This is a genomic window from Victivallis vadensis, assembly GCF_003096415.1.
GTDB lineage: Bacteria > Verrucomicrobiota > Lentisphaeria > Victivallales > Victivallaceae > Victivallis > Victivallis vadensis.
This window is the reverse complement of sequence record NZ_QEKH01000001.1, coordinates 114,894-230,236: the sequence shown is the minus strand read 5'-3', so window position 1 is coordinate 230,236 and position 115,343 is coordinate 114,894. Positions and strand designations below refer to the sequence as shown.

The 115,343-nt window shown below is 60.3% G+C and carries 90 protein-coding genes and 4 tRNA genes (1 of these 94 only partly in view); 46 read left to right on the top strand and 48 right to left on the bottom strand.

Translation table 11 applies throughout. From position 1 onward, the window contains the following. Positions 1-69, bottom strand: the 5' end (the start) of a protein-coding gene (locus tag C8D82_RS00985) for an aldo/keto reductase (RefSeq protein WP_116882390.1). The gene continues 1,056 nt to the left of window position 1, outside the view; only the first 69 of its 1,125 coding nucleotides appear in the window; the start codon lies at positions 67-69; its stop codon lies beyond the left edge, outside the window. A 158-nt stretch (positions 70-227) separates the two neighbouring features. Here C8D82_RS00985 and C8D82_RS00980 point away from each other — a divergent pair, with 158 nt between their 5' ends. The 3 genes from C8D82_RS00980 to C8D82_RS00970 all read left to right on the top strand — a co-directional run bounded on the left by C8D82_RS00980 (position 228) and on the right by C8D82_RS00970 (position 2,954). Beyond that, complete coding sequence (locus C8D82_RS00980) at positions 228-833, top strand: cytidylate kinase-like family protein (RefSeq protein ID WP_116882389.1); 606 nt, start codon at positions 228-230, stop codon at positions 831-833. A 157-nt stretch (positions 834-990) separates the two neighbouring features. Then, complete coding sequence (locus C8D82_RS00975) at positions 991-1,956, top strand: glycosyltransferase family 2 protein (RefSeq protein WP_116882388.1); 966 nt, start codon at positions 991-993, stop codon at positions 1,954-1,956. Then, positions 1,953-2,954: a glycosyltransferase gene (locus C8D82_RS00970; protein ID WP_116882387.1), complete on the top strand. Its 1,002-nt coding sequence runs from the start codon at positions 1,953-1,955 to the stop codon at positions 2,952-2,954. Before C8D82_RS00975 ends, C8D82_RS00970 begins: the two co-directional genes overlap by 4 nt. Here the strand turns inward: C8D82_RS00970 and C8D82_RS00965 are convergent. The 5 genes from C8D82_RS00965 to C8D82_RS00945 all read right to left on the bottom strand — a co-directional run bounded on the left by C8D82_RS00965 (position 2,918) and on the right by C8D82_RS00945 (position 11,703). Further along, a complete protein-coding gene (locus C8D82_RS00965) occupies positions 2,918-6,139 on the bottom strand; it encodes a sugar-binding protein (RefSeq protein WP_116882386.1) in 3,222 nt (1,073 codons plus the stop codon). The genes C8D82_RS00970 and C8D82_RS00965 overlap by 37 nt on opposite strands. Beyond that, positions 6,136-8,268 (bottom strand): right-handed parallel beta-helix repeat-containing protein, encoded by a 2,133-nt coding sequence (locus tag C8D82_RS00960; RefSeq protein WP_116882385.1) that lies wholly within the window; start codon positions 8,266-8,268, stop codon positions 6,136-6,138. The genes C8D82_RS00965 and C8D82_RS00960 overlap by 4 nt, the downstream gene beginning before the upstream one ends. A 19-nt stretch (positions 8,269-8,287) precedes the next feature. Beyond that, positions 8,288-9,268, bottom strand: a complete 981-nt coding sequence (locus C8D82_RS00955; RefSeq protein ID WP_207776045.1) for a prepilin-type N-terminal cleavage/methylation domain-containing protein — start codon at positions 9,266-9,268, stop codon at positions 8,288-8,290. 74 nt (positions 9,269-9,342) lie between these two features. Next, entirely contained in the window at positions 9,343-10,386 is a 1,044-nt protein-coding gene (locus C8D82_RS00950) for a LacI family DNA-binding transcriptional regulator (protein ID WP_116882383.1), read from the bottom strand. 189 nt (positions 10,387-10,575) lie between these two features. Further along, positions 10,576-11,703 (bottom strand): glycosyltransferase WbsX family protein, encoded by a 1,128-nt coding sequence (locus C8D82_RS00945; RefSeq protein WP_165832746.1) that lies wholly within the window; start codon positions 11,701-11,703, stop codon positions 10,576-10,578. 158 nt (positions 11,704-11,861) lie between these two features. On the opposite strand from C8D82_RS00945, the gene C8D82_RS00940 reads away from it, so the two are divergent. Genes C8D82_RS00940 through C8D82_RS00930 form a run of 3 tightly spaced genes read left to right on the top strand, consistent with a single transcriptional unit; the run spans position 11,862 to position 17,556 of the window. Beyond that, positions 11,862-13,163, top strand: a complete 1,302-nt coding sequence (locus C8D82_RS00940) for a LacI family DNA-binding transcriptional regulator (protein ID WP_133245002.1) — start codon at positions 11,862-11,864, stop codon at positions 13,161-13,163. A gap of 13 nt (positions 13,164-13,176) precedes the next feature. After that, positions 13,177-14,529: a prepilin-type N-terminal cleavage/methylation domain-containing protein gene (locus C8D82_RS22250; RefSeq protein ID WP_420882993.1), complete on the top strand. Its 1,353-nt coding sequence runs from the start codon at positions 13,177-13,179 to the stop codon at positions 14,527-14,529. A 24-nt stretch (positions 14,530-14,553) separates the two neighbouring features. After that, positions 14,554-17,556, top strand: coding sequence for a 1,4-beta-xylanase (locus tag C8D82_RS00930; RefSeq protein ID WP_165832745.1), 3,003 nt, complete (start codon positions 14,554-14,556; stop codon positions 17,554-17,556). 328 nt (positions 17,557-17,884) lie between these two features. Here the strand turns inward: C8D82_RS00930 and C8D82_RS00925 are convergent, their stop codons facing one another. Beyond that, complete coding sequence (locus tag C8D82_RS00925; protein ID WP_165832744.1) at positions 17,885-18,790, bottom strand: helix-turn-helix domain-containing protein; 906 nt, start codon at positions 18,788-18,790, stop codon at positions 17,885-17,887. 127 nt (positions 18,791-18,917) lie between these two features. Here C8D82_RS00925 and C8D82_RS00920 point away from each other — a divergent pair, with 127 nt between their 5' ends. Continuing rightward, entirely contained in the window at positions 18,918-19,733 is an 816-nt protein-coding gene (locus C8D82_RS00920) for a prepilin-type N-terminal cleavage/methylation domain-containing protein (protein WP_116882378.1), read from the top strand. Between the two features lie 14 nt (positions 19,734-19,747). Further along, positions 19,748-22,153 (top strand): heparinase II/III domain-containing protein, encoded by a 2,406-nt coding sequence (locus tag C8D82_RS00915; protein ID WP_116882377.1) that lies wholly within the window; start codon positions 19,748-19,750, stop codon positions 22,151-22,153. Here C8D82_RS00915 and C8D82_RS00910 read toward each other — a convergent pair. After that, complete coding sequence (locus C8D82_RS00910) at positions 22,134-22,544, bottom strand: DUF4186 domain-containing protein (RefSeq protein ID WP_116882460.1); 411 nt, start codon at positions 22,542-22,544, stop codon at positions 22,134-22,136. The genes C8D82_RS00915 and C8D82_RS00910 overlap by 20 nt on opposite strands. Positions 22,545-22,671: 127 nt before the next feature. Here C8D82_RS00910 and C8D82_RS00905 point away from each other — a divergent pair, with 127 nt between their 5' ends. Both C8D82_RS00905 and C8D82_RS00900 read left to right on the top strand, forming a co-directional pair. Then, positions 22,672-23,982, top strand: coding sequence for a PHP domain-containing protein (locus C8D82_RS00905; protein WP_116882376.1), 1,311 nt, complete (start codon positions 22,672-22,674; stop codon positions 23,980-23,982). Further along, positions 23,979-24,878 (top strand): EamA family transporter, encoded by a 900-nt coding sequence (locus C8D82_RS00900; RefSeq protein ID WP_116882375.1) that lies wholly within the window; start codon positions 23,979-23,981, stop codon positions 24,876-24,878. The genes C8D82_RS00905 and C8D82_RS00900 overlap by 4 nt, the downstream gene beginning before the upstream one ends. Before the next feature lie 4 nt (positions 24,879-24,882). Here C8D82_RS00900 and C8D82_RS00895 read toward each other — a convergent pair whose 3' ends face one another. Continuing rightward, a complete protein-coding gene (locus C8D82_RS00895; RefSeq protein ID WP_116882374.1) occupies positions 24,883-25,449 on the bottom strand; it encodes a DUF308 domain-containing protein in 567 nt (188 codons plus the stop codon). A 944-nt stretch (positions 25,450-26,393) separates the two neighbouring features. Between C8D82_RS00895 and C8D82_RS00890 the strand changes: the two genes are divergently transcribed. The 9 genes from C8D82_RS00890 to C8D82_RS00850 all read left to right on the top strand — a co-directional run bounded on the left by C8D82_RS00890 (position 26,394) and on the right by C8D82_RS00850 (position 39,103). Further along, positions 26,394-26,816: a hypothetical protein gene (locus tag C8D82_RS00890; protein WP_116882373.1), complete on the top strand. Its 423-nt coding sequence runs from the start codon at positions 26,394-26,396 to the stop codon at positions 26,814-26,816. Positions 26,817-27,053: 237 nt separating this feature from the next. Beyond that, the gene (locus tag C8D82_RS00885) at positions 27,054-28,874 is read left to right on the top strand and encodes a biotin/lipoyl-containing protein (protein WP_116882372.1); all 1,821 of its coding nucleotides are present in this window, start codon (positions 27,054-27,056) and stop codon (positions 28,872-28,874) included. Positions 28,875-28,895: 21 nt separating this feature from the next. After that, positions 28,896-30,152 (top strand): sodium ion-translocating decarboxylase subunit beta, encoded by a 1,257-nt coding sequence (locus C8D82_RS00880; RefSeq protein WP_187144151.1) that lies wholly within the window; start codon positions 28,896-28,898, stop codon positions 30,150-30,152. Between the two features lie 17 nt (positions 30,153-30,169). After that, positions 30,170-30,415: a hypothetical protein gene (locus tag C8D82_RS00875; RefSeq protein WP_116882370.1), complete on the top strand. Its 246-nt coding sequence runs from the start codon at positions 30,170-30,172 to the stop codon at positions 30,413-30,415. Between the two features lie 4 nt (positions 30,416-30,419). Next, a complete protein-coding gene (secD, locus tag C8D82_RS00870) occupies positions 30,420-32,969 on the top strand; it encodes a protein translocase subunit SecD (RefSeq protein ID WP_116882369.1) in 2,550 nt (849 codons plus the stop codon). Positions 32,970-32,986: 17 nt separating this feature from the next. Beyond that, a complete protein-coding gene (locus C8D82_RS00865) occupies positions 32,987-35,434 on the top strand; it encodes a Na/Pi cotransporter family protein (protein WP_116882368.1) in 2,448 nt (815 codons plus the stop codon). A gap of 153 nt (positions 35,435-35,587) precedes the next feature. Beyond that, positions 35,588-38,242 carry a DEAD/DEAH box helicase gene (locus tag C8D82_RS00860; protein ID WP_165832743.1) on the top strand — a complete coding sequence of 885 codons (2,655 nt, stop codon included), beginning with the start codon at positions 35,588-35,590 and terminating at the stop codon, positions 38,240-38,242. Positions 38,243-38,244: 2 nt separating this feature from the next. Next, positions 38,245-38,952 carry an SWIM zinc finger family protein gene (locus C8D82_RS00855; RefSeq protein WP_165832742.1) on the top strand — a complete coding sequence of 236 codons (708 nt, stop codon included), beginning with the start codon at positions 38,245-38,247 and terminating at the stop codon, positions 38,950-38,952. A gap of 74 nt (positions 38,953-39,026) precedes the next feature. Then, positions 39,027-39,103, top strand: a tRNA-Arg gene (locus tag C8D82_RS00850). 92 nt (positions 39,104-39,195) lie between these two features. Here C8D82_RS00850 and C8D82_RS00845 read toward each other — a convergent pair. From C8D82_RS00845 to C8D82_RS00830, 4 genes are all read right to left on the bottom strand, one after another. Beyond that, positions 39,196-39,777 (bottom strand): hypothetical protein, encoded by a 582-nt coding sequence (locus tag C8D82_RS00845; RefSeq protein WP_116882365.1) that lies wholly within the window; start codon positions 39,775-39,777, stop codon positions 39,196-39,198. Further along, complete coding sequence (locus C8D82_RS00840) at positions 39,774-40,811, bottom strand: uroporphyrinogen decarboxylase family protein (protein ID WP_116882364.1); 1,038 nt, start codon at positions 40,809-40,811, stop codon at positions 39,774-39,776. The genes C8D82_RS00845 and C8D82_RS00840 overlap by 4 nt, the downstream gene beginning before the upstream one ends. A gap of 12 nt (positions 40,812-40,823) precedes the next feature. After that, positions 40,824-43,601: an alpha-mannosidase gene (locus C8D82_RS00835; RefSeq protein WP_165832741.1), complete on the bottom strand. Its 2,778-nt coding sequence runs from the start codon at positions 43,599-43,601 to the stop codon at positions 40,824-40,826. Positions 43,602-43,741: 140 nt separating this feature from the next. After that, a complete protein-coding gene (locus C8D82_RS00830) occupies positions 43,742-44,872 on the bottom strand; it encodes a GntR family transcriptional regulator (protein ID WP_116882362.1) in 1,131 nt (376 codons plus the stop codon). A 350-nt stretch (positions 44,873-45,222) separates the two neighbouring features. On the opposite strand from C8D82_RS00830, the gene C8D82_RS00825 reads away from it, so the two are divergent. After that, the gene (locus tag C8D82_RS00825) at positions 45,223-46,125 is read left to right on the top strand and encodes a LysR family transcriptional regulator (protein ID WP_116882361.1); all 903 of its coding nucleotides are present in this window, start codon (positions 45,223-45,225) and stop codon (positions 46,123-46,125) included. A gap of 122 nt (positions 46,126-46,247) precedes the next feature. Further along, on the top strand, positions 46,248-46,832 hold the full coding sequence (locus tag C8D82_RS00820; RefSeq protein ID WP_116882360.1) for a flavodoxin: 585 nt from the start codon (positions 46,248-46,250) through the stop codon (positions 46,830-46,832). Positions 46,833-46,865: 33 nt separating this feature from the next. Here the strand turns inward: C8D82_RS00820 and C8D82_RS00815 are convergent, their stop codons facing one another. The 4 genes from C8D82_RS00815 to galE are packed head-to-tail and all read right to left on the bottom strand — an operon-like array spanning position 46,866 to position 50,897. Continuing rightward, entirely contained in the window at positions 46,866-47,462 is a 597-nt protein-coding gene (locus C8D82_RS00815; RefSeq protein ID WP_116882359.1) for a flavin reductase family protein, read from the bottom strand. Beyond that, positions 47,462-49,363 (bottom strand): ABC-F family ATP-binding cassette domain-containing protein, encoded by a 1,902-nt coding sequence (locus C8D82_RS00810; RefSeq protein ID WP_116882358.1) that lies wholly within the window; start codon positions 49,361-49,363, stop codon positions 47,462-47,464. Before C8D82_RS00810 ends, C8D82_RS00815 begins: the two co-directional genes overlap by 1 nt. Positions 49,364-49,368: 5 nt before the next feature. After that, positions 49,369-49,926 carry a 3'-5' exonuclease gene (locus tag C8D82_RS00805; RefSeq protein WP_116882357.1) on the bottom strand — a complete coding sequence of 186 codons (558 nt, stop codon included), beginning with the start codon at positions 49,924-49,926 and terminating at the stop codon, positions 49,369-49,371. Beyond that, positions 49,923-50,897 (bottom strand): UDP-glucose 4-epimerase GalE, encoded by a 975-nt coding sequence (galE, locus tag C8D82_RS00800; RefSeq protein ID WP_116882356.1) that lies wholly within the window; start codon positions 50,895-50,897, stop codon positions 49,923-49,925. The genes C8D82_RS00805 and galE overlap by 4 nt, the downstream gene beginning before the upstream one ends. Before the next feature lie 368 nt (positions 50,898-51,265). On the opposite strand from galE, the gene rpsT reads away from it, so the two are divergent. Both rpsT and C8D82_RS00790 read left to right on the top strand, forming a co-directional pair. Continuing rightward, positions 51,266-51,532, top strand: coding sequence for a 30S ribosomal protein S20 (rpsT, locus tag C8D82_RS00795; RefSeq protein ID WP_116882355.1), 267 nt, complete (start codon positions 51,266-51,268; stop codon positions 51,530-51,532). 88 nt (positions 51,533-51,620) lie between these two features. Then, positions 51,621-52,544, top strand: a complete 924-nt coding sequence (locus C8D82_RS00790) for an AEC family transporter (RefSeq protein ID WP_116882354.1) — start codon at positions 51,621-51,623, stop codon at positions 52,542-52,544. A gap of 74 nt (positions 52,545-52,618) precedes the next feature. On the opposite strand, the gene C8D82_RS00785 is transcribed toward C8D82_RS00790, so the two are convergent. From C8D82_RS00785 to nusA, 15 genes are all read right to left on the bottom strand, one after another. Further along, on the bottom strand, positions 52,619-53,854 hold the full coding sequence (locus C8D82_RS00785; RefSeq protein ID WP_116882353.1) for a beta-galactosidase: 1,236 nt from the start codon (positions 53,852-53,854) through the stop codon (positions 52,619-52,621). 4 nt (positions 53,855-53,858) lie between these two features. After that, positions 53,859-56,324: a GH39 family glycosyl hydrolase gene (locus C8D82_RS00780; protein WP_116882352.1), complete on the bottom strand. Its 2,466-nt coding sequence runs from the start codon at positions 56,322-56,324 to the stop codon at positions 53,859-53,861. Further along, the gene (locus C8D82_RS00775) at positions 56,317-57,507 is read right to left on the bottom strand and encodes a substrate-binding domain-containing protein (RefSeq protein WP_116882351.1); all 1,191 of its coding nucleotides are present in this window, start codon (positions 57,505-57,507) and stop codon (positions 56,317-56,319) included. Before C8D82_RS00775 ends, C8D82_RS00780 begins: the two co-directional genes overlap by 8 nt. Before the next feature lie 13 nt (positions 57,508-57,520). Further along, entirely contained in the window at positions 57,521-58,252 is a 732-nt protein-coding gene (locus tag C8D82_RS00770; RefSeq protein ID WP_165832740.1) for a DUF1559 family PulG-like putative transporter, read from the bottom strand. Positions 58,253-58,639: 387 nt separating this feature from the next. Beyond that, on the bottom strand, positions 58,640-59,431 hold the full coding sequence (locus C8D82_RS00765) for a M48 family metallopeptidase (protein WP_116882349.1): 792 nt from the start codon (positions 59,429-59,431) through the stop codon (positions 58,640-58,642). Between the two features lie 10 nt (positions 59,432-59,441). Continuing rightward, positions 59,442-60,767 (bottom strand): phenylacetate--CoA ligase family protein, encoded by a 1,326-nt coding sequence (locus C8D82_RS00760; RefSeq protein WP_116882348.1) that lies wholly within the window; start codon positions 60,765-60,767, stop codon positions 59,442-59,444. Positions 60,768-60,835: 68 nt separating this feature from the next. Beyond that, the gene (locus C8D82_RS00755) at positions 60,836-61,264 is read right to left on the bottom strand and encodes an ACT domain-containing protein (protein WP_116882347.1); all 429 of its coding nucleotides are present in this window, start codon (positions 61,262-61,264) and stop codon (positions 60,836-60,838) included. A gap of 24 nt (positions 61,265-61,288) precedes the next feature. Beyond that, positions 61,289-61,759, bottom strand: coding sequence for an indolepyruvate oxidoreductase subunit beta (locus C8D82_RS00750; RefSeq protein WP_116882346.1), 471 nt, complete (start codon positions 61,757-61,759; stop codon positions 61,289-61,291). A gap of 1 nt (position 61,760) precedes the next feature. Then, positions 61,761-63,341: a thiamine pyrophosphate-dependent enzyme gene (locus C8D82_RS00745; protein ID WP_116882345.1), complete on the bottom strand. Its 1,581-nt coding sequence runs from the start codon at positions 63,339-63,341 to the stop codon at positions 61,761-61,763. A gap of 29 nt (positions 63,342-63,370) precedes the next feature. Next, positions 63,371-64,888 (bottom strand): hypothetical protein, encoded by a 1,518-nt coding sequence (locus C8D82_RS00740; RefSeq protein WP_116882344.1) that lies wholly within the window; start codon positions 64,886-64,888, stop codon positions 63,371-63,373. Beyond that, on the bottom strand, positions 64,878-65,642 hold the full coding sequence (gene truB, locus C8D82_RS00735; RefSeq protein WP_116882343.1) for a tRNA pseudouridine(55) synthase TruB: 765 nt from the start codon (positions 65,640-65,642) through the stop codon (positions 64,878-64,880). Before truB ends, C8D82_RS00740 begins: the two co-directional genes overlap by 11 nt. 20 nt (positions 65,643-65,662) lie before the next feature. Next, the gene (locus tag C8D82_RS00730; protein ID WP_165832739.1) at positions 65,663-66,667 is read right to left on the bottom strand and encodes a DHH family phosphoesterase; all 1,005 of its coding nucleotides are present in this window, start codon (positions 66,665-66,667) and stop codon (positions 65,663-65,665) included. Then, positions 66,660-67,025 carry a 30S ribosome-binding factor RbfA gene (gene rbfA / locus C8D82_RS00725; RefSeq protein ID WP_116882341.1) on the bottom strand — a complete coding sequence of 122 codons (366 nt, stop codon included), beginning with the start codon at positions 67,023-67,025 and terminating at the stop codon, positions 66,660-66,662. The genes C8D82_RS00730 and rbfA overlap by 8 nt, the downstream gene beginning before the upstream one ends. Positions 67,026-67,060: 35 nt before the next feature. Next, positions 67,061-69,157: a translation initiation factor IF-2 gene (infB, locus tag C8D82_RS00720; RefSeq protein ID WP_165832738.1), complete on the bottom strand. Its 2,097-nt coding sequence runs from the start codon at positions 69,155-69,157 to the stop codon at positions 67,061-67,063. 28 nt (positions 69,158-69,185) lie between these two features. Beyond that, positions 69,186-70,430, bottom strand: a complete 1,245-nt coding sequence (gene nusA, locus C8D82_RS00715) for a transcription termination factor NusA (RefSeq protein WP_116882339.1) — start codon at positions 70,428-70,430, stop codon at positions 69,186-69,188. A 278-nt stretch (positions 70,431-70,708) separates the two neighbouring features. On the opposite strand from nusA, the gene C8D82_RS00710 reads away from it, so the two are divergent. From C8D82_RS00710 to C8D82_RS00645, 14 genes are all read left to right on the top strand, one after another. After that, positions 70,709-71,593, top strand: coding sequence for a prephenate dehydrogenase (locus C8D82_RS00710; RefSeq protein ID WP_116882338.1), 885 nt, complete (start codon positions 70,709-70,711; stop codon positions 71,591-71,593). Positions 71,594-71,603: 10 nt separating this feature from the next. Beyond that, positions 71,604-72,395 (top strand): ABC transporter ATP-binding protein, encoded by a 792-nt coding sequence (locus tag C8D82_RS00705; RefSeq protein WP_116882337.1) that lies wholly within the window; start codon positions 71,604-71,606, stop codon positions 72,393-72,395. Positions 72,396-72,455: 60 nt separating this feature from the next. Beyond that, positions 72,456-73,682: an AGE family epimerase/isomerase gene (locus C8D82_RS00700; protein WP_116882336.1), complete on the top strand. Its 1,227-nt coding sequence runs from the start codon at positions 72,456-72,458 to the stop codon at positions 73,680-73,682. Positions 73,683-73,786: 104 nt separating this feature from the next. After that, entirely contained in the window at positions 73,787-74,683 is an 897-nt protein-coding gene (locus tag C8D82_RS00695; RefSeq protein WP_116882459.1) for an electron transfer flavoprotein subunit beta/FixA family protein, read from the top strand. Positions 74,684-74,704: 21 nt separating this feature from the next. Beyond that, a complete protein-coding gene (locus tag C8D82_RS00690; RefSeq protein ID WP_116882458.1) occupies positions 74,705-75,715 on the top strand; it encodes an electron transfer flavoprotein subunit alpha/FixB family protein in 1,011 nt (336 codons plus the stop codon). A gap of 15 nt (positions 75,716-75,730) precedes the next feature. Continuing rightward, positions 75,731-77,449 carry an acyl-CoA dehydrogenase family protein gene (locus C8D82_RS00685; RefSeq protein WP_116882335.1) on the top strand — a complete coding sequence of 573 codons (1,719 nt, stop codon included), beginning with the start codon at positions 75,731-75,733 and terminating at the stop codon, positions 77,447-77,449. Positions 77,450-77,544: 95 nt separating this feature from the next. After that, a complete protein-coding gene (rpoZ, locus tag C8D82_RS00680) occupies positions 77,545-77,817 on the top strand; it encodes a DNA-directed RNA polymerase subunit omega (protein ID WP_116882334.1) in 273 nt (90 codons plus the stop codon). Between the two features lie 88 nt (positions 77,818-77,905). Next, complete coding sequence (gene purE / locus C8D82_RS00675) at positions 77,906-78,415, top strand: 5-(carboxyamino)imidazole ribonucleotide mutase (protein ID WP_116882333.1); 510 nt, start codon at positions 77,906-77,908, stop codon at positions 78,413-78,415. A gap of 28 nt (positions 78,416-78,443) precedes the next feature. Beyond that, complete coding sequence (locus C8D82_RS00670; RefSeq protein WP_206212576.1) at positions 78,444-79,064, top strand: MarC family protein; 621 nt, start codon at positions 78,444-78,446, stop codon at positions 79,062-79,064. Continuing rightward, positions 79,061-79,834, top strand: a complete 774-nt coding sequence (locus tag C8D82_RS00665) for a M55 family metallopeptidase (protein WP_116882332.1) — start codon at positions 79,061-79,063, stop codon at positions 79,832-79,834. The genes C8D82_RS00670 and C8D82_RS00665 overlap by 4 nt, the downstream gene beginning before the upstream one ends. Before the next feature lie 14 nt (positions 79,835-79,848). After that, positions 79,849-80,208, top strand: coding sequence for an arsenate reductase family protein (locus C8D82_RS00660; protein WP_116882331.1), 360 nt, complete (start codon positions 79,849-79,851; stop codon positions 80,206-80,208). Then, positions 80,205-80,654 (top strand): GNAT family N-acetyltransferase, encoded by a 450-nt coding sequence (locus C8D82_RS00655; RefSeq protein ID WP_116882330.1) that lies wholly within the window; start codon positions 80,205-80,207, stop codon positions 80,652-80,654. Before C8D82_RS00660 ends, C8D82_RS00655 begins: the two co-directional genes overlap by 4 nt. A 91-nt stretch (positions 80,655-80,745) precedes the next feature. Then, on the top strand, positions 80,746-82,830 hold the full coding sequence (locus tag C8D82_RS00650; RefSeq protein WP_116882329.1) for a beta-galactosidase: 2,085 nt from the start codon (positions 80,746-80,748) through the stop codon (positions 82,828-82,830). A 67-nt stretch (positions 82,831-82,897) separates the two neighbouring features. Continuing rightward, positions 82,898-83,806, top strand: coding sequence for a nucleoside hydrolase (locus tag C8D82_RS00645; protein ID WP_116882328.1), 909 nt, complete (start codon positions 82,898-82,900; stop codon positions 83,804-83,806). On the opposite strand, the gene C8D82_RS00640 is transcribed toward C8D82_RS00645, so the two are convergent. The 6 genes from C8D82_RS00640 to hflX form a co-directional block, all read right to left on the bottom strand. Then, on the bottom strand, positions 83,776-84,174 hold the full coding sequence (locus C8D82_RS00640; RefSeq protein ID WP_116882327.1) for a glycine cleavage system H family protein: 399 nt from the start codon (positions 84,172-84,174) through the stop codon (positions 83,776-83,778). The genes C8D82_RS00645 and C8D82_RS00640 overlap by 31 nt on opposite strands. A 158-nt stretch (positions 84,175-84,332) precedes the next feature. Further along, a complete protein-coding gene (gene metW / locus C8D82_RS00635) occupies positions 84,333-84,953 on the bottom strand; it encodes a methionine biosynthesis protein MetW (RefSeq protein ID WP_116882326.1) in 621 nt (206 codons plus the stop codon). Beyond that, positions 84,946-86,094 carry a homoserine O-acetyltransferase MetX gene (gene metX / locus C8D82_RS00630; protein WP_116882325.1) on the bottom strand — a complete coding sequence of 383 codons (1,149 nt, stop codon included), beginning with the start codon at positions 86,092-86,094 and terminating at the stop codon, positions 84,946-84,948. Before metX ends, metW begins: the two co-directional genes overlap by 8 nt. 108 nt (positions 86,095-86,202) lie before the next feature. Then, complete coding sequence (gene creD / locus C8D82_RS00625; RefSeq protein WP_116882324.1) at positions 86,203-87,564, bottom strand: cell envelope integrity protein CreD; 1,362 nt, start codon at positions 87,562-87,564, stop codon at positions 86,203-86,205. Between the two features lie 12 nt (positions 87,565-87,576). Beyond that, on the bottom strand, positions 87,577-90,399 hold the full coding sequence (locus C8D82_RS00620) for a hypothetical protein (RefSeq protein WP_116882323.1): 2,823 nt from the start codon (positions 90,397-90,399) through the stop codon (positions 87,577-87,579). Continuing rightward, positions 90,396-91,685: a GTPase HflX gene (gene hflX / locus C8D82_RS00615; protein ID WP_133245001.1), complete on the bottom strand. Its 1,290-nt coding sequence runs from the start codon at positions 91,683-91,685 to the stop codon at positions 90,396-90,398. The genes C8D82_RS00620 and hflX overlap by 4 nt, the downstream gene beginning before the upstream one ends. 172 nt (positions 91,686-91,857) lie before the next feature. On the opposite strand from hflX, the gene C8D82_RS00610 reads away from it, so the two are divergent. Beyond that, positions 91,858-91,940, top strand: a tRNA-Leu gene (locus C8D82_RS00610). A gap of 9 nt (positions 91,941-91,949) precedes the next feature. On the opposite strand, the gene C8D82_RS00605 is transcribed toward C8D82_RS00610, so the two are convergent. Next, positions 91,950-92,828 carry an AraC family transcriptional regulator gene (locus C8D82_RS00605; RefSeq protein WP_165832737.1) on the bottom strand — a complete coding sequence of 293 codons (879 nt, stop codon included), beginning with the start codon at positions 92,826-92,828 and terminating at the stop codon, positions 91,950-91,952. 180 nt (positions 92,829-93,008) lie between these two features. On the opposite strand from C8D82_RS00605, the gene C8D82_RS00600 reads away from it, so the two are divergent. From C8D82_RS00600 to C8D82_RS00580, 5 genes are all read left to right on the top strand, one after another. After that, on the top strand, positions 93,009-94,040 hold the full coding sequence (locus C8D82_RS00600; RefSeq protein WP_116882320.1) for a hydroxyacid dehydrogenase: 1,032 nt from the start codon (positions 93,009-93,011) through the stop codon (positions 94,038-94,040). A 23-nt stretch (positions 94,041-94,063) separates the two neighbouring features. After that, complete coding sequence (locus tag C8D82_RS22015; RefSeq protein WP_116882319.1) at positions 94,064-94,918, top strand: prepilin-type N-terminal cleavage/methylation domain-containing protein; 855 nt, start codon at positions 94,064-94,066, stop codon at positions 94,916-94,918. Between the two features lie 18 nt (positions 94,919-94,936). Next, the gene (locus C8D82_RS00590; RefSeq protein WP_165832736.1) at positions 94,937-98,875 is read left to right on the top strand and encodes a DUF459 domain-containing protein; all 3,939 of its coding nucleotides are present in this window, start codon (positions 94,937-94,939) and stop codon (positions 98,873-98,875) included. A gap of 132 nt (positions 98,876-99,007) precedes the next feature. Then, positions 99,008-99,083: transfer RNA gene (locus C8D82_RS00585), tRNA-Lys, on the top strand. 6 nt (positions 99,084-99,089) lie between these two features. After that, a tRNA-Lys gene (locus C8D82_RS00580) sits at positions 99,090-99,165 on the top strand. 262 nt (positions 99,166-99,427) lie between these two features. Here the strand turns inward: C8D82_RS00580 and C8D82_RS00575 are convergent. Further along, positions 99,428-100,426 (bottom strand): lysophospholipid acyltransferase family protein, encoded by a 999-nt coding sequence (locus C8D82_RS00575; protein WP_116882317.1) that lies wholly within the window; start codon positions 100,424-100,426, stop codon positions 99,428-99,430. A gap of 235 nt (positions 100,427-100,661) precedes the next feature. Between C8D82_RS00575 and C8D82_RS00570 the strand changes: the two genes are divergently transcribed. Both C8D82_RS00570 and C8D82_RS00565 read left to right on the top strand, forming a co-directional pair. Next, the gene (locus tag C8D82_RS00570) at positions 100,662-101,282 is read left to right on the top strand and encodes a hypothetical protein (RefSeq protein ID WP_116882316.1); all 621 of its coding nucleotides are present in this window, start codon (positions 100,662-100,664) and stop codon (positions 101,280-101,282) included. A gap of 6 nt (positions 101,283-101,288) precedes the next feature. Beyond that, positions 101,289-101,549: a TIGR03905 family TSCPD domain-containing protein gene (locus C8D82_RS00565; protein ID WP_116882315.1), complete on the top strand. Its 261-nt coding sequence runs from the start codon at positions 101,289-101,291 to the stop codon at positions 101,547-101,549. 208 nt (positions 101,550-101,757) lie between these two features. Here the strand turns inward: C8D82_RS00565 and C8D82_RS00560 are convergent, their stop codons facing one another. The 8 genes from C8D82_RS00560 to nadD all read right to left on the bottom strand — a co-directional run bounded on the left by C8D82_RS00560 (position 101,758) and on the right by nadD (position 114,377). Then, positions 101,758-104,103 (bottom strand): glycoside hydrolase family 2 TIM barrel-domain containing protein, encoded by a 2,346-nt coding sequence (locus tag C8D82_RS00560; protein ID WP_165832735.1) that lies wholly within the window; start codon positions 104,101-104,103, stop codon positions 101,758-101,760. Between the two features lies 1 nt (position 104,104). Continuing rightward, on the bottom strand, positions 104,105-105,073 hold the full coding sequence (locus C8D82_RS00555) for a glycoside hydrolase family 130 protein (protein ID WP_165832734.1): 969 nt from the start codon (positions 105,071-105,073) through the stop codon (positions 104,105-104,107). Positions 105,074-105,118: 45 nt separating this feature from the next. Beyond that, positions 105,119-108,196 (bottom strand): alpha-amylase family protein, encoded by a 3,078-nt coding sequence (locus tag C8D82_RS00550; protein ID WP_116882312.1) that lies wholly within the window; start codon positions 108,194-108,196, stop codon positions 105,119-105,121. Between the two features lie 39 nt (positions 108,197-108,235). After that, positions 108,236-108,994 (bottom strand): type II secretion system protein, encoded by a 759-nt coding sequence (locus C8D82_RS00545; protein WP_165832733.1) that lies wholly within the window; start codon positions 108,992-108,994, stop codon positions 108,236-108,238. Between the two features lie 16 nt (positions 108,995-109,010). Then, positions 109,011-111,170: a hypothetical protein gene (locus C8D82_RS00540; RefSeq protein ID WP_116882310.1), complete on the bottom strand. Its 2,160-nt coding sequence runs from the start codon at positions 111,168-111,170 to the stop codon at positions 109,011-109,013. Between the two features lie 37 nt (positions 111,171-111,207). Continuing rightward, on the bottom strand, positions 111,208-112,272 hold the full coding sequence (locus C8D82_RS00535) for a LacI family DNA-binding transcriptional regulator (protein WP_116882309.1): 1,065 nt from the start codon (positions 112,270-112,272) through the stop codon (positions 111,208-111,210). Positions 112,273-112,698: 426 nt separating this feature from the next. Next, a complete protein-coding gene (locus tag C8D82_RS00530) occupies positions 112,699-113,322 on the bottom strand; it encodes a hypothetical protein (protein WP_116882308.1) in 624 nt (207 codons plus the stop codon). Positions 113,323-113,342: 20 nt separating this feature from the next. Beyond that, positions 113,343-114,377, bottom strand: a complete 1,035-nt coding sequence (gene nadD / locus C8D82_RS00525) for a nicotinate (nicotinamide) nucleotide adenylyltransferase (protein ID WP_116882307.1) — start codon at positions 114,375-114,377, stop codon at positions 113,343-113,345. 142 nt (positions 114,378-114,519) lie between these two features. Between nadD and C8D82_RS00520 the strand changes: the two genes are divergently transcribed. Continuing rightward, on the top strand, positions 114,520-115,338 hold the full coding sequence (locus C8D82_RS00520) for a hypothetical protein (protein WP_116882306.1): 819 nt from the start codon (positions 114,520-114,522) through the stop codon (positions 115,336-115,338). Positions 115,339-115,343: the final 5 nt, after the last annotated feature.

Genomic DNA, 115,343 nt, shown 5'->3' with positions numbered 1-115,343 from the left:
GACCGGAAGGCGCATGTTGCCCATGCCGAGCTGTGAAATATGCAAATCTTTGAATGTTTTGTAAATCATCGTCGAATCTCCTGAATTTCCGATACTGTAAAATAATCGTCCGGTGCAGCGCCGGTCAACCCCTTTCCGGAAAAAAATTGAAAAAAATACGGTTGTAATTCCGTTTGGTGAGTCTTATATTGTGCTCGCACGGTTTTTCGAATGAAAGGGCACGAATCATGAATCCTGTTCGCATTATCACCATCAGCCGGGAATTCGGCAGCGGCGGACGCACCGTCGGCCGGGAAGTCGCGGAACGGCTCGGCGTCCCCTGCTATGACAAGGAACTCGTCGCGAAGATCGCCAGAGAAAGCGGTCTGGCCGAAGAGTTCATCAAAGAGAACGGCGAATATGCCGAATCCGCCAACGCCTTCCTCTTCAACTGGGCGCTGGCGGCGGGCGCCGGCGGCGGTTCCCTGCCGGTTTCGGACCGACTGTATGTGATTCAGCACAACCTGATCCGCGACCTCGCGGAAAAGGAGCCGTGCGTGATCGTCGGCCGTTGTGCCGACTACATCCTGCGTGAGCGCTCCGACTGCATGAACGTCTTCCTGCATGCCGATATGCAGTTCCGGATCGACCGCATCCTGCGCCAGTACGGCGAAGCGCCGGAAAAGCCGGAAAAGTTCCTGCTGGACCGCGATGCGAAGCGCAGAACCTATTACAGGCACTACACCGGCCGTCAGTGGGGCGTCGTGCAGAATTATCATCTCACTTTGAACACCGCCTTCCTCGGAATCGAACGTTGTGTGGACATGGTGCTCGAAGCCGCCCGCACTCATTGAAGTTACAGGAAGGGGCTGCGGCGCATCTTGGCCGCCAAAGGCGAAATCCCGGTCCGGAAACTTGTACGCGGCGTATATTTGCATTATAGGTGAAACGGATTTATATTCTGCAGATAGCCCCGATCGTTGCAACAGAGAGCTGAATTTGAGAGGAATCATGGGAAAGCAGGAGATTCTCCGGCTGGTGGTGCCGTGTTATAATGAAGAGCAGATCCTGGAGGAGAGCGCGGCACGTCTGCTGGAGAAGCTCCGCAGCCTGACCGGAGCGGGGAAAATCGCCGCCGGGAGCGGCATCCTGCTGGTGGATGACGGTTCATCGGACCGGACCTGGGAGATCGTCTGCGCCTTGCAGGAAGCGAATCCGGAAATCGCCGGAATCCGTCTCTCCCGCAACCGCGGCCACCAGATTGCGCTGTGGGCCGGTTTGATGACCGCGCGGAAGAACTCCGATGCGGTGATCTCCCTCGATGCCGATCTGCAGGACGATATCGAAGTGATCGACCGCTTTGTCGAGGAGTTCCAGAACGGAGCCGATATCGTCTACGGCGTGCGGAGCTGCCGGGATACTGATACTTTTTTCAAGCGTTCCACGGCGGAGGCGTTTTACCGGCTGATGAACTGGTTCGGGGTGAAAATTCTGTTCAACCACGCCGACTACCGGCTGATGAGCCGCCGGGCGCTGGAGGCGTTGAGCGAGTACCGCGAGGTGAATCTTTTCCTGCGCGGCATTGTGCCGCTGCTGGGATTCCGGCAGGCGGTCGTGACCTATGAGAGAAAGGCGGCGGAGCGGCCGACGCACTATCCGCTGCGGAAGATGCTGCTGCTGGCGCTGGATGGCATCACCTCGTTTTCGGTGACGCCGATCCGCCTGATCACGCTGCTGGGAATTGTGATGCTGGGGTTGAGCGCGCTCGGCGTGATTTACTACTGGATCGTTTATCTGAACGGCGGAACGGTGCGAGGCTGGACCTCGCAGGTGTTCATCATCCTGATTCTGGGCGGGCTCCAGCTGTTCGCCACCGGCGTGATCGGGGAGTATATCGGTAAAATCTATATGGAAGTCAAAGCCCGCCCCCGGTATTTCATCGAAGAGGAGCGCGGAACGGACGGTGAAAAACGATGAATCCCGTGGCGGTGTTGAAGCGGCAGCTGCAGAAACGCTGCCTGCCGTATTATATTGTGGATCGCGATCCGTTCATCTTTTATGCTTACTGGTTTGATTTTTATGGCCGGCTGGAGGATTTCACCCGCCGGTTTGCCGGAAAAAAGCGGGTGTTCGGCGTGTTTCAGTTCGGCTGGCACTACGAAACGGAGGAGCGCCAGGCGCGGCTGGAGCGCGAGGTGAAGGAGGCGCTCCGCCGGATTCCTCAATTGGAGGTGCGGTTTCTGGCCAACTCACCGGTTGAGGAGACGGGAGTGCGCAAGCTCGGATTTCCGGTCGTCTACTGCCACCAGAATGCGTTTCTGGAGGAGGGCAACTACCGTCTCTCCTTGAACGACAAGGAGTTCGATGCGGTCTATGTCGCGCGGATCACTCCGTTCAAGCGTCATGAACTGGCGGCGGAGCTGGATTCGCTGCTGCTGGTCGGCGATTATTCCGGTGCGGAACAGGCATTTGCGCTGGATGCGCTGAAAAAACAGAAGCCGGCGGCCGTCTGGAAACGGTATGTGCCGCACCGTTCCATCGCGGATGAGATCGGACGGGCGCGGGTCGGCCTCTGCCTTTCCGCGGAGGAAGGGGCGATGTTCGTCAGCGCCGAATATATGCTCTGCGGCCTTCCGGTGGTTTCGACGCGGAATCTCGGCGGACGGGACGGGCTGCTGCCGGAACCGTACCGGCTCCGGCCTGACGACTCCGCCGCAAGTGTCGCAAAGTGTGTCGCCTCCCTCGCCGCAGCCCGGTTTGAACCGGCGCAAATCCGGGCCGCCTTTCTCGCCGCCGCCCGGCCGCACCGGGAGAAGCTGATCGCGCTGCTGAACGACATCTACGCCGGCTGCGGCCGCCCGGCTCCGGTGACCCCGGAAAACTTCCGCCGGTACTGCCCCCATAAACTCGGCCTGCGGTGCGGCTTCCTGCCGCTGCTTTACTTGCAGGGGTTGTGCCGTTCCATCGGCCGGTGATCCGGTTTCAGCGGGGTCAGGTCGCCGAAGCGGCGCGGGTCGATGATATGGCCGCCCATCTGCAGGAAATATCCCTCCCATCCCTTGCGCCACCAGCCGTCGGATTCGTTGAACTGCACGCAGAAGCCGAAGGGTTTCCCCGACTCCGGGTCGAACTTCAACAGCCGCCACGGAATCAGGCATTCGTACACGGTGCGTCCCGGCCTGTCGTAACCCCCTTGATGGCGGATCACCTTGAGCGGCACTTCCGGCAGCGGTCCCGCGGGGCGTTCTTTCGTGGCCCGCTGCAGGATCGCCGGGCTGCCGTCCGCGAGGGTCAGCACCGGATAGCCGGTGAAGTCCGGGCGTTCGTGGTCGGCGTTGAGCCCGAGCTGGATGCTGTCGGTCCGCCAGGCGTCAAGTCCTTTGCAGTCGGCGTCATGCTTGTCGTCGAGGACTTCGGCGGCGAACAGCAGCCCTTCGCGGTTCCACGCGAATTTGAAGGTCGGCCGGTAATCCGCCGCACCGGTCCAGAAACGGGCGAGGGCGGTGTTGCGCTTGCGGGCGCCGCCGACCTGCGGGAACTCCGGAATGTCGTTCCAGTCTGCGAGGTCGCCGTCGATCGAAATCCGGTCGTCGAAGGGAATGCCGCGCAGGCAGAGCGGCCGCCGGGAGTGGAGCAGCGCGGCGTTTCCGGCCGGGGCGGAGAGTTCGACCGCGATGCGGTAGCCCTCGGTCCACCACAGCGCGTTGTATCCCTTGCCCGCGACCGGGCGGTAGGGATCGAAAGGCTCCGCCGGGTCGCCGCTGCCGGGCGTGAATTCCAGCGTGACGGTTTCGCCGGGCGCCAGCTTGACCGGCTGTGAAGCCGGGGTGAAGCGCCAGGAGGCGGGCGCGTCGTTCATGAAGTGGGGCGTTGCCGTTCCCGCGAAGGGCGCGCCGGAGTTGTTGCGCAGCGTGACCGAAATCACCGATTTCGTCAGACTTTCGGCGCGGCCGAACACCTCCATCGCGAACGGCTTTTCCCCCAGCGGCTCTTCCTCGGGCAGCACGATCGCCGGATGCCGGGCGGTGACGGCGCGTTTTTCCACCGCGACCGGTCCGCCCAGCACGAAGAGCGGCGCACCGCCGACGGTCAGCGCGACTTTCCGCCCGTTGGCGGTTTCGTTGCCGAAGGCGTCGAGCACCCGGAGCGGTTCCGGCGCGGTCAGGGTGACCTCATGGAAGTCGTTGAGGCTCCAGAGCGTGGTGACCGGCCTGCCGTCGGTGGTCCAGTCGAGTATCCAGAGATGGTCGGTGGAGGCGGTGCGCCGCCGCACGAATTCGGGATGGGGCAGCGTCGCGGCGAGCGCGGCCAGCGTCACCAGGCCGGGACGGCGGTGGAACTCATGTTCGGAGAGCGAATGATTCCGGATCGAATCGAACTGATTGACCAGCGCGTAACCCGCCATGAATTGACACAGATACTTGCGCTGCAGGTAGATCGCATGGGTCAATTCGTCCAGTTCGATCATGGTGTGGAAGGGCTGGGTAATCGAGGTCGGCCCCTCCGGCTTTTCGGCGGTCAATGCAAAATAGGCGTCCTCATTCACATAAACCGGTTTGTCTCCGAAGAGGTCGCGGATCGCCGCGATATCCTCCTCGTGGCCGAATTCGGGGCGGTTCGGGCTGCGGTAGCCGTGGACCGCGACGATGTCCACGACGTCGCGGCCGCCGACGAGCGCCAGCGTTTTCAGGAACGAGAGGTTCACATGGGTGGTGCCGGGCGACATCAGCCGGAGCTTCGATCCCGCCGCGCGCAGGTTCTGCCGGACCCGGGCGACCAGCGCGGCGAAAGGGACGAGATCGGTTTCCACGGCGGTCGGCGGCCAGTTCTCCGGTTCGTTGTAGATTTCCTGACAGTAGATGAAGTCGGGGTACTTTTTCTCCAGCTTGAGGAAAGCGGCGGCGATACGGTCCGCCTTCGCCGCGAGCGTCTGCGGCGTCTGCGGCCGGAACGCCGCATCAAGGCAGGGACCGTTGACCAGCAGGCCGTTGGCCCGGGCGCGTTCGGCGTATTGCCTGGTTTCAAACTCTCCGGGCTGCCGCCAGGTCTGGCGGATCTGCCGGATGCCGAGCCGGGCCGCGAGGTTCCAGTCGGCGAAATAGTTGCCGCTGTACGGGGAGCGCCGGTCGTACCGGTCCGGCGTGACCGGGATGACCGGGATCACGGCGAACTGCTGTTCGCGGATTTGCGCCGGTTTCCCCGGCAGCGCGGCTTCGGCGCGCAGGCGGTAGACGCCGTTGCGGGCCAGCCGTTCCGCCGGGACGGAACCGGAGAGGCGGAGCGGTTCGGCGGTGAGCGTGCGCCTTTCGGAGCTATTCCAGAGTTCGCGGCCGTCGCGGTCGAAGCAGCGGAACCGGAGGCCGACCGTCTCCCCGATACGCTGCGTGGTGCGCAATTCGAGGGCGAAAGCGGCTTCCCGGCCGCGGTCGAATACGTTGTTGCCCGAAGGCGGGTTGCGCCATTCCAGCTCCAGTTCGACCGGGTGCAGGAAACGGGCGCGCTTCGGTTCCGTGCTGTTCCAGCCGGCCTGCCGGCTGCCGTCGAAGCGGTCGGAACGGGCGGGGCCGCTTCCCGATACGCGGAACTCCTTCACCCGCAGCTCCCGGATTGCGCTCCGGTCGTGGAAACCGTCCAGCGTGAGCCCGATCCGGTTCGGCATAAAGGGCTTGGCGGGAACGATGCGCAGCGCTTCCCGGCAGGCCTGGCCGTCGGTGGAAGCGGAGAACCGGAGCGTCTCTCCGTCGTATTCGGCCTTCAGGAAGAGGCGTTCGGCAGCGGCGTCCCACTGCTCACTGGAGCGTTTCACCTGAAAGTGCCCCCGTTTTTCATAGCAGACGGCGGCGAGCGGAACCCGCGCCGGATTGGCGTCCCGCTCCGGATTGAAAGGGCCGAAGCTGAAGCGGGAACCGTTTGGGCCGTCCTCGATGAAAAGCCCGAACCACGATTCGCGCGGCAGAAGTCCGGAGGGGCCGGGGGCGGGGCGGAGCAGCTCGGCTTCGAGTGTGAAGGGGGAGCCGTCCCACGGCTGGACCGTGGCGGCATGGGGGGCGGCATATCCCCATTTGTTGCCGCCGGCGTCGAGGCTGGCGACCAGATCGGCGGCGGCTCCGGAAGCGAGTCCGAGCGCAACGGGAAAAAGGAGATGGATCAGGCGGTTCATCTGGCCTCCGTTCCGTAATAGAGGTTGTTCTGTTCGACCAGGCGCCAGTCCGCTTTGGAGCCGGGGAGGCCGTCGTATTGATTGCCGGTGAAAAACAGTGTGCCCGCTGATTTTTCGGAAAGCTCAAATATGGTCCGGTATCCGAGGAACAGGTTGCCGTCGAGAAAGATGCGCACATCGTTTCCACCGAGCTTCAGCGCCGTGCCGCCGCCGGAGCGCAGCCGGAAGCGGTTGCCCCGGATCGCGTGTTCGATGCCGCCCGCAAGTTCGATCGCGGCTTTCGGTTGCGCCGCCGTTGTTTCAAAGTCGTTTTCCGCGATCACGATGCGCTCGGCATGGCCGTTGACGGCGGCGATCCGACCGTTGCGGAAGGTGTTGCCCTTGAGGAAGATTTCCCGCGCGGTTTCGATGCTGACGGCGCGGGGCGCGGCGGTTTCGGCGATGAACTGGTTGCCGGTGACCAGTATCTGGCCGTTGCCGAAGTGGTCGGGTTTGCCCGCGCTGTGGAGGCGGATGAAATTGCCGCGCTGCTTTTCGGCGCCCTCTTCAAAGACCAGCACCTGATTGTTGGCGATCAATACCCGTTCCCCGTAGAAATAGCAGCCGATTCCGGCGCAGGCGGAGTTGACCGAAATATTATTGGAAATCACCACGTTTTCGCCGCCTTCGGTATCGTAGGCGAGATCATCCATATAGCGGGCGATGTTGCCGCTGATCAGGATATTGCGTCCCTTGGACCCCCAGGCCAGCGTGGTGCCGTGTTCGGCGAAATTGTTCTGTACGCTGATGTCGTAGGTTCCGGCGGTGTCGCGGTGGAAGCCCGGCGTGCCGGGAGCGGTGCGTTTCACGGTGCGGGCGGAGCCGGGAGCGATGCCTTGTTTGGTGTCGTTGCTGTCGCCGCCCCACCACATGCACTGGTAGACCACGTTGCGGCTCCAGTTGCCGGTGTGGTTCAGGAACTCGCTGCCGTCGGCGATGTTGGTCAGCGTCCGGCACCGTTCCGCCCGGTTGCCGCGCACCGTGATCCGGGAACAGTGCCGGGCGAGCAGTACGTGGGAGAGATCGGCGAAACGGCCGTCGGCCACGAGGATATCGCGGCAGCCGGTGAGCGCGAACAGGATCGGAGCGCCTTTCTCATGCGGCACGGCATCCTGTCCGGTTCCCCGCCAGGTCGCGGTGGAACAGTTCAGGAAGCGCAGCCCGGAGCGGCCTTCGGCGGTGACGAGCGCGCCGCTTTTCCTGCGGTCGTATTCAAAACGGGCGCCGTCGATCGTGATGTCGTCTCCGGCCAGCTCAATCGAGCCGAGAATCCGCAGCCGCGAGCCGGGCGCGAAATGAAGCGAAGTCCCGCCGGGAACCTTCAGCGTCTCCACAAAATAGGTCGCGGCAGGGAGCCGGAGCGACCGTTCGCCCGCATCGAGCCGTTTCTGCAGGGAATCGTCGGCGGCGGCCGGGGCCGACGCGCCGGGCCAGGCGGCGAGGCCGCGGCCGGAGCCTGTTTCCCAATTCCCCGCATCGGTGAAGTCGTCCCGTTCGCTCCTGCCGTCGGCGGTCAGGGTGAAGGAGTCGAACCGGACCGGGGCGACGGGCCTGGCGTGGTAGCTGTCCACTGTGATTCCGGCCCGGTCCGGCGCGAAACCCGTCGGTACTGCGGTTTCCAGAATGGTGCGGGAAGGTTCGCCGGGGACGGCGCAATCGAGCGAAAGTTTGCCGTTTTCAAGCGTCAGGGCCAGGCGGCGGCGACCATTCGCCGGAACCGGATCGGCGGCGGCCCGGCGCTGCATATTGCCGTTTTTCTCGTAGGAGATCAGTGTCGGGGTCAGGTTCTGCGGCGCGGAATCCCAGCCGGGATTGAACAAACTCCAGATGTAACGGGTACGCTGCCGGGTGTCCTCCAGATAGATGCCGAACCAGCTTTCGCGCGGAATGGGCGTCTCCTTTCCGGCGGCGGCTTCAAATTCGACCGCCAGTTCCAGTTTTCCGGCGGCGGGTACGGGGCGGAGCAGGGTGTTGTGGCTGCCCGCGTATCCCCATTTGTTCTCGCCCCTGACGACGCCGAACTGGACTGCGGCGCAGAGGGTTCCGGCGGCGAACAGCATCGCCGAGGTGCAGATGTTGCGGTATTTCATTGGCATTTTTCCTTGTTCTTTACCAGTTGCGGGTGTGGAGGCAGGGCCAGTCGTATTTGCTGTGGGGCCTCAGGTAGCCGAACGGGACAGACCGGATCGCCCCATCCATGTAGCAGAGGTTTACCGAAGTGCCGTGGTTGCCCGGTTTGCCGTCCCGGGCGTACCAGACGTCGGAGCCGGTGAACAGCAGATAGGTTCCTCCCTTGGGCGGCCGCGCGGTGATCTTGTAGCTGAAATTGTAATTGGTCGCCGACGGCACGTAGAGGTAACTGCTCAGGTGGGAACTGATCCAGCCGTTGGCGCCGAGGTTCTTCAGGACCGCCGGATCGGAGGGGCACATGAAAGTTTGGGTGTTCGGCACATAGCCGTATTTATTCAGCAGGCCGTGGTTGCATTCCCGCCCCCAGCCGACTTCGCGCAGGTCGGTTTTGTTTTCCGGCCCCCACGGGATGTAGTCCTGATAGTCACCGGCATAGAGCACGACAGCCTGGCCGAGTGATCTCAGGTTGCCCTGGCAGGTGGCGTTGCGCCCCCGTTCCCGCGCCTTGTTCAGCGCCGGTAGCAGCATCGCCGCCAGTATCGCGATGATCGCAATCACCACGAGCAGCTCAATCAGCGTAAATTTTGCGATGATCGGCCTTAAACGGCGGTATGCGGGGGGCGTATCCGCCGCACCCCGCACCCCCTGCGTCCGGCAAGGTGCCGGGGCCGGGTACGGGACGGTCGACTGGCGGAGCAGCGGTCGTTCGGCGGAGGAAGAAGATTCGCAATAACGTGAAGTTGTCTTCCTGCTTTTCTGCGGAAAAACAACTTCACGTTTTTGCTCCGACTTGCCGCTTGCAGAGCATTGGCGAAGACGTGAGAGCTTGCTGAAAGTAAGGGAGAGGTTGAGGAGATTTGGTACGGGGAGAGACGCGGCGCAAGCCGCCGCTTTCTCTCCCCCGAACCCCTCTCTTTCGCGCGGAGCGGAAGCGGGGATGGAGAACCGGAGCGATAACAATTGTTCATGGTCTCTTGGATTTTGAGTTGCTGATGGTTCAATTGACGTGGCAGGCTGGATGTTCATGGCGGCTCCTATTGATTCAGGTTGGAGTTTTCTGCTGGAATCATTTTGACGCTCTCGCGTTTGACCAGTACGGGATTCACGGTGCGCGAGGCGTTTTCCGGGTGGATTTTCCCGTCGAGTCCATCGAGGACCGTTGCGACGATCGCATCGGCGTAAGCGGTGCTGTCGAAGCCCATTGTGCTCAGGCCGGGGATGCTCAGTTCGGATTCCCGTGTGTTGTTCACGCCGAGCAGTGAAAAATCCTCCGGCACCCGGAAACCGAGCCGGTAAAGCGCCTTCATCGCCCGCATCGCGATCAGGTCGCTCTGGCAGAAGAAGGCGGTGGGACGGTCCGGCCGGGCGCAGACACGGCGCAGGCCGCTTTCCAGCTCCCCGAGCGAATCGGTTTCCGGGACGAGCCAGCCGTCGTTGAACGGCAGCGCCAGTTCGTGTACGGTATGGTGATAGCCGCTGTAGCGGTCGGCGAGCGCCGGGGTTTTCGGGCCGATGTAACCGATCCGGCGGTGGCCGCAGTCGTAAAGATGGCGGACGCCGCCGCAGGCCGCCCGATAGACGTTCACCCGGACGCTGGGCAGCGGCATCGGTTCGAGCGTATCGAACGCGGTTACGAAGTTGAGCTTATCGAGCACGGGCCGGAGCTCCTCGTATTCGGCGGTGTAGCCGAGCGGGCCGAGCACCACGGCAGCCGCCCGCAGCTGGATGAAGAGGTCGAGCGTCTGCCGCACCTGGAGCAGGTCCTGTTCGCCGAGCACGGTGCCGACGTAGAAGCCGTGGCGGCGCAGTCCGTTCTGGACTTCGGCCATCACCCGGATATACCACGGGTCTTCGAGGTTGCCGCGCAGGCAGAAGCCGACGATCTTGCTGTTGCCTTTCAATGATTGCGCCAGCAGGTTGGGACGGTATTCGACCTCGTCGACGAAGGCGAGAATCTTTCCGGCGAGTTCCGGCGAGAATTTGCCCTTGTTGTTGAGGATGTTGCTGACCGTTGCCGCGCTGACGTGAAAACGGCGGCCGATTTCAGCCAGACTCAGATTTTTCCGCCTGTCGTTCATAATTCCCAAATTTTTTGGTTAATTGATTAATCCAAGGAGAAACCAATCTAATTTCCCTGATAACCGCAGAAACCGGAAATGGAAGATTAATTGATTAACTGAATATATTATGAACGATTCCCGGCGTTTTGTCAAGAGGAAAATACGAAAAAATCATGATTTTTGTTCCGTTCGGCGGCAAAGGCGGATTCAGGTGCGTGGAAAGACGGCTTTCAGCGCGTCGAGATAACCGTAACCGTATCGGGCTTCGGGTTCGAGCATGCTGCCTTCGGTCCACTCGTTCCAGCAGTTGATGCTGAAGGTGCGGATTTCCGATTTCAGCAGCCGGTCGCGGGTGGCCGCGAGGGCGCGGCGGAAGTTTTCCGGCGTGTTTTCCGACAACGTGCAGGTGTAGGGATAGCCGACCGGTTCCCAGCGGTCGGTCATCAGCGTGCGCGGGGAGGGGTCCCAGCCTGCGGTGACATTTGGAAAATAGGGGATGCGGTATTGGCGTTCGATTTCATCCCACTTTCGCCAATAGGCCTGAAACGCCTCCAGATACGGATATTGCGCCGCTTTCGGCAGGTCGATGTGGTGAATCCATACGTAACTGGCGGCGGAGTCGAATCCCAGTTGCTGCACCACCTTTTCCTGTTCGGTCAACTCGGTTTCGCCGGGCAGCACGGGGCTGCCCCAGATCACCGCGTTCAGGTGGACTCCCGGCAGGCCGGCCCGGCGCGCCTCTTCCCGGAACCATTGCAGGGCTTCACGCGTTCCGGCAAAGCCGCCGCAGCTTTCGATCAGGAGTTCCAGATGATAGATGGAGAAGTATGGCATTCCGTTGATCGTGTAATAGCTGGGGTGCCTGAAATAGTGTTCGGTCACGTGGCGGCACATCCGCCGGAAGCCGTCCTGATCCACCTTGCCCGGATAGAGCAGCGGACGGCTGACCCGTCCGCAGGGGTGGATGTCGAGCCAGTCGTGGTTGGCCCACATCAAGGCGAATTTCAGCGGCGACTCCGCGGCGGCGGGCAGGAACCCCCTGTCCAGACAGCCGGACAGGAAAGTGCCGTCATTGTAGTGGTAATAATCGAAGATGAAATAGTCGATGCCGTGCGACCAGGCCGCATCGATCTTCCGGGCCATCACCTCCGGGCGGGATTCGTCGGTATACCCCCAGAGCGGCTTGAGAGGCTGGCGGTGGCCGGGAAACCGGGGCCGGGCGGCCTTGACCAGTTCCCATTCGCTCCAGCCGGAGCCGTGGACGGCCGCGTTGCGGGCGTCGTTGGGGTGGTAATTCGGGAAATAATAACAGCCGACGTCGATTTTCCGATCCATGTTCCTGCTTTCCATTCATTGCATTCAAGATATTCTGAAGGGAATATAACGCCGTTTCCGGGGAAAGAAATGGCGGAAAATCCGCAGAACCGGGCATTTCGTCCAATTTTGCGGCGGCGCGGGCAGTCCGTCGGCGAAACGTTCCGGACGGGAGAATTGTGGATCAGCCGGACATTTTCCAGCGAATAGAGTTTCAGCAGTTCCGGCACCAGCGGACCGTTGACGTTGAAACAGTGTTTGATCCACGGTTCCTCGCTGCCGGACCAGTACGCCTGTCGCCCGCTGTCGGGAATCCGGTAAAGCTCGCCCGCTTTCGGAAAATATTCGACGCCGTCGGTCCATTGAAATTTTTTTTTGCGATTTTCCGTCTTGGGCTATTGACTTTTGCAAACCGGTTTGGTATAATATATGAACAAACACCGCAAACCGGTTTGCGAATTAAGGATGAAAGAAATCATATGAGCGGTCATGTAACCATAGCGGATGTGGCGAACTATCTGGGAATTTCCAAAACGACAGTTTCTCATGCTTTGAGCGGGAAGCGTCAGGTCAGTGCCGAACTTCGCAGTAAAGTGGAGTCGGCGGTCGAAGTTCTCGGATATCGGCCGAATTTTGCGGCGCGGATGATGAATACCCGCAGTTCCGGTCTGGTGGGAATCCTGGTGGACAACCTGAACAATCTTCATACCATGGCATTGCTCGAGGCATTCAGGCGGGAGCTGTCGCGCCATTCGCTCCGGATGGTATTGGCAAGTTCCGATCGGCTCGACGACGGACGCGCCCTGCTGATGGAATTCTCCAACGGCATGGTGGACGGCATTCTGAATACGCTTCCTGTTCTGGAGGAGAGGGAAGCACAGGAGCTCGCAGGCGGCATCCCGCTGGTGACTTACCTGAGGCACCGGGAAGCGCCATTGGAGATTGATCTCGCCGCCGGAATTCGTTCCGCCATTGCCCATCTTGCGGAATTGGGACATCGTCGGATTGCAATCATCTCAATTCCGGACCACAGCTATGACCTTGGAGCAACCAATCCCTGCCTTGCGGCATATTGCATGGAAATGGAAAAACTGGGGCAGCAGCTTCGCATTTTCCATCAGGAGGGCAATACGATTGAGTCGGGCGTCCGTTTGGCCGAAGAGGTGTTCGCATCCGATGCAACCGCCGTTCTGGCCGGGAATGACTCTATTGCCGCCGGATTGATTCAGTGGGCGAACGATCATGGAATTCATGTGCCCGGAAAACTCTCGATCATCGGACACGACGACTCGTCGGTGGCGACGATGATTTCCCCGCAGCTGACGACACTGCATCTGCCCATTTCTCTGCTGGCTGCTCATACGGTACAGGTTCTGATGCATGAACTTAATCCGGAAAATCCGATGCCGTCATCATTGAAAATAGTTCCCGAACTGGTCATACGAAAAAGTACTTCATCAGAAGCGGCCAAAATACAATAAGGAGGTGCCGGCAATGAAACCGCAATTATTTACCATGATCGAATTTCTCGTTATTGAAACTTGTCAAATATACAATTTTCTTTCATATACCGCTCTGCGTAAAAGAGAGGCGGCAAGGTGCCGCTGCCGGGTAACGGGATGTGCGTCGTCACTGCGTTCCTCCTACTTATCCCGCTGGAGAGCTCTGCTCCCCCGGCCTCTCGTTCTCTCTTCTGCTCCCGCTCTGCGTGAAAGAGAGGCGGCAAGGTGCCGCTGCCGGGTAACGGGATGTGCGTCGTCACTGCGTTCCTCCTACTTATCCCGCTGGGGAGCTCTGCTCCCCCGGCCCCACGTTCTCTCTTCCGCTCCCGCTCTGCGTGAAAGAGAGGGGTTCGGGGGAGAGAAAGCGGCGACCAGCGTCGCGTCTCTCCCCGTACCAGCTGATCCACACATCTCTCTCATTTCCCGCAAGCTCTCACGCCTTTGCCAATGCTCTGCAAGCGGCAAGTCGGAGCAAAAACGTGAAGTTGCCTTTCCGCAAAAAAGCGGGAAGACAACTTCACGTTATTGCGGATCTTCTTCCCACCGCCGACCGACCGTCCTCCCGCACTGCACCGCCCCGTACCCGGCACCGGCACCTTGCCGGACGCAGGGGGCGCGGGGGGCGGCGGACACGCCCCCCGCATTCCGCCATGTAAGGCCGTTTACCCTTATTGAGCTGCTCGTGGTGATTGCGATCATCGCGATATTGGCGGCGATGCTGTTGCCCGCGCTCAATAAGGCGCGGGAGAAGGCATATACCTCCGGCTGCATCAGCAATCAGCGGCAGATCAATACGGGAATCGCCCTGTATGTCAACGATTTCGATGACGTGCTCCCGGCTACTTGTTCCACTATCCGCAACTCCGCCATCGACAACCGCTCCATTTCCGAAGCGCTGGGGGGTGTCATTACAAACGGCGGATTGGGGCTGGTCGCCGCCGGAGGATATCTGGGGACTCCGCTTTCGTATGGAGTACGGGTTTACGGCAGGAATCGGCCGAAAGTCCTGAAGTGCGGCAGCAAACCGGCGGATGGCTGGGCCAGCAATGCCATGAATTTTACCGATTATATTTATCACCGTGATTCCGCCAACTTCACCAGTGAAGCAAGTATTCCGCATTTCAATAAAAAATACAGCCGCCTTAAAAGCGAGGTTCTTGTTTTCTGTATTTCCGGAGACCGGTTGCTCCGCAACGGTGTGACGGTGGGATTTGCGGCGCCGTTGCACGGCAATGGAATTACCATATCGCGTGCGAATGGCTCCGCTTCCTGGGCGGCTCTCAGCACTTACCGTCCGGGAACGACTTACCTGAAGCGCCTGACCTTGTTGGACGAGGCCGAATAAACTTAAATTATGAGGTTTCCGGGAATGCGATATTCTGTCGTCCTGTTTTTCTCCATCGGCATTCTGAATGCCGCTCCGCTGGTCGATTTCGGTGCTGTTGCTCCTGAAAGCATCCGGTTGCATACTCCCGGCAAACGGGAGCAGGCAGCTGGAATCGATACCTTCGATCGGCGTAAGGCGCTCAGAATCGATTGGAACAATGCCCGTGCCGGTCATTTCGAATTTCATACCACGGACAAGCTGATCCTTCCGGAATTCCTGAAAGTGAAGATTCGGGTTCAGGCGTACCTGCCGGAACATTGCAAGGCGCGGAGCCTCAATCTCCGCATCGTGGACAGAGACGGTGAAACCTTTCAGGTTTACCGGCCGCTTGCCGGGCTCAAGCCCGGTTGGAATGAGATCATCTATGAGCTTGACTCCGAAACTCCCGGAGCAGGGAGTTTCGGGGCGGGAAAGAAAGCGAACAGGAAAATCGATTTTCCGGCGAGGCTCGGTGGGTTCGCTGCGGACTTCAACTCCAAAGACGGGGAAGGCTTCCTGGCGATCGGAACGGTGGAAATCGAAATCGTCAGTACCCGCCTGCCTCTGCGGCCGGTGCTTGAAACCGGAACTGCTGTCCATGTGCTGACTCCGGAAAATGAGGCAGGAATCCTGCTGGCGAACGACCGCGCCGTCGATGTTTCCGGCAAACTGGAGTTCCGGGTCGCCGACGTCAATGGCAATCCGGTTTGCGGAGAGGAGAGCGAAGTCTTCCTCGCTCCCGGCGAAAGCAGGCGCTTTCCGATCGTAAAACCGGAGAAATTCGGTGTTTATTACGTCGACGTGAAATACAGCGAATTCGAAGAACACAAGAAGCCGTTTGAGAAAACCTTCCGGTTCTGTTATATGAAGCCCGCCGGACCCGTTCCCGGCCCGGCAAAAGGATTCCTTTTCGGTGGGTGTACGCATCCGCTCGGAAAACCCGTCGAGGACCAGAAGCGCGAGGCGCTGGCGGCGGCGCTGTGCGGCATCAAGGTGATGCGTGTGGATTTCTACTGGGAAAGCATGCAGCCGACCGCACAATCGGAACTGAATTTTAAAAGATTCGATGACGCACTACGGGTTTTTGAAGAACAGGGTATTGAATTTCAGGCGATCTATTGCTATTTGCCGAAATGGGCGGCGGCAAAAGACTGGAAGCCGCTTTCTATGAAATTTACCGGAAAACCGCGTCCCGATTATGGACTGTGGCGCCGATTTATCCGCTCTGCCGCCGGGCACTACCGCGGAAAACTCCGTTATGTCGAAGTCTGGAATGAACCGGATCATGTCGGCTTTGCCAATTTTTCAGCATTGGAGTATATTGAACTGATGAAGATCGCCTACGCCGAAACCAAACGGGCCGATCCGAATATGCAGGTACTTACCGGCGGGTACACCTGCATGCCGAATGGATTCGTAAAACTGGTCGAAAAAGACCATATGCAAAGAACTCTGGTCGAGGGCAGGGGAGCTTACGATATCTTCGCGTTTCATGGCCACGGTCCGTTCCACGACTACCGCAACCAGATCGACCGGCTGGTGAAGATGAAGAAGGAGTTGAAGGTGGAAGCTCCCTGGTGGGCCAATGAAACGGCGATCTCCTCGATCCATGTCGGAGAACTCGGGCAGGGAATCACGCTTTACCGCAAACTTATCTACAGCTGGGCGCGCGGCGCAATGGGTTACAGCTGGTTCAACCTGAGGAACAACGGTTTCGACCCCAGGGAGAATGAGCACAATTTCGGCTTGCTGACCAGGGATTTTTACCCCAAGGCGGCTTATGGCGTCTACAATACGCTGGCCCGCCTCTTCCGGGAGGCGGAGTATCTTGGGGATGCGGATGCCGGGGAGGGGATTGATGCGTTCTTTTTTCGGGATGCCCGGGGTGAGCTTCTGCTGCCGCACTGGAGCGGCGCCTCCAGCGGGAGCGGTCGGGTACTGCTGTTGTCCGGAATCTCCGGGCCGGTTACGCGCATCGACCTTTTCGGCAATGAAGAGGTGCTTCCGGTCTGTAACGACGCATTGGTTGTCGAGGTCGGGGAGATTCCCGCAACGCTGCGTTTCGCGCAGCGGGAAACGCCACGGATTTGCGGGGAATTTTTTCAGCTGGCCGATGATTTTATCTGCCGTCCCGGCGGTACCGGGAAATACCGGTTTGAGTTGATGAATCCGACCGGTACATCGCTTACTTTCCGAATCGAACCGGAGTTGCCTGAAGGGCTGACGCTCAAAGAGAAGATTCTCCCGCTCCGCATCGCTCCGGGGCAGAAGAAGACAGTGACGTTGCGAATTGCCGCCGACAAGAACTTTCGCTACTTACATAACCGGCAGGAGATGATCGGGATCGCGTTGGCGGTCGATGACCTCTGGGAAGGAGTGCTCCATTTCAAGGCTCGCTGCGCCACCCCGTTGAACCGGGGATTGTCCGGACGGCCCGATTTTGTACTTGAGAGTGCTGACCAAATAGTAACTCTCGTTGCGAACCATCCGGACAGCGCACATCTTTTCTGGAAAGGGGGCGAGGATCTGAGCGCGGAAGTCCGGCTCGGACATGACGGCACGGCTCTCCTGCTCAAGGTGGATGTCCGCGACGACATTCATTGCCAGCCGTACCGGGGCGGACGGATGTATCAGGGAGACGGTATCCAATTCGCACTGCAACTTCCTGATCAAAAAGGGCTTTGGGAAATCGGGCTTTCCCGCCGTGACGATGGCGAAAACGACGTACATCTCTGGCACGCTCCCGAAGGGTTCGATCCTTCAAAGACGGCGGCGGAGATTCAACTGGAGACCCTGCGTGATGAAGCGAAGAAGGTAACCGGGTATACGGTGCGGATTCCGTTTATGACGATCGGGTTGAACCGTAACGTCGGGGGAGGTGCCTTTCGTTTCAATCTTCTGGTCAACGACAATGACGGGGAAGGGCGGGAAAGTTATATTGCCATCGCCCCCGGAATCGGGGAAAGCAAGACGCCGGATGAATATCCCGTGGTGATTTTTCACTGATTACTGACTTGAGGAATGCGGGAAACAGATGTGGGCAGACACCCGGTACGTGCACGGTGGAATGCCGGGAAGAAGCCGCTCAAGGAATCGAAGCCGCCTTGGTAAGCTCCACGAGATCGCCGGGCCGGGGCCGTGGACGGCCGCGTTGCGGGCGTCGTTGGGGTGGTAGTTCGCCGATGTCGATTTTCCGATCCATGTTCCTGCTTTCCATTCATTGCATTCAAGATATTCTGAAAGGAATATAACGCCGTTTCCGGGGAAAAAAAATGGCGGAAAATCCGCAGAACCGGGCATTTCGTCCGTTTTTTGCAGCTTGCGGAGCAACGCTTCAGTCTGATTCGGAGGCAAGGAGGGCGCGGTTCACGTAATGGCCGGGCTCGCTTTCGATGATATTGAAATCCGTCAGTGTCCCTTCTTCGGTTTTGCGGCGGTAGCGTCCGGGGGAAAGGCCGGTTTTTTTCTTGAAAAGCCCGGCAAAGTAATATTCGTTGGAAAAGTACAGCCCGGCGGAGATCTGTTTTACGCTCTGGCGGGTGCAGAGCAGCAGCTCCTGAGCGGCGGCCAGTTTGCGTTTGAGCAGATACTGATAGGGCGTTTCCCCGAAATCGCGCCGGAAGATGCGGATGGTCTGGACCGGGGAACGCCGCAGGACCCTGCTCATGGTTTCGAGATCCGGCATCGGCCGGAAAATCTGCCGGTCGAGGTAGTCGCGCAGCAGCACTCCCTCCTCGCTGAACGAGTGCTGCTTATCCTTGCCGGTCAGAAGGTCGGCCGCGGCCTGCGCCAGGATCGCATGCAGGATGTCCGGTCCCAGCGGCAGGTGCGCCCGCTGCGGGTCTTTCTGGAGGCGCGCCAGCCCGTCGGTGAAAAGTTCCGGACGGGAGAAGTTATGGATCAGCCGGACATTTTCCAGAGAATAGAGTTTCAGCAGTTCCGGTACCAGCGGACCGCTGACGTTGAACCAGTGTTTGATCCACGGCTCCTCGCTGCTGGACCAGTACGAACGCCGCCCGCTGTCGGGAATCCAGTAAAGATCGCCCGCTTTCGGAAAATATTCGACGCCGTCGATCTGCAGCTGTCCCCGGCCGGATTCCACATACTCGAATACAAAGTAAAGGTCGCGTTCCCGCAGTTCGATCCGGTAATTGCCGTCGCAGTAGCTGGTTCCGGCCAGATGCAGCCGGAACGGGGAGCGCGGATCGGGCGGCGGCGGAAAGATAAAATCCTCCTGCATGATCATAAACCTTATCTTTTTGTCAATAATCGGTATTGGAAAACAGAGGTTTCTACCCTATAATATATACAGAATTTAAAATGATGCAACCTTGGAACCACTATTCATGGAAAGGTAAATAAAGAAGATGAAACAGTCATTCTCCCGGATCGGACAGCTCGGTGGACTTTCCTTTTTCCGCACCTGCCGGTATCGCTCATTCACGCTTATCGAGCTGCTCGTGGTGATAGCCATTATCGCGATTCTGGCGGCGATGCTGCTGCCGGCGCTGAACAAGGCGCGGGAGCGGGCGAGGGCGATCTCCTGTACGAACAACCTGAAAACGCTGGGGACGGCGATCTCCTTTTACAGCAACGATTACGCGGGATGGATGACTCACGGCGGCAATTATCACGACGGTTCGTACATCACGTTTCTGTCGCAATACATCGGCGGGAAGGGCGTCGGCGAGCTGTTGGCCGGGACGGAGGCCGATTTGAGTGAGGCAACTCCGAAAAGTTTCATCTGCCCGGCGATCGAAATGCGGATTCCGTCGAAAAAGAATTGTTACGTTTATGCGATGAGCGGCAAAAACAACAAGAGAACCACCGGCCACTCCTATCCGCTGTTCAAGCGGAAAAATTTGCCGGAGGAAACGCCGAGCGAGATTTTCCTGGCCGCCGACACCAGTTGCCCGGCTTTTGAAGCGACCAACGGCGCGAAGGACTGGGCGACGACCCTGCTGGTGTGGGACCCGGTCGCGAATCCGAATTACGCGGCGCTGACCCCCCGGCACGGCGGCAACTTCAATACGCTGACGCTGGCGCTCAATGTGGTCAGCAAACGTCCGAACGACGTGCGGAACCGCAAGCGGTTCATGTGGGTGGATTCGCTGACCGGCGAGATGACGCTGATGAAGTTCGACGGCATGTGCGACGCACAGGGCAATCTGTTTAAATTTTGAGTGGGAATGATCCGATGAAAAAAGTATGGCTGATGTTGGCGGCGGCGCTGTTCTGCGGTTCCGCCGGGGCGGCGGCGCCGGAACTGTTCCGGCCGGACGAGGCGCTGAAAAAGAAGATCGCGGCGGACCCGGAGATGAAACGCATCCTGTATCAGGCGCACCGGACGATGCTTTCGCCGGTGATGGCCAAGGTGCGGCCCGACCGGGGAAATAAGTACACGCTCTGGTATTTCGGGACCACCTTCACCTACTGGATGGAGGGGCTTGGTTACAGCTACATGGTCACCGGCGACGGGAAATATGCGAAGAAGGCGGTGGAGCTGATCGTCAGCACCTGCCGGGATTTTCCGGTCAACGACGAAAAGCTCTCCAGCGGGCTGGTCTGTGAACGCGGCCAGTTCCTGTACGGGCTGGCGGTCGGCTGTTTCTTCTTCTTCGACAAGCTCACGCCGGAGGAGCAGCAATTGGTTGCGGATACCGCCGCCGGCTATATCGATGAGACGCTCAAGGAGGCGGACAAACCGGAGACATGGTGGTACGACATCCACAACCACAACGGGGTGATGTTCGGCCCCGCCGGAATCATCAGCCTCTTTTTTCAGGACCGTCCCGGCTACAAAAAACGGGTGGCCGACTGCGTGCGGATTCTGAAGCGGTGGATCAACTCCGGCTTCGACGACAAGGGGCTGCCGTGCGAAGGTTCGGTTTACGCCCGTTACAGTGCGCTGCGGGTGATGCTTTTTGCGACCCTGTTGCGTGATCAGGGCGGCGAGGATCTGTTCAAGACCACCAAACTGAAGAAGTGGCCGCACGTCTATCCGGTCAAGATGATCCCCGGAACCAACCTGGTCGAAACCCGCAACGACGCGTACTACGCGCCGCCGAGCCTGGAGTGTTTGTTCGTGTCGGCGGCGAATCAGGACCCGGTGGCGGAGTGGATATGGCGGAACTGGTCGGACCGGGGACGCGAATATTTCCCGCTCAATTTGCTTCTGGAGGCGCGGCGGCGGCCGGAACCGGCGCTGGAGCTGTCGAAGTATCCCCGGAGCGAATTTTTCAGGCAGCGCTGTCTGTCGATCTGGCGGACCGGCTGGGGCAGGGACGACGCGATGTTTTCGATCGAGGCCGGCCCTTACCTGACCGCAAAGACCCGCCACCGCTCCATCCACGCGCAGGCCGACCGGGGACACTTCAACCTTTACGCCTACGGCGATCTGTGGGGCGTGGACACCGGTTATGCGAACGATGCCAACGGCAACCCGAATTTTTCGCGCAGCAACACGCTCGCCCACAGCTGCGTGCTGATCGACGGCAAGGGGCAGGGGCGCAGCGGAAACGGGCCGGGCGTCTCCGCCGAAACGCTGGCGGCGCGCGACTTCGGCACGTTCGGGTACGCGAAGGTGGACTGCACCAGCGCTTACAACGGCAACAACTGGGGGGAACCGGCCGCCGGGGCGAAGCAGGCGATCCGCGATGTGTTTTTCGTGCGGCCGAGCCACGGCGCTTCTGCGTATGCGGTAGTGCTGGACAATATCAACAGCGATTCCAAAACGCACACCTGCACCTGGCAGATGATGCTGCTGGCGGATAAGCAAGTGGAGCTTCGACCGAACGGAGCGCTGATCCGCAACGGCAAGCCCTTCGCGAGTTATGCGACCACCCCGGCGCGGGCGAAGAACGGCGCCCTGACTTGGAAAGTGAAGTTCGACAAGCCGACCCGCTGCTCCTTCTGGGGGTTGTTCCGCGCCGGCGGGATTTCGGTATTGGACAGCGACTCCTTCTATCTCTCCATCGACGGCGGCCGGCCGATGCAGTGGAACACCGCCGCCGGAGCGGAATACGACTGGCGGCGCATCCCGGATCAGGTGAATCTGCGTAACTCGCCGCCCAGATCGAAGATGTTCGACTTCTCCGCCGGGGAGCATACGATCACGCTCTCCACGCGTGAACGGGAGGCGGAGGTGCAGGCGCTCTTTCTCGGCACGACGCCGGATATGACTCCGGCGGTTCCCGGAGACGGCAGATTCCTGCCGGTTGCGGCGGCGGAGGTCTCCGGCGGCATGGTCCTCAAGCCGCATGAGAAAGCGGTTTCCGGCAACCGATGCGCGGTGTGGCTGGATGCCGCCAGGCCGGTGCGGATGTATCAGGACAGCTTCACTCCCGCCAATTACAGCCGTCCTCCGGCGGTGATCCTGCGGCTGCGCGGCGATGCGGAAGCGATCAATCCGCTGTTCGCGGCGATGCTGGCGCCGCTGAAGCCGGAGATGAAGGAACCGGAGGTGAAGTTCGACCGTTCCGTCGCCGGACGGGTCACGATCACGGTGAAATGGCCGGAGGCGGTCGATACGATCGTCTGGAATACGAATGGAAAAGGGACGGCGAATTTCCGCCGGGTTCCGGTCAGAACAGATCGGGAGTGACCGGAAACTCATCCATTCCGGCGGAGTGTTCGGCGATCCAGCGCATCAGGATCGACACGATCCGGTTGATCTCCTCCTCCGACAACCGGCGTCCCTGCGGGATGCCGTGCCATTTTTCCAGACAGCCGCGGCAGCAGCAACCGGTGGCGTGCTGGGCGACGAAGCCGGGATGGCCGCGCATCGGCGTCTGGTTGCCGTCCCGGAACGGCTGCGCCGGGGCGAGGCGATCGCGGATGAAGTTGCGGCACTGGCCCTCGACCACCGCGAAGCCGCGTTCGGCCAGATACTTCAGCTCCGATCGGCGCAGTTTGAAGCGGGAGCGGAACGAAGATTCGGCCAGCCGCAGTTTCAGAGCCTGCCACTCGGTGTCGCTGATTGCTGAATGTTCCATAAAATCACGCTTTGAATCGATGTCGTAACTTTCCGACATCGATTATTTTTTCTATTCCGGTTGTTTTCGTTTCTTTCGGGAATATACTATACGCAAGCGCAATTTCAATATCGAAGGGAACGGGAAAATGTACGAATACTGGAATTATTACGATGTGACTCCGAGAATGGTTCCGGCAGACTGGGAGAGCACGGTCACGATCCGGCCGCGCTTCACCCACGCGAAATTCCCGCCGGCGGACCGGATCAAAGTCCGGGTGATTCCGCTCGACGACGGCGTGCGCGAAGGCGGGCCGGAGCCGCTGCGCGGCTGGGAGCTGGATGCCGACGGCGCACTGCGCATCCGGGCGAATTTCACCGGGGAGCAGGAGTACAACCTGACGCTCGAACTGACCGAACCCGGCAACCGCGAGGCGGACGAGTGGGCGCTCAGGGCGCGTGAAACGCTGCGTTTCAACGTCTATTCGCTCCGCGCCGATTTCTATGAGCGCCGTCCGTTCAAGGGGGATTTCCACATGCACAGCTGGTGTTCGGACGGACGCGAGGCGCCGGAATACGTCGCCGCCCGCAACCGCGAGGAAGGCTTCGATTTTATCGCCGTGACCGACCATCACCGTTACGCGCCGTCGCTGCAGGCGATCCGGGTCTGGTGCGAACTGCCGACCGACCTGAAGCTGTTTCCCGGAGAGGAGGTGCACTCCCCGGACAATCCGGTGCACATCATCAATTTCGGCGGCTCGTTCAGCGTGAACGAACTGGCTCGCAGTGGAGAGGAACGTTACCGGCGGGAGGTCGCCGCAATCGCAGAGACACTGGGGACGGAGGTGCGCGACCGGTTCGCGGTGGCGGCGAGCGAGTGGGTGTTCGACCGCATCCGCGAAGGGGGAGGGCTGGCGGTATTCTGCCATCCCTACTGGCAGACTGAAGCCTATGTGATCAACGAGGGAATCACCACCGCGATCCTGAACCGCCGGAGGTTCGATGCGCTGGAGCTGATCGGCGGCTTCTACAAACATCAGTGGCGTTCCAACAATTTCCAGATCGCCCGCTATGGCGAGGAACGGGCCGGAGGGAATGCATTTCCGGTAGTCGGCCTCAGCGATTCGCACGGAACCGACACCGGCGCGCTGTTCGGCTGGTACTACACCGTCGTGCTGGCGAAGTCGGACCGGCTGGAGGATCTGGTCGAGGCGGTCAGGAACGGCTTCTGCTGCGCGGTCGAACATGTGGAGGGCGGCATTCCGCGCGTGTTCGGGGAGTTCCGCATGGTCAAATACATCAGTTTTCTGCTGGAGAGCTATTTCCCGCGCCATAAGGCGCTTTGCCGTACCGAGGGGGCGCTGATGAGCGAGGCGCTGGCCGGAAGCAACCGGGCCGTGGAGGCGCTCAAAATGCTGGCCGGGAGTGTCGCGGCTTACCGGGAGAGTTGTTTCCGATGAGCTGGACCGCGTTTTTTCTGGTGCTGGTGTCGGTATTTCTGCACGCCGGCTGGAACTTTCTGAGCAAGAGCGGCCGCCCTTCGGCGGCGTTTTATCTGGTGATGTCGATGACTTCCGCGACAATCTGGCTGCCGTTCTTCCTGTTCAGTGGACTGGATGCCGGAAAACTGCCGTTCTCTTTCTGGCTGTACTGGATCGGCAGCGGCGTCTGCGAGGTGCTGTATGTGCTGGGATTGTTCAAGGCGTACAGCAAGTGCGATATTTCAATGGCGTATCCGCTGGCGCGCGCGCTGCCGGTGCTGATGGTGGCGGCGGTTACGATCGTATTCGGGATCGGCCGGATTCCGGGGGCCGCCGCGCTGGCCGGAATGGTGGTGGTATCGGCGGGATGTCTGCTGATGCCGCTGCGTTCCTTGCAGGAGTTCAGCCTGAAAAGCTACCTGAATCCGGCCATCGGCGCGATCCTGCTCGCCGCCGCCGGGACCACCGGATATACGGTGCTGGACAGCATGGCGCTCCCGCTGTTCCGCGAGGCGGCGCGGGATTCGGCGCTGGTCGGCTGCGGCGCGTATCTGTTCGGCATCGAAGCGATGCTGGCCATCGGGCTGGGCTGGTACGTGGCGCGCCGCCGCCGGGAACGCGCGGAATTCCGCAGGCTTTTCCTGAAGTCGGCTTATCCGTCGCTCGCGGGCATTTTCGCGTCGGGCTGCTATATCCTGATCCTGCTGGCGATGGGGCATGTCACGAATGTGAGCTTTATTCAGGCATTCCGGCAGATGAGCCTGCCGCTCGGCGTGCTGGCCGGAATTTTCATCCTGAAAGAGAATCACGCGCCGGTCAAGCTGATCGGAATCGGACTGGTGATCGCCGGACTGGTGATGGTCTCGCTGAATTGACCGTTCAACGCGAAATGCTGCGCAACTTGAAGCCGACCGCCAGCGTCATCACACCGTACAGGATCAGATAGAATGCGAACACAAGATTGATCCACATGATTCCGGCCAGCGGAAAGAGAGTGATGAAAAATCCGCAGAGAAAACTGAGGATTCCGTTCACCATCGCCATAGTCCGGATGGATCTCGCCACCGTTTTGGCCCGGGCGGCTCCGACGAAAAGCTCGATTGCGTGAAAGATGAACCAGATTCCGAGAATCAGCAGCAAATCCAGACTGCCGAGAAACGGGTTGGCTACCAGAAACAGCCCCGCCAGCAGGAGCAGGAGGCCGTAAAGCAGAATCAGAAAGGAAAATTTTTTGGTCAGGATCATCAGCGCAAACTGCTGGATGCCGCTGCCGAGCAGCATGATGCCCAGCGCCAGCGCCAACACGATCATGATCCAGGCCGGATGAAACAAAAAGATCACGCCCAGCAGGATGGAAATCAACGCCTGCACGACGATGAACAGCCACGAGTGGCCGCCCAGAAGATTGGTGGAAATCAGGATTTTCGGATTTTTAATTTCAGTCATGGTTCATATTCTCCTCTATAAGTTACTCTGTAACCAATATACAACGGTATCGGCGAATTAGCAAATTTTCTGCGGTAAGATATGGTCGTCAGGCGCGCTCCACGCCCTTCGGGGCCGCGCGGGCGTGCGGCAAGGTGCCGCTGCCGGGGCGGCAAGGTGCCGCTGCCGGGTGCGCGCTCTACGCCCTTCGGGGTCGCGCGGCGGCTGGTACTGGCGAGCCTTGGTTGGTTTTCAAGACCATTTACGCGGCGCATACATAAGGCCGCAATGTCACTTACGCGGCGCACAATAAGCGCGGGTTCGCGCCGCGAACGAATGTGCGGGAATTACTTGCCTTTAGCAAGTAACGAGGAACGGTAGTGACGAAGCCGAACGTAGTGAGCGAAGCCCCCCTGGCGCAGCCCGCAACGCGGGCGATGAAGGGTTGGCCGCCGTAGGCGGACAAGTAAGCGGCGAAGCCGCGCCCGCGAGCGGAAGTGCCTTGCAACCGGACCGGCCTCCGCCACCGGCGAGGGGGTCCGGGGGACGTGCGCGACGTCCCCCGGAGCCATCCGCAGGCCGAAGGCGCGGCGCTCACTACCCTCCGGGCACCCCGCCTGTGCTTGCGCTCAAAAGTTGTTACCCTCCGGGCAGCTCTGCCTGTTCTTGACGCAATGCAAAGCCGAGTATAAAACTCACATGCGACTTGAAGGCGGAGATGAATCTCCGCACTCCAAGGTTACCGCACGGCCTTACGGGCATTGTGCCCACGGACTTCCACGGACTGGCACGGAAGGCACGAAAGCTCCTCGGCCTTTCCGGGAACAAGCCGCCGGTGATATTTTTCGTCGTTTTCTGACCGGATCGCGGGAAATGGATATTGAAAAAGTGAACGGCAGGTGATATATTACGAAAATAACCATAAAGGCGGAATAAAGGTTTCTCCGCAGAAAACGGTTTGAAGTATGAAAAAATCAGTTGTCATTGCCATTCTTGCTTTGTTTGCCGCATTCGGTGCGGCGGCCGGCTTCTGCAATGATACGCAACTGAATACGCCGCTTCAGAAGGCGATTGAACTTTCGGAACAGAACTCCGGCGATACTTCGGCCGCTGGGGATTTGGAAGCGGTCGCCCCTTTCCGCAATTCCGATCATACGGGGTGCGTGATGCGTTCGGAAGAGCTGCTGCGCAGCCCGGCGCTGCAGCAGCGCGGCAATTCTTACAGGCTTCCCATCTTCCGGCTTGCCGCCGGAGCTTTTGCATTGGCGTTCCAGTTGAGCTTGGAAACGCCTCCTTCCGGTCACTTCACTCCAGTCACGGACCAATACCCGCAGGTATTGGCCTGGCTTGGATGCAGTGTGGAAGTACGGGCCGGCCCGTTCGCGTAATTTTGTGCGAACCGGCGGCCGTTTCCGGCCTTTCCGTTTCAAGTTTCGGATTTCATGACCACGGGCTGATTGCGGCTTCGTGGGCGATGAAAGCCGAGTAGTCGAGGGTTCCCTTGCCAGTGTTCCTTTTACCGGGACGGGGGCCGGTCTGCCCCGATTCGCACTCTTTTTCCTCCTGTTTTCGCCATGAGGCGGATATTGTGCAGTTCCACTAATGATAATGTAAGAGAGTGCAGTATGAAAAAAGTAGATTTCATGATGACGGCGTTCCGGGACGGTTTCCAGTCGGTATTCGGGGCGCGGGTATTTTCCCAGGACTTCCTGCCGGTGGTCGAAGAAGCCGCCGCTGCCGGAATCACCCACTTCGAGGCGGGAGGCGGCGCGTTGTTTCAGGCCGCTTATTTCTATTCCAATGAGGACGCGTTTCAGGTGATGGACAATTTCCGCAAGATTGCCGGACCTTCCGCCAATCTGCAGACGCTGGCGCGCGGCATCAACGTGGTCGGTCTGGATTCGCAGCCGCGCGACATCATCAAACTGCACGCGCAATTGATGCACAAACACGGCATCTCCACGATCCGCAACTTCGACGCGCTGAATGATGTGAACAATTTGATCTACAGCGGCAAGTGCATTGTGGAAGCCGGTTTGAAGCACGAGGTCACCGTTACGATGATGGAACTGCCTCCGGGCTGCGCCGGCCATACGGTGGAGTTTTACGAGGGGGTGCTGCGCAAAATTCTCGATTCGGGCATTCCGTATGATTCGGTCTGCTTCAAGGATGCTTCCGGCACTTCGACGCCGCGCAAGGTCCACGAAACGATCAAGATGGCGCGGCGGCTGCTGGGCAAGGACATCCGGATCGTTTTCCACTCCCATGAAACCGCCGGCTGCAGCGTGCTGGCCTATATGTCGGCGCTGGAAGCGGGCGCGGACCAGCTCGATTTGTCGATGGTCCCGATGTCCGGCGGCACCTGCCAGCCCGATTTGCTGACCATGTGGCACGCGCTGCGCGGCACGGAGTACGACCTCGGCATCGATCCCAGAAAGATCATGAAGGTCGAGGAGAGCCTCAAGAACGCGATGAAAGACTACTTCATGCCGCCGGAGGCGACCAAGGTCAATCCGCTGATCCCGTTCTTCCCGATGCCGGGCGGCGCGCTGACCGCGAACACCCAGATGCTGCGCGACAACAACCTGATGGACAAGTACCCGGAGATCATCGCCGCGATGGGCGAGGCGGTCGCGAAGGGTGGTTTCGGGACTTCGGTGACCCCGGTTTCGCAGTTCTACTTCCAGCAGGCATTCAATAACGTGATGTTCGGGCCGTGGAAGAAGATCGCCGAGGGATACGGCAAGATGGTGCTCGGCTACTTCGGCCATACTCCGGCGGAACCGGACCCGGAAGTGGTGAAAATCGCCGCCGAACAGCTCAAGCTCGAACCCACCCGGGAGAACCCGCTCGACCTCAACGACGCCAATCCCGCCAAAGGACGCAAGGCCGCGGTCGCGATGCTCGAAGCCAACCAGCTGCCGATCACCGATGAGAACATCTTCATTGCGGCGAGCTGCAGCGACAAGGGCATCCGGTTCCTGAAAGGGGAGGGAACCATCGGCGTGCGCAAGATCGACAAGAAGGCCGAGGCGGAAAAGGCCGCCAAGCAGGATGCCGCCGTTACCGGCGAGATGACGGTTTCGGTGAACGGCAAGAGCTTCGGCGTGAAACTCTCCGGCAATACCGCGGAAATCAACGGCAGAAAATATGAATTCGGCGTGACCGCCGGCATCGCACAGGTGCAGAAGCAGGTTGCGGAAGCCGCTTCATCGGGTTCGACGGAGCAGTTCAAGGAGATTCATTCGACGCTGCCGGGCGCGGTGGTGCGGATTCTGGTCAAGCCGGGCTCACCGGTCAAGGAGGGCGAATCGATCCTTGTGCTGGAGGCGATGAAGATGGAGACGATGGTGACCGCTCCGGTTTCCGGCGTGCTGGCCAGCTGTCAGGTCAAGGAAGGCGAACAGGTTCAGGCCGGTGCGCTGCTCGCGGTGATCAAACACTGAACCGCCAACCGGAGAAGATGAATCATGAATACCAATTGGCTTGATATCTTTCAGGGCGTGGGGGTGATGATGGCCTCCTTCGCCAACGAGCCGGGAATCGCAATCGCCCGGATTCTTCTGGTGCTGCTCGGCTTCCTGCTGATCTACCTCGGTCGCAAGGGCGTGCTTGAGCCGCTGCTGATGATCCCGATGGGACTGGGCATGGCGACGATCAACGTGTCGGCGATGTTCTTCGACCCGATCAATATGGCGGCGGGCGGCAAGGTCGATCCGAATGCGGTGAACAACCTCTTTCTGGATTCGACCGCCAGCAACAACGACCACCTGATGACGTTAATGCAGATCGACTGGCTTCAGCCGGTCTACACGCTGACGTTCAGCAACGGCCTGATCGCGTGCCTGGTCTTTATCGGCATCGGCTCGCTGCTCGACGTCGGCTTCGTGATGGCGCGTCCCTACGTCAGCGCGATCATCGCGCTGTTTGCGGAACTGGGCACGATGCTGACGCTGCCGCTGGCGGTGATGTTCGGCGGTTATTCGCTGCAGGACGCGGCGGCGATCGCGCTGGTCGGCGGCGCCGACGGCCCGATGGTGCTGTTCGCGTCGCTGAAACTGTCGCCGCATTTGTTCGTGCCGATCACGGTGGTGGCGTATATGTACCTCGGACTGGCCTACGGCGGCTTCCCGTACATGATCCGGCTGCTGATCCCGGAAAAGCTGCGCAAGATCCAGATGCCGGCGGATGATCCGGCGAAAAAGGTCACTTCCGGCCAGAAGCTGACGTTCGCAGTGGTCTGCTGCGTGCTGCTGAGCTTCCTGTTCCCGGTGGCTTCACCGCTGTTTTTCTCGCTGTTCCTCGGCATCGCGATCCGGGAGTCCGGGCTGGACAAGTTCCACTATCTGGTCAGTGAAATCGTGCTGTACGCTTCGACCCTGACGCTCGGGTTGCTGCTCGGCGTGCTGTGCGAAGCCAAGACGATCATGGACCCGAAGGTGCTGCCGCTGCTGATCTTCGGTCTGGTGGCGCTCGGCCTCTCCGGCCTCGGCGGCCTGATCGGCGGTTACTTCATGTACTTCGTGACCGGCGGCAAGTTCAATCCGGTGATCGGCATCGCGGGCGTCAGCTGCGTGCCGACGACCGCCAAGGTCGCGCAGAAGTGCGTGAGCAAGGCGAACCCCGGCGCGATCGTGATGCACTATGCGCTGGGCGCGAACATCTTCGGCGTGATTACCACGGCGATCATCGCGGCGATCTACATCAGTTTGTTGAATAAATAGTCGGAGGAGCGGTTATTATGATAAAGGAAGCCTGGGAAGTGATGGGGTTCAGCTATCTGCTGACGATCATCGTATCGCTGCTGGTGGCGGTGGTGATTCACGGAATGACGGTGCTGATCCGGCGGTTCGGCGCCAAGGCCGCGCCGCTGCCCGCGTCGGCGGTGCAGGAGCCGGTGGTGCCGGTGCCGGACGATCCGGATGAAGTGCTGGCCGTGGTGCTGGCCGCCTCGATCCGGATGCAGCGCAATCCGGAAGGAAAGTAACAAAATGGGGGAAAGATATCTGAAATTGCGCACGGTCGTGATCGTCGCGGTCATCGCCGTCTTTGCCTTTTCGATGTTTCCCCTGACGCCGCGCGACTTTTTCGAGACCTTTCGCAGGAGTCTGAAGCGCGCGGACGATCCGGCGGCGGCGAAGCTGGTCGAGGACGCCCGGCTCCGGCAGCAGGCCGAACCGGGCCTCAACCCGGCGGCGGCGCTGCTGGAAGCGGCCGAAGCCGCCCGGATCGAACTGTCGCCGCTGGTCAAGGGCGGCGATATGGCCGGCAACGCGGATGTGATCGCCAAAGTCCGCAAGGAGGCGGCGAGTTCCATCCGGCCCGGTCTCGACCTGAATGGCGGCGTGGAGTTCATTCTGGAACTGGTGCCGGATGACGACCTGCTCGGCAAATTCGCTAAGGAGGGCGGTGCGAAGGACCGGGCCGGAATGGAAAAGCAGATGTCCGCCGAATTCGACCGCTACCGCGAGCAGGCGATTGAAACGCTCCGCAGGCGGCTCGAAACCCAGAATATCTTTGAATCGGAGATCACGCCATACGGCAGCCGGTCGGTTTCGCTGAAAGCGCCGATCGTTTCGCGCGACGAAAAGGACAAGCTGCTTAAGCTGATCAAAATGAGCTGCAAACTGAGCTTCCGGCTGGTTCACCCGCAGAGCGAAGAGCTGCTGAAAGACTATGACCCGGCGGATTCTGCCGCGTTTCTGCCGCCGCCGGGCTATGAGGTGCTTTCCGCCTCGGGCGGCGACCGTGGTTATCATTATCTGGTCGCGAAACGGCCGGAGATGGACGGCCGTTCGGTGGCGCGGGCGATGCCGGTGCGCGACCAGTTCGGCCAGACCAAAATCAGTCTGGAATTCAATTCGGCCGGAGCGGAGCGTTTCGGCGAAGTGACCGGGAAGAATCTGGGGAGGCAGCTCGCGATCGTGCTGGACGGCAAGCTCTACTGCGCTCCGGTGATCCAGAGCGCGATCACCGGCGGCAGCGCGGAGATTTCCGGCAGGTTTTCCAACGAGGAGGCGAAGGATATCGCCGACGCGCTGACCAGCGGCAGTTTCCCGTTCCGGATCAAGGTGACCGCGGTTTACGACACCGCTCCGTCGCTGGGGGCGGACAACGTGCGCAACGGCATCATCGCCGGTGCGTTGGCGATGGTGCTGCTGACGGTTTTCATGTGCGTGTACTACTTCCGGGCCGGCGTGATCGCGTGTCTGGCGCTGGCGGTCAACGTGGTGCTGATTCTCGGCGCGATGGCCGCCTTCGGCGCGACGATGACGATGCCGGGCATCGCGGGTGTGATCCTGACGCTCGGAATGGCGGTGGATGCGAATGTGCTGATCTTCGAGCGGATCCGCGAGGAGCTGAACGGCGGCAAAAGTCTGGCGGCGGCGATCGACCTCGGCTATGAAAAGGCGTTTTCGGCGGTGCTGGACGGAAACCTGACCACCTTGCTCTGCGCACTGATCCTGATGATGCTCGGCAGCGGCCCGGTCAAAGGATTTGCTGTCAGTCTGTCGATCGGCCTGATCGCGAGTTTGTTCACGGCGGTCTGCATGACCCGGCTGATCTTCGACTACATGCTGCGTTTCTTCCACTGGAAGACGCTGAAGATGTGCCATGTGTTCACCCAGCCCGCGTTCAACTTCATCGGCAACCGGAAATGGGCGTTCCTGTTGTCGGGGCTGCTGATCGCGGGGAGTCTCGCGGTACTGGCGTTCAAAGGGGAAAGGATGTTCGGCGTCGATTTCACCGGCGGAACCCGGATCAGCTGCTCGTATGCGGAGGCGGTTTCGACGGGAGAGTTGGAAAAGGTGCTTCGTCCAATCGATCCGAATGTACGGCTGAACTATAAGTCGAACAACTCCGCCGGGGACAACCGCAAACTGGAAATCCTGATCCGTGACCGGAACCGTCCGGCCGGGCAGGAGGAATCCGCGTATGCGTTGAGCGACCGGGTGATCAAACTGCTGAACAGCGAGTTTCCGCAGCTCAGACTTTCTGACGGTTCGGAGAGTACGGTCGGCGGGCTGGTCGGTCTGGAAACCGCCAGAGCGTCGGCGTGGGCGATCGTGCTGGCTTTGCTGGGCATGAGCGTCTATGTGGCGATCCGGTATGAGGTGTCGTTCGCGGCGGCGGGGATTCTGGCGCTGGTGCATGACGTGATCATCGCGCTCGGCATCTTCATTTTGATGGGGCGGGAGCTGTCGCTGCCGGTGGTGGCGGCGCTGCTGACCATCATCGGTTACTCGATCAACGATACGATCGTGATCTTCGACCGGATCCGGGAGGATGCGAAACTTTTCCCCGGCAAGCCGTTCGGGGAGGTGATCAACTATGCGATCAACCGGACGCTGAGCCGGACGATCCTGACCAGCGCGACCACTTTCCTGGTGGTGGCGGTGATGTTCTGCTTCGGCGGCATCGTGATCAACGATTTCATGCTGGTGATGATGCTCGGCATTGTGATCGGAACCTATTCGTCGATCTTCATCGCAAGCCCGATCGTAATGTCGTGGCATCGCAAGATCGGTGTGAACCACTGAAAACAAGGGGGGAGTCAATGATGTTTGGATGGAAAGCTGTGCGGCGCTTGCTGATGCTTCTGCCGGTGTTCGGACTGCTGGCGGCGGGTTGTTCGGAGGAGCAGCCGGTCCGCCTGAGTGAAGTTCGCGTGCTGGATGGAGCGGACCAGTACGCGCTGCCGGGCAAGGCGTTCGCCGAGCCGGTGGTGGTGGAGCTGCTCGGCAGGCCGGAAGCCGGTCTGCTGGGCGGGAGCGGTTCGGAACGGCCGCTGGCGGGGCGCAGACTGCTGGCCGTGGCGGAACAGGATTCCGACCTGGTGCTGGAGCGCGGCGAATTTGAGAGCGACGCCGGCGGCATCGTGCGGATCCCGGTTCAGGCCGGCCGCAAGACCGGGGACCAGTACCTGAAACTGATCCCGGTCGGCGACGAACGCCGCTCGGTGACGGTGCGGCTGACCAGCGGCATCGCGGTGTCGGGAGAGCGGCAGGAGGGGGCGGCGGGAACCACGCTGCCCGATCCGATCTGCATCCGGGTGATGAAGCCGGACGGCACTCCGGCGGCGGGGCGGCGGGTCTTTTTCGAGCTTGCCGAGCAGCCCGCCGCAAAGTCGGAAGCTGCACTTTCCGACCGGGTCGCCTTTACCGACGATACCGGCGTGGCGCAGACTTTCCTCAAACTGAATGACGGCACCGGCCGCTACCGGGTCGATGTGAAGCCGGAGGGGGCGGACGGGCAATTGCTGAGCCGCGGTATTTCGGTCGAAGTGATGGGCCTGAACTTCTGGACGCTGATGCTGAATGCGTTCGCCGGATTGGCGATCTTCGTATGGGGTATGCAGATGATGAGCGACGGCCTGCAGAAGGTGGCCGGGGAGCGGATGAAGGGGATTCTGCGCTTCTTTTCGCAGAACCGCTTCGTGGCGCTGCTGGCCGGCGCGGGCGTGACCGCGGTGATCCAGTCCTCCAGCGCGAGCACGGTGATGGTGATCGGCTTCATCAACGCCGGGCTGCTGAATCTCGCGCAGGCGGTCGGCATCATCATCGGCACGAATATCGGCACGACCATCACCGCGCAGATCGTCTCATTCGATGTGAGCGTGCTGGCGATGCCGGCGATCATCATCGGATTGCTGCTTTACTTTGTGACCTGGAAGGGGATACGCGGGTTCGGAGAAACGGTTCTCGGCTTCGGTTTCCTGTTCTTCGGCATGGTGATCATGAGCGATGAACTGACCGGAATCGGTTCATTTCCATCGGTGGAAAGGCTGTTCTCCCATTTCGACTGCACCCCGGCGGACGGCGTGATGCCGTTCGGCGCGGTGATGGGCGCGCTGGCGATCGGATTGATCGTGACGATGATCATCCAGTCCAGCTCTGCGTCGACCGGCATTGTGATCGCGCTGGGGGCGAGCGGGCTGGTCAATTTCTACACCGCGATTCCGCTGATTCTCGGCGCGAACATCGGCACGACCGTGACCGCGCAGCTGGCGGCGATCACCGCCAACCGGGTGGCGAAGCAGGCGGCGCTGGCGCATACGCTGTTCAATGTGTTCGGCACCATATTGATGCTGGTTTTCTTCTACGTGCCGTGGGGGCGTTCCGGAATTCCGGTGTTCTACTATATCGTCGATGCGATGACCGGCGGCGACGCTTTCGCGGCGATTCCGCAGAACGTGCCGCGTCATATCGCAAACGCGCACACTCTGTTCAATGTGTTCACGGCGATCATCCTGCTGCCCTTCGTGCCGCAGCTGGCGCGGCTGTGCGAGAAGATCATTCCGGCGGGACGCAGGAAAGTCAAGTATGTCAGCCTTGACCCGCACCTGCTGGAAAATCCGGCGATCGCGTTGCAGCAGAGCGTGCTGCAGCTCCGCACGATGGTGCGCAATTCGTGGCAGCTGCTGGACCGGACGATGCACGACGACATCTTCGACGGGCGCATCGACAATGCGAAACGCGAGGAGTGGAGCCGCCGCGAGGCCAGGATCGACCGGATGCAGTCCGAAATCACCGGCTATCTGGTGCAGTTGATGCAGCGGCAGCTTTCACCGGAGGAGTCGCGGCTGGTTCCGGTGGTGACCCACTGCACCAACGATGCGGAACGGCTGGCGGATTACGCGGAGAACATCATCACCCAGTCGGAACGGCTGTTGGAATTCAAGCAGAAACTGACGAAGAAGTCGGAAAAAGACCTGAGAACGCTGTTCAACCGGATTTCCGACATGGCCGCCGAGGTGATCGAGGCGCTGGACGGCGCTTCCGCCGCCAGAGCGCAGACGGCGCGCAAGCTCGGCGGCGAGGCGCGCAAGCTGGCGGACAAGCTCGAAAACAACCATCTGGAGACCCTGCGCAAGGAGGACTATAACGCGCCGAACGGAGTGATTTTCATGTCGCTGCTGGGAATTCTGCGGCAGGTCACGGAGCGGCTGGACAATATCGCGGTTCGTACCGGGATGCTGGTCGACTACGACCTGACGAAGAAGTGATCTGCACTGTTTGCTTTTGATATAATCAGGTTCCCTTTTCCGGGGCGGAAGAGCGTATCCACTCAATACGCGATTCCGTCCCGTTTTTTTATTCCGGCGGTGGCGTTTCCGCCGTGTTTGTGATATCTTATGAAAAGTAAACGGAATCACCACATGGGCATGGAAATCGCGATTGCTCCTTCCGGGCGGCTGCGGCTGGAGGGGGCGGAGAATATTTTTGCGGAGGGCAACGGCGCCGGACTTTTCCGGCTGCTGGCCGATCCCCTGCCGCCGGATGCGGGGGCTTCATGCAGTTTTTTTCGGCGGCTGGCGCGGGATTATGCGATGCGCCTGTGCCGCTCGGCGACGGGGGAGGGGAGCGATCCCTTTGCGGCGGCGCTGCCGGACCGGGAACAGATCGAAGCCGAGCTTTTCGACCGCCCGCCGCTGACGGGTGGCGAGTATCTGGACGGCGAACTTCTGGAACGCTGCCACCGCGAATTGGCCGAATGGGCGAAGCGGGAGTTTGAAGCGGCGGAACTGCCGTTCGAGGAGTGGCTTCGCAAGCTGAATCCGGCCTGGCGCGACGTGGGGCGGATCAGCTTCCATCTCGCGGAAAACAAAAGCGATCCGGACGGGGCGCACCCCTTTCTCTTTCTGGCGACCTTCATTCACCGAGTCAGCGAAAGCGACCAGCCCAGGCACCTGCCGCTTGGCGCCGCGCTGAAGGCGTATGCGAACGACCGGAATGCGCTTTTGTCCATGCTCCGCCCGATTCAGGAGGCGGCGAAGGGGAGTGCGCTGATCGCGTCATTGCTGGCCGACCGGAGCATCTACCGGCCCGGCGTGTGGAGCGCCCGCGAGGCCTATGCGTTTTTGCAGGATATTCCGGTGTTCGAGGCCGCCAATATCGTGGTGCGCATGGCGAACCTGTGGAAACGCGCGCCGAAAAAACTTCAGGTGCAGATTTCATTGGACACGGTTGGAAAGCGCGGCTTCCTCAGCGGGGATTCGCTGCTGCGTTTTTCGGTCAACGCCGTGATCGGAGGCACTCCGCTGAGCGAACGGGAACTGGAGGAGCTTTTGAAGTCCGGGGACGGGCTGGTGCGGCTGAAAGGCGAATGGATCGAGGCGGATTCCGAAAAGATCGGGCAACTGCTGAGTGCCTGGCGTCGCGCCGCGGCGGCAGTGCCGGGATTGCCGGTCATGCAGGGGATGAGGCTGCTGGCGGGGGGCGCCGTTCCGGGCGGCGGGGCGCTGCCGGAGCTGGATCGCGGCCTCTGCCGCGTGGAGATGGTGGGCGAGCTGGAAAAACAGTTCAGGGAGTTGACCGCGCCGGAGCGAATGCAGTTGCCGCCGTTGCCGGAGAAATTGTCGAATACCCTGCGTCCATACCAGTTGGATGGCGTCAAATTCCTGTGGGGCATGACCCGGATCGGGATGGGGCCGTGTCTGGCGGACGATATGGGGCTGGGCAAGACGCTGCAGATTCTGACTTATCTGGAGCTGCTGCGCCGCAACGGCGATCTCGCCGGATTGCCCGCGCTGCTGGTGCTGCCGGCCTCGCTGCTGAACAACTGGAAGAACGAGGCGGAAAAGTTCACGCCGGAATTGAAGGTCAAACTGCTGCACCCGTCGCTGCTGTCGCCGGATGAACTGGCGGAATTTGACGGGGACCCGGCAGGATTTTTGCGGCGATATGACCTGGTCGCAACCACTTACGCTCTGGTGACGCGCTATATGGAATTGGCGCGGCTGGAATTTCCGCTGGTGATCGCCGATGAAGCGCAGGCACTGAAGAATCCCGGTTCACAGCAGAGCCGGGCGGTGCGCCGCCTGAAAGGGGCGCGACGGATCGCATTGACCGGCACTCCGGTTGAAAACCGGCTGACCGATCTGTGGAGCATCTTCGACTTCACCAATCCGGGACTGCTCGGCTCGCTGAATGAATTTGTCGACTTCACCCGCCGCCTGACGCCGGAGGACGGGCCGGTGAATCTGGCGCCGCTGCGGCGGCTGACCGGTTTCTACATCCTGCGGCGGCTGAAAAGCGACAAGTCGATCATCCGCGATCTGCCGGACAAGGTGGAGCTGAACCGCTTCTGCCGCCTGACCAAACACCAGGCGGTGCTGTATCAGCAGGTGGTGGACCGGATGCGCCGCGAACTCGAAGCCGCCGATGAATTTCAGAAGAAAGGTGTTGTGCTGAAAAGCCTGATGCAGTTCAAGCAGCTGTGCAACCATCCCGCGCAATATACGGGGGAGGGGGATTTCAAAGCGGAGGAGAGCGGCAAATTTCTGGAACTGGCCGAACTCGCGGAGAAGATCGCGATGAAGCAGGAAAAGGTGCTGGTATTCACGCAGTTCCGGGAGATGACCGACCCGCTGCACGAACTGTTGAGCCGGGTGTTCGGCCGTCCGGGGCTGATCCTGCACGGCGGCACTTCGATCCGGGCGCGCGCCCGACTGGTCGAGGCGTTCCAGAAGGAAGAGGGACCGCCGTTTTTCGTGCTGTCGCTGAAGGCCGCCGGAACCGGCCTGAACCTGACCGCCGCGAGCCATGTGATCCACTTCGACCGCTGGTGGAATCCGGCGGTGGAGAATCAGGCGACCGACCGGGCCTACCGGATCGGACAGCACCGCAATGTGCTGGTGCACAAGTTCATCTGTTCGGGCACGATTGAAGAGAAGATCAACAGCCTGATCTGGTCGAAGCGTAAACTGGCCGATTCGGTGGTCACTTCCGGCGGGGAGGTGCCGCTGACCGAGCTGGACACCTCGGAACTGCTTGAACTGGTGAAACTTGACATCCATCATATCGAGGTATGAATATGTTTGATTACGATGATTATAATCCGGTCCGTTCGGTGGGGGAGCGCAAGGCGCTGGCGGCAAAGCTGGCGAAGCAGTACGCCGGGAAGACGGGGCGCGAACTGCATCCGGTGACCGCGAACGGCCGTTCGATTGCGAAGAGTTTCTGGGGCAAGGCGTGGTGCCGCAACATCGAATCCTATCAGGACTACGAAAGCCGCCTGCCGCGCGGGCGCTCCTATCTGAAAAACGGAGCAGTAATCGACCTCAATATCGAGCCGGGGCTGGTGACGGCGATGGTGGCGGGCAGTGAACTCTATCAGGTGAAGATTGCGATTGATCCGCTGGATGAGGAACGGTGGAACGCGATCAAACGGGCCTGTGCCGGGAAGATCGGTTCGCTGATTGATCTGGTGCAGGGAAAGTTGTCGGATGAAATCATCGGGATTTTGTGTGCGCCGGATACAGGCTTGTTTCCGCTTCCGGATGAAATCCGCCTCGACTGCGACTGCCCGGACTGGGCGGACCTGTGCAAACATCTTGCGGCGGTGCTGTATGGAATCGGAGCGAAGCTGGATGAGGACCCGGGGCTTTTTTTCGTGTTGCGCGGAGTGGATCGCAACGAACTTTTCGAGGGTGATCTTGCCGCGGCTCTGCCGCCGGAAGCAGCGGATCTGGACGCCGCTGCCCTGGGAGATGCCTTCGGCATTGATCTGGACACGCTCTGAAAATCGAATTTTTCCAAAATCTGAGCTTGCAAATCGTTATTTCAACAGTATATTAAAAAGCGTTGACACAAAGTGCACCCATAGCTCAATTGGATAGAGCGTCTGGCTACGGACCAGAAGGTTAGGGGTTCAAATCCCTTTGGGTGTACCATTTTACCCTCTGATTCCTCAAAAAAGTGCCATTCGGTGCCGTTCCCGCCTTTCAATCCTCGAAATCAGTGGTATTTTAGCTCACAAGGATAGTTACGAGGAAACAGGGCAATGGCGAGGAAAGTCATGAAGCAGGAAGTCGGTACCATCTACCAGAAACCAAGCGGAACTTACTATTATCGCTATCAGATCAATGGTGAACGAAAAGCGATCAGCCTGAAAACCAAAAATCAGGAAGAAGCGAAGCGGAAAGTCAAAGAGTTGCTTCCGGTTCTGAAAGCAACCAGCATAGAGGTCGTTTCGGCACACGTCGCTCACGCGCGCAATCTGATCAAACCGGCAAACGTGTTGCCGCTTGCCGAGGTGTGGAACACTTATTCCAAACATCCGAACCGCGCCACCCCTGCGACCGTAAACGAACGGCTCAATTATGAAGCCGATTTGCGAGATTTCCTGGCATCTCTGCCGGAAAGCTGCCAATATCTTCACGAAGTGACGCCGGCACTCGCCGATGCCTATGCGCAAAAGCTCCGGGAACGTCAACTGGCCGTTGATACGCACAACCGCAACCTCCATGGTCGGAAAGAAAACCAGCTCCCAGTGCGGAACCGGTCCCGGCAGTGGCGGACGGCGCTCCAGCGCCGCGATCATCCGTTCTCTCGGTGTGGAATTCATTGCCGGGCCTCCCGGTCGACCTTGTCCCACTCCCGCAGCGCGGTCAGCGCCGTTTCCGGCTCCACCAGTACGCCCAATTCCAATTCCTTGACGATGCCGCCAGCCGGATCGTAGAGGTGCCGGGCGACATTGCGCACGAAGGTCCGCGCCGCCTCCGGCGTTTTGGTCAACACCTGCTGGCGGTCGATTTCACCGAAGAACGTCAGTTTTCCTTTGGCGACGGTTGCGACCTTTTCCAGATTCATGCAGCCGATCTGGAAGTTGCCGATGTCGAGCCCGAGCTCGACCAGATCGGGAAGAATCGCCTCGATGTTGCCGTCGGAGTGCATGAATGCGAATTTGCCCGCGGCGTGGCAGCAGTCGATGAATTTCCGGTAGATCGGCTTGAAAAGTTCCCGCCAGGTCGCCGGGTCGATCAGCAGCGCCTGCTGGGAACCCCAGTCGTCCATGTAGGCGATGCCGTCGACGTCGGTTTTGCACCAGAATTCGATTTCCCTGACGTAATAGTCGGTGATCGCCGCGAGGATGACATCCACATTCTCCTCGCGCAGCGCCATATCCATCATTGCATTTTCCGTGCCGCGCAGGAACTGGTAACGCTCCCACGGACGCGGATTGCAACCGGCAAAAACGAATTTATCGGTGTTGCGGCAGAATTCATTGACCTGCGCGATCGCCGCCGCCTCATTCTTCGGCAGCAGTTCGTAAGGTGGCTTGAGGCCGCTCAGGTCTTCCAGTTCCGGGATCAGCGGCGTTTTGACTTCCCCGATCATGCCGGGGTTGATATTGGTGAACACGCAGCCCCACTCATCCACATAAATCCCTTCGGCAAAGGGATCGCCGGAGAGGCAGGAGGAGGGATCATACGGAGCCGGCGCCCATTCGCAGTCGGCCGGAAACTCCTTCATGATCGCCGCATAATCATCCGGACGGCTCCAGATGAAAGCGGGCAGCGCGAAAACGCAGCACCCCAGCCGGTCCGGGTGGTCGAAAGTAAAGGTTTTGCGCATAACCTCGCGCGGTGTCTGTGCCATAGTCTGATCTCCTTATTGATTCATCGATGATCGATTGTTGCTGAATTGAACCCGGAAGGTCTTGATTTCAAAGGGGTGAAACTCCGTTGCGGAGATACCGCCCAACGCCCTTCCGTCCGGGCGGACCGCCGTCAGGCGCACTCCCGGCAGTTCCGGGAGGACGCCGCTTTTCCCGAACCGTTCGTACACCCGCAGCAGCACGCCGCCGCCCTGCCACGCCGGGCGCATCATCGTGACGGCGAATTGGCCGCCGGTCCAGTCCAGTTTGCATCCCGCATCGGAGGCCGTCTCCGGCGCCGCCGCTACCGGCCGGTTCAGCCATTCGGCAAGCTCCATCGGGAGCGTGGCGTCGCCGTGATCCACCGCGAACGCAAAGGCGAATTCATGGTGTCCCAGATCATTGTACCGGGCATCGCCGCTGCGCGCTTTGTCGTCCTTGCCGATGAAGGAGCCGGGACGTTCGGCACAGCGCAGCAGGGTGATGTTCAGCCGCCCGTTCTTGACCGAAAAACCGTATTTGCAGTCGGAGACCAGCGAAAGCGCCGCCGTTTCATCCGCAATGCGCACCCAGCGCTGCGCCGCGATCTCGTACTGGGCGCGTTCCACGGAATTGGCGGACCGCGTCGAAAATTCCTCAAAACCATACTGCGCAGCATATTGCGCGGTGTCGGCATCGACTGTGCCGGGCAGCTCGAAGCGCATCAGGTGCTCCGGATCGCGCCACTCCAGTGTGACGAAAACCTCACAGGCGGAGGCGTCGGCATTCAAGCGGAACTCCGCCCGCATCCGGGAGTTCCCGTAGTGATACTCCTGACAACAGCAGCCGACCGGGCCGTCGGCGTAAATCCGTTGGCTTACCAGTTGCAGACCCGGTTCCAGAGGCGCGTCATAAGTACCCGGCTCGATATTCCACGCATTCCCCTTGTCCGCATAGAGCTGGAAGAGTGCGGGGGCCGTCAGCAGTTCGCGTCCGGTCCTGTGGTCGAACCAGCCCGCCACGCCGCCTTGCGTATCGAAGCCGACCCGGATCACGCCGTTATCCAGCATGTTCTCCTGCGCCCTGACCGGCGAACCGTTCCACGGACGGCTGCCGCCCCAGGCGAAAGGCGGCAGCTGCAGGAGCCGCCAGCCTTCCGCCGTTTTTTGAAACCGGGTCAGCGGCGCTGAAGTCGGATTGAAAAAGCATGCCTCTTTGCGTGTGCCGTACCACTCCCCGATCCGCTCCATCCAGCAGGCGTGCCGTTCCTCGGCCTCCCGGTAGACGCGTTCGATCGACGTGCCGGGCAGGACATCGTGGAACTGCATTAGAAGCACCTCTTTTTCAAATTCATCATACCACGGCGGGAGCGGTTTTCCCCAGACGACCGACGCGAATTCCAGCTCCTGCCGGTTCCGCTCGTAACTGCGGTTGATCCGCTTGATCAGTTCGCAACTGGTGAAAGTGCCCTGATGGTTTTCCAGATAGAGTTCGCCGGTGTAGCCGGGCAGGGAGTCCCGTTTTGCCGCGATCCGGTCGAAGAACTCCTCCGCTCCGGCGTGGATCACCGGCGGGAAACCGGGACGGTCCGCCATCCGCGCCAGCAGCTCCAGATGGGTTTCGCCGGGACCCGCGCCGCCGTCGCCGATGCCGTACAGCATCAGAGAAGCGCCGGAAACGGCCCGCTGGGCGTCCTGCCGTTGGCACTTCATCACCGCCGCCGGGTTGGCGGAGCCGTTGTAGGTCTCCTCCGGGAGCCGGTAGGCGAGAACCCGGCTCCCGTCGATGCCGGTCCAGTTGAACGCATTGTACGGGAAGGGGTTGAAAAGGTTCCAGGCGTTTTTCATGGTCAGCACGTATTCGGCGCCGTTCAGCTTCGCGATGCCCGGCAGACTGCCTGAATAACCGAAGATGTCCGGCAGCCACACGGTCCTGACTTCGTGGCCGAAGGTTTCACGCCAGTAAGCCTGCCCGTAGATGAACTGCCGCATCAGCGATTCGCCGTCGGGGATGTGGGTGTCCGCCTCCACCCACATGGCGCCCTGAAGCTCCCAGCGTCCCTCGGCTTCCCGCCGCCGGAGCGCCTCGAACAGCTCCGGGGCCTGTTCCGCCACCCAGCAATAGAGCTGCGGCTGGCTCGCGCCGAAGCAGTACCACGGATATGTTTTCTGGTTGGCGAGCGCCGTGGCGAAGGTGCGCACGCCCTTGCGGCGGGATTCGCGCAGGGGCCACAGCCAGGCCAGGTCCAGATGGGAGTGTCCCGTCGCGTAGACCGGCAATCCGTCGCTGCTGCAGCCTGCTTCGGCGGCCTCCCGCTCGAAGCGGCGGTCAAAGTAGTCGGCGGCCAGCCGGGCGGGACGGCGGACAAGCTCCGCAAACCGCACCGTGCCGTTCAGTTGAAGCGCGCCGAACAGGTCGTTGCATCCGGCGTCGGCCCAGACTTCAAATTTGCCGCCGGAGATGTTCAGCTCACTCAGAGGCATATAGAGTTTTTCCGGAGTGCCGATCCTCCGGTCGAAAATACTCGATAAATTGGTCAGCGCCCGAAGCGGCCGTCCCGCGGCGTCGACCGTCAGCAGTTCGCCGTTCACATCCAGCCGCAGCGCCAGTTCTTCCGGCCTCTCTCCCGGCGGCACCGTGCCGGAAAAGCGGAACCAGCCGCAGTCGAAGAGGGAACCCCAGCTCCGGCCGATTTCCAGCTTTTGGAATGTTCCCTCGAACCGCCGTTCAAAGGGGAGCGGTTCCGGCGAAGTCCACACTTCGACCTGAAGCGGGGCGACTGTCTCACATAAATTCTCAATGGTTTCAAACATACCGTCAAATTTCATCCTGCTGTTTCGGTTTCCGTTTTAATTATGGCCGAAATCAGCAGTCAAGACAAGAGGCGGACGGTACGGAGTCTTAAATAAATGTGACAAAAAGTTTGAAAAATGGTGATTTTGCTATATAACTGCTATAGTAAGTTCGCTACGCTGCCGCGCTGGATCAGTGTGCCGAGCAGTTCTTCCTTGATGCACCGGTCGCCCTGCGGCGTGCCGCGCATCAACAGGATTTCGACAGCGCGCAGCCCGAGGGCCTTGAAAGGCTGCGCAATGGTGGTCAGGCCGGGTGACAGGCGGCGGCAGAGGTCGATGTTGTTGATGCCGATCACGGAGACGTCGCGCGGGACGCAGAGCCCCAGGTTGCGCGCCGCCAGATAGACGCCGGAGGCGATCTCATCGAACATCACGAAGAACGCGGTCGGCCGGTTGTCGCGGAGCAGCAGCTTCCGGGCCTGGTCATAGCCGAGGTTGTCCAGATCGATTTCGGCCAGCGGCAGACTGGTGTACTCCCACGGCAGGTACATGATGTTTTCCCGGGGACAGGGCAGCTTGTGATCCTTCAGAGCCTGCTGGAATCCCTCCATGCGTTTCTGGGCGACGTAGTTGTGGCGGAAATTCTCTTGGGAGACCGTGATATGGGCGATGTTGGTGTGGCCGTTTCTGATCAGGTGCTCGGTGGCTTTGTAGCCCATGTCGAAGTTGTCGCAGTCGATCGAATCGATCCGGTCGTCGGCGTAGATGTTGTCGATGGTCACGACCGGGATTCCCGCCGCGATCAGGCTGCGCGCGGCGGCGACGTTCTTGTTGCCGGCGATGGGAAGGAGGATCACGCCGGAGATGTTGCTGTGCAGGAGATTTTCAAGCACTCCCTTTTCGATGGTGACGTCGAGCATGGAATTGCAGACCAGCACGAAGTAGCCGCTCCGGCGGGCGCGCCATTCGATGGCGGCGAGCAGTTTGATCACGACGCCGTCATAGAGGTCCTGCGCGACGAAGGCGATGGTGCGGTTCCGGGCGGAGGATAGATTGCGGAATTTCTCGTTCACGAAAACGCCGCGATGGGCTTTCCGTGTAATATATCCCTGATCGGCCAGCTCTTCGATCGCCCGGCGGACCGTCATGTAGCTGATGCGGTAGGCATCTGCGAGCTTGCGTTCGCTCAGGATTTTTTCGCCGGGCAGCAAAGTGCCCGACCTGATTTTCTCGACCAGGTCCCGTTTGAGTTCATCCGCGGCGTAACCGCTTTTCAACGTCGCTTTCACCGGATTCTCCTGAAATGATTGCTTTCAATTCCCGATATTTTTTAAGATGGCACAATTTTCCGGTGTTTTCCACCCCGCGAAACAGATTTCAGCCGATTTCTGAATTTGCACAGACGGTCGGAGAGTTGCCGATGAATGCCTGATGCAGCCGATGGCCGCATCAGGGTGCGCCAACGATTCTTGTCCGGTTGGATTGCTCTTTTGCTTTCATTCCTCCTCCGGTTTGGTTTTCACTCTTCAATTTAATTCACTCCGATGAAATAGCAAATACTTCTTCCTTGTGTCATGATATGCTTGTAATGTATATCATGTGGTGATATAATAGCATCGGCAACTGAAAGGAGACCGTGATGGAACTCAGAGTATTGCGATATTTTCTCGGCGTGGCCCGCGAGGGCAGCATCACCGGCGCGGCCCAGGCGCTCCACGTTACCCAACCGACGCTTTCGCGGCAGCTGAAGGATCTGGAAGACGAACTGGGGCAACAGCTTTTCATCCGCGGCAGCCACAGTGTTTCGCTGACTCCGGAGGGGATGCTGCTGCGCAAGCGCGCCGGGGAGATCATGGAAATGGTCTACAAGACCGAGGCGGAGTTCAATTCGATGGGGGATGCCGTCTGCGGAGACGTCTACATCGGCGGCGGCGAAACCGACGCAATGCGTCAGATTGCCCGGATCATCGGGGAACTGCATGACGATTATCCGGAGATCCGGTTTCACATCTACAGCGGCAACGCCGAAGACGTGACCGAACGTCTCGACAAGGGAATGCTGGACTTCGGCATCCTGATCCAGCCGGTGAATATTGCGAAATACGATTATCTGAATTTGCCCGCGAAGGATGTCTGGGGCGTGGTGATGCGCCGGGATTCGCCTCTGGCGGAAAAAAAGTCGATAACCCGCGAGGATCTGGCGGGACTGCCGCTGATCTGCTCCCGCCAGCCGCTGCAGCAGACTTCCGGATACAACGAAGTTCTGAACTGGCTTGGCGACGGATTCGATCAAGACAATATCGTGGCAACCTACAATCTGATCTACAATGCTGCGCTGCTGGTGGAGGAAGGAGTCGGCTATGCAATCTCGCTGGACAAGCTCGTGAACGTGACCGGTCGCCACAACCTCTGCTTTCGCCCGTTCGAGCCCCGGCTGGAGTCCGGCCTGAATATCGTCTGGAAAAAGTATCAGGTGTTTTCCGCCGCCGCCGAACTCTTTCTGGAGAAACTTCGGGAAAAATTCGCGGAAACCGGGGAATGATCCGAAAAAAACGGATATTTTTGAAAACAGCTCCTTGACTTACAGTTACTGTAAGTTTTATACTGAATGGCAGGGAACGGCAATCGGGCCGATCCATAACCTTTACTACAGGAGGACTGAAGATGAAAAACAGAACAATGGCGCTGGCGATGGCCGCCTCGATTTTCGGAGCCTGCGGTTGTTCGGCGGCGGAACAGGAGACCGTGAAAGCCGCGGCGGAGCCGGGAAAGATTCTGGTCGCCTATTATTCCTACAGCGGCAATACCCGCTTCGCGGCGGAGCAGATTCAGAAGGACACCGGCGGCACGCTGTTTGAAATCAAGCCGGTCAAGCCGTATCCGGCCGATTACAACGCCTGCGTCGAGCTGGCGAAACGGGAAATCAACGCCGGAGTCAAGCCGGAGCTGGCCGAAAAAGTGAAGGAGTTCGACAAATACGACGTAATCTTCGTCGGTACGCCGAACTGGTGGAGCACGATGGCGCCGCCTGTCCTGACCTTCCTTTCCAGCTATGATTTCAGCGGCAAGACCATAATTCCGTTCGTGACCCACGGCGGAGGCGGCATGGCGCGCTGTGAAAGCGACATGCGCAAGGCGTGCCCCAAGGCGGTTTTCGGCAAGGGGGGCGCTTTTTCCGGCAGGAGCATCAAAGAAGCCGGAACGGCGCTGGCCCGCTGGGTCGATGAAGTTGTAACAGTCAAAAAATAATCATGGGCACGGGCCATGCGTACGGCGGAGGTTTTACCGGCGGACGGTCGGCCCGGGTTTCCTGCGGACGGAGTAGCCGAAGTGGCCGAGACAACGGCCGAGTTCGTAGTAATGGCCGTGGGCGTAGGCGAGCAGCCCCGCCTTTTCGAGCTGCATCCGGCCGGAGCGGTCGAGCAACTCCTCCGAAACCTGCACCGCGAGGATTTCGGCGAGAAACAGGGTGTGGCTGCCGAGCTCGAGGGCCTGGGTTACGCGGCATTCGAGGCCGAGCGGACACTCCGCAACCAGCGGTGCGGCGACCTGCGAGCCGGGCAGGGAAGTCAGGCTGCGCTCTTTGAATTTGTCGTGATCGCGCCCGGAAACCACGCCGCACCAGTCTACCGCGCGGGCAAGCCGGGCGGGAGGGATGTTCACGGTAAATTCACCGGCTTCCCCGATCAGGGCGTAAGAGTGGCGTTCGGGCCGGATCGAAACCGAAATCATCGGCGGTGCGCTGCATACGATACCGGTCCACGCGACCGTGATCAGGTTGTAGCGGTGCGTTCTGCCGTCGCCGCAGCCGACCAGCACAGCCGGTACCGGAGCCAATTGGGTGCTGCCGGGCCAGATCAGTTTGCGCGGGATTTCCATCAGTTGCCCTCCAGCGCGGCGCGTTTGCTCTCCAACTCATCCCACCGTTCGTAAAGACGGGCGCATTCGGCTTTCGCATCGTCCAGTTGCCGCTGAAGTTCGGCGGCGCGGCTGCCGTATTTGGCGAAGAAATCCGGATCGCTGAAACAGGTTTCGATTTCGGAAACTTTCTCCTCGGCGGCGGCGATCGCCTCCTCCATCCCGTCCAGCTCGCGCTGCTCCTTGTAAGAGAGCTTCCGGCGCTCTTTCGGAGCGGGGGGCGGGGCGGACGATTGCGGTTTCGCCGGCCTGGCCGGTTCGGCTGCGGCGAGTGCCGCGGCTTCGCGTTCGCGCCGCTTTTCGAGGTAATAGTCGTAATCGCTCGGATTGTAAACCACCTTGCCGCCGGCTTCAAACGCGAGGATGCCGGTGCAGACCCGGTTCAGGAAATAGCGGTCGTGGCTGACCACGATCACGCAGCCGAGATAGGTCGCCAGCGCCTCCTCAAGCAGCCGGAGGCTGGAGAGGTCAAGGTCGTTGGTCGGCTCGTCGAGGATCAGGAAGTTGCCGCCCTGCTTCAGGATTTTGGCCAGCGTCAGGCGGGCCTTTTCGCCGCCGGAAAGATATTTGACCTTGGTGTTGATCCGCTCGTCCTCAAACAGGAAGCGCTTCAGATAACCCCACACCGAAATCTTTTCGGCGCCGAGCTGGATGGTTTCGACGCCTTCGCTGATCTCGTCGGCGACGCTTTTTTCCGGATCGAGCGCGACGCGGGACTGGTCGATGTAGTTGAATTCCACCGTCGAGGCGATGGAAACCTCGCCTTTCGTCGGCTGCATCTGCTGCGTGATGATCTTGAGCAGCGTCGATTTGCCCGCGCCGTTGGGACCGACGATGCCGATCCGGCTGCGCGGCTCGAATTCAAAGTCGAGATGGTCGATGATGACCCGGTCGCCGAATTTCTGTTCGACCCCCTTGAGGTCCACCGTCTTGTTGCCGAGCCGGTAGGCGGTCGGAATCAGCAGCTCCATGTCGCTGTCGCGGACCGGGCCGGACTGTGCGGCGATCTCATCGTATCGTTTCATGCGGCCGAGGTTGCGTTTCAGCCGCGCCTTCGGCGAACGGCGCACCCATTCAACTTCACGGCGCAGGAAGCTGCGGCGCTTGGCGTCGAGGATGTCTTCGTTGAGTTCGCGTTCGGCCTTGGCGGCCAGAAAATCGGAATAACTGCCCTGATAGCTGTACAGTTTCCCGTGGCTGAGTTCGACGATCCGGGTGGCGATCCGGTCGAGGAAATAACGGTCGTGGGTCACGAAAAGACAGCTGCCGCGGTATTCGGCGAGGAACTTTTCAATCCACTCCACCGCCGCGACGTCGAGATGGTTGGTCGGTTCGTCCAACAGCAGCAGATCGGGTTCGGAAATGATCGCCCGCGCCAGCGCGACCCGGCGTTTTTCGCCGCCGGAAAGTTTGTCGCAGGGGCGCTGCGGATCGCTCAACCCGAGCTTCGCCAGAACCTGTTCGACCTTGGTATCGAGGTTCCAGCCGTCGTGCAGCATCAGCAGATGGTCGATTTCGGCGTGTTCAGGAGAGTTCACCGACACGGTTTCAAACTTCTTCTGGAGTTCGAGGAACCACGCCAGCCCGTCGCGCACATTGTCGGCGATGGAGCGGCCGTTGTCGATTTCGAAATCCTGCGGCAGCACCGCGACGCGCAGATTGCGGGCGCGGGTGAGGTTGCCGGAGCCGGGGAGCTCTTCCCCGGTGATCAGCCGCAGCAGCGTTGATTTGCCGCTGCCGTTGCGTCCGATCAAACCGACGCGCTCGCCGGCGTTGATGAAAAATTCGGCGTTGTCGTAGAGCGTCTGGCGGCCGATGGCGAGACTGAGCTCTTCGGCCGCCCACAGAACCGGTTCTGACATGGAAGCTATCCTTCGTGTTGCGGCGCGCTCATGCGGATCGCCTTGCTGAGCGCGATTTCGAGGACCTGGCGCGTCCACTCCACGTCGGCTCCGGCGCGGTGGGCGTTCATGCCCTTTTCGGTTTCGAGCTGGAAATAGGCGCGCAGGCTTTGCAGGTTGTAGCTCGGCAGGTTCGGGAAGGTGGTTTTCAGCAGCCGCAGCGAATCGAGCGTCTTGCCCTTCCACAGCGGCAGCCCGGTCCGGGCGAGGCTCTCCTGCAGGAAGCCGAGATCGAACCGGGCGTTGTGCGCCACGAGCGTGCTTTCGGAGGCGAACTCCAGAAAATCAAGGCCCATCCGGGCAAAGCTGGGCGCCCCGGCCACCATGTCGTCGGTGATGTGATGCACCGCGACCGCCTGCGCCGGAATCCTGACGCCGGGATTCACCAGCGACTGGAAACGGCTCAGGCTGCCGTCGCGATCGACCCGGACCGCCGCGAGTTCGACGATCCGGTCCCGCACCGGACTCATACCGGTGGTTTCCACGTCGAAGATCGTGAAGGGACCGAGTTCGCACCAGATCAATTTTTATACCCGTCCGGATGCTTGAGCTGCCACTTCCACGCGGATTCGATGATCTTGTGGGCCGATTCATATTTCGGCTCCCACTTGAGCATCCGGCGGGCGCGTTCGCTGCAGGCGATCAGCTTGGCCGGGTCGCCGGGACGGCGCGGCGCAACTTCATAGTTGACCTTGAGTCCGGTCACGTCTTCGGCGGCGTCGATGATCTCCCTGACGGAGAGGCCGTTGCCGGTGCCGAGGTTGTAGTGGCCGCTTTCGGGAGCCGACAGCGCGAGTTCGTGCGCCTGGGCGAGGTCGAGGATGTGGATATAGTCGCGCACGCAGGTGCCGTCCGCGGTGTCGTAGTCGTCGCCGTAGAGCATCAGCTTGTCGCGCTTGCCGCGGACGGTCTGCAGGATCAGCGGGATCAGGTGGGTTTCGGGCCGGTGGTCCTCGCCGAAGTTTTCAGTCGCGCCCGCCGCGTTGAAGTAGCGCAGCGCCGCGTAGTTGATGCCGTAAATCTCATGATACCACTTCAGGATCTTCTCGAAACAGAGCTTGGATTCTCCGTAGGGGTTGATCGGGATCTGCCGGTCGAATTCCTTGATCGGAATCGATTCGGGCTGGCCGAAGGTCGCCGCGGTGCTGGAGAATACGAACATCTTCACGCCGCTCTCGACCGCCGCGTCGGCGAGGTTGATGCCGTTGGCGATGTTGTTGCGGAAATATTTCGAAGGGTCTTTCATCGATTCGCCGACCAGCGAAAACGCCGCGAAGTGCATGATCGCGTCGAATTTGCCCTCGCGGCAGACGCTCTTGATCTTCTCGCGGTCGGAGAGGTTGCCGAGGATGAACTTGGCGCGCGGATCGACCGCCTCGCGGTGGCCGGTCAGGAGACCGTCGAAAATGGTCACGTCGTAACCGAGGTTGAGCAGATATTCCGAGCAGGCGCTGCCGATGTAGCCGGCGCCTCCGGTGACCAGAACCTTCTTCATTTCATGATTCCTTGTTGAAGTTTGGGTTGTTACTCCTGAATCATAAACATACATCGGAAACGGTATTTTTTCAATCGTTTTTTCCGGGTTTTTAAGAGTTTCCGGCGGCAGACGCCCGGAATGGCGACCATGCGCTTTCCTCTTTCTTTGCCGATGGGAAGAGCGGGAAGAAGTGTAAAATCTCACTGCGGTCCGGCTGGCCGGCGGGATGGAAAATTAGCCGATTCCGCTTTTTTTGCGGAAAAAACGGAGCATTTCGCGGTATTGCGCTTGAAAAACGCCGAATTTGTGGTATTTTCATATACTCGTATCGACAAAGATTTAACAAAATTTTTTATAGTTCGTAATTTATTTAGGGAAAGAAGAAAATGGCTCACACTAAATCCGCAATCAAGCGTCTGCGCACCAGCAAACAGGCCAACCTCCGCAACCGTATGCGTCTGAGTGAACTCAAGACCCTTGAGAAGAAGCTGCGCGCCGCCGTCGATGCGAAGGATGCCGCCGTGGCCGCCGAGCTGGGCAAGACCTACTGCAGCCGCATCGACAAGGCCGCCAAGGTCGGTACCGTCCATGCGAACCGCGCCGCGAACAAGAAGTCGCAGGTCGACAAGCTGCTGAATTCGCTGGCCAACTAAGCGTTATCGGCGTTTTCGTCGAAACGGCGTTCGTTTTCCCGTCGGTGGGTGAAACGGGCGCCGTTCTTCTTTTCGGATTTTCACGACTATGATGTACAAAGTATTTCTGTCGATTCTGGAAACGTTTCTGGTTTTCGGTGTCGGTGCGCTGGCGTGGCGGCTCAAAATGATTGAGACCGGCGACCTCGGACGGCTTTCGAGGCTTACGCTGGATCTGTTTTTCCCATTGCTGACTTTTGCGACCATCACCCGGAATTTCAAGCCGGACCAGCTCAACGAATTGTGGCTGATGCCGGTGCTCGGTTTCGCGCTGATGCTGGTCGGCGCGGTGATCGGCCACTTCCTGAAGCGGTTCATGAAGCACAAGACGCCGGAACGGATCGGCACGTTTCACCACATCTGCGCGATCAACAACTACGTGTTTCTGCCGATCATCATCCTGCAGAGCATCTGGGGAGACCGGCACGTGGCGCTGCTGCTGTTGATGAATGTCGGCTCCACGGTCGGCTTTTGGACGATCGGCGTGATGACCTTCACCGGAGGCGGGACGGTCGGACAGACGCTCCGCAGTATTTTTTCGATCAACGTGGCGGCGGTGGCGGCGGCGCTGCTGGTCTGTTTTCTGCGTATTCCGATTCCGGAGCCGATCGCTTACACCTGCAAATACCTCGGGGACATCACTGTCCCCTTCATGCTGGTGATCATCGGTGTGGCGCTGGTGAACTGTTTCAAGTCGATGCTGAAGCATAAAACCGACATGGTCTATTTGTCGCTGGTGCGGCTGGCGGTGATTCCGGTGGTGCTTCTGCTGTTGCTGAAACTGCTGCCGCTGCCCCCGGATGTGTACCAGACTGCGGCGGTGGTTGCGCTGATGCCGGCGGCATCCAGCTCGGTGCTGGTCGCGCGCCAGTACGGCGGCGACTACGAATTCGCCGGGCAGGCGATCATCGTGACCACGATTCTGTCGCTGGCGACGATTCCGCTGCTGATGCGTCTTTTCGTTCCCGCCTGAGCTCCGGTAGGAGCGGCCCGTTTTGCTTTCCGGCGGATTCAAGATCGGTGCGGAATGGTTTCGGCGGCAGGATATCAGATGCCGATCAGCGCCGTTGAATGCAGCAACGCCTGTTGGAAACGGTCGGCGTCGGCTTTGGCCAGGAGCAACTGAACCGGTTCGGGGCCGATGGTCAGATCGATGGTGTCCTGCTTGCGGAAGAGCGGGCAGGGGAGGCCGGTCATCGTCGTCTCGGTGAGATCGAAGCCGATGCCGCGCAGCAGCCTGGTCTGGCGGGCATCAGACCAGAGCAGGAAGAGCGTGTCGTCGGGGCGTTCAAACCGGATCAGGCGGCCGCCTCCGGGGATGGCGGATTCGCCGCGGTATTCTGCGCCGGCAAGTTGGCGGTTCATCTCCCGGCAGGCGTGATAGGCCGGTTTGAGGCGGAAGTCGGCGGCGATGATGCCGAAGTGATGCTCGAAATTGGCCGGATCATCGCCGTCGTCGCGGAAATCGTACCAGTAGAGCCGTTCAATTTCAGGCCGCTTCATTGACGTGAGCCAGTGGCGCGCCAGATGGAACGCCTGTTCGGTTTCGGTCGGGACGAACCGGCTGTGGACCGGGGTGCCCAGCTCCGTCAGCCAGACCGGTTTGGCGCAACGGTGGCGGCGCATCATTTCGGCGAAACGGTCGAAAGTGGCGTCGAACTCGGTTTCCGGCACATTAGGCCCGGAGTAGGGGTGTAGATTGATGATGTCGCAGCAGTCGGAAAGCCCACGCTCGAAGAGCTGCTCCATGAAGCCGAAGTTGATCCGGTGTTCCCGACAGCAGGCGATGCCGCCGTGCAGCACCGGTACTTCGGGGGCCGCCGCCTTGATCGCGCGGTACGCGGCGTGAAGAAGAGCCATATAGGCGCCGGCGTCAGCCTGCGGATACCAGAAGTTGTTGGAATTCGGCTCGTTCCAGATCTCCCATGCACTGACCCGGCCCCGGTAGCGGCCGGCCAGCCGGGCGGCGAACTGTGCGAACTCTTCCGGTTCCCGAGGCGGATGGAAGCGGAACCGGCCGTCGCTTTGGCCGCCCCCGGCCCAGACCGGGGTGCGGGCGATGGTGCCGAGAATTTCGAGGCCCGCCGCATTGAGCCGGTCAACCAGTTCATCAAGTCGGTCGAAGCGGAACCTGCCCGGTTCCGGTTCGAGCGTGTCCCACAGGAAACCGGTGCGGATCGCGGTGATTCCGGCGTCGCACATCAGGCGGATTTCCTGTTCCGCTGCTTCTGGTGCGAGTTTGGTGAGATGGGTGGCCATGCCGAGGAGAGGAATCGGTTTCATAAGATCAGTTGCCTTTGGTAAATTGCAGGTAGACGGGAGCGGTGCCGATGGTCAGTCTGCCGTCGGCGGGGTGAAGCGGTTCGCCGGTGACGCCGGTGACGGCGGCGACGCCGGGAGGAAGCGTCCAGTTGGTCGGCGTGTCGCTCCAGGCGACCAGCAGCGGCGCGCCTCCGGCGGTGAAGCGGTGGAACACAATGCCGTTTTCTTCAATACGCTCCTGATAATCGGCGCGGGAAAGCATTCGGAGCAGATGGCGGAAGGCGAACAACGCGGGTTTCGGCGAGAGATCGTGGTGCACAAGCCCGAAGTTATGTTCCGCATAGTCGGGATTGTCACCGTCGTTCTGGAAATTGTACCAGTGAACCCGCTCGATCCCGGGATCGGCGGCGCAGAGGGTCAGCAGCAGGGTCAGGATTTCCGCCTGCCGCCGCTCGTCGACGGTGCGGGGTAGATTGGGCGCGCCCAGTTCAGTCAGCCGGAAGCCGGAACGGTCGCCGCGCCGGTCGCGGACGGCGCGGAGGCGGCGCATCATTTCGGTGAACTGCTGTTCCAGACTGGCGTTGGTGATCGCTTTGCGCATGACCGGGTAGGGGTGGTAGGCGATCCGGTCGAACACTTTCTCCTGACCTGCGTACTCATACAGGTCGTCGAGGAAAAGCTCCGCCGTTGCATCCGGCTCGACGAAGCGGAACGGGGAGAAGCCGGCCGTCAGCACCGTCGCATTCGGATCGCCCGCCTTGACTCCGCGGTATCCGGCCTGCTGAAGCTGGAAATACTGATGGGATTCCGGGGCGGGTTTCCAGTAGGATTTCAGGTTGGGTTCGTTCCACAGCTCCCAACTGATGCCGTTCCCGGCGTAGCGCTGGGCGATTCGGCGGGCGTATTCCTGCCAGCGGTCGAGCTGCGGCATCCGCCCCGCCTTGCGCGGAAGTCCTCTGCGCCCCAGCGGATCCGTGGAGGCCCAATCGGGCGTTCCGGCCAGTGTCGCGGTCAGCTCCATGCCGGAGTCGCGCAGCGCCTTTACGGTGCGGTCGAACCGGGACCAGTTCCAGCGTCCCGGCTCCGGCTCGGCATCCTTCCATAGGAAGCCGGTCCGGAAAGTGCCGATCCCGATCCGGCGGGCGACGGCGAGGGTGCGGACGAGTTCATCGTCATCCAGCCGGTTCAGGTGTCCGGCAAGGCCGAAACGCGGTTCAGCCGGTTCCGGCTGTTCCGGCAGCACGCCGAAAGTGAATCCGTGACGGGCGGTGAGTCCGTCGGAGGAGGTCAGTTCCGTTTCAAGCGTGTAGAACCCCTCGGGGAGCGGCGGCAGGGTTTCAACGGCTTCGGCGTGTCCGGCCGGTTGCGGGAGCTTCAGGCGGAATTCCGCGGCAACCGTGCGGTCGTACCTCCTGACCGTACCACGCAGTTCCGGCCGGTCGAGTCTGGCCCCGGAGAGGTCGTCGGCGCTCAGCTTTAAAGTGACCGGTTCGCCGGGGGCGAACAGATTGGCGGTTTTGCCGGTGTCGAGGGTGACGCGCCGGAACTCCCGGACTTCGGCGGGGCGGAGCCGGACCGGTGCGATCCAGATGCCGCCGGATTGCCGGCTTGCTCCGTCATGCACCCGGACCGCGACGGTGTGCGCCGCTCCGCCGGTCAGCCGGGCGGGAATGAGATAACGGCGCATTCCAAAGGTATCGCCTTTGAACTTCGGGGAAAATTGCCCGGTGGAACCGATTTTTACGCCGTCGAAAAAGGTTTCGTCCGCCTTGGAGATGCCACCGGCGATCAGCACCAGATTCCGGCCCCGGAGGGCGGGCGGCAGTTCGATCCTGCGGCGGTACCACGCAAAACCCTCCAATTCCGGGTATCCTTCTTTTTCCCACAGGGCCGGGACCTTGATATTGTCCCAGCCGGAGTCGTCGAACTCCGGTGCGGCGGCTCCGGCAAGGTCGCCGGGATGGAATTTCCAGATCCCTTCCAGCGGCAGTTCTACCGGCGAGGCGGCGGGCGGAGCGGCCTGCAGCGCAAGATCGTCGAACCACGCCTTGCCGTTCGCGACGAACAGCGTGACGATCAATTCCGTAATTCCGGCGGGAAGCTGAAAAGCGAGGGAACCGGTGTTCCAATCCTGCGAACCGGGGAGGGCGGCGGAGCGGCTGAAAACGGCTTTGCCGTCCCGCTTCCCGGTGACTTCCAGTCTGGCGCACTGTTTCCCGAGGGAGGTGCGATACCAGCATGTGAGCGTATAATCGCCCGGTTGGGGATTTTTAATCCTCTGCAGATAGGCGCCTTTTTCTCCGGCCGGGGCGGAGATGAAGGCGCAGCGGCTGTTGTTGCGGCCGTGTTCGGAGAGGCGGCGCTCGGTTTGTTTGCCGTCACGCCACTTTTCCCAGCCCTGTTCCGTTTCAAAGGCGGGATTGACCAGTTGCGCCGCCGGCAGGAGGCCGCCGGCAGCCAGCAGCAGCGGGAGGAATGGAAACTTATTCATTGGCATCTCCTTTGCAGATGAAGTGAGTGTTCCGGAAGCACCATTTGCCGAGCATTGCCGCCGAACGCATCTCATGGCCGGCAGTCCGGAGCCGGGCAAGCAGCTCATTTACGGCGGTGACGCCGGTCAGGTCGCGGTTGAAGTCGAGGCTGGTCCACTCCGGATGGATTTCGCTGCTCTCCTCGGAGTGGCTGATCGTGATGATCGCGAGGTCGCGGCCGGGGATCAGGCCGCGCTCCGCCAGCGCGCGCCGGACGCCTTCAATCAACAGGTCTTCGCCGATGAACAGCGCCTCCGGCGGCTCCGGCGAATCGAGCATGTCGCACACCGCGCGCCGCGCCGCTTCCGACTGGACCTGAATATGCCGGGAAAGCCGGTAATCGAGCCGGGCGCGGGCCATCGCGAATTCGTAGACCTGCCGGTCGGCGCAGCCGGAGTGGTAGGTTGTTTCGATGCCGAGGAATGCGATTTTCCTGAGGCCGTGCCGGGCGAATTCACGGATTCCGCGCACAACGGCCTCCTGACCGTCCAGCCGAATTTCCGGTTCGTTGAATTCCTCGTCGCCCCAGCTGGAGAGATAGACTGCGGCGGTCGGCTCCGTCCCGAACGCCATCCGATAGGCAGAAATGAAGTGGCCGCCCAGCGGCGAGGTGATCAGATAGCCGTCGGCCGGATGCGCTTTGAGCGAGGCGGCGATCTGTTCGAGCGGAAGCGGTTCCCAATGTTCGTCGATGATATCGCAGGTTTCCAGCGTGTGTCCGGCAAGCTCGATCCGGCTTCGGATTTTCCGGTAGAGCGAATAGTTTTCATTCCGGCCCGGATTGCGGTGGAATCCGCTCCAGAGCTGGATGGTCAGGCGCTGCTGTTCCGGCAGAGACGCGAGATGGGGGGCGGCGTCCTCTTCCAGCTCCGAAGCCGGAAACAGCTGTTCCGCTTTCAGGTCGGCGGGTACGCATTCCCCCGGAATCCGGCGGATGTAGTTGCCGCTGCCGTGCCGCTTGGAGAGGATGCCCTCCTCGGTCAGCAACCGGAGCGTCCGGTTGATGCACTTGGGGCTGACATCGAGGGTCCGGGCGAGTTCGCGCTCCGGATTCAGGCGCATTCCCGCCTTGACCGGCGGGTTGGAAAAGGCGGCCTTGAGCCGCTGGACAAGCCGGGCGGACGGGCTGGTGGTTCTGGTCATCGGTGCGAACTCCTTATTTCTTCTTGTCGAACTTCCACATCCGGTCGTCGTCCTGCCGGGTCTCCTTCAGCGCGTGCGAGGCGGTGTGCCCGTCGCCGAACAGGAAGTTGTTGCGGGTATCGGCGGCGTGGAAATTGCCGCTGCGGGTGGCGTCGGTTCCGAGTGCGTTGCTGACCGTGTTGTTGACCAGCCAGCGGTCGCCCATGATGATGGTCGCAGTGGGTTCCTGCACCCGTGAAAAAGCGACGGTTCCGGCGGTTCCGGCGGTATCGCCTTCCTGTACTTCAAAGTTGAGCCCATAGCTGTTCGGGCCGGAGACGTCGGCCCCGTTGCTGCGCGGCAACGAGTCGGAGGGGCAGCGGAAGGTTTTAACCAGCTTGACCTCGTCGAGCGCGCTTTCCGCTCCCCAGCCGGATTTGCCGATATACGGCATCAGCAGCCGGGTGTAGCGGTAGGAGGTGCTGACCGGCTTGTACATCACCGGAGGCATATTTTTGTTCTCGCCTTCGTAGAATGTGAGCGCCAGCCCAAGCTGCTTCAGGTTGCCGTTGCAGGAGATCATGCGCCCACGTTCCCGGGCGGAATTGAGTGCGGGCAACAGCATCGCCGCGAGAATTGCTATGATTACAATCACGACGAGCAACTCAATCAATGTGAATTTTGACGGAGAGAGACCGGCGGGCAACCATGCTTCCGGTAAACCGTATTTGTTTGACAACTCATTCGACACGACAGGCTTTTTCATTGCGGAGTCCTCCAGATCGACAGTTAACGGTTTGAAAATTGGAACTGCTTTGGGTATACAATAATCATAATTGTACACCTTTACAAGCGTTTTTTCAAAAAAATCCGTTTTTTTCAATTGCCATGTCCGATACGGCGGCATTCGCGAGGAGAGAACTTGAAACGTTTCCGAAATTCTGTTGAGAAGTCCAAGGCACCGGGAGACGATCCGGGCGGTGATTCCCCTGATCGACAATATGTCATCTGGAACAGAGGCTTATGTCCCTGACGCAGGACTTCGGCAGCGAATTGGCGGGGCCGGGCTGCATTTCGCGGTGTCGGCTCCGTCCGGCCTCCGAATGGGACGGAGACGCGTAACGGAGCATAGGGAAAAACAGGTTGTTTAAACTCAGTAGACGGTGCCGAGGCCGCGCTTGACGGCGGCTTTTTCGTAGTACTGCCTGGCCGCCGGGAGCTGCTGTTTCAACCGTTCGAGGCGCTTGTCGCCGTCGGGGTGGGTGGAGAGAAACTCCGCGACTGTGCCGGTCTGGCTGAGTTTGCGGAACTTATCCCAGAAGGTCAGGGCCGCCGCCGGATCGTAACCGGCCTTCGCCATCAGGATCAGGCCGAGCTGGTCCGCCTCGTACTCCTGCGTGCGGCTGTAAGGCAGCATCAGAGCGAGGTTGGAGGTCGCCTGATAGGCGGAATCCCATTCGGAGCCGACCGCGGCGGTGACCAGCGCGCCGCCAAGCGACTGCAATGTGCTCTGGCTCATGCGTTCGACGCCGTGGCGGGCGAGCGCGTGACTGACCTCGTGCCCGACCACGGTGGCAAGCTCGGCATCGTTGTCGACCAGCTCGAACAAGGCGGAGTAGACCGCCACCTTGCCGCCGGGCAGGCAGAACGCATTCGGCTCTTTGGAGTCGAATACCACGAACTCCCATTTGTAGTCGGGCCGTTCCGCGACTTTGGCGAGGTTGGGACCGATCCGGTTCAACGCCTGATTGTATCCGGCGTCGGAGGAGCGTTTTTCCTGTTTTTGAATCTCTTTCCAGGACTCCTCGCCCAGCTCGATATCGCTTTTTTCGCCGTAGAACATCAGCTGGCTGCGGCCGGTGACCGGCACCGTGGTGCAGCCGTTCAACAGCACCGCAGCCAGGGCGGTGCACACAAGACCGATTGCAGTGGCTCTGATGTCCATCGCCGGGCTCCTAGCATTTCAGGTTGCGCAGGTCGAGCACCCGCTTCGCCTTTCCGGTGAAGCGTTCAAGGGTGTTGGGCTCTACCAGTTCGATGGTGAAATGAATGCCGGTGATTGATGAGATTTCTCGGCCGATCCGGTCGCGGAGCCGGTGCATCTCCTCCATCTTGTCAGAGAAATCCTGCTCGCGGATTTCGACCTTGACCACCGCCTCGTCGAGATTGCCCGGACGGGTCAGCTCGATCATGAAGTGCGGCGCGGTGCCGTCCACCCGCAGCAGCGCTTCCTCAATCTGGGTCGGGAACACGTTCACGCCGCGGATGATCATCATGTCGTCGGAACGCCCCTTGACCCGGCTCATCCGGATCGTGGTGCGTCCACAGGGGCACTGGTCGTAGTAAAGCCGCGCAAGGTCGCGGGTGCGGTAGCGGATGATCGGACACGCCTCCTTGGTCAGGCTGGTGATCACCAGTTCGCCCTCCTCGCCCTCGGCGACCGGTTCAAGGGTGTTGGGGTTCAGGCACTCGACCAGAAAATTGTCCTCCTGGATGTGCATGCCGGTGCGGGCCGCGCATTCGCCGGCGACGCCGGGGCCGATGATTTCGGAGAGACCGTAGTTGTTGAAGGCGTGGATGCCCAGCTCTTCCTCAATGGCGCAGCGCATCTCTTCCGTCCACGGCTCGCCGCCGAAGTGGGCGAACCGGAGCGCGAGGTCCCCTTTTTTCAGCCCCTGGCCCTGAATGGTTTCCGCGAGGTTCAAGGCGTAGGAGGGGGTGCAGATCAGTGTGTTGATCCCGGCGTCCTTGAGCAGCATGATTTGCCGCTGGGTGTTGCCGCTGGAGGCGGGCAGCACCGCCGCGCCGACCCGTTCGATGCCGCCGTGCAGCCCGAAGCCGCCGGTGAAGAGGCCGTAACCGAAGGAAACCTGTACGAGCTGGTCGCTGGTCAGGCCGCCTGCAACCAGGAAGCGGGCGCAGAGATCGGCCCAGAGCTTCATATCCTTTTTGGTGTAGCCGACGAAGGTCGGCTTGCCGGTGGTGCCGCTCGAAGCGTGGATGCGGGCGAGTTCGCCCCGGGGCACCGCAAAGAAGCCGAAGGGATAGGCGTCGCGGAGGTCCTGCTTGGTGGTGAACGGGAGACGCTTCAGGTCGGCGACGGTTTTGACCGAATCCGGCGAGATGTTCTTTTCCGCGAACTTGCGCCGGTAGAACGGAATCTTCTGAGCCTGTTCAATGGTGCGCCGCAGATGGGTGGCTTGGAGCTTGGTCCGGTCGGCGCGAGGCATACACTCGGCGGCCGGGTCGAAGATCCGGTTGGGAATGACGAACTGAGACATTTCTTCTGACTTCTTTGCTTGAATATATGGGTCGGCAGCGGCGAAACCGCAGCTGCCGGCCGGAGTGGTTATCGGAACAGATCGGCGGAATTGACCAGCTCGATCGGCTCATTCTTCAGGAGTTCGACGGCCTGCTCCGGATGCTCGAACCGGAACACCATCACACTCTTGTCCTCGCGGCCGAAGGTGAACGCATACATATATTCGACCGAAAGTTTGTGCTTGTCGAAAATCGTCAGGATGTCGGCGAGGCCGCCCGGATGGTCCGGCACGGTCAGCGCCAGCACGTCGGTGACTTTGACCACCAGACCGGCGGCTTCGAGCGCTTCCTTGGCCTTCTCGTACTCCTTGACCAGCAGCCGCAGGATGCCGAACTGCTGGGTGTCGGCCAGCGACAGGGTGCGGATGTTGATCCGGTTGTTCTTCAGCACCTGGCAGACCGCGCTCAGGGCGCCCGGACGGTTTTCCACGAAAAGCGACAACTGTTTGATCATCATGATACTGCCTCCTACTGGGTTGGGTCAGGCGTTGCGGCCGAGTTCAAACATTTCGATATTGAGGGCGTGCAGCTTTTCCGGCAGCCGCTCCTTGATTACGGCAAGCCAGCTTTCGTCGGCGAGTTCGAGATGCTTCGACAGCGCGCCGAGCATCATCGTATTGAGCGCTTTCGGATTGGTCAGCTTATCCATCGGCACATCGTCGGTGGTGATCAGCACGCCGCCCGCTTTGAGCTTGTGGCGGTTGACTTCAACCTGGGTCGGCTCCATCACGATCAGGAAGTCGCTTTCGCCTTCCGGAACCATCGGGCTGGCGACTTCTTTGCCGTAGCGCACTTCGCTGGAAACGGAGCCGCCGCGCTGGCTCATGCCGTGCACTTCGCTCTTTTTCACATCGAATCCGGCGCGGAACATTACTTCCGCGATGATGTCGGTGACGGTCAGCACGCCTTGGCCGCCGAGACCGGCGACGGTGATATTGACAACTTTCTGCATCTTATTTCTTCCCTTCGTAAGACTTGAGCTTGACCATCGCGAGAATGCAGGGGCGTCGGGCGATGATCACGCTGGTGTCGTTGCTCGCAAGGCGCTTCTGCACCAGCTCCTTGAATGCTTCGTAGTTCACGGTCGAGTCGATCACATCGACATTGTCCACGCCGATCCCCCTGACGACCTGTTCGATCGAAACCTGCGGGGCAGGGGTGTGGTCGAGCTTGCGGCCGGTGCCGGGATGTTCCTGCATGCCGGTCATCGCGGTGGTGCTGTTGTCGAGCACCAGCACCACGTGGCCGGTCGCGGGGCGGTTGTAAACCATTTCGACGATGCCGTTGACGCCGGTGTGCATGAAAGTGGAGTCGCCGATCACGCTGACCACGCGGCGCGCTTCGGCTTCCGGCAGCACCCGGCGCATACCGAGCCCGACGGTGATCGAGGCGCCCATGCACACGCAGGTGTCCACCGCTTCGAAGGGGGGCAGCACGCCGAGGGTGTAGCAGCCGATATCGCCGGAGACGATGCAGTTGAGTTCATGCAGCGCCTGATAGGTTTTGCGGTGGGGGCAGCCGGCGCAGAGCTGCGGCGGCTTGCCGGGGGCGGGGGCCGGTTCCGGAGTGGCGTCGCCGGCCAGCAGCCGGCGGACCCGCTGCACGTTGAGTTCGCCGAAACGGAACATCTCCGGCTTGCCCTCGACCCGGATCCCGGCGGCGTTGATTGCGTCGGCGAGGATCGGGTCACCCTCTTCGACGACCACGCAGCGTTTCACCGATTCCGCGAATTTGCGGATGGTTTCCAGCGGCAGCGGATAAGTGAAGCCGAGCTTCAGCACCGAGGCCTCCGGCGCGGCGTCGCGGACGTGCTGGAAACTGATGCCGCTGGTGATCACGCCAAGCTCACTGGAGCCTTCGATCCGTTTGACGAATTCGCCTTTTTCATTGAGTTCTTCAAGTTTGTGCAGCGTGGCGCGCAGATTCTTATGGGCGATCCGGGCGTAAGCCGGAATCATCACGTTGCTCCTGGGATCGTGGGTGAAGCTGCCGGTTTTCGGCTCCGCGATCCGGCCGCGCCGTTCGAGGATGCACTTGGAGTGGCAGACGCGGGTGGTGACCCGGAACAGCACCGGGCGGCGGTACGCTTCGGAGAGCTCAAAGGCGCGGATCAGGAAGTCATAGCACTCCTGAGAATCCGCCGGCTCCAGCATCGGCACCCCGGCCGCGATCGCATAGCGGCGGTTGTCCTGTTCATTCTGGCTGGAGGCCATGCCGGGATCGTCGGCGCTGACGATCACCAGCCCGCCGGGCGTGCCGGAGTAGGCGATCGTAAAGAGCGGGTCGGCGGCGACGTTGAGTCCGACATGTTTCATCGTGACCAGCGAACGGCCGTTCGCAAAGGCGACGCCGATGCCGACTTCGAGAGCGGTCTTTTCGTTCGGAGCCCACTGGGCGGTGCCGCCCTCCTTGCTGAATTCGTCGAGGATCTCCGAAGAAGGCGTGCCGGGATAACCGACGCCGAGGTTTACGCCGCAGTCGAAAGCGGCCATCGCGATGGCCTCATTGCCGCTCGCAAGTATTCTCTGAGTCATATAGTTTCTCCTTACCGGGTATTGATTGCTCATTTGTGGTGACAACAACCGCAATCGCAGTCGTCGCCGTGGTGGTCGTGACCGCAGCCGCCGTCGGCGAACCGGTCGGTCAGTCTGCCGATCAGCGCATCCTGGTCATCAGCGCGGAGTTCGACGGTTTCGGTAAGCCGGTCAAGCTCCGCATTGTCGGGCGTGAAGCCCGGATTGTTCAGCAGCTTCAGGATTTCGTTGAGCTGCATCGCGATTTCGGCGAGCCGGTGCATCTCGTCGTGCGGCAATTGTTCCGGCGACGCATTTTCATTCGACAGGAAGTCGAAGAAGTTGAGCCGGTCCTCGACCAGCTCCATGACGGTCGAACGCAGCGGCGCTTTCGGCTCGTCGTCATAACGGTTGTATTCGCCGGTCAGCTCCTCGAACCGGTCTTCGATGTAGTTGTAAAAGACCGCCTGCTGCCCCTCGTCGGTGAAGTTCAGCTTTTCGCGGCCGAAGGCGCGGGCGAAGAAATCCTCGAATTCCAGTTCGCGCGCGTGGCAGTTGTCGAGGATGAAACTGTCGATCTCCACCGGGGTCAGGGGCGAACCGATTTCGCGCAGCAAGGCGGCGATGTCGCCGGTTTCGCCGCGCGAGAAGGTGACGCCTTCCGGCAGGTCCGCCGCCGCATCTTCGGGAGCCTCGGACTTCCGGGCCAGCACGGTGTGCTCCTGATCGAAGTTGATTTCAATCCCGGAGGCGCGGCGCAGGAACTCGTCGTCGGAGGCGCTGTCGGCGGCGGCAGGCAGCGTGGCGCGCCCCGCGTAATGCGCCCAGCTCAATTGTTCCGGGATTTCCAGATAATTTTCAAACCGGTCGAAGACGATCCCCAGTGCGGCTTCAAAGGCTTCGACGTAGGCTTTGAGTTTGCTTTCCTGGCGATTCTCGCCGGAGAGGTAGCGAAATTCGATGATGCCGTCCTCGTAGTCGACCACCTTGCAGAGCAGCGCGTCACCGACGCTGAACCGGTGCTTTTTGAAGAAGACGGAGAGGTCGAAGGTGTTCAGCGTGACCATATCGCCCGGCTGCGCCGAGTTGCGGATGCGGCTGTTGGCCGGGGAATCCGCGACGAAGAAGTCGAACACCTGCTCCGAACCGAGCAATAGATGGTAGTGGAACACCTGTGACAGCGGCGCGGTGACCTCCTTTTTCGGAACCGGCTGGCCGTCAGCATCGATCAATTTGACCTCCGACGGGAAGATTTCCGGGTTCACGAACGGGGCGAAACGGTGGCCGGGGAACAGCATGTCGTTTTCAATCTCCCAAGCGTCCGGCGTGATCAGGAACTCCCGGTTGCGGAAAAATTCACTGCGCAGCTGGAAGTTCCCTTTGCCGTCCGAGAAGAAACGGCCGTCGCCGTCGACGGTGCGTTCAACCCGCCCCTGCAGGGTCTGGGATTTGCCGGCGCTGATCGCTTTCAGCAGCTCCGCCATCGTGAATTTGCCGTCGGGGGCTTCGGCGAGCACGGTTTCGATCGCCGTTTCGATCGCGGAAATGGGAATGTTTTTATCCGCCATAATTCACCCCCGCGATTTTGGAGAGCCGTTCGTACAGGAACTGACGGACGTGGATTTCGAGGTCCGCCTGTTCGAAAGTCTTGAGTGTATCGACGGTAACCGCATCGGCAAGGCTGAACTGGCCGCTGCGGGTGCGCCGCAACGCCGCCAGCGTACCGCCGCAGCCGAGCTTTTTACCGGCGTCCGAGCAGAGCGTCCGCACATAGGTGCCCTTGGAGCAATGCAGCGTGAAATCGCAGAACGGCAGTTCGCAGCGGGTCACATCGAGGCTGAAAATGGTGATCGGTTTGCTTTCACGCTCCACTTCGACTCCCTGGCGGGCGAGTTCGTAGAGCTTCTTGCCGTCTTTCTTGACCGCCGAAACCATCGGCGGGGTCTGCATCTGTTCGCCGACGAAGCCGGCGAGGGTGGCGCGAAGCTGCTCCTCGGTCACGCCGGACCAGTCGTGTTCGGCGGTCACTGTGCCGTCAAGGTCGCAGGAATCGGTTTCAAGCCCGAGTTGCAGCGTCGCTTCGTAAATCTTGTCCTCGCCGCTGAATTTAGAGCTCAGCTGAGTGAATTTGCCGAGCACCAGCACAAGCAGGCCGGTGGCGGCCGGATCGAGCGTGCCGCAATGTCCGACCTTCGGCACGTTGAAACGGGCGCGCACGAAATTCACCACATCGAAACTGGTCCACTCCTTCGGCTTGTCCACCAGCAAAACGCCGCTGGTCTGGAAGGGGGGCAGATGGTGTTTTCGGGAGTTGTATCGCATTCGATGATCCTTCAAAAAAGCTATGGTTCCGGGACGGGACGCAGCAGACCGGTCACTTTGTCCAGCAGTACGGCTTCCACCGCCGCCGCGTCAGGCAGCGCGAGGGTGATTCCGGCAGCCATGTCATGACCGCCGCCGCCCAGGCTCCGGGCAATGGGGCCGACCGGGAATTCGCGCAGCTTGCTGCGCATCGACACCTTGTAGGAGTCGTTCTTGCGGTAGATCAGCGCAGCGACGACCGTGCCGTCGATTTCGCGGAGCAGGTCGATCAGCCCCTCGCCGTCGCGCATGTCGAAATCGTACTTTGCGAACAGCTCCGGCGGGATCGAGGCGTAGGCGTATCTGCCGTCCAGCGCGGTTTTCACACAGCTCTGCAGCAGCTCCGCTTCGAACTGCTGCTGGCGGCGCGGCTTGCTGAAGTAGACCGCGTTGACCACCCGCTCGCTGTCGGCCCCCGCGTCGAGCAGGTCGGCGGCGAGACGCAGCGTCTTGCCGGTGGTGTTGGTGAAACGGAAGCTGCCGGTGTCGGTCAGGATGCCGAGATACCAGAGCGTCGCCGCTTCTACCGGAATGGCTTTGCCGGTCGCCTGCGCCAGCTCCACGGCGATTTCACTGGCGGCGGAGGCGGTGCTGTCGATGTAATTATAAGGCGCGCCGACGTTGTTGCCGACGTGGTGGTCGATGTTCAGGAGATTCCGGCTCCGCAGGAAATCGGCGTCCAGCGCCGGACCGCAGGCGATGCGTTCGGCGTTGGCGCAGTCGAGCAATACGATCAGATCGTAGTTCCGTTCGGCTTCCTGCCGGGAAAGCGCGGTCAGCACCGGTCCCGCGAAGGAACGGTACCGCTCCGGGAGCGGGGAGGGGAACAATGCATCCGCCTGCTTGCCGAGGTTTCGCAGGAAACTGCGCATCCCCAGCACCGAACCGAGCGCATCCCCGTCCGGCTTCTGGTGCGCCAGAACGAGAATGCGCTGATGCCGCAGCAGAAAGCCGGCGGCTTCCTCCAGGCTGACGCTCTTACTCATGCTTGTTGTGATTCTCCACTTCATTCAAAAGCTCAAAGACCCGGTCGCCCTTTTCAATGCGGGTGTCGAGCCGGAAATCCAGCACCGGAGTGTGTTTGAAAGCGAGCGTCCTGGCCAGCTTGCGCTGGAAATCGAGGCGCTGTTCGCCGAGTTCGTTCATCACCTTGCGGCGGGCGGCGTTGTCGCCGCCGAAAATGCTGACGTAGACCGTCGCATTGCGCAGATCCACGCTGGTGTTGACCTCCGTGACGGAGACCAGCATACCGGGAGCCGTGATCAGTCCGCGTTCGATCGCATTGGCGATCTCGCGTTTGAGCAGCTCGTTCACACGGGTTAACCGATCGACCTTTTCAGCCATGATCTTACCCTTTCATCCGTTAAAAAAAGGAGACCTCAGAGGGTCGCCTTTTTGAGTTCGATATCGTACAGCTCGATCTCGTCGCCTTCGATGAAATCATTGAAGTTGTCGAGACGGATGCCGCATTCGAGGCCGGCCTTGACCTCCTTCACGTCGTCCTTGAAACGGCGCAGACTGGCGACTTCGCCGTTGTAGATCAGCTCTTTGCTGCGGCGGACGCGCGCCTTGGCGCCGACGTGGACGGAGCCGGATTCCACCATGCAGCCGCAGATTTTCGGCCCCTTGGAGAGTTCGATCACCTGCAGGATCTTGGCGGTGCCGATCGGTTTTTCGCGCTTTTCCGGCTCCAGCTTGCCCGCGAGCGCGTCGGTGATGTCTTCAAGCAGCTCGTAGATGATGCTGTAAAGGCGGATTTCGACGTTCTGCTTCTTGGCCATGTCGTTGACGCCGGGATTGACCCGGACATGGAAACCGACCACCAGCGAATTGGTCGCCGCAGCCAGCGAAATATCGTTTTCGGAGATCGGGCCGACCGCGCAGGAGATCACTTCCGCCTTGATTTTCTCGGAGGGGAGCTGGGCGAGCGACTGGGTGATCGCTTCACCGGAACCGCGCACGTCGGATTTGATGATGATATTGAGCGTGTTGCGGTCCTCGCTGTTCAGTTTGCTGAACAGGTCCTCGGCGGTGGCGATCGAACTGGTCGCGAGCATGTGGCCGCGCTTTTCGGCGACCCGGTTGGCCGCTTCGGCGCGCGCCGCCTTTTCCGATTCGAAAATCTCCAGCGGGTCGCCCGCATCCGGGACGCCGGAAAGACCGACGATCTTGACCGGGGTACTCGGGCCGGCGGACTTCACGCGCTCGTTCTTGTCGTTGATCAGGGTACGGATTTTGCCGTAGCTTTCGCCGCAGAGCACCACGTCGCCGACATGGAGGGTGCCGTCCTGAATCAGTACGCTGGCGGTCGGCCCGAGGCCGTTTTCCAGCTGCGCTTCGAGGACGATGCCCTGGGCCGCGCGCTTCGGGTTGGCCTTGAGTTCAAGCATTTCCGCTTCCATCAAGATGCGTTCGAGCAGGTCGGGCAGCCCCTGGCCGGTCTTGGCCGACACCGGCACGGTGCCGACTGTGCCGCCCCAGTTCTCACTGGTGAGACCGTGCTGCTGCATGTGGAGCAGCACCTTGTCCGGGTCGGCGTCCGGCAGGTCGATCTTGTTGATCGCCACGATGATCGGCACCTTGGCCGCCAGCGCCTGATTCATCGCTTCGACGGTCTGGGGTTTGAAGCCTTCCGTCGCCGCCACGACCAGCACCACGAGGTCGGTCGCGTTGGCGCCGCGGGCCCGCATGTTGGTGAAAGCCGCGTGTCCGGGGGTGTCGATGAACGTGATGCCCTTGCCCTTGTAGCTGACGGTGGAGGCTCCGATATGCTGGGTGATCGCGCCCGCTTCCTTGTCGGTGACGTGGGTGTGGCGGATCGCATCCTGCAATGAAGTCTTGCCGTGGTCGACATGTCCCATGAAAGTGACCACCGGGGGGCGTTCCTTCAGAAAGGCGGGATTGTCTTCCGGTTTCGGTTTGGGAGCGGCGGCGGGGGCTGCCGGTTTGGGCGGCTGGCCGATCACCAGTTCGATCCCATAATTTCTGCAGAGTTTTTTCGCATTCGCTTCGCTGATCGGCTGATTGATGCCGGCGAGCTCTCCGAGCTTGATCAGGTCGGTAATCAGTTCGTTCGGTTTTTTGCCGACCGCTTCAGCCAGCGTTTTCACGATGATCGGCGCGGGCAGCGTCAGTTTGCCGTCGACCACCGCCGAACTCGCCGCCGGAGCGGAAGAAGTTGTGGACGGTTTCTGCGGCTGCGGACGGTTTTTACTGCCGCGGCCGGGTTCCTCTTTTTTCGTGGAAGAAGCCTTCTTGGGGCCTTTTTTGACTGTTTTCTTATCGACGGGAGCCTCCGCTTCCTGTTCGAACAAATCGGCGAAGTACGCCTCGACCAGTTCGACCATATCGTCCGGAATCACGCTGTTTTCGGCCTGCGGGGTCTCGATCCCCTGGCCGGCCAGTTCTTCGATGATCTCTTTCGCGGATACGCCGTACTGTTTGGCGATCTCTTTAACTTTCAATTCCTTACTCACAATAATTCTCCTGCGCGTTCATAATGTGTCAGCCGTTCAGGCGTTCGAGGGCATTTTGCATTTCCGCCGTGTCGATGCCCTCGATTTCCAGCAGTGCTTCGGGATCGGCCGCCTTCACTCCGTCCACTGTTACATATCCGTTGTTGACCAGCAGTCCGGCGGTTGCCTCACTGACTCCGATCGCTTCCGCCAGCTTCTGCGCCGCGATTTTCAGCTGCTCGCCGATGGAGTGACCGGCCTCAGCGCCGCGCTCTTCTTCGTTGCGGATGTTGATGTTCCAGCCGATCAGCTTCGAGCAGAGCCGGACGTTCTGCGCTTTCTTGCCGAACGCGAGCTTGGACTGTTCGTCTGTGACCCGCACGATCAATTCGTGCTTCGCTTCGTTGACCTCGACCGACTGCACCTTGGCCGGCAGCAGCGCGTTGGTCGCATACTTGCGGATGTCCGCGTCGTACGGCACGATGTCGATCCGCTCGTTGCCGAGCTCGTTGGTGATGTTGCGCACCCGCTGGCCGCGCATTCCGACACACGCTCCGACCGGGTCGACACGCGGATCGGTGCTCATCACCGAAATCTTGGTCCTCTTGCCCGCCTCGCGGGCGATGCCCATGATCTTGACTACGCCGTCGTGGATTTCCGCGATTTCGCGTTCGAAAAGCCGGGTTACGAATTCGGGGCAGCTGCGCGACACGATCAGGCTCGGGCCTGCGGTGTTGATGTCGACGCGCAGCAGCAGCGCCCGGATGATGTCGCCGGGCATGTACTGCTCATCGTGGATTTTCTCCTTGGAGGGCATGATCCCTTCGGCTTTCTGGAAGTCGATGATGATGTTGCCCGCTTCGAATCGGCGGACGGTTCCGCTGATGATCTGGCCGATCCGGTCGGCGAACTCCTCCTGCACGTTCTCCTTTTCCGCCTTGCGGAGCTGCTGCACGATCGCCTGGCGGGCGGTCTGGGCGGCGATGCGGCCGAAGTTGCGCGGAGTGACCTCCCACTCGACCTTTTCGCCGAGCTGCACGTCGGGGAAACGTTCGCGGGCCCGGGCGATCACCAGCTGGTCGCAGGTCGGATTTTCCTCGACCACTTCCAGCGTCGCCCACGCCTGGATCTGCCCGGTGACCGGGTCGATCTTCACTTTCAGTTCGCTGGCCGGGTGGATGCTTTTGCGCGCCGCGGTCAGGATCGCGCTTTCCAGCGCCTTGATCAGGCTGTCGCGGCTGATTCCGCGTTCCTGCTCGATATATTCGAGAATCGTAAGTAATTCGTTAGCCATCAGAAACCTCCATTGCTTGCCGCCGGGGGATCAAACCCCGGTCGTTCCTCTTCAATCCTACTATAACCGGTTTTTCCAAATGTGACAGAAAAGAAAAAAGCGGGTAAACCGCACCCACTTTCACGCCACCGGTTCCTACCTATTAATTTACGTTGGTAATATAGACTCGGGTTCCGGTTTTATCAAGCCCCCGGGCGATTTTTTCCACATTAAAACGGCTGTTCCTTGAATGAGGAGGCAAAGAATGCTATATTACATGCTTTCAGGAAAGAAAAAATATGAACAATTCCGAACAACCCGTGATTGCGGTCATCGGCCTCGGCCTGCTCGGCGCGTCGCTTGGAATGGCGCTGCGCGGCGGAGCATACCGCCGCTCCGGCTGGACCCGCCGTCCCAATATCCGGCGCTGGGCGCTCGACTGCGATGTGCTCGACGAAACCTGCGACGATATCGAAAGCGTGCTGAACCGGGCCGACCTGACGCTGATCGCGTTGCCGATCCCCGAAATCCTGCATTATCTGAAACAATATGCGCATGCGTGGCGTCCCGGGACGGTCGTGACCGATCTCGGCAGCGTGAAATCCTGTGTGATGGAAGCGGCGGCGGAGCATCTGGCTCCGCGCGGCGTGCATTTCGTCGGCAGTCATCCGATGGCCGGAACCGAGAAGTCGGGGCCGGAGTCGGCGTTCCCGGAGCTTTACGGCAATGCGGATGTGTTCGTGTGCCCGTTCCCGGATTCCCCGGCTTTCGCCGTGGAGCAGGTTGAGGCGTTGTGGCGGTCGATCGGCACGCGCACCACCCGGATCGACGCGAAACGGCACGACGATCTGGTCGCGCACACCAGCCATGTGCTGCATATCGTTGCATCGGCGCTGGCGCTTTCGGTGCTGGGAGCGCCGGATGCGCAGACCCGTGCCGAGCGGTTCGCCGGGTGTGCGACCGGCTTTCGCGACACCAGCCGCATCGCATCGAGCAACCCGTTGATGTGGCGGGAGATCGTGGAGCACAACCGTCCCGCCGTGCTGGCGGCAATGCGGGATTTCGAGGAAAAGTACGACAGTTTCAAACGGATGATCGAATCCGGGGATTTCGACCGCTTCGAGCGTGAATTCGCGCAGGGCAAGCTGCTGCGCGACAGCTGGGTGGAATACAAGAACAGATAGGTCAGTGAAAATGGCGAATGAATTGGCGATTCGGGTGGAAAACGCGTCGGTCTATCTCGGCGGGCGTGAAATCATTCATGATATGAACTGGCGGGTCGAAAAGGGCGGCCGCTGTTTCATTCTCGGTGCGAACGGCGCGGGCAAGACCACGCTGGTCAAGACCCTGATGGGATATGCGTGGCCGAAGTTCGGCGCGACGGTCGAGGTGCTGGGCAACCGGTTCGGGCGGACCAATCTGGTGGAACTGCGCAAGAAAATCGCGTGGGTCAGCCCCTGTATGCAACAGTTCACCGAAACCGATTGGACAGGGCTGGAGATGGTGCTCTCGGGCATCGACGGCACGCTGGGGCTGTTCCGCAAGCCGCTGCCGGAGGAGGTCGATCAGGCGAAGGCGCTGATGAAGCGGTTCCGCTGCGACCATCTGGCGGACCAGCAGATCTTCACGATGTCCAGCGGCGAGCAGGTGAAAATCCTGATCGCCCGCGCTCTGCTGACCAGGCCGGAGCTGGTGATCCTCGACGAGCCGAGCGTCTATCTGGATATGGCCGGGCGCGAGTTCCTGCTCGGCGAGATCGAACATATCGCGAACACATTGCCGGAGGTCACGATCGTATTCATCACGCAGCGGATTGAGGATATCCTGCCGGTGTTCGACTGCGGCATGATTCTGGCGCACGGCAGAATCGTCAGCTCCGGGAAGCGCGAGGAGATTCTCGACGAAGAGCATCTCTCCAGCGCGTTCGGAATGCCGATCAAACTGATCAGGAACAAGAAGGGCCGTTTCTGGGCGGTGTTGGAGTAGAAGGATGAAATCGAAGACGCCGGGGCGGCTGCTCCGGCGTCTTTTTGAATTCGGAGAAGTATGGCGATGTTGGATTTGAAAAAGACGGCGGAACGCTACGAGCGGGAACTGACCGACGCGATCGCTCCTTTCTGGGCGGAACACGCGGCTGATCCGGTCCACGGCGGTTTTTACACGAACCTGTGCCGGGGCGGGGCGGTGTTCGATCCCGGGAAAAACGTCTGGATGATGTGGCGCGACATTTATATGTTTGCGAAAATGTGCAATGTCGGATTCGGCAAGCCGGAATACGCCCGGCTGGCGGAGCAGGGCTTTGACTTCTGCGTACGTCATGCGCGCGGCGGGGACGGGCGTTACCGTCTGTACGTGGCGGCGGACGGCGGGGAGGAAGGTGCCGGTTTTCCGATGTTCCGGGCGATGGCGGACGTATATGCGGCGATCGCGTGTGCGGAACTGTACCGGCTGAATCCGAAAGAGGAGTACCGGCGCGAAGGGTTTTCGGCGCTGCGTGTTTATGAGGAGTCGATGCGCGGCGGCGGTTCCGGCAAACGGTTCATGCCCGCCGGCGCGAAAGAGCTGGGAGCGTACATGCACATCGTCTACGCCGCGGCGGAACTGTTATCGGCCTGCGGCGACGAGGACGGGTATTGCAGCGGGCTGATCAGGGAGGCGCTCGCGGAAATTCCGAGGTTCCGTCACCCGCAACTGCGGCGCTGGCTGGGAATGCGCGGGGCAGACGGGGAGTTCGATCTCGCTACTTCGATGGGGCGCATGATCGCGACCGGGCACGGTTTTGAAGTGATGTGGTTCGCGGGGTATGCGGCGGAGATCGTCGGCGACGCGGAGTTCCTGAAGCGGATTCCGGCGTGGACGCGGGAGGTCTGCGGCTATGCGTTCGACCGGAAGTACGGCGGGCTTTTCAGTATGCAGGACGCGCTCGATCTGCCGTGCTGCATGCCGGGGGCGGGCACGAAGCAGTGGTGGACCCATACCGAGGCGCTGCTGGGGCTGGCCTACTCCTATAAACTGACGCTCGATCCGTGGTTTCTGGAGCGGTTCGCGGAGGTGGACGAGTGGACGTGGCGGAACTTCCGCGATCCCGACTTCCCGGAATGGTTCGGGGCGGTGGCTCCGGGCGGCGAAGTGTTGTGCGACGCCAAGGGAACTCCGGCGAAGGCGTTTTTCCATTTGCCGCGCTGTTTATGGTTCTGCGCGAAGTGGCTTCGCGAGGCGGCGGAAATGGCTGAACGGGAAAAAAGTGAGAAAAAGTCCGGTCCGGCTTGTTGATATTTGAGGCAGCCGGATTATATTATCGCGTTCTGTTGTTGATTTTGGAATAAAGTTTTAACATATAAAGATCCAAATAACCAACCAAAATGGGAGTCGAAACTGTGAGTTATACCGTACTCGTGTTCGTCAAACAGGTTCCGGATACCCAGAACATTTCCGGCGACGCAATGACGCCGGAAGGTACCGTGAACCGGGCCGCCCTCCCGGCGATCTTCAATCCCGAGGATTTGAATGCGCTGGAACTGGCCCTGCAGCTCAAGGACCGCTACGGCGTCCGCGTGGTCGTCGCGACGATGGGCATGCCCGCCGCCGCCGAAGTCCTCCGCCAGTCGCTCTACCGCGGCGCGGATGAGGCGATCCTGGTCACCGACCGGGCGCTGGCAGGCGCGGATACGCTGGCGACCAGCTACACGCTGAGCTGCTGCGCGAAGAAAGTCGGCAAGGTCGACCTGATCCTCTGCGGCCGTCAGGCCATCGACGGGGATACCGCGCAGGTCGGTCCGCAGATTGCGGAAAAGCTGGCGATGCCGCAGATCTGCTACGTCGAGGACGTGCTTGAGTTCGGCAACGGCAGGATCGTCGCGAAGCGCGCGATCGACGGCGGCTACGAAGTGCTGGAGGCTCCGCTCCCGGCGCTGCTGACCGTGATCGACTCCAACGATCCGCGCCCGATGAACGCGAAAAAGATCATGAAATTCAAGCGCGCCCGCACCGCGTCGGAGGTCGCCAAGGCCCACTCCAACTCCAATTACACCGACGGGCAGACCGTCGATGACGAGTTGAAGAAGCTGGAAGAAGCCGGACTGCTGATCAAAGAATACAGCGCCGCCGATATCGGTGCCGATCCGGCCCGGATCGGTTTCCCCGGTTCTCCGACCAAGGTCAAGCAGGTGATGAGCGTCGTGCTGACCGCCAGCGAAGCGAAATCGGTGCCCGCGACCGCCGAAGGCGTCAGCCTTCTGATTCACGAACTTATTAGCGATCACACTCTGGGGTAAGCAATCATCATGGCTGAAAAAATTGGAAATGTCTGGGTTTTCATCGAGCAGGAAGCGGGCAAGATCGCTGACGTGAGCCTCGAACTCGTCTGCAAGGGCCGCGAACTGGCCGCGCAGCTGGGTGTGAAAACGGAAGCTGTTCTCCTCGGAGACAATGTGGCCGGCTGCGTCGACACCCTCTTCGCCTACGGCTGCGACAATGTGTTCCTCGCCGAGGATTCGCGGCTGGAGCCTTTCACCGTGCTGCCCTATGCGAAGGTGATCATGGATCTGATCCGGGCGCACAAGCCGAACATTCTTCTCTTCGGCGCGACCCTGAAGGGGCGCGAGCTCGCGCCGCGCGTCGCTTCCGAAAAACTCGGCGGACTGACCGCCGACTGCACCGACCTGCGGATCGACGACTTCGAGGACAAGAAGAACAACAAGAGCTACACCAACAAGCTCATGCAGATCCGTCCGGCGTTCGGCGGCAACATCATCGCGACCATCGTGAACACCTGGGACGATCCGCAGATGGTGACCGTCCGCGAGGGCGTGATGAAGCTCGACGAACCCGACTTCGGCCGCAAGGGCACTGTGACTCCGGTCGAGGTGAAGCTCACTGACGCCGAAACGGTGATCAAGGTTCTGGAGCGGGTCCGGGCCGACAAGGAAGTCGATCTCAAGGGCGCGCAGATCATCGTCGCCGGCGGCTACGGCGTCGGCAGCAAGGCCAACTTCAAGCTGATCTACGATCTGGCCGAGGCGCTCGGCGGCGAAGTCGGCGCATCGCGCGCCGCGGTCGACGCGGGCTGGATCGACCACGATCATCAGGTCGGCCAGACCGGCGTGACCGTGCGTCCGCGTCTCTATATCGCCTGCGGCATCTCCGGCTCGATCCAGCATTGCGCGGGCATGTCGGAGTCCAAGAAGATCATCGCGATCAACACCGACCCGGGCGCGCCGATTTTCAGCGTCGCGCACTATGCGATCGTCGGCGATCTGAACACGGTGATTCCGCAAATGATCAAAGCCTTCAAGGCCAAAGCGTAAGGGACTGATTCGATTATGGCTAACTTTTTCAAAGACAATGCGGATTTGATGTTCACGCTCAACAACCTTGAACTGGCCGAAGTCGCCAAACTCAAGGAAGAGGGCTACAAGTTCGCTCAGGAATTCGACAACGCTCCGGCGGATTTCGCCGACGCGCTGGACAACTACAACCGCGTGCTCGAAGTCGTCGGCGAAATCTGCGGCGACCGCATCGAGCCGCGCAGCCGCACCGTGGACGCCGAAGGTCCGCATTTCGCCGACGGCGTGGTCACCTACCACCCGCTGACCGTGCAGAACCTGAACGACCTCAAGCAGGCCGGCGTGATGGGCGTGATGCTCGACCACAAATTCGGCGGCCTGAATTTCCCGGTTTCCGTCTATACGATGATGACCGAAATGGTCTCCCGCGCCGATGGTTCGCTGCAGAATATCTTCGGCTTGCAGGACATCGCCGAAACCATCAACTTCTTCGGCAGCGATGAGCAGAAGGAGAAGTATCTGCCGGGCTTCGCTTCCGGCGAATACGACGGTTCGATGGACCTGACCGAGCCGGATTTCGGTTCCGACCTCCAGTCGGTCCGCCTCCGTGCGTGGCAGGATGAAAAGACCGGCCAGTGGTATCTGAACGGCATGAAGCGCTTCATCACCAACGGCTGTGCGAAGGTGCACCTGGTGCTGGCCCGTTCCGAGGAAGGCACTTCCGATGGCCGCGGACTGTCGATGTTCATCTGCGAAGCCTGCCCGCAGCTGGTGGTGCGCCGCATCGAGAACAAGCTCGGCATCCACGGCGTCGCGACCACCGAGCTTCAGTACAATGACGTGCCGGCCGTGCTTTGCGGCAAGCGCCGTTTCGGCCTGATCAAGTATGTGATGAGCCTGATGAACGGCGCCCGCGTCGCGATCAGCGGACAGGCGATCGGTATTGCGGAAGCCGCCTACCGCGAAGCTCGCAAGTATGCCGCCGAGCGCATGCAGTTCAAGAAGTCGATCGACCAGTTCCCGGCGATTTATGATATGCTTGCCGGCATGAAGGTCAAGCTGACCGCCGCCCGCGCGCTGCTGTATGAAACCACCCGCGTGGTCGACCTGCGCAACGGTTATACGCATCTGGTGGAACACGGTGAAAACGTTTCCGCCGATGATCGCGCCAAGCAGAAGTATTACAACAAGGTTGCGGCGGTGCTGACCCCGATGTGCAAGGCGCTGGCCACCGAAATGGCGAATCAGGTCGCGTATGACGCGATCCAGATTCACGGCGGCACCGGCTTCATGAAGGACTTCAATGCCGAGCGCTTCTACCGCGACGCGCGCATCACCAATATCTACGAGGGCACCACCCAGCTTCAGGTCGTGGCGGCCATCGGCGGAGTGATCCAGCGCGACAACGACGTGCGGATTCAGGAGCTCGCTTCGCTGGACTACACCGGCAAGCTGGCCCGGCTGCGCGACACGGTGATGAAGCTGCACGCCCGCCAGCTTGAGGCGGTGAAATTCGTCGCCGAGAAGAAGGACCCGGCCTATCACGACCTGATGGCCCGCAGCCTGGTCGAGATGGAAACCTACATTTTCGTCGGTTTGCTGCTGCTGCGCGATGCGATGAAGTGCGAAGATCGTGCCGCGATCGCCGAACGCTTCATCCTCGATGCGGTTCCGGAATTTGAAAAGCGTTTCATGCGCGTGACTTCCGGCGATGTGACGCTGATCGACAACAAGCGCGATATCATCGACTATTGATTCCGGTATCGACAGTCGGAAATGTGAAATAATTGCGGCGGAACGCATCGTCTGGATGCGTTTCGCCCGCCGATTTTCAGAAAAGAGGTAAAATCATGAACAATGCGTATCTGGCGAGAGCCAAAAAAATGATCCCGGACCCGCAGATCCTGTCGGTGGTGGCCGCGAAGCGCGCCAAGCAGTTGGCGATCGGCGGGGCCCGTCCGATGATCAAATGCGACTCCGAGAACCTGATCGACGTGGCGTTGCTCGAAATCGCCGAGGGGCTGTTGAGCTATGAATTCGGCACACCGGGCGAAATCGCTTCCGGGCTGCCGGTGGTGGCGGACGGGTCGGAACCGGCTGAAATTCCCGTGGACGGCGAATAAGACGCCGCCGATGAAATCCGAGGAATCCCGTACAGAGCGATCTGGCGGGATTTTTGTGTGAATGAACTGAAATTGGGAGAATGAAAGAATGGGTAAACCCGTGGTCGCCGTCCTGATGGGCAGCAAAAGCGACCTGCCGATCCTGCAGGGCGCGTTTAAAGTGTTCGATAGTTTCGGAGTGGAGTTCACCGCCCGGGTGCTTTCGGCGCACCGGACTCCGGTGGAGGCGATGGAGTTCGCCGCCGGTGCGGAAGCCGCCGGAATCAAGGTGATCATCTGTGCCGCCGGCATGGCCGCCCACCTCGGCGGCGTGGTCGCCGCGCATACCACGCTGCCGGTGATCGGTCTGCCGGTCGCGAGCGAGCCTTTCAACGGCCTGGATGCGTTGCTGGCGATGGTCCAGATGCCTCCCGGCGTGCCGGTCGGTGTGGTCACCGCGGGCAAGGCGGGCGGCAGGAACGCCGCACTGTATGCGGTTTCGATGCTGGCGCTGGGCGATGCGGAATTGGCGGCGAAGCTGAAGAAATTCCGCGAAGATCAGGCGAAGATCGTGCTCTCCGCCGATGCGGAACTCCAGGAAGAACTGAAGGAACGGTAAAACTCCGCGGCCGGGAAGGGGGGGGCGAATGATGGATGTCAACATGTTCATCGGAATGGTGGTGCAGTTTTTCTTTCTGCTGACGCCGTTTTTTGTACTGTCGCTCTTCGTGTCGCTGACTTCCGGAATGGAATTGCCGAGGCAGCGCAAGCTGGCGGTTCGCACCACGCTGGCGGTGATGACGATCGTATTGATCATCTATCTGCTCGGCGACCGGATTTTCGGATATCTCGGCATTTCGCTGGACGCATTCCGGATCGGGGCGGGGCTGGTGCTGCTGCTGAGCGGCATCGAGGTGGTCCGTTCCTCCGGCACGCCCTCCGGCACCCGCCAGTGTGACGACGACGGCGATATCGCCGTCGTGCCGCTGGCGATTCCGTATACGGTCGGCCCCGGCACGATCGGCACGCTGCTGACCATGGGCGCGTCGGCGGACTCCGCCCGGCTCCGCGTCACCCAGATCGCGGGGATCGTGATCGCGGTGCTGATCATGGGGCTGCTGCTCTATTTTTCGGCGGCGCTGGAGCGTCTGCTGAAGAAGAAGGGGCTGAATATCCTGAGCAAATTGACCGGCCTGTTTCTGGCGGCGCTCGCTTCCCAGTTGATTTTTACCGGAATCCGCAACATCATGTTCGGGGGAATGCAATGAAGGTTTATATTTTCTGCGACATCGAAGGGATCAGCGGCATTGCCGGCGGCTGTTATATCGACAACTCCCGGCCGGAATTGCTCGCCGCGGCGCGTCGTTTCATGGCGGGTGATATCAACGCCTGCGTCGAGGGCTGTTTCCGGGCGGGTGCCGATGAGGTTGTGGTCCGGGACGGGCACGGCAGCGGCTTCAATGTGACCTGCGAGATGATCGATCCCCGGGCCGATCTGGTGCAGGGCGTTGCGCCGCGCTGCCGTTTTCCCGGCGCGGAAGGAGCCGATGCGATGATTCTGCTCGGTTATCACGCGATGGCCGGAGCCGCCGGAGCGGTGTTGGAGCACTCTTACTCGGCGGCGGGATTCCAGACGCTCCGCTTCAACGGCCGCCCGGTCGGAGAGATCGGCCTCGACATTCGGATTGCGGCCGAGCACGGCATTCCGGTGGTGATGGTGAGCGGCGACGACAAAGCCTGCCGCGAGGCGGAGGAGTGGCTGCCGGGAGTGACGACCTGTCAGGTCAAGACCGGGTATGACACCCATTGTGCGCGGCTGATCGCGCCGGAACGGGCTCACCGGCTGATCGCCGAACGGACGACGGAGGCGCTGCGGCGGCGCACGTCGGTCCGGATGCCGGAGCTGGAATATCCGGTGACGTTGCGCTGGGAGCTGGTGGAACGTCATGCCGTTCCGACCGGGCCGGATGTGACGGTAATCGACGCCCGGACCTATGAGAAGAGCGGTGATTCGGTGGAAAAACTGCTGATCTGGTAATTGAAGGTGAAATTATGAAAAAGTATCTGTTCATCGAGTATCCGAAGTGCACCACCTGTCAAAAGGCGAAGGCGTTTCTGGACGCGGCCGGAGTCGAGTATCAGGACCGGCATATCGTCGAAGCCAACCCGACAGCGGAGGAGCTGGCAAAATGGGTGGCCGAAAGCGGCCTGGAGCTGCGCAAATTTTTCAATACGAGCGGTCTGAAGTACAAGGCGCTGGCGTTGAAGGAGAAGCTCCCGGCGATGTCCGATGCGGAAAAGCTCGCGCTGCTGGCTTCCGACGGGATGCTGGTGAAGCGCCCGCTGCTGATCGGCGGCGGCAAAGTGCTGGTCGGGTTCAAACCGGCGGAGTGGGAAGCCGCCCTGAAATGAATGGAGCGGTATTGCGTCCGGCGGCGGAGGGGGACTTTGATTTCATCCGCACGCTGGATTGTCATATTTCGGACGTTGAGCTTCGCCGCAAAATTGCGGCGGGGCTCGTTCTGCTTATTGCGGACGGCAGCCGGCGCTGCGGCGTGTTGCGCTGGGGGCTGTTCTGGGACAACACGCCGTTTCTGAACCTGATCTGTCTTGCGGAGCCTTTCCGGCGGCGCGGCCTCGGCAGCCGGGCGCTGGCTGAATGGGAAGAAGCGCGCCGCCGGGCCGGTTACAAACTTGTTTTGACTTCCACGCTGTCGAACGAGGAGGCGCAGCACTTCTACCGCCGTCGCGGCTACCGCGACTGCGGCTGTCTGCTGCTGCCCGGCGAGCCGAATGAACTGCTGCTGCTGAAGGAACTGGACGCGGAAGAACGGAAAAGCGTCGCGGAGAAGTCTTAAAAAACTATCACTTCCTCATAAAAAAACAACGGATTTTTGTGGCGGCTCCGGTTATATTGATGCCGTAAAACAACAACCGGGAGGAAGGTCGATGAATTTCGGAGTCCAGTATTACCGTGCCCCGTTTCCCGATGCGAAGCATTGGGAGAGTGATTTCAAAAAGATCCGGGAGTCCGGCTTCAACACCGTCCAGCTCTGGATCAGCTGGGGATGGGTCGAGGCGACGCCGGACCGTTTCGTCTATGACGATTACGACCGGCTGGTCGAACTGGCCGCAAAGCATCGGCTCGGCGTGGTTCTGAGCACCATTGCCGAAATCCAGCCCAACTGGATTCACCGGCTGGTTCCGGGCAGTGAAATGGTCGACAATTTCGGTCATAAGGTGGTGTCAAGCGCGCGCGGGGAACACCATTTCGGAATCACCCCCGGTGGCTGTACCGACCATCCCGGCGTGTGGGAGAGGATGGCCCGCTTCATCGAAACGACCGGCAGGCGCTACGCCGGGCTTGATCATTTGCGCGGCTGGGACATCTGGAACGAACTGCGCTGGAACGTCAACGCCGATGCGCTGGTCTGCTTTTGTCCGCACACGCTCGCCGCATACCGGTGCTGGCTGGAGAAGCGATTCGGTTCGCTGGAAGGGCTGAATGAGGCGTGGAAGCGCCGCTATGCGTGCTGGGAAGATGTGATGCCCGGCAAGCTGCCCGACCGGCCTTATACCGAACTGATGAGCTTTCAACACTTCCTGACCTGCCGGGCCGATGAGCACGCCCACAGGCGGTACGGAGTGATGCGCGCTGTCGACCCTGTGCATTTGATCACCGCGCACGGAGCCTGTCCGAGCGCGCTGTATTCCGGCGATCCCGGCACCTATCCGGTCGACCGGGGCAACGACTGGTTCCTCGCGGACGCGCTCGACGGAATCGGCTGTTCGAGCTTTCCGCAATGGTTCGATGTGGACGACGCCGATTTCGGGCTGCGGATCGATATGGTCAAGTCCGCAGCCCGCGGCCGCAAAGTGTGGCTCAGCGAATTGCAGGGGGGCCGGGCGGCGGTCGGCTTCAACACCTACGGCGTGGTCCGGGCGGCGCAGCAGCAGCGCTGGCTGTGGAACGGGCTGGGCTGCGGCGCGGACACCATCCTTTTCTGGTGCTGGCGCGACGAGGTGTTCGGGCGCGAATCCGCCGGTTTCGGCATCTCCGGCCGCGACGGCTGCGCGGAGGAACGGCTGGCCGCAACCCGCGTGACCGGGGAGTTGTGGGAGCGGTACGCGGAGCTTTTCGACCATTACGTGCCGGACCGCGCCGAAGTCGGATTGCTGTTTTCGCCGCAGAGTTACTATCTCGGCTGGGCGCAGGAGGGGAGCGGCGACCGCATCCGCGACGGCCTGGCCGGTTACGGCCGGGCGCTGACCAGAAGCTCGATTCCGCTGCTGTTCGTCGAGGAGGAGCACCTTGATGCGCTCGACGGTTTGAAGGTGCTGTTCCTGCCCCGGGTATTGGTGACCGATCCGGTGACGGAGACGGCGCTGATCCGCTTTGTGGAACGGGGCGGTACGTTGGTGTGCGAATCGGAGTGCGGCGCATTCGACAGCGCCGGATTTTACCGTTATCCCGAGGAGCGTTTCCTCGCCCGGTTCGGCATCGTCGAAACGGGGCGGCGCAATCTGGAAGCGGAGGCGGTGGATTTTCAGTACAATGGCCGGAGTTACCGGCTCGGCGTGGAGCAGTGGATGACCCCGCCGGAAAAAGAGCCGGAAGGACAGCTTTGCCGGACGGTTTCATACGGTGCCGGCCGGGTGGTTTATCTGGGCAGTTATCCGGGAAATGCCTGCGGCCGGAGCTGGAATCCGGAATTTGAGGCGCTGCTCCGCGATATCGTGACCGACTCCGGCGTGGTGCCGCCCGTCGTGGTGCGTGAGCCGTTGCCGGGTAAGGAACGGTTCGTCTATCTGAAAAGCGGCAGGTCGCAGGGGAAAAGCCTGCTCTTCGTCTTTTTCCCGCCGGATGTGCAGGAAGCGGAGATCGCCGTCGGGCCGGAGCTGTTTCCGGGAAATCGCGCCCGCGAACTGTTTTCCGGATCGGAGACGGAACTTGCGGCGGGGGGAGATGGCCGGACCATGCGGCTGAAGCCGGGCCGTTTCCAGTTGGCGGTCTACACGGACGCACTTGTGTGACAAATCGGTTTCCGGGCCTTGTTTTTCCGGATTCTTCCCGTATAGTAGGAAAAAACAGGAGACTGGAATGGAAAAGCTGATTATCGATACCGATTTTGAAACCGATTGTGACGACGCCGGGGCGTTGGCGATTCTGCACGGCCTTGCCGATCGCGGTCTGGTCGAGCCGCTCGGAATTGTCGCAAGCGTGAACTCCTGCTGGCCCGCCGCCGGAGTACGCGCGCTGAATCTCGCTTTCGGGCGGCCGGAACTGCCGGTCGGCTGCAATTTCGATTGCCCCGACACATTCGCCTACCGGCTGCACCGGGAGAACCATATCCCGCAGCTCTATCATTGGAAGCTCGTGCAGCGCCGCCCGGAGGCTTCGCCCGGAAGATTCCGGCCGGAGGAGGCGGTGGCGCTCTACCGGCGGCTGTTGGAAACCGCCCCCGACCACAGCGTGACGATCTGCGCGATCGGGCTGCTGTCGTCGCTGGCGGCGCTGCTGGAATCGGGCGCTTCGGAGCTGATCCGGCGCAAGGTGAAGCTGCTGGTCACAATGGCGGAGGCAATGCCCCCGGAAAGCAGCGGCGGTTTCAACTGGGAAATGAACCGGCGGGCCGCCGGCCGGGTGCTGAACCACTGGCCCGGCGAAATCGCAGTCAGCCCGATGGGGCGGAAGATCTTGACCGGCGCTTTTCCCTGCGCGGACAACGAACGCGGCGATTTCCTGCGGACCGCCTACTCGAAAATGGGAGGCGGCGACCCGAAATTCCTGCGTCCGAGCTGGGACCATATCGCGGTGCTGTTCGCAGCCGGGGCGCTCGGCGAGCTGGCCGGAGTCTCCCGCGCCGGAACGCTCCGTTATGACTCTGTCGCCGGTCTCGCCCGGTGGCGGGAGGAGGCCGGCGGCAACGTCCGCTTTCTCGAACAGCGTGCGAGTGATGACCGTTTCGCCCGTTTCATTCAGGAATGGATGGCCGCAAGCTGCCGTTGAGCGGGCAGGGTTTCCAGAAAAGCCTCGTAGCCGCGTCGCGACAGATGTTCGGCGGGCTGCCAGCGCGGGCAGTAGATTTGGCAGAGCCACCCCTCCTCCTCGGGGGAACGGGTGAGCTTGTGCGGCGACCGCTGTAGTTCCCGGTTGACGCCGAGCTGGAATCCCTCCAGCGGGGAGCGGATGTCATGGAGGAGACCGGAAGATTCCAATGAAGCAATCGGCACGCCGGGAAAAAGCAGGCGGCTTTCCGCCGGGAATTTCAAAACTGCATCCTCCCGGAACCGGGAAGCCGCATAGGCCGTCAGCCCCAGAATCACAATGCCGTCCTCGTAATCAAGCCACAGATGGTCTTGGGTAAAAACTCGCATGGAACCTCCAAATCATATAATGAGTTATGGCGTTCAGCTATGACCGTCCATTGTTTCCCTTCTTTTCAGAATAACACGAAATGATGGAAAAACAAGAGGGAAAACGGCAATATTTTTGAGTTTTTCGCGGAGAATGCGGAAAATGACCGGCAGACCGCTTATTGGGCGCGTTCGATCACGAAGACGCAGCCGACCGCGAACAAATTCGGCCAGGCGGCGGTCAGCAGCGGAAAGGAAAAGCCGATCGGAATCTCCTGCACGATCCGGATTCCGAGGTGTTTGCAGAGCCGCCGGAAGTCGCGGATGGTGCCGAGGTGGATGTTCGGCGTATTGTACCATTGATACGGTATCTGGGTGGTGCGCGGCATCGAACCGGCCAGCATCAATTGCCAGCGGCAATGAAAATGCCCGAAGTTGATGAAACTGACCGCGCCGCGCTTGCCGACCCGGACGAGGCGGCGCAGCAGGCGGTCCGGCCGGCGCATCTGCTGCAGCGTCTGCGACAGGATCACCAGGTCGAAAGAACCGTCCTCGGCGAAATCGAGGTCGTCGTCGAGGTCGCTCTGGATCACCGGCACGCCGTTGGCGATGCACTTGGCGATTTCAACCTGACTGATCTCCATGCCGAGCACTTCGGCGCCGCGTTTTTCGCGCAGCATTTTCAGGAAGATGCCGTCGCCGCAGCCGAGGTCGAGCACCCGGTGGCCGGGATCGACCAGCCGGGAGATGACTTCGAGGTCGGGACGGGCTTTGAGGTCGAGGTAAAGGGATTCAACCACGGTTCGCCTCCAGTCGGTTGTGCAGGAAGTCGCGGATCATGCCGCCGAGGATATCCACTTCCAGCAGGAATGCGTCATGGCCATAGCCGGACTCGATTTCGCAGAACGACACGTTGCAGCGGTTTTTCAGCAGCGCATTCACGATTTTGCGCGATTCGGAGGTCGGGAAGAGCCAGTCGCTCGAAAACGAAACCACCAGCACCGCCGCCTTCACCGGCTCGAACGCCTTCGCCAGATCGCCGCCGGCGCGGGCCGCGAGGTCGAAATAATCCATCGCGCGGGTAATGTAAAAGTAGCTGTTCGCGTCGAAACGTTCCACGAACCGGCGGCCCTGATGCTCCAGATAGCTTTCCACCGCGAAGTCGCGCCGGAAATTGAAGGAGTAGGAGTCGGCGTCCTGCAGCTCCCGCCCGAACTTGCGGTTCATCGACTCCTCGGAGAGATAGGTGATGTGCGCCAGCATCCGGGCCGCCGCGAGGCCGCGGTCCGGCACGTGGTCGGCGGAGTAGTTGCCGTTGTTCCAGTTCGGATCGTACTTGATCGCCTCGCGGCCGACCCAGTTGAACGCGATGCTCTGGCTGGAGAGCTGGCTGGTGGTCGCGATCGGAATCACGCTGTCCACGAGGTCGGGGTAATTGATCGCCCACTCCATCGCCTGCATTCCGCCCATCGAACCGCCGACCACCGACAGGAACTTTTTAATTTTCAAATGTTCCATCAGGTATTTCTGGGCGCGGACCATGTCGCGGATCGTGATGACCGGGAAGTCGAGGTTGTAGGGATTGCCGGTATCCGGGTTCACCGAACGCGGCCCGGTCGAACCGGCGCAGCTGCCGAGCACGTTGCTGCAGACGACGAAATAGCGGTTGGTGTCGATCATCTTGCCGGGGCCGATCATATCGTCCCACCAGCCGGGTTTCTGGTCGGCGGGAGTGTGGCGGCCGCAGACGTGGGCGTCGCCGGAGAGGGCATGGGTGATCAGCACCGCGTTGGAACCGTCCGGGGCGAGTTCCCCGACCGTTTCGTAACGGATGTTCACCTGCTTGAGGCTCCGCCCGCAGTCGAGCTGCAGCGGTTCAGGCAGTTGAAAGTTTTGCGGCTTTACGATCAACACTTCGGCATCTCCCCAAGGTAAAATCATACAAAAACCTTATAATATACCATTGAGAGACGCTTTTTGCAATGGAATCCCGAAGTTTTTGCCGAAGAATCCGGGATTCGCATTTTCGGGTGCGGCGGCGTCTGCGGATCAGGAACGGGACCGGTTGATGTTTCCGGTCAGGACCATCACCAGCGCCAGCAGCAAAAACAGCACGATGGAGCCGGTCAGCAGCGCATAGTCTTCCAGCTGGAGCATGAAGTACAGCAGGATGTAAGTCAGCGCCATCACTCCGGCGACGGCTGCCGCCACGATCTTCCGGCGGAAGATCAAAAGACAGTAAAGGCCGAGCAGTCCGACCGTGGCCGCGGTGGTGATCCAGTAGGCGCACTGGAAGCCGAGGTGTTCGCTGAAAGCCAGCAGCAGCGTGTAGAACAGTACGACCGCCAGCCCTGCCATCAGGTATTGCAGCGGGTGCATCCAGACCTTGCTCAGGATTTCCGCGAACAGGAACGCAAGCATGGAAAAGATGATGAACAGCACCGAATAGTGGATCGCCCGCATCGTCTGCTGGTAGACGTTGGCCTGAATGTGGAGGCCCACTCCGAATTCGGAGCCGGCGATCTTGAATTCATCGTCGAGCCACGATTGCGGGTAGTTGCGGTTCATGTCGGTGATCTTCCACTCGGCGTTGAAAGAGGTGTCGGTAACTTCGCGCGCGGCGGGCAGAAACTCTCCGGTAAAGCTCGGACTGCTCCAGTTGGCGGCCAGCCGGGCGGTGTTGGTCCGTCCCAGCGGATAGAAGGAGAGGGCGCTGCTGCCGTTCAGGTTGAGTTTCAGGGAGAATCTCAAAGTGGCGCCCGGTTTCAGGTCTTTCAGGGCAGTGAGCGGCACCTGAAAACCGGAAGAAGCCAGTCGGGTATCGGGAATGCCGGGGATTGCCTTGCATTCGACTCCGTTGATGTCGACGGTTTCGGCGGAAATTCCTTTCAGGTCGCTGATGCCGATCACCAGAATGGCGTCCTGAAGCTCTGTTTGCGCATTGGCGAGGCGGGAGAGGCGGAACTCCGCGGGAAGTTTAAACTCCCCTTCGATGGTGATCTCGCTGCGGTAAAGGACGGCCTGATAGAGGCCGCGGTAACGGATTTCCGGGTCGAGTTTCCCGGTGATGTTCAGCGTTTCCGGCAGGAAAGTCAGCTGGTGAAAACGGACTTCCTCAGTCACGGGCATCGTCGATTGCGCCGCCGGGCGGAGCCGCTTTTCGCGGACCGGGATCGACAGGAACGGCCCCGTTACCGTCTGGGCGGAACCCCATTCCCGGGAGATTTCATCGACCGCCTGATTGCGGTTGCTCTGCCGCTCCGCGATCAGCGAGTAGATCATCAGCGTCGGAATCTGGAGCAGCAGGATGATCGCGCCGATCAGCACTAGCTTGACGGTCAGGGAGTGGCGGACCCGTTCCGTCAGACAGGCGAAGCGGGAAGCGGATGAAGGGGACGTGTTTTCCGGCATGAGAAGGATTCCTTATTTTTGAATGGCGGCGCGGATGGCCGCCGCCGCTTTCTGGGCGAGCACGGAACGTTTGGCGTCGGAACCGGCCAGAAGCTGCTTCGCCTCCGCCGCTACCTGCGGCGAGGCTTTGACCGGTTTGCCGCCGTTCTGTTTTACGGCTTCTGCCGCCGCCGTGGCCGCCCCCTCGAAATCGTCGCTGCGGAAACGGAGCAGGGCGGCGAGCAGCAGCCCGTCGGGGGAGGCGGTATTCATGCTCAGGGTTTCGAGCGCCGCCGGAAGTTGTCCCGACTTATATTGTGCGAATGCCAGACGCACCGCGTTTTCGGCGGAATTCCGGTCGCGTTCCAGCAGTTGCTTGAAGTACCAGGCGGCGGAACTCCAGTCATTGTTCCGGGCGGCTTCCTGCGCCGCCGAAGTCATGAATTCGGTGACCTGCCGGTTCTCGTCGATCAGTTTGCCGAGGCGCGGTTCGAGTTCGAGATCGGGACCGGCGCCGAGCTTGCGGGCCGCCTGATACAGCCGGGCGGCGGCGGCTTCATCCGGCTTGTCGCCCTGCAGGTACAACCGGGCGAGTTCCAGCTTGGGGAGGGGAGAAGCCGGGGCCAGTTTTTCCGCCTGCCGGTAAAGTTCTCCGGCGATTTTGAGCTGGCCGCTCCCGGCCTGCGCTTTTGCGAACGGCAACAGCAGCCGGAGGTCATCGGGGTACTTTTTACGGAGAGGCTCCAGCAAAGCGAGCGCGTTGCCGTACTTCTCCTGCCCGTTGAGCGCGGCCGCGGCCGCCGCCGTCAGCTCCGGGTCATCCGGCGTGGCGCGGCGGGCGATGTCCAGAAGCGGCAGGGCGCGGTTGAATTCCTCGCGCTTGAGATGGATCATCCCGAGACGGGAGGCGGCGGCGGCGTTGGACGGGTCGAGTTCCAGCGCGGTCCGGTAGTTCCAGATCGCGAGGTCGGTACTCTCCTCCTGCTCGGCTTTTTGACCGGCGGCGACCAGTTCGGCCGGATTCCCCTTGGCGGTGACGATCCGGGGGGGCACGGCAACCTCCGGTTCGGCGGCCTGACGGATCACCGGACGGGCCGCCAGCTCGGCTTCGAGTTTGAGTTTGGCTTCGGCCAGCGCCTGATTTTCCCGCTGCTGGCGGGCGAGAGCCTGGCGTGTCTTGTCGAAATCGGCAAGCCGGGTTTGCAGGGCAGTCAACTGCTTTTGAGCGGAGGCCAGCTGCGCGGCCAGCTTTTTATTGGCGCTGTTTTCCGCCTGCAATGCGTTGAAATTGACCTGCAGCGCCTTGAAGTCGGCCTGCAGTTTCTGATGGCCGGCGGTTTCGGTTTCGAGCTTTTTCAGGCGGCCTTCGAGGTGGAGCCGGGCAGCCTGGGTTTTCAGCAAAGTTTCATGAGTGGCGTCGAACTCCTTTTTGAGCTTGGCCGAAGCGGTTTCCATATCCTGCTTATTGACGGTGAGTTCGGCGATCTGCCCTTTCAGCAGACTGATCTCGGTGGAGAGCTTGCGCTTGGCGGCGTCGGAGGCGGCGATGGCGTCGTAATCCTCCTGTTTGCGCTCTGCCAGCCGTTTTTCGAGGCGGTTGCAGCGGTCGGACCAGGTCTGGATATCGCTTTCCAGCCGGGCAATGCGTTCGCGCTGGTTCTTCAACTCGACCGAGGCGAGTTCCGCGCCGCCTTTTTCACGTTCGAGCGTTTTAAGCAGTTCTCCTTTTTCCGCCTCCAGCCGGGTGCGGGTGGCTTCGAGCCGCTGCAGCAGGTCGCGGACCTGCACCAGTTCGAGCTGGAGGTCACGCTGTTTATTCTGCAATTGGGTATTCTGCTCCTGACTGGTGGCGGCGGCTCCCTGCAGCTCGGTGAGGCTTTCGCGCAACTTGCGGTTTTCGTCCAGCAGCTGGGCGTTGAGCGTTACGGAGTCGCCGCCGTTTTTCAAGGTGTCCTGAAGCTGGCGGCGAAGGTTTTGCAGGTCGTTCTCCTGACTGCCGATTTGGGCCTGCTGTTCCTTGAGCTGGAGATTCGCCTGATCGAGGCGGTTCTGCAGTGCGCTGCGCTCTCCGGCGGCGTTGGCCTGAAAACGGCGCAGCTCGGCCAGCTCCCGCTCCAGCCGCGTCGCATCGGCTTCCCGCTCCTTCGCGGCGGCTTCCGCCTTGCTTCTGGCGCGGTAGAGTTCGACGGCGTCCTGATCGAGTTTCTGGAGCCGGGTTTCGGCGACTTTCAGGCGCTTGGCGGTCAGCTCCGCATTCAGTTTTTCCTCGATCAACTGGTTGCGCAGCTCGGTCAGGCGCTGGTCCGGTTCAAGGGACTGGCGCTCCAAGTCCTGATAGCGTTTTTCGAGCAGGGCGTACTTCTCCTGCATCACACGCTGTTCGCGCAGCAGATTGGCGACCTCTTTCTGAGAGGCCTGGTTGCGGGCGAGCCGGCGGCGGAGATCGTCGTTTTCGACGATGATTTCACTGAGTTTCTGCTTGTACTGTTCCAGTTCCCGGCGCAGGCTCTGCTGCTCGGCAAAGTCGGCGCCCGTGGGAGCAGAGGCCGCCGGCGAAGTCAGTTCACTGTCGCCGACGAGGCGCTTGACCGCGGTGATCTCGCGGTCGCAGTCGGCGATCCGCCCGGTGATGATCTTCTGATTCCAGTCCGGACGGTTCTTCTGGAGCTGTTCGTACAGCTTTTTAGCCTGTTCAAAGGAGTTGAGCGCTTTCAGGTAATCGCCTTTGTCGCGGAACTGCTCCCCTTTCTCGTACAGGGTATACCCGTTTTTCCAGGCATCCCACGGCGAGAAGTCGGCGGCGGCGAGCGTAAGCGAACCGGCGAGCGCCGCCGAAAGCAACCAGAATCGTTTCATCGTCTGAACTCCTCGAACTTATGCCGGTGAACCGGCCCGATGGTGAACACCAGTTCCAGCTCGCCCTGATCGTTGTAGTTCTCCTCGTAGATGCGGCCGCTGGCGTGGGCGAGCGCCGCGAGGTCGGAACGGGCCGGGGGCAGGGTGACCCGGAGCAGCTCGAAGCGCTCCGAGGCGAGGGACGCGAGCCGTTCCCGGAGCTTATCCATGCCTTCGCCGGTCGCGGTGGAAATATAGATCGCGGTCGGGAACAGGCCGTTCATCCGGGCGAGCCGTACCAGATCGTTTTCCCGGTCGACGAGGTCGAGCTTGTTGAAGACGACCTGAATATTCTTTTCTTCGGCGCCCAGCTCCTTGAGTACGGACATGGTGGTCTCCCACTCCGCGTCGAGCTGGTTGCTGGAAAGGTCGAGCACCAGCAGCAGGAAATCCGCCAGCACCGCCTCTTCGAGCGTGGATTTGAAGGCTTCTACGAGGGAGTGCGGCAGTTTGCGCACGAAGCCGACCGTATCGGTCAGCAGGAGCTCGAGGTTGTCGTCGAGCGTGATGCGGCGGGTGGTCGGGTCCAGCGTCGCGAAAAGCTGGTCTTTGACCAGGATTTCCGCCCCGGAGAGCGCCCGGAGGATGGAGGATTTCCCGACGTTGGTGTAGCCGACGATCGCGCCGTGCGGCACGGCGTTGCGCTGCCGCGCCTTGCGCTGGGTGGTGCGCTGCTTGCGGACGGTTTCAAGCTCTTCTCGGAGCTGCTGGATGCGCCGCCGGAGCAGCCGCCGGTCGGTTTCGATCTGGGCTTCTCCCTCGCCGCGGGTGGTGGCGCCGCCGCCGTGCTGGCGGGAGAGGTGGGTCCAGGCGCGGGTCAGGCGCGGCAGCGAATACTGCGCCCGCGCCAGCTCCACCTGCAGCACGGCTTCACGGGTCTGCGCGCGTTCCGCGAAAATATCGAGGATCACCTCCTCGCGGTCGATCACGCAGGTTTTGGTGAGCCGCTCCCAGTTGCGCTGCTGGGACGGCGTCAGCGGGGTGTCGAAGATCAGGCAGTCCGCTTCGCACTCCTGCGCGATCTGGGCGATTTCTCGGGCTTTGCCGGAGCCGACGTAATATTGCGGCATCACCGTATGCAGGTTGACGACCAGCGGTTCGAGGGGGACGATGTCAAGGTTGCGGACGAGGTCGGCGAGTTCGTCCAGATGCTCGTACACTTCGGCGTCGGTTTCTTCGGGGGCGCGTATGCCGATCAGCAAGGCGCGTTCCACTTTCTTTCTGGAATCTGAGGCGATATCGATCATGTTTTCCGGGATGTGCTTTCCTGCGATGAATACTGTTTCGGTTTCATTATAATAATACACCGGTTTTGCCGAATTCCAAAGGAAAGAATGCGATAAATGCCGAAAAAAGCGCGGATCGGCTTCGGCCGGCTCCTTGATAATTCGGGAAATCCCGGTTATATTAGCCGACAATGCGCGAGTGGCGGAATTGGCAGACGCGCCGGATTTAGGTTCCGGTTCTTCGGAGTAGGGGTTCAAGTCCCCTCTCGCGCACCATGTCGGTTTTCAGTATTTCCCGCCGTGGCGGCGGTTGCGGTAGCTGCTCGGATTGGTGCCGCAGTGCTTGCGGAAAACCCGCGAAAAGTAGCTCAGGCGGCGGAAACCGCACATTTCCGCGATCTCGCTCAGATTGTAGGAGGTCGATTCCAGCAGCATCCGCGCGAAGTCGATCCGGCGCTGGATGATGTAGGCGCTCAAGGTGATTCCGGTGGCCGATTTGAATACGGTGTTGAGATAGTTCGGGTGCAGCCCGATGGTGCGCGACAGCTTGCCGATGCTGAAATCCTCGTGGGTCAGGCTCCGTTCAACCGCCTGTTCGATCAGTTTGACGATCCGCTTTTCGTTGTCCGGCTCCGCTTCGGGAGCACCGCCTTTCACATTGAGCAGGTTCAGCCCCAGAAAGAACAGCTCGAAAATCTTCACCGAGGCGGAAAAATCCTCGCGGTTGTTGTACGCCAGTTCCGCGGCGCGCTGTTTCTGCAGGAAGTTGCGCGCATCGAAATCGTTCAGGCGGATGATGCCGAAATCCGGCCATTCCCGTTGTTCCGGTGCGAGCAGCTGCTGCAGCGGAAAGAGCGCGATCTTGCCCTGTTCGTCGAGAAAACGCCAGATCAGGCAGGTGTGTTCCACCCCCGTCGCAGGATCGCCGATGAAGTTGTGCGCGATCAGCGGATTGATGAACACGAGGGAGTTGAGCGGCGCTTCCGCCGGCTGCCGCCCCCGGATGTGCACCAGGCAGCTTCCCTGCGAAACCAGCACGTAATGATAGGAGGCGTGGGCGTGGAAGCGGTTTTCACTGCCGCGGAAGAAACGGTGGTGGAGCGTTTCCACGCTCAATGTATAGCTGCGGTCATCGAATCTGATCAGGCATTCGGTCTTTTCCATGCAGTCGGCCCTCCGGGAATAATATTGCCTCATTCTCTGAATTATGCAACTGATCTGGGAAAATAAACCGTTTTTTTGACCAGATATCTTTGAAAAGTGTAAGTTATATAGAATTTTTGCCGTTGACATCCGGCCCGGTTTCTGCCATAATTATAGGAGAAACAAAACGGAGAAGCAAGGATGAAAGAACGGGCGAGATTGCTCTTTTGCACGCCGATGGATTCGGCGGACTTTCCGAAGCTGTGGAACCGCGACGCGGAGGCGGCGGCGGAACGGCTGGGGTTTCAACTGGACCTGCTGAGAACGGCTCCGGCCGGAGCGGGAGGCTGGAACCGGCTGCTGCGCGGCTACGACGGCGCGGTCACCTCATGGGGAGCGCCGCAGTTCAACGCGGAGCTGCTGGAGGGGAACACCCGGCTCCGGATCGTCGGCCATGCCGCCGGTTCGGTCGCGGATCTGGTTTCGGATGAGTTGTTTGCGCGCGGGATCAAAGTGGTCTCCGCCAATGACACGATGGCCGGTTCGGTCGCGGAGTGGTGTCTGGCCGCATCGATCCTCGGCTTCGGGCGGGCGCTGGAATTCCTCCGCTTCGGAGGAGGGGAGCCGCTCCGCTGGGAGAATCGCGGCCGGGTGCGGTCGCTGCGGGACGCGGCGATCGGAATCTGGGGCTTCGGAGCGATCGCACGGAGCTATCTGGAGCTTCTGAAGCCGTTCACACCGGCGCGGATTCTGGTGCACAGCGATTTCGCTTCCGACGCCGCGCTGGCAGAATGGGGAGCCGAACCGGCCTCGCTGGAACGAGTGTTCGCGGAGGCCGATGTGGTCGTGCTGCTGGCCGGGCTGAACAACCGCAATATCGAACGGGTGGACGGCGGGCTGCTGCGCTCGCTCCGCGACGGGGCGACGCTGATCAATTACGGCCGGGCGCGGTTGATCCGGGAGGAGGATTTGATGGTGGAGCTGGAAAGACGGCGCTTTTCCGCATTTTTCGACGTTTTTTACCGGGAGCCGCTGCCGGTGGACAGTCCGCTGTACCGGCTGCCGAATGTGGTGCTGACGCCGCACGTGGCCGGGTTGGGCGGAATCCGGCGGTTCATCCCGGATGTGCTGGAAAATTTCGGCCACTTCTTCCGGGGCGAACCGCTGCGCGGCGAAATCACCCGCGAAAGGGCGGCGGCGATGACCAGTCACAAGAAAGCATTGACAGTCTGAAGGAAACATAAGGAGAAGGAATCATGAATCGATGGATCGAACCGACCGGAATATTCTGCCGGAGTGAACAGGCGCTTCCCGCAGTTCGTCACTTAAAGAAGTTCACTCTTATTGAGCTGCTTATTGTGATAGCTATAATTGCGATACTGGCGGCGATGCTGCTGCCGGCGCTGAACAAGGCGCGGGAAACGGCGCGGGGCATTGCGTGCGTGAGCAACCTGAAACAGTGTTACCTGGCGCTGTCCGGATACGCGCTCGACAATGACGACAACGTGACGGTGTCGACCAGCACGAATGCTCCGGCATGGGTGGGATTCGTGGTGCCGCCGGAAAAGACCTATGGAAACCTGAACTGCGGCGGCAATTATCTTGGAAATCCCAAGGCGGCGGTCTGTTCGATGAACGCATACAATTCGGCGCGGGCCAATGATTTCCGCAAAGCGGCCTACGGTGCGGCCATCGGGGAGCCGAAAGCGATCCACGACCGTTTCAAATGGGATGGGGAGGACGGATCGACGAAAACGCTGATTTCGGTGCCGATGCGGCTGGTGATGAAGCCGGGGGAAACCACGGTGCTCGGCGATACCACCGATCCGGATTTTCTGAATGAAACCACCAATTATGCGATCATGGACCGGGGGGCGGGCAAGCCGAACGTAATGCTGCGGCACGGTCACAAGGCGAATATGCTGTTCTGGGGCGGCAATGTTTCCTCGCTGCAGCTGAATGATTTCCGCAGTTCGCAATACTATTACTGGCTGATGCGGCCCGGCTATTTCGCGGAGGGGCAGGACGGATATGCGAAGGCGCGGGTGCGTTTTTCCAAGGTGCTGATCCCGAATGTGGTCGAGTGGACGCCGTCGGCGCCGGAGCTGTAAGGATAAGGAATGAAAAGCATGAAGCGACTGTTGATGGGTTGCGGTGCGGCCGCATGGCTGGCATGGGGCGTTTCCGGGGCGGCGATCACCGCGCAGCCGGGTGCGGACGGCACGATTTCGATTCCGGTGGCGGAGCCGGGAATCTACAAACTTGAACTCAAGGCGCGGGCAGGGGAGGGGGTGCCGGGGCGCAACATCATCCTGCGCAGCGCCTTCGGGGACCGGGTGCTGATTGCGCCCAACTCAAGGGAATGGGGAACGGTCGAGGATTATGCCGCGATCGGGGATTTCTGCGACCGGGTCGAAATCCGCACCCGGCGGCCCGGCATCGAACTGGGCGGTGCAACCCTGACCCGGGTGAAGGAACTACATCTGCCGCGCCAGCACTATGTGGCGCGGCCGGAACCGAATCGAGACCGGACGCCGGACATCAACCCGCCGACCTTCCGCTGGCCGGCTCTGGCGGGGGCGTCGGAGTACACGGTGCTGTACAAACCGGTGGCGGCGGACTGGAAAAGCGCGCAGCGGGGAACTGCCGTGAAGAATGGAGAGTTCCAGCCGCTGTTCTTCCGCCCGCAGAAGGCGCTGACGCCGGGAGAGTGGGAGTGGAAGCTGTTGTGCAACGGCCGCGAACGCGGCGGGCCGTACCGTTTCACGGTGTCGGCGGAGGCGGTGAAGTGGGAACTGCCGCCGTGGAGTGAGTTTTACAACGCCTTTTCAAAGACGCGGCCCCGGCTGATGTACTCCGCCGAAGAACTGGCACGGATCGGAACGAACGTCTCCGGCCCGATGAAAGGATACGCCGACCGGCTGATCGCGGAGCTGGAGGCCGGAGTCGGGCGTCCGTTCTCTGCCGCGAAAAAGGGCGATGAGCAGGTCAAGGGGATCAACGACCTGATGACGGTGCTGCACTTCGGCCGCCCGATCCATGAATATCTGGTGTTGGGACGGGTGCTGAACAGGCCGGATTTCCGGGCGGAGGGCAAACGCCGGGCGCTGACGCTGCTGGAACGGTGCCGGGGAAAGAAGGTGGCGTTCGACCAGGATTTCGCGAACGGATTGATCACGCAGTCGCTGGCGTTCGCCTATGATTATCTGGGTGATGAATTGAATGCGCAGGAGCGTGCGGCGATCCGGGCGGATATCGTCGAACGGCTGAAGTCGACCCGTTACCCGGCTTCGCTTCCCCGGTTCCTGTACGATGCGCATGCATGGCAGAGCACATTGCATCAGGCGGTCTGCGGCGCGATGGCGATCTGGGAAGAGGAGCCGTATGCACGGGAGTTCCTGCAGCAGATGCTGCCGTTTTATGTCGCGCTGTACCCGTGGTTCGGCGGCGGTGACGGCGGCTCGGCGGAGGGGACCCATTACGGCGTGGAGACCAATGCGCTCACTTCGCTGATTCCGCGCGCGCTGTGGCGGAACTTCTGCGGTCTGGACCTCGCAGGCAATCCGTGGCTGCGGAATAACGTCTGGTTTGCGATCTACACCCGCCCCAACGATGTGAAAAGCTCGTGGTTTGGAGACAACGGCGCGGACCCCGCCGGAGAACTGGGCGTCGCCGCGCCGTTGCTGGCCGGACTTCACGGCGCCCTGTATCCGAATCCGGCGGCGACGGCGTATGCGGTCCGCTACCTGAATCTGGAACGGACGGATCTGCAGCGGCTTTCGCGCGGCCTGATGTTGCGGCTGCTGCCGCTGGCGTGGGGGCCGTTTGAAGCGCCGCAACCGGCCGGGGCGCTGCCGCCGGCCCGCGCGTTCCGCGATGTCGGCATCGCGATCGCCCATACCGACATCGCCGACGCCGGGCGCAACATCACTTTGGAATTTCGCAGTTCCCCGTATGGAGCTTACGCTCACGCCCACGCCGATCAGAACTCCTTCAACCTGATGGCGCGCGGCGAGAAGCTGGTGCTGGACTCCGGTTACTACATCGGCTGGCATGACAGGCACCATTTCGGCTACACGATCCGTACTGCCGCCCACAATACGATCCTGGTCGACGGCAGGGGGCAGCCCGCCGACTGCAGCTATGGCTGGGGACGGATCTCCGGCTTCCGGCAGGGAGAGGACTACGTCTGGATGCGCGGCGACGCCGCGGCGGCCTACCTCGATCCCGCGCTGGACCGCTTCGACCGGGGAATCCTGCTGCTCAAGCAGGGAGAGCGTGCGGCGGCGGTCATTTTCGACGACCTGAAAGCGGCGGACGGGAAACGGCACCGTTATTCCTGGCTGCTCCATCTGGGCGGCAAGCCGGAGATCGACGCCGGAGGGCGTTCGCTGACGGTTGTGCGGGAGCGTGCGGCGCTTCGGGCGGATTGGCTGGAACCGGAAGAACTGGAATTTTCCGTCACCGATTTTTTCGATCCGAAGCCGGTGGTCTGGGAGTACCGCAAGAGCCATTTCAAGACGCTGGAGCCGCAGTGGCACGTACGCGCCGAGTGTAACGGCGGGGCGGAGCAGCGGTTTGTGACCGTGCTTCAGGCCGGGCCGAAGGAGGCGGCACCGGAGTTCGGGCGTCCGGTGGTGCGGGACGGGTGGATTACGATCGGAGACTGGAAGATCAGGCGCGACGGCGGACGCATCCGGCTGGAACGGCCGGGGCGCGAACCGGTGGAGTTCGCGGAGACGGAGCAGCAGGAGAATCCGCAACCTTTGCCGCCGCTGCCGGAGCGGATGGAGAAGCCGCGGGCGCGGCAGCTGATCCCGGCTTTCCGGGACGGAGAAACCGTCTGTTTCGCCGGAGACAGCATCACGCAGGACGGCACCTATATCGAACTTCTGAACAATTATTACCAATCGCGTTACCCGGAGCGCCGCGTGCGGCTGGTCAACTGCGGGGTGGGCGGCGATACGCTGTTCGACCTGATCCCCCGCCTGAAGTCGGATGTGCTGGCGCATAAGCCGGATTGGATTTTCGTGATGATCGGCACCAACGATATGAACCGGCGGCTCTACGGTGACGGCAAAAACGGTGCGGACTATGAAAGGCGGCGCGCGGTCTGCCGGGAGCGGTTCGGGCGCAAGCTCAACGAACTGCTGGAGCGGCTGAAGAAGAGCGGCGGCGGACGGGTGGTGCTGATGAGTCCGCCATGTTATGACGAATACACCTCCGGCGATCCGGCGCGGGAGAACAACGTCGGCGCCGACCGGGCGCTGGCCGATTTCACCGCGATCGCAGCGGAAACGGCGGCGCGGCATGGAGTGCCCTTTATCGACCAGCATACGCCGATGCTGGAGGCGACCCGCCGGGGGCAGGGGCGGGATGCGTCTTTCACCCTGTTCCATCCCGACCGGCTGCATCCGGCGCGCGCCGGCCACTATCTGCTGGCTTCGAAGATTCTGGAGGCGCAGGGGGAAAGCGGTCCGCTGGCGGAGTGGAACGTCAAAGGCACGGCCTTCATCCTGACTCCTCTATCGTTGCCGATGTGGCTGGACCCGGTATTCGGGAATACCCCGGAGCTGGAACAAACATGGCGCGACCGCAACCGGGCGACGCTCCGCGTTTCCGGGCTGGCCGATGGACGTTATCGCCTTTGCATCAACGGCAAAGAGGTGATGACAGGAAGCGCCGGGGAGTTTGCCGCCGGCGTCGATCTGGCGGTATTGCCGGGGAATCCGTGGCTGCTGCCGTCGAAGCGGGCGGCTGCGCTGAACCGGAAAGCGGCCGTGGTGGCCGACCGGAAGCTGCGCCGTCCGCTGGTGGGGCGTCAATTGCTGCTTCGCGCCCGGCGGGAGGGAGCTTCATTGCCGCCGGATGAGTTCGAGGCGGTCCGCCGGCTGCTGGCGGAACAGCCGGATAACAGCACACTGGCCGGACATTACCGCCGCTTTCTGGAAGGCGCGTCGGCGGAGGCGTTGGCGCAGGGGGAGGCGGAAGTCCGTGCCCTGCAGGAGGAAAGCCGTCGGATTCATCAACCGGTAAAGCTGCAATGTGAACTGGAACGGTTGCCGTAATCGGGAAGTTTCCGGAAAAACAGCCTCGGAAAATGATTTTTTTCTGCAATTTTTGGTTGCAAAAAACGGAAAGCTGTGTATATTAAAAAATGTTCGTTCCGTTGAGGATTTTTTCAAAACAGGAACGAGGTTGCACCCGTAGCTCAGTCGGTAGAGCAAATGACTCTTAATCATTGGGTCCACAGTTCGAATCTGTGCGGGTGTACCATTTTTTGCACCCGTAGCTCAGTCGGTAGAGCAAATGACTCTTAATCATTGGGTCCACGGTTCGAATCCGTGCGGGTGTACCATTAAAAAATTCAGCCTCGCGAAAGCGGGGCTTTATTTTTTAATGGGCTCCGGCACGGATGGCGAAGGTAAAACCTGAGCTGCGGCACGAAGTGACGCTTGAACAGGTTCGACGGCGCAGCCGAGCACGAGCGCAGCGAGGGCAGTCCGTGCGGGTGTACCATAAAAAAATCAGCCTCGCGAAAGCGGGGCTTTATTTTTTACGCCGTTTGCGGGGGTCTGAATAGGGGTTTTGCCCTGGTCGTCGAAAGCGGAAACCCATTTTCAGGGGCGAGTGGCGGTTTCGGCGATTTTCGCGAGTTCAGGTGAGGGTTTCCAGTCCTTGTATTCGGCAGCCTGGCGACGATTGATGTCGAGCCAGTGGCGGGGAGCCCACAGCCACTGAATCGGTTCTTCCCTGATCAGTTTTTCCAGAGCGGTGATGCACATCTGGGTTACGATCTGCACGTCGTGCTCCTTGTTGCCGGTGGGAGTGTAGATGATCGGATCGCCGACTAGGATTTCAAATTCAAAGTTGTCGCCGGGAACGCGCCGGGTCAGCTCCGGGATGATCGGAATACCGGTTTTCAGGTGGAGCAGCGCCGGAGTCATGTGAACGCAGGCCGGATGGCCGAAAAATTCACAGGTGATTCCCTCATTTGCACCGGCGTGCTGGTCGATCAGCATCGTGGTGATGCGGTTCTGGGAAATGGCGCGGAGGATCGGGCGGATGCCCTCGCGTTTATCGACCAGCTTGTGCATGTCGCCGGCGCGGTGGTCGAGGATCATCTTGCCGATCAGAGGATTGCTGAAGGGGCGCATGAAGGAGGTCATCGGAATGCGCGCCTTTTCCGCATAAGCGGTGCCGGCGACTTCCCAGTTGCCGTAGTGGGCGGTTGCGATGATGACCGGTTTGTTGTCATGCTCCTGCGAAAGGGAAATATCGATTGCGGCCTGCGATCCGACCACTCTGATTTTGGCCGGATCGTAGAGTTGGTCCATCTTGACGATTTCAACCAGAAGCTTGCTGAATTCGAGATAGGAGGCGACGGTGAGCCGTCTGGCCTGGGCCTTATCTTTGGCGATGCCGGCGTGCAGGAGGTGCTGCACGGAACGGGTATGGTGCCGGCGGTCGAAAACCAGCAGCAGCCGGAATAAAAAGCCGCTCAGGGCATAACCGGCTTTCAGCGGCAGCAGGTGCAGCAGGTGATACAGCAGATAAAAGGGAATATATTCCAAATAGATCAGGAAGAGGGACTTCTCCCGGGATTTTTTATTTTTCATGGCGGCCCCGTCTGTTTTTGGTTATGCTGTTACCGGACATTCCGAATGCGAGATAATACGGTAACCCAAAATATAATATAGTGCCGATTCTGTGTTTACGCCAGTCCCGGAAGAAAATTATCGGGAAATTCCCGGCGGGTATCGATGCAGTCTTGCATTTTTCGGTTTTTGAAGTAGTATAATAAACAGGAACGGCGGCAGAAATCCGTCGAATTTTGAAGATGAGGAGTGAAAAATGAAGTTCTGGATGATGATTTCCTGTATGGCGCTGGGGCTGGTTGCCGCGGCGGCGGAGTTGAACTATTCGGTGGATGACAGGGGCGCCCTGACGGTTCAGATGGATGGCCGTACCCTGTTGGACGGGGAGACGCTGCAGCTGATGGATGCCGAATGGGGGACGATTTCCGCTCCTTTGAAGGCGCAGCTGCAGCGGAAAAAGGAGGGAAATGTCGAGCGCTGCATCTGGGCGAGCGACCGCGCCGTGGTCAGCCGTTCGGTGGAGAAGCTGGCCGACGGCCGGCTTCGGATCGGCTGGAGCATGAAGTTCGTGAACGGCATTCCCGGCGGACGCTATATTGAATTGAGCTATTTCGCCCCCAGAGGCTCGTTCGCCTATGCGGAACAGGGACGGCGGAAAATCGCCGCTTCGGCCAAAGCGATGGTGATCGAGACCGCGGCGGGAAAATTGAACATCGAATTTTCGGGAGCCTCGACTCCGTGGGCTTTCGAGGATATGCGCAGTGAAAAGTGGCATGGGAATTTCCGGTTGATTCTGGCATGGAACTACGACCCCGCGGCGGTCAATGTCGTGGAATCCACGATGGTGTTGAGCGGAACTCCCGCAGAAGGAAAGTAAGAGAAAATGACGTACCAGTACCGTCCAAGCGGACTTGTTTGCAGCCGGATGATCGAAATTGAAATCAGGGAGGACGGCAGAATCGGCCGGGTGGCTTTTACTGGAGGCTGCCCCGGCAATCTCTCCGGAATCAGCCGGCTGGTGGTCGGCATGACCCCGGAAGAGGTGATTCAAAAGGTGGACGGCATCCGCTGCGGCGGCAAGGCGACCAGCTGTCCCGACCAGCTTGCGAATGCCTTGAAGGAGATCGTCCGCAAGCGCGGCTGATCGGATGTCCGTGTCAGGTTGCGAAGAGCAGATTGAACATCATCCGGCAGGAGTTCTGCGCTCAGCCGAGGAACTGCCAGTCAGGAAAAATCGGTTCGTTATCCGACGGATGCCAGGACTTTATGACCGGATGCGGGAACGTTTGGGCAGAGCTGCACGCAGAAGCGGTATTGGACTCTGCGTCTGCCGGTTTGCCTATCGGCCGGCGCTATCCGAGTCGGGCCGGGGGCAACCCGGGAGAACGAACCGTAATCGGCGCGCCCGGCGGACGACGGATGATCGCCTGAGCACAACCGGCGAACGTAGTGCGGCAAGGTGAGTCATCGCGCACGGTATCATCGGGGCGACCGTTTCCGGTGCCGAGCAAGACTCCTTCCGTCAGTTCGAAGATGACCGGGAGTTCCGCATCTGGAATTACTACGCCGAGGTTGTCGACGATGAACACGTTGACGAGCTCTACATTTGCCCCCCGGAACGCGCTCTCGAGCCTGAGCGCTGCGGGTTCTCCGGCGGTATGGCTGACGAACTCCACCGTTTTGGAGCCGGGGCCGGAGCCTTTCACGCAAAGCACACCGGGCTCATAAGGAAATTCGCCGAAACAGACGACTCCGTCAACGGCTTTGCGATGGCAGACCGTTCGACCGTTGATCAAAAGCTCGGCCTCGTCGCAATTGGTAAACGCATAGACCGGAACCGGAATCCCCGGTTCCACACGGTGTGTCCACGGCGGAAATGCGTAGAGCAGCGGTTCCGGCCGCCATTGTGCAGCGTAATAGTAAAACGAATCCTTTGCAAATCCACAACTGTCCATCACACCAAAACTTGATGCGGCAGCCGGGCGCGGTAACGGCGTCGGTTCGCCCCGGTAGTCGAATCCCGTCCAGATGAAGAGCCCCGCGATAAAGCTGTAATCACGGACAAGGGCCCAGCGCCGGGCAAAATCGAATGGCTTTTCTGTACCAAGCCACGAGAGTTTTCCATGTTCGTGGTCATCCCGATAGCAACCGCGCACAGGAGAAAGCGAACTCTCCTCCGTCACCAGAAACGGCTGTTCCGGATTGGCGGCGCGGTAGAAGAACCAATGCTGATCGCAGTAGTTGAATCCCATGACATCAAGCGCCCGCGCGGTTGGCAACATCCGATCGAGAGCAGCAGGGCCGGAGGTTAGATAGTTCGAAAACAGCGCGGCGGTTACGGGCCGGTCGTCGAACTGCCGGACGAAGTGTTTCAACGTTTCAACGATTCGCGGTCCTTCCGGGAAGAACTGCACGCGCGTCTCTTCGTTGCCGAGACTCCATAAGATCACTGACGGATGGTTGCGGAACGCACACACCATTTCACGCAGCTGGCCGAGCTGTTCCGGAGCGCTTGAAAGCAGCCGGTTTTCCGGCAGCAGCAGGATTCCAAGCCGGTCGCACAGATCGGCCAGTTCCGGTGAAGGGGCGTGATGGGCGACCCGGTAGGCATTGCACCCCATCTCCCGTAGCCGGAGAAGCCGGAACTCTTGCACGGCGTCCGGTACGGCCGTTCCAACTCCGGCATGATCCTGATGGCAGCACATCCCTTTGATTTTCAAAGGCTCACCATTCAGCAGAAATCCGCGTTGTGCGTCGAATACCGCAGAACGCAGGCCGAATTTCACTTTGACACGGTCGAACACCGCACCGCCGGATTCGATTTCGCATACGGCGGTATAGAGTTGTGGGTGTGCCGGCGACCAGAACTTGCAGGAATTCAGTGTCAGTTCGAGTTCCGCCCCGGCTTCCCGCCAATACTCCGGCAAAAACTCCAGAGAGCCTTCTCCGGCAAAAGTTCCGTCTGGCGAGAATACCGTACAGTGAAACCGAACTTTCCGACCGGGTTCCAGCCGATTTTCCAGACGGTATCCGATCCGGATCCGGGGAGAAGCCGACGCCTGAATCCGTACACCGTGGCGGACGAAGCAGATCCGTTCAAGCTTCAACAACCGAACGTGGCGATAGATGCCGCCTCCTTCGTAATACCATCCCTCCGGCAGCGTACTGTCCGCCCGTACCGCCAGCAGATTCTCCCCGCCGAACCGGGCGAAGTCGGTAAGCTCATACGCAAATCCGGTATAGCCGCTTTCATGGCGTCCGAGGGAAAATCCGTTGCACCAGACTTGACTGTCACGGCAGACGCCGTCAAATTCAATGAAAATCCGTTTATCCCGGTCTGCCTCCTCAAGCCGGAACCGTTTCCGATACCAGCCGATGCCGTACCGGTAGCAGCCGCGATTCTGAATCCAATCTCCAGTATCCCACATCCGGAACGGATCATGTTGGAGCGCCGAATTGGTCATCGCGGTTCCGTCTGCATAGCGGCGCGGCGGTTCATCGGAATAATCCCGCTCGCCGAGGTGCACGAAATCGTGCGGAAGATCAATCTTCTCCCAGTCAGAATCATCGAATTCCTCTCCAGAGCCGCCCTGTGTGCAAATTCCTGCTTTGCTCAATCCCCAGAAAGTATTCGGGTACGGCACATCGCCGCAAAGAAAACGCCATCCGGAATCAAAATCAACAACCTCTCTGCCCATCTCACATCTCCGCCGTCGCCACACCGATGCGCATGTCGGCACAGCCGTAGTAAAGGAACCGCCTCCCTTTGAATTCCACATACCCCTGAGCAAACACCGTGTAGAAGGAGATGCCGAAAATCTCATAGAGCCGCTCCGGAGTCAGCACAGGCTCTTCACAACGCGCAAGCAGACGGGAAGGATCGTGCCGGTCAAAAAGCGCCCAGCCGGTCGAGTAACAGGTCCACAGAATATCATGGACATAACATGGAATGATTCCCCGCGCATAATTCTGCGCCTGTTCGCGCCCTCGATCGCCGTTGTAGAAAAGCAGAATCCCGTCATCCGTCAGCAGCGGCGGTGCGGCGCTTTCGCAGAGAAGAGCGTCAAAGCGCCCGGGGCGCGGACGCAGCGCGGGTTCCTTCAACGTTTCCCAACTCCGCAGGTCCCGACTGCGGGCCAGAAAGATGCAGCTGTTTCCCCAATACCCGTAATAATAGCCGCCGATCCGTTCGCGGGTGATTGCAATCGCGCGGCCGGGAAGCACTTCTCCTCCCCACTCCCAGTGTTTCAGATCGCGTGAAAACGCGATGAGCCCGGGCGTCCGGTCGAAGTTGTGAACCCCGGTGAAGGTGAGAACGTATTCGTCGCCGATCTTCACAAGCCGGGGATCCTCGAATCCGCCCTGATAAGGCGAATCCGGCCCCGGATCGAAAGCGGGTTTCTCGTCCAGCTCGAAATGGAACCCGTCATCGCTCCACGCCCAGACCAGAGTCGAGACGCTCCAGTTGCGCGAATCGCGGGGCTGCCGGGTGAAGTTGATCGCCCGGCAGAGCAGGCCGACCCGTCCGTCGTGAACGATCGCTGCCGGATTGAAGATTGCATCGGCCGCCGGTCCGGCCCCCTGCGGCCGGATCACCGGATTGCAGGCGGATTTCTTCAGATGCTCGATCCACGCCAGGCGCGGCGGCAGTTTAACGGCTTCCTTCATGATGGGGTCTCTCCCTGTGTCTATTCCTTTGAACATTCAAGAATATCACTTTGTTCCGCCGCCATCGATCACGCGGCCCCGGAGTTTGATCTCCCCGAAGGTCGCCTCCGGCGCACTGAACTGTAATCTGAAACGGACGAAACGCGCCTCCGGCTGCTCCGGCAGCTCAAACCCGGCAAGTTTCAACTTGAGTCCGGCGACATCGAGTTTCTTCGGATCGCTGAAGGTTTTTCCGTCCCGGCTGAAGCATATCTCCACGCCTTTGAGATTCGGTTTCGACCCTGCGCCAAGTTCCATGTGTTCGAGCCGGTATACCGACTTGAGATCGACTTCGACCGTCGCTTCCGGCAGATTCACGAACAACACATCGGCGGGCTGATTCCAGTCTCCAAGCACCCCTTGGAAAAGTGCCGGCTTTCCACCGGTTGCCCCGGGATCGCGCGGGTCGCGGATCTGCTGGTCCTTTCTGAGCGGCTTCGGCGTGAGGAAACGGTACTCCGCGCCCGTACGGATCGCGATCGGCGCGACCTCCGAACCGTTGTCGGCATTGTCTGTCAGCAGAATCGTATGCCGGACGGGATCGAAGCGGAGCATCGCCGCCAGATGCGCGACCGCGATTCTTCCGCCGTCGTCACTCATCGTAGCGACGACCGGATAGATCATGTTGGGCAGTGCCTGTTCCGGCAGCTCCGCTGGAGGCGTTACCGTGAAGCGTGCCGGGGCGGTTCCGACCGGTTGGCTAACCGGAGTAACCTTCCAGCCCGGCTCCACGTCGAGCGCAATCCGCCGCCCTTCGGAACCCGGTGAGAAATCCACCGGGGAAACCACCACTTCGCAGCTTTTTCCCGGTTCAAACATTGGGGTGTTCGGATCGTTCGCCGCATGCCGTTCCGCATTGGTCACGGCGAGACTCAGCATCGGCGCATGGTCGTTGAAGAGATAGATCATCCCCGCTGACCGGATCTCAGGAAGCGTCAGCTCCAGCGTGCCGTCGGCGCGTAGTTCCGCCGGAATCGGGTGCAGCATATTCTCCTCCGCAGCGCCGAACCAGACCCGGGCGGGGAGTTTGAATTCCGGCGGCATTTTCAGCGTTACCTTACCGCCCGGCCATGGCAGGCGGTTCATCACTCCGGCGGCCAGCAGCCAGTTGCCGCGACCGTCGGTCAACGGGTGTTCGATGCGCAGATTCTCCATCTGCGCTGCAGAATACGCGGGGGCGACTCCTGCTCTTTTCAGGAATCCGGTCAGAAATGTGGTCACGTCGCTTTCCGGCGCATTTTCTGCCCGAAGCACGCCTATTCTGGTATTGAACCAGTAAACCCGTCCTTTTCCGTAGCGGTTGCAGGTGACCCATGCCGATTTTGCGTTGCAGGCGACATCGCGCGCATTCAACAGTTCGGCTCCGGCGAGCTTCACGTTGATCCGGCCGTCACCGCGAATGAGGAATCCGTGTTCCGTACCGTACCAGACGTCATCCGGAGAAAAGTGGATTCCGGAGTAAACTCCTTCGAGTCGGACGCCGAGCAATTCGTCGAGCCCCTGGGTTACGCGGTGTTTTTCATCGTAATAGCCGGGCATCATATCGGCCATCACGACGCCGCCGTTTGCCGTGAAACGCCTGATTGCGGCACACTCCTCCGCGCTCAGGTGTTCGGCGGAGACCAGAATGAGCGCACGATAGCGCGCGAGATAGTCGTCGGTCAGTTTGGTGTACGGCAGGACGTCGACCCAGTACCCTGCGTCGCGCAGACGCGTAAAGACATTCAGACGGTTGTTGACGCTGTAATCCCAGCGGGAGCGGTTGGTTTCCATCGAGAGCAGCACGTCGCGCTGCGGCATTAAAATCGCGATCTTCGGAACGTTCTTCGCCGGAAGCGCATCATGCCAGAATTCCTCGGAACGATGGATCATATTCGCCCAGCGCGATGCGTAAAACATCCGGTCACGCGGTTGCCCGTCATAGCCGTCGATGAAGCTGAACGTCAGGTTGTCCCAGTTGGATTTGTACCGTCCGAGCACGAAGAAGTCCACACCGCGCATGCCGTGCGCGAGCGTCCGCCAGTAGGTAGCCGCGAATTGAAATCCGGGGCCGGCATGATTGTTCGTCTCTGCAAAAAAGATCCTGCCCTCCGGTTCTCCGGCGGCCTGCTGGGTTGCAGTCGGACGAATACAGTTGTAGATATAACTGGTCTCATAGGCATTACGGTCGGTGTTGCCGTACATGTCGATGCCGATCCAGCCGTCGGAGGTGCGGCGGGTCCGATCGGCCAGTTTCGCAAGATTGGCCATGTGGCTGCGTACAATATAATTCATTTCGATCGAAGAACACTGGGTGGATTTCAGTACGGCCGGGCGATGTTCAGGATCGAATTCACGCACCCATCCAAGATAGGAACCGATGAAGTCGACAAACGTATTTTCCGAATAATCGTGCCAGGCGAGCCAGGCAGCCGGTTTTTCGAGATACTCTTCTCCTTTCGGCGGCAGGATCTCGCAGAAACTGCGGTATTTCGTCTTCCAGACCTCATTGAGCTTGCCGATGTCGCCGCCGTAGATATGCTCGAGTTCACGCTGAAAGCCAGCCATCGCCAGCGGTGAGTAATTCAGAACCGGTTCCCATTCATTATCGATGTTCCAAAGCATAATGTTGCGTTTCGGTTTCTCGTTGACCGAACCTTCGACGGAAGCTTTCACGCAGGCGCGGATGTAGTCGCGCATGGTGGGAGCGAGATAATCGATCCACGGCCCCTCCTGCGCCTTGCCATTTTCATCAACCGGGCGGATCACCGGCCCGTGCGTTGCGGTATTGCCGCCGTACCACATGGAATGTGCCGCCCAGATCGCTACAAAATAGAGTCCGTTTGACCGGTTCGGCGGGAAACTGCAACTGCATTTTCCCGTATCTTTGAAACTGTAACAGCAGTGGCCGATCTCCGTGAAATTGAACCCGAGCTGCGGCAGGAATGTAAAGCGGCTGCCGCCGAGCATGCCGAGCGGGAAGATTTTTTCTGTCGGCTTGAGTCCTTCGGAGAGTTCCAGCGAATAGGCGGACGGTTTGTGCACATCAGCAGCGCCGGCCGGAAGCAGAAGGAGCAGCGCCGGAAGCAGGAACTTTTTTTTCATCGAGTCAGTTTTCCTTGATTGAAAATTAGTGAAATCAGTTCAGAGCGCCCACAATTTGGTCCAGAAGCCGTCATTCGGATGGGCATCCGCAGCATCGGGCATGAACGCGATATTGCCCGGGTTGGAGGGAAAGTTGCAGCTGACCGCGTGTCCATCCACCAGGCCGAAATTGACGCCGTTGCCGCCGTGATCGCGCACGCTGGTATTTTTCGAGGCGAAACGGCTCAGAATTCCCCCGAAAGCCTTGGTCCCATCGCCAATCATCGGAACGGAGTATTCCGTAATCATAATCATTCGACTCGGCTGCCTGACCGAGCTGATCTTGCCGGCAGGCATCCGGATTTCGGAGGCCCAGTTGTGTTTCGCGAGCAGCAGAAACTGATTGAATGTATAATTGACCCGGCCGCCGTCTTCGCCCCAGCCAACCACCTTTCCGTCGATCGGCTGGCCGATGCCGGCCACATAATTCTCTACGGCATCCTTATCGGTCAGGCGCGGATTTGAGCAGACAAAGGTTTTCTGGCCGACGCCGTAACGGTGGTACAGATGCCACATCCAGCCATTGTCCGCCCAGCTCGGCGTTTCCGAGGCGGGTTTCTGGGTCGGAAGTTGACCGTTGTAATCATCGGCGTAAAGCTGGACTCCCGTCGTCAGTTGTTTGATATTGCTCAGGCAGCTTGCCTTTTGTGCGGCCCCCCGGGCCTTCTGCAATGCAGGCAGTAACATCCCGGCCAATATCGCAATAATGGCGATTACAATGAGAAGCTCGATTAAGGTAAAATTCCGTTTTTTCATCATCCATGATCTCCTGTAGTTAAAATTCCGCGCCGACGACCCAGATCGGTTCTCCGGAGAGATTGACTTCCGCATACCCGTTTTTTGCGGGAATTCGCCGAAGCTGACCGATCGGGTTGATGACCTTGATTTCCGTGCCGGTACATTTCAGCCGCACCGGAGTCCGGGTTTTCCAGAAGGCAATCCACGGCTCCTGTCCGGCGAACTCCGTTTTTTTCTGATTCAAGCCGTATCCGTCCGTTCGATCCCAGAGCAGGGCGACCCGGCTGCCGTCAGGCTTCGTGAAAATATATCCTTTTGAACAATTCCCGGATTTCCACTTTTTCTCGAATTTCGCTGCATCCAGCATTTTTGCCGCAGTTTGATAGGCGAGAAGCGTCGGTTTGACATTTCCGTTGCGGTAGAGCATACCGAACGAGTATTCCCGATCATTGGAATTCACGCCGCCGATGTCGAACCAGACTGAATCGTTCAATTGATAGTAATGGGCGATTTTCACATCATGAGCAAGCGCGATCGCATAAGAAAGCGGCACATTCTCTGTTGCGTTGCGTAAGCTGTCGTCCCAGAAGGTATTCGGGAAGGTCGGCGTATAGATCTCCGTCAGATAGACCGGCTTGACACCGTGTTTCTTCATCAGTTTCTCCAGCTCCTGCAGGCTGCTCAGGTAGAACCAGCCGTCTCCGACATTTTCGAGATCGGGTACAGTGTTGCCACGCCCGAGGTGGTAAGCGATGCCGTCCAGCAGCGGCCAGCCTCCCGCCTGAGCGACCAGATCGAGCGACTTAATACCGCCGAAGCCGTTCGCAAAACCGATGCTCAGCAACTTCACGCCCGGGGCTTCCGCATCGAGGATGGGGCGGATCCGCCTCAACAGCTCAACGTAGGCAGCCGCCTCCTCCGGTTTTTTGAAGTCATTCTCATTGCCGAACTCCCAGTGAGTCGCACCATTCGCCTTGATTTTCGCAATGTGTTCGCGAATCCGTTTCTCCTGCTCTTCCGGGGATTTTCCTGCCCACTCCTTCGGAGTGTAGGCGCTGTGATAACCGGCGTCCATACCGTATGTGCGCAACTCATTGCCGTTTTCACTGCGCAGATGGCGGACACCGATACGACGCAGTAATTCGAGCGCGCTCTTCCGGTCGGGAATCGGGAAGAAAGCGGAGATGCCGAAAACGCCTTGGGGAGCCCCCTGAAACTCATGCCGGTCCATCGCCGCTACCGTCGAACGCAGGAATGTCTCTTTGCCATCAACCGTCCCGACGGCCTCAATGAACCAGATGTCCGGCTGTTCTGCTTTCGGCAGTGTGAAACTCAGTTCGGTTTTCCCCTGCGGCGCAAGCATGCAGCGGCGGTTTTCACGGATCGTTTCGGTGCCGTCATAGGCGGTGGCATTCACCCGCAGTTCCGCTTCTGCCGGCCGGAGGGAGGGATTGAAAACGGTCAGCTTAAATTCCGGCGTCTCGCCGACATCGAACAAATGAAACGGCTTTGCCGTCGTCACATTCAATGCCAGCACCTGCCGATTGAATACCGCTGCTGCCGTCGATGCGTCAAATCCGTTCGGCAGAACCATGAACTCCACCCGGGCGTGCCGAATCGTTGGATCCTTTTCATCCTTGCGGAACACGATGTGTTGCTGATATTCGCCTCCCCAGGCCGGATTGCCGTCCACCTTTTCCCAGACGGTCAACCGTTTGCCCGGGAACGGCCGCAAAACCGCTCCCTTCGCTTCATACGGAACGCCGCCATTGGCATGACGAAACCAGATGCCGGATTTAAAAAGAGGCTTCAGTTGCCCCCCCGGGATGAACCGTTCGAAAATGACACCATCAGTCGTAACCTCCTCCGGAATGTTCAGCGTATAATCGACCACAATCCGATTGCCATCCGGATGGACCTCATAATTTCCGCGACATTTTCCGGTCACGTCATTCTGAAATTCCAATTCCACCCGATAACCATTCCTGTCCAGGGGAGTAATCCGTCCTGCCGTTGCATTTTGAGGCGCCCACTGAAAACTCAGATTTCCAAACCGGAATACCTTTTCGCCGGTGGCGGCATCAGTGAGCCACAAAGAACGTTCCCCTTCGCCGAAATCAAACAATGGTGCATCCGCCCATGCGGCCATCGCCAGCGATGCAGCCGCAACAATCAGTCCGATTCGCATCATCATCATCCTTTCTCCCGTCCTGCGGGAATTCATGTTCCGGAAATTACCGGTTCTCCTCCAGAGTCCGCACACTGTTTCCCTCTTGAAATTCGAGCGGAATCAACGTCTTGCAAACCTTGTCGCCCGGGTGGGAAGCGGTCATAAGCTGATAGAGCTGCTGCGCCCCCCGGCGGCCGAGTTCGCGCGGAAACGTGCGGAAGTAGGAGATCCGCACCCCGGAGTAGAGGCGAACTTCCGAGTCGAATGTGATGAGACTCAAATCCCGGGGACAGGTCATTCCCCGCGCCTCAAGCACCCGGCAGATCACCTCCGCTACCGCCGCATGGGATGTTACCAACGCCGGAGGACAGGTGCCGGACTCAAGCCAGTCGATGAAACACCGCTCAATATCCGCATTGTCCGAAGAATGGGCGGTTCGGGCTTCGAACGCTTCAATTCCGAGATGCTCCACCGTCGAGGCCATCGCCCCATATTTGCGCATCGTATGCGACAGAGCAAGCGAGGAGCCGCACAGAAAGCCGATTTTCCGAAACCCCTTCTGGATCAGATATTCCGCCGCCCGAAAGCCACCCGAAAAGTCATCGGAGCTGATCGAATTGGCGGACTCATTCGGCAACTCGTTCGGCAGGAGTACATATCGGATCGCATTGCGCCGCAAAAAACTCATGAGTTTTTCATCCGGGGAACCCATGAGAATGATCCCGCCAACGGAATTCAATCTTCTCAACAAAGGCCGATTGTCTTCGCTCCTGTCGTCCGGTTCCCAAGTCGATATATTCATCGTAACATTGCGGTGCCGGTTGAAATAATTCTGAATTCCCCGCAGAATCTCCGCCATAAAATCAAGTTGCAGAAGGTTCTTCTGCTCCGGCATCGGGCAGAGCAGAAGCTCAGTCTTGAGTTCGCCCCAGGACGAGGGGGCCTTTTCTGAGATTTTTCGGGCGATTGCCGAATCGTCATATCCCAGCTTCTTCACCGCCTTGAACACCTTTTCCTGCGTCAATGCGTCCGCCCGCGCCTTCCGATTCAATACCCGCGACACGGTTGCCACCGAAACGTTTGCCTCCCGGGCAACATCGTTCAATGTGACAGATTGTTTTGCACTCATCCTCTTGATCTCCGTGTAAGATTACATAAATAATCATGTAAGATTACGTAATTTTTCTCTATTAATTATGAACGATCATAATAGTAAAGTCAATACCTCAATCGAAAAAAAGCGAAAAAAAAGGAGTTTGACCGAGAACTCGATTGACCCGTTGTCCCGGAACCTTGTTAAATTCTTTTTGACAACCGGCGATCGGAAAAAGTCAAACTCTCCGGACTTGATATGCCTCGGTAAAGAGTGTTTGCATTGGTTGTGTACGTTATGACCGGGAAGGTTGCAAAAGCAAGGGAAAAGATAAAAAATCATTTTCAACACCATGTGCAAGTTTCGCGAAATGGGGCTTGTACATGGCGTTTCTTTATGATCGGGAAACAAAAGAATAAAGCTGTTCGGGGCCGTTGAAGCGGAAACCCGAGTATTCCACGGTTATTGCTGTTCGCGGATGCGCTGAAGCTGGTCGAGCAGCCGTTCGCGCACGTGGCTGAGCATTTCGACATGCAGCAGTGCCTGCACTTTGATCGAACGCTGTTCGCGGCCGAGCCGTTCCAGCTCGCCGGTGAGTTCGTTGAGGTCGGACAAGGCGCGCTTGCCGAGGCTGAGCTTCAAAGCCCGGTCGTCCTTGTCATCCAGATTGATGAAGTCGGCGGTGCGCGCGAGCAATTTGCCGTAGGCGCAGCTGATGCCGAGCCCGGGCAATTCAAAGTCGGCGCGCAACCGGGTCACGGAGAGTACGTTCCACTCCACCGCAAGCCGGTCCAGCTGGTCGATGATTTCCGAGCCGGTCCGCGCCGGGGTCCCGGCGTCGAACTCGTCGTCGTCCTCCTCCTCGCTTTCACTGTGCCAGACCCGCAGTGAATCGGCGTTGCCGCCGATGGGCACGAGATCCGGCTGCGACAGCAGCGACGAAAAGATCATATCCTCTTCGCCGGGCAGGTCGAGGCAGGCGGGAAGTTCCCGGTAATAACAGCTGATGCGGCGTTCATCGCGCCGGATTTCCTGCTCCCACCGGTATTCGTTCCAGTTATCCTGAGGTCGGGGTATGTCACCCATGAATACCTCCTGTTCCGTGGTCAGGCACGGTTTCCTGCGAGTTTATGCAAGGCTTCTTCCGCGGGCTTTTCTCCCCACAATCCTTCCAGATTGTAGCGGTCGCGCGTCTCCGGGGTCATGAAGTGCACGATCACGTTGCCGAAATCGAGCACCATCCAGCCGGAGACGCTTTCGCCGGTCTGTGAGAGCGGGCGCAGCTGGAACTTCTCACGGAGCTCACGCTCGGTGAAGCTGACCAGCGCGCGCAACTGCGGCTCGGAGTTCGCGGTCGAGATCACGAACCAGTCCGCGACCGACGAGGCCGGGCCGACGTGAATCTTCAACACGTTTTCCGCTTTCTTCTCCAATGCGCAGGCCGCGCAGAAATCGGCGAGTTCCGCCGAAGAAATCTTCTTTTTTTCCGTCATGTTTTCCATTTCCTGACTCCTCCTGTAAAGGTTGTGCTGCCGGATATACTCCTCAATACTCTCCGGTACTCCACTATTAATATGAACCGTTCCGGTCAACTTTGCCATCGAATTTCTGACATTCGTGGAAGATATTTCAAAAAAACTCCCGTCCAGAATGCCGGAACGCAGCTTTCGGGCCAATTCCGGCGGCCAGTGGCGGTCCAGCTCTCCGGCTTCCGGCATTTCTCCCCGGCGCGGATAGGTCAGAATCTCGTGGCGGCGCACCAGCTCTTCCGCCCGGTGCCACAGATGCAGGTCGCGCAGGCTGTCGCCGCCGATCAGCAGCTGGACCGGCTGCTTCAATTCATGCTCCGCCGCGGCCAGCACATCGATGGTGTAGGACGGCGTCAGCTTCAGCCGTCCCTCGATGTCGCAGAGCGCGAAACCCGGTTCGCCGCCGATCAGCAGCTTCACCATATTGCAGCGGTCCCGGAACGAGGCGCGCTCTGAATTCACCTTGTGCGGCGGCACGAAAGCCGGAGCGAAGAGCACCCGGTCGGTGCGCCCGGAGGCCACCGCCGCCCGGGCCACTCCGAGATGGCCGGAGTGGGGCGGGTCGAAGCTGCCTCCGTAGTATGCGATTCGTTTTGGTGCTCTGCTGTTCATTTTTGATAATTTATCGCAAAAATATGAATTTTCAATCCCATAATCGGTAAAATATCCGGCCGCCGGATTGACGCGGAGGGGATTCGGCAGTATAGTTTATAGACAAATCATGTACTATTGACGGAGAGGTAAGCGGTAAGTTATGCGTGAAATCAGTATTCGGCGATTCGGAGTCACGTTCGCGGCCTTGCTGGCGGCGGTGTCGTTTTTCGGCTGCAGGTCCGACCAGTACACCCAGGAGAAAGCGGTGGAGCGGGCCCGGGCTTTCCTGCTGGAGGAATCGCCGGAACTGACTGTGGAACAGATTTATTTCGTGAAGTTCACCGAACCGGTGCTGCTGGTCGGCGAAGTGATCGGCTCCAGCGGCATGGCGCTGGGGAACCGGCTGGAATCCAGCCAGCGCCAGATCTGCCCGACCTGGATGATCCCGGGACGGGACAAACTCTATATGGTGTTCGGCGTTTCCTCGGGGCGGATGTCGAGCTGGGAGCCGATCCGCCTGATCCGCAAGAATTTTGAACGGGATGCGTACAAGGCGCTCAACTCCGCGTGGACCGCCGCGCAGCAGTTCGCGGTCGACAATTTCTACCGGGAGCTGGACGTCACGCAGCTGAACCGGATCCGGCTCTATCTGCCCTATATCCTCGAGACCGATTTCGAGTATATGATCGACCCGTCGTTCAAGCTGAACCCGGAGGCGCCGAAGGTCGGCGACGCCCAGCGGCTGAAAAACAAGGCACAGCGCTCCCTCGTCTGGTATCTGGACGGAAATGAGGAGGATGCGATCGTCTTCTGCGGTTTCAGCGCGCCCGACCTGACCGGCTGGACGATCAACTGGGCCGGAAGAATGAAAAAAGAGGAGCTTAAAAAGCATATCCTCAAAGTGATCAAAACTCCGGCGGACGCGAATACGCCGATTGTGATCGAGCCGGAAAGCAAGCCGGAAACGGCCAGAAAATAAGGAGT

Bases quoted from the DNA above. Each gene is read 5' to 3' on its own strand.
- C8D82_RS00980 (WP_116882389.1), top strand. From the start codon at position 228: ATGAATCCTGTTCGCATTATCACCATCAGCCGGGAATTCGGCAGCGGC.
- C8D82_RS00975 (WP_116882388.1), top strand. From the start codon at position 991: ATGGGAAAGCAGGAGATTCTCCGGCTGGTGGTGCCGTGTTATAATGAA.
- C8D82_RS00970 (WP_116882387.1), top strand. From the start codon at position 1,953: ATGAATCCCGTGGCGGTGTTGAAGCGGCAGCTGCAGAAACGCTGCCTG.
- C8D82_RS00965 (WP_116882386.1), bottom strand. From the start codon at position 6,139: ATGAACCGCCTGATCCATCTCCTTTTTCCCGTTGCGCTCGGACTCGCT.
- C8D82_RS00960 (WP_116882385.1), bottom strand. From the start codon at position 8,268: ATGAAATACCGCAACATCTGCACCTCGGCGATGCTGTTCGCCGCCGGA.
- C8D82_RS00950 (WP_116882383.1), bottom strand. From the start codon at position 10,386: ATGAACGACAGGCGGAAAAATCTGAGTCTGGCTGAAATCGGCCGCCGT.
- C8D82_RS00945 (WP_165832746.1), bottom strand. From the start codon at position 11,703: ATGGATCGGAAAATCGACGTCGGCTGTTATTATTTCCCGAATTACCAC.
- C8D82_RS22250 (WP_420882993.1), top strand. From the start codon at position 13,177: ATGAAACCGCAATTATTTACCATGATCGAATTTCTCGTTATTGAAACT.
- C8D82_RS00930 (WP_165832745.1), top strand. From the start codon at position 14,554: ATGCGATATTCTGTCGTCCTGTTTTTCTCCATCGGCATTCTGAATGCC.
- C8D82_RS00925 (WP_165832744.1), bottom strand. From the start codon at position 18,790: ATGCAGGAGGATTTTATCTTTCCGCCGCCGCCCGATCCGCGCTCCCCG.
- C8D82_RS00920 (WP_116882378.1), top strand. From the start codon at position 18,918: ATGAAACAGTCATTCTCCCGGATCGGACAGCTCGGTGGACTTTCCTTT.
- C8D82_RS00915 (WP_116882377.1), top strand. From the start codon at position 19,748: ATGAAAAAAGTATGGCTGATGTTGGCGGCGGCGCTGTTCTGCGGTTCC.
- C8D82_RS00910 (WP_116882460.1), bottom strand. From the start codon at position 22,544: ATGGAACATTCAGCAATCAGCGACACCGAGTGGCAGGCTCTGAAACTG.
- C8D82_RS00905 (WP_116882376.1), top strand. From the start codon at position 22,672: ATGTACGAATACTGGAATTATTACGATGTGACTCCGAGAATGGTTCCG.
- C8D82_RS00900 (WP_116882375.1), top strand. From the start codon at position 23,979: ATGAGCTGGACCGCGTTTTTTCTGGTGCTGGTGTCGGTATTTCTGCAC.
- C8D82_RS00895 (WP_116882374.1), bottom strand. From the start codon at position 25,449: ATGACTGAAATTAAAAATCCGAAAATCCTGATTTCCACCAATCTTCTG.
- C8D82_RS00890 (WP_116882373.1), top strand. From the start codon at position 26,394: ATGAAAAAATCAGTTGTCATTGCCATTCTTGCTTTGTTTGCCGCATTC.
- C8D82_RS00885 (WP_116882372.1), top strand. From the start codon at position 27,054: ATGAAAAAAGTAGATTTCATGATGACGGCGTTCCGGGACGGTTTCCAG.
- C8D82_RS00875 (WP_116882370.1), top strand. From the start codon at position 30,170: ATGATAAAGGAAGCCTGGGAAGTGATGGGGTTCAGCTATCTGCTGACG.
- secD (WP_116882369.1), top strand. From the start codon at position 30,420: ATGGGGGAAAGATATCTGAAATTGCGCACGGTCGTGATCGTCGCGGTC.
- C8D82_RS00865 (WP_116882368.1), top strand. From the start codon at position 32,987: ATGATGTTTGGATGGAAAGCTGTGCGGCGCTTGCTGATGCTTCTGCCG.
- C8D82_RS00860 (WP_165832743.1), top strand. From the start codon at position 35,588: ATGGGCATGGAAATCGCGATTGCTCCTTCCGGGCGGCTGCGGCTGGAG.
- C8D82_RS00855 (WP_165832742.1), top strand. From the start codon at position 38,245: ATGTTTGATTACGATGATTATAATCCGGTCCGTTCGGTGGGGGAGCGC.
- C8D82_RS00845 (WP_116882365.1), bottom strand. From the start codon at position 39,777: ATGAATTCCACACCGAGAGAACGGATGATCGCGGCGCTGGAGCGCCGT.
- C8D82_RS00840 (WP_116882364.1), bottom strand. From the start codon at position 40,811: ATGGCACAGACACCGCGCGAGGTTATGCGCAAAACCTTTACTTTCGAC.
- C8D82_RS00835 (WP_165832741.1), bottom strand. From the start codon at position 43,601: ATGTTTGAAACCATTGAGAATTTATGTGAGACAGTCGCCCCGCTTCAG.
- C8D82_RS00825 (WP_116882361.1), top strand. From the start codon at position 45,223: ATGGAACTCAGAGTATTGCGATATTTTCTCGGCGTGGCCCGCGAGGGC.
- C8D82_RS00820 (WP_116882360.1), top strand. From the start codon at position 46,248: ATGAAAAACAGAACAATGGCGCTGGCGATGGCCGCCTCGATTTTCGGA.
- C8D82_RS00815 (WP_116882359.1), bottom strand. From the start codon at position 47,462: ATGGAAATCCCGCGCAAACTGATCTGGCCCGGCAGCACCCAATTGGCT.
- C8D82_RS00810 (WP_116882358.1), bottom strand. From the start codon at position 49,363: ATGTCAGAACCGGTTCTGTGGGCGGCCGAAGAGCTCAGTCTCGCCATC.
- galE (WP_116882356.1), bottom strand. From the start codon at position 50,897: ATGAAGAAGGTTCTGGTCACCGGAGGCGCCGGCTACATCGGCAGCGCC.
- rpsT (WP_116882355.1), top strand. From the start codon at position 51,266: ATGGCTCACACTAAATCCGCAATCAAGCGTCTGCGCACCAGCAAACAG.
- C8D82_RS00790 (WP_116882354.1), top strand. From the start codon at position 51,621: ATGATGTACAAAGTATTTCTGTCGATTCTGGAAACGTTTCTGGTTTTC.
- C8D82_RS00785 (WP_116882353.1), bottom strand. From the start codon at position 53,854: ATGAAACCGATTCCTCTCCTCGGCATGGCCACCCATCTCACCAAACTC.
- C8D82_RS00780 (WP_116882352.1), bottom strand. From the start codon at position 56,324: ATGAATAAGTTTCCATTCCTCCCGCTGCTGCTGGCTGCCGGCGGCCTC.
- C8D82_RS00775 (WP_116882351.1), bottom strand. From the start codon at position 57,507: ATGACCAGAACCACCAGCCCGTCCGCCCGGCTTGTCCAGCGGCTCAAG.
- C8D82_RS00770 (WP_165832740.1), bottom strand. From the start codon at position 58,252: ATGAAAAAGCCTGTCGTGTCGAATGAGTTGTCAAACAAATACGGTTTA.
- C8D82_RS00765 (WP_116882349.1), bottom strand. From the start codon at position 59,431: ATGGACATCAGAGCCACTGCAATCGGTCTTGTGTGCACCGCCCTGGCT.
- C8D82_RS00760 (WP_116882348.1), bottom strand. From the start codon at position 60,767: ATGTCTCAGTTCGTCATTCCCAACCGGATCTTCGACCCGGCCGCCGAG.
- C8D82_RS00755 (WP_116882347.1), bottom strand. From the start codon at position 61,264: ATGATGATCAAACAGTTGTCGCTTTTCGTGGAAAACCGTCCGGGCGCC.
- C8D82_RS00750 (WP_116882346.1), bottom strand. From the start codon at position 61,759: ATGCAGAAAGTTGTCAATATCACCGTCGCCGGTCTCGGCGGCCAAGGC.
- C8D82_RS00745 (WP_116882345.1), bottom strand. From the start codon at position 63,341: ATGACTCAGAGAATACTTGCGAGCGGCAATGAGGCCATCGCGATGGCC.
- C8D82_RS00740 (WP_116882344.1), bottom strand. From the start codon at position 64,888: ATGGCGGATAAAAACATTCCCATTTCCGCGATCGAAACGGCGATCGAA.
- truB (WP_116882343.1), bottom strand. From the start codon at position 65,642: ATGCGATACAACTCCCGAAAACACCATCTGCCCCCCTTCCAGACCAGC.
- C8D82_RS00730 (WP_165832739.1), bottom strand. From the start codon at position 66,667: ATGAGTAAGAGCGTCAGCCTGGAGGAAGCCGCCGGCTTTCTGCTGCGG.
- rbfA (WP_116882341.1), bottom strand. From the start codon at position 67,025: ATGGCTGAAAAGGTCGATCGGTTAACCCGTGTGAACGAGCTGCTCAAA.
- nusA (WP_116882339.1), bottom strand. From the start codon at position 70,430: ATGGCTAACGAATTACTTACGATTCTCGAATATATCGAGCAGGAACGC.
- C8D82_RS00710 (WP_116882338.1), top strand. From the start codon at position 70,709: ATGAACAATTCCGAACAACCCGTGATTGCGGTCATCGGCCTCGGCCTG.
- C8D82_RS00705 (WP_116882337.1), top strand. From the start codon at position 71,604: ATGGCGAATGAATTGGCGATTCGGGTGGAAAACGCGTCGGTCTATCTC.
- C8D82_RS00700 (WP_116882336.1), top strand. From the start codon at position 72,456: ATGGCGATGTTGGATTTGAAAAAGACGGCGGAACGCTACGAGCGGGAA.
- C8D82_RS00685 (WP_116882335.1), top strand. From the start codon at position 75,731: ATGGCTAACTTTTTCAAAGACAATGCGGATTTGATGTTCACGCTCAAC.
- rpoZ (WP_116882334.1), top strand. From the start codon at position 77,545: ATGAACAATGCGTATCTGGCGAGAGCCAAAAAAATGATCCCGGACCCG.
- purE (WP_116882333.1), top strand. From the start codon at position 77,906: ATGGGTAAACCCGTGGTCGCCGTCCTGATGGGCAGCAAAAGCGACCTG.
- C8D82_RS00670 (WP_206212576.1), top strand. From the start codon at position 78,444: ATGATGGATGTCAACATGTTCATCGGAATGGTGGTGCAGTTTTTCTTT.
- C8D82_RS00665 (WP_116882332.1), top strand. From the start codon at position 79,061: ATGAAGGTTTATATTTTCTGCGACATCGAAGGGATCAGCGGCATTGCC.
- C8D82_RS00660 (WP_116882331.1), top strand. From the start codon at position 79,849: ATGAAAAAGTATCTGTTCATCGAGTATCCGAAGTGCACCACCTGTCAA.
- C8D82_RS00655 (WP_116882330.1), top strand. From the start codon at position 80,205: ATGAATGGAGCGGTATTGCGTCCGGCGGCGGAGGGGGACTTTGATTTC.
- C8D82_RS00650 (WP_116882329.1), top strand. From the start codon at position 80,746: ATGAATTTCGGAGTCCAGTATTACCGTGCCCCGTTTCCCGATGCGAAG.
- C8D82_RS00645 (WP_116882328.1), top strand. From the start codon at position 82,898: ATGGAAAAGCTGATTATCGATACCGATTTTGAAACCGATTGTGACGAC.
- C8D82_RS00640 (WP_116882327.1), bottom strand. From the start codon at position 84,174: ATGCGAGTTTTTACCCAAGACCATCTGTGGCTTGATTACGAGGACGGC.
- metX (WP_116882325.1), bottom strand. From the start codon at position 86,094: ATGATTTTACCTTGGGGAGATGCCGAAGTGTTGATCGTAAAGCCGCAA.
- creD (WP_116882324.1), bottom strand. From the start codon at position 87,564: ATGCCGGAAAACACGTCCCCTTCATCCGCTTCCCGCTTCGCCTGTCTG.
- C8D82_RS00620 (WP_116882323.1), bottom strand. From the start codon at position 90,399: ATGAAACGATTCTGGTTGCTTTCGGCGGCGCTCGCCGGTTCGCTTACG.
- hflX (WP_133245001.1), bottom strand. From the start codon at position 91,685: ATGATCGATATCGCCTCAGATTCCAGAAAGAAAGTGGAACGCGCCTTG.
- C8D82_RS00605 (WP_165832737.1), bottom strand. From the start codon at position 92,828: ATGGAAAAGACCGAATGCCTGATCAGATTCGATGACCGCAGCTATACA.
- C8D82_RS00600 (WP_116882320.1), top strand. From the start codon at position 93,009: ATGAAAGAACGGGCGAGATTGCTCTTTTGCACGCCGATGGATTCGGCG.
- C8D82_RS22015 (WP_116882319.1), top strand. From the start codon at position 94,064: ATGAATCGATGGATCGAACCGACCGGAATATTCTGCCGGAGTGAACAG.
- C8D82_RS00590 (WP_165832736.1), top strand. From the start codon at position 94,937: ATGAAGCGACTGTTGATGGGTTGCGGTGCGGCCGCATGGCTGGCATGG.
- C8D82_RS00575 (WP_116882317.1), bottom strand. From the start codon at position 100,426: ATGAAAAATAAAAAATCCCGGGAGAAGTCCCTCTTCCTGATCTATTTG.
- C8D82_RS00570 (WP_116882316.1), top strand. From the start codon at position 100,662: ATGAAGTTCTGGATGATGATTTCCTGTATGGCGCTGGGGCTGGTTGCC.
- C8D82_RS00565 (WP_116882315.1), top strand. From the start codon at position 101,289: ATGACGTACCAGTACCGTCCAAGCGGACTTGTTTGCAGCCGGATGATC.
- C8D82_RS00560 (WP_165832735.1), bottom strand. From the start codon at position 104,103: ATGGGCAGAGAGGTTGTTGATTTTGATTCCGGATGGCGTTTTCTTTGC.
- C8D82_RS00555 (WP_165832734.1), bottom strand. From the start codon at position 105,073: ATGAAGGAAGCCGTTAAACTGCCGCCGCGCCTGGCGTGGATCGAGCAT.
- C8D82_RS00550 (WP_116882312.1), bottom strand. From the start codon at position 108,196: ATGAAAAAAAAGTTCCTGCTTCCGGCGCTGCTCCTTCTGCTTCCGGCC.
- C8D82_RS00545 (WP_165832733.1), bottom strand. From the start codon at position 108,994: ATGATGAAAAAACGGAATTTTACCTTAATCGAGCTTCTCATTGTAATC.
- C8D82_RS00540 (WP_116882310.1), bottom strand. From the start codon at position 111,170: ATGATGATGATGCGAATCGGACTGATTGTTGCGGCTGCATCGCTGGCG.
- C8D82_RS00535 (WP_116882309.1), bottom strand. From the start codon at position 112,272: ATGAGTGCAAAACAATCTGTCACATTGAACGATGTTGCCCGGGAGGCA.
- C8D82_RS00530 (WP_116882308.1), bottom strand. From the start codon at position 113,322: ATGGGTGACATACCCCGACCTCAGGATAACTGGAACGAATACCGGTGG.
- nadD (WP_116882307.1), bottom strand. From the start codon at position 114,377: ATGAACAGCAGAGCACCAAAACGAATCGCATACTACGGAGGCAGCTTC.
- C8D82_RS00520 (WP_116882306.1), top strand. From the start codon at position 114,520: ATGCGTGAAATCAGTATTCGGCGATTCGGAGTCACGTTCGCGGCCTTG.